Origin of the sequence: Lysobacter sp. FW306-1B-D06B (assembly GCF_038446665.1) — a bacterium.
Lineage (GTDB): Bacteria > Pseudomonadota > Gammaproteobacteria > Xanthomonadales > Xanthomonadaceae > Lysobacter_J.
The window spans coordinates 2728254-2840495 of record NZ_CP151802.1 but is presented as its reverse complement, the minus strand read 5'-3'; the positions used below and the strand labels follow the sequence as shown (position 1 = coordinate 2840495).

105 protein-coding genes and 2 tRNA genes (1 of these 107 cut by a window edge) are annotated in these 112242 nt (G+C 66.9%); 45 read left to right on the top strand and 62 right to left on the bottom strand.

The features are described 5' to 3' along the window. Window positions 1-41: 41 nt before the first annotated feature. The 10 genes from AAFF32_RS12980 to AAFF32_RS12935 all read right to left on the bottom strand — a co-directional run bounded on the left by AAFF32_RS12980 (window position 42) and on the right by AAFF32_RS12935 (window position 8777). Complete coding sequence (locus tag AAFF32_RS12980; RefSeq protein WP_342315404.1) at window positions 42-1583, bottom strand: arylsulfatase; 1542 nt, start codon at window positions 1581-1583, stop codon at window positions 42-44. Window positions 1584-1824: 241 nt separating this feature from the next. Then, window positions 1825-2082: a DUF3653 domain-containing protein gene (locus AAFF32_RS12975; protein ID WP_342315403.1), complete on the bottom strand. Its 258-nt coding sequence runs from the start codon at window positions 2080-2082 to the stop codon at window positions 1825-1827. A 468-nt stretch (window positions 2083-2550) separates the two neighbouring features. Next, window positions 2551-3600, bottom strand: a complete 1050-nt coding sequence (locus tag AAFF32_RS12970; protein ID WP_342315402.1) for a hypothetical protein — start codon at window positions 3598-3600, stop codon at window positions 2551-2553. A 57-nt stretch (window positions 3601-3657) separates the two neighbouring features. Then, entirely contained in the window at window positions 3658-4821 is a 1164-nt protein-coding gene (locus AAFF32_RS12965) for a zonular occludens toxin domain-containing protein (protein WP_342315401.1), read from the bottom strand. After that, entirely contained in the window at window positions 4818-5141 is a 324-nt protein-coding gene (locus AAFF32_RS12960; protein WP_342315400.1) for a DUF2523 family protein, read from the bottom strand. The genes AAFF32_RS12965 and AAFF32_RS12960 overlap by 4 nt, the downstream gene beginning before the upstream one ends. Then, window positions 5138-6736 carry a hypothetical protein gene (locus AAFF32_RS12955; RefSeq protein ID WP_342315399.1) on the bottom strand — a complete coding sequence of 533 codons (1599 nt, stop codon included), beginning with the start codon at window positions 6734-6736 and terminating at the stop codon, window positions 5138-5140. The genes AAFF32_RS12960 and AAFF32_RS12955 overlap by 4 nt, the downstream gene beginning before the upstream one ends. A 121-nt stretch (window positions 6737-6857) precedes the next feature. Beyond that, complete coding sequence (locus AAFF32_RS12950) at window positions 6858-7118, bottom strand: hypothetical protein (RefSeq protein ID WP_342315398.1); 261 nt, start codon at window positions 7116-7118, stop codon at window positions 6858-6860. Window positions 7119-7154: 36 nt separating this feature from the next. Beyond that, on the bottom strand, window positions 7155-7361 hold the full coding sequence (locus tag AAFF32_RS12945; protein WP_342315397.1) for a hypothetical protein: 207 nt from the start codon (window positions 7359-7361) through the stop codon (window positions 7155-7157). A 3-nt stretch (window positions 7362-7364) separates the two neighbouring features. Then, a complete protein-coding gene (locus tag AAFF32_RS12940) occupies window positions 7365-7634 on the bottom strand; it encodes a single-stranded DNA-binding protein (RefSeq protein WP_342315396.1) in 270 nt (89 codons plus the stop codon). Window positions 7635-7646: 12 nt separating this feature from the next. Then, on the bottom strand, window positions 7647-8777 hold the full coding sequence (locus tag AAFF32_RS12935; RefSeq protein WP_342315395.1) for a replication initiation factor domain-containing protein: 1131 nt from the start codon (window positions 8775-8777) through the stop codon (window positions 7647-7649). Between the two features lie 36 nt (window positions 8778-8813). Here AAFF32_RS12935 and AAFF32_RS12930 point away from each other — a divergent pair, with 36 nt between their 5' ends. Next, entirely contained in the window at window positions 8814-9083 is a 270-nt protein-coding gene (locus tag AAFF32_RS12930) for a hypothetical protein (protein ID WP_342315394.1), read from the top strand. 3 nt (window positions 9084-9086) lie between these two features. On the opposite strand, the gene AAFF32_RS12925 is transcribed toward AAFF32_RS12930, so the two are convergent. Continuing rightward, complete coding sequence (locus tag AAFF32_RS12925) at window positions 9087-9254, bottom strand: hypothetical protein (protein WP_342315393.1); 168 nt, start codon at window positions 9252-9254, stop codon at window positions 9087-9089. Window positions 9255-9651: 397 nt separating this feature from the next. Between AAFF32_RS12925 and AAFF32_RS12920 the strand changes: the two genes are divergently transcribed. Further along, a complete protein-coding gene (locus AAFF32_RS12920; protein WP_342315392.1) occupies window positions 9652-9984 on the top strand; it encodes a hypothetical protein in 333 nt (110 codons plus the stop codon). Between the two features lie 103 nt (window positions 9985-10087). After that, window positions 10088-10348 carry a hypothetical protein gene (locus AAFF32_RS12915; protein WP_342315391.1) on the top strand — a complete coding sequence of 87 codons (261 nt, stop codon included), beginning with the start codon at window positions 10088-10090 and terminating at the stop codon, window positions 10346-10348. A gap of 146 nt (window positions 10349-10494) precedes the next feature. Here the strand turns inward: AAFF32_RS12915 and AAFF32_RS12910 are convergent, their stop codons facing one another. After that, window positions 10495-10968, bottom strand: coding sequence for a hypothetical protein (locus AAFF32_RS12910; protein ID WP_342315390.1), 474 nt, complete (start codon window positions 10966-10968; stop codon window positions 10495-10497). A 146-nt stretch (window positions 10969-11114) separates the two neighbouring features. Beyond that, a complete protein-coding gene (locus AAFF32_RS12905) occupies window positions 11115-11522 on the bottom strand; it encodes a DUF4124 domain-containing protein (RefSeq protein WP_342315389.1) in 408 nt (135 codons plus the stop codon). A 210-nt stretch (window positions 11523-11732) separates the two neighbouring features. Here AAFF32_RS12905 and AAFF32_RS12900 point away from each other — a divergent pair, with 210 nt between their 5' ends. Together AAFF32_RS12900 and AAFF32_RS12895 are read left to right on the top strand one after the other, a co-directional pair. Then, window positions 11733-13193 carry an Hsp70 family protein gene (locus AAFF32_RS12900; protein WP_342315388.1) on the top strand — a complete coding sequence of 487 codons (1461 nt, stop codon included), beginning with the start codon at window positions 11733-11735 and terminating at the stop codon, window positions 13191-13193. Window positions 13194-13590: 397 nt separating this feature from the next. After that, the gene (locus tag AAFF32_RS12895; protein ID WP_342315387.1) at window positions 13591-14274 is read left to right on the top strand and encodes a response regulator transcription factor; all 684 of its coding nucleotides are present in this window, start codon (window positions 13591-13593) and stop codon (window positions 14272-14274) included. Between the two features lie 26 nt (window positions 14275-14300). Here the strand turns inward: AAFF32_RS12895 and AAFF32_RS12890 are convergent, their stop codons facing one another. From AAFF32_RS12890 to AAFF32_RS12785, 22 genes are all read right to left on the bottom strand, one after another. After that, on the bottom strand, window positions 14301-15701 hold the full coding sequence (locus tag AAFF32_RS12890) for a peptidoglycan-binding domain-containing protein (protein WP_342315386.1): 1401 nt from the start codon (window positions 15699-15701) through the stop codon (window positions 14301-14303). 80 nt (window positions 15702-15781) lie between these two features. Beyond that, complete coding sequence (locus AAFF32_RS12885) at window positions 15782-18937, bottom strand: DUF4157 domain-containing protein (protein ID WP_342315385.1); 3156 nt, start codon at window positions 18935-18937, stop codon at window positions 15782-15784. Window positions 18938-18990: 53 nt separating this feature from the next. Further along, complete coding sequence (locus AAFF32_RS12880; RefSeq protein WP_342315384.1) at window positions 18991-19809, bottom strand: hypothetical protein; 819 nt, start codon at window positions 19807-19809, stop codon at window positions 18991-18993. An 11-nt stretch (window positions 19810-19820) separates the two neighbouring features. Continuing rightward, entirely contained in the window at window positions 19821-21296 is a 1476-nt protein-coding gene (locus AAFF32_RS12875; RefSeq protein WP_342315383.1) for a hypothetical protein, read from the bottom strand. Window positions 21297-21314: 18 nt separating this feature from the next. Beyond that, complete coding sequence (locus AAFF32_RS12870) at window positions 21315-23444, bottom strand: phage tail protein (protein ID WP_342315382.1); 2130 nt, start codon at window positions 23442-23444, stop codon at window positions 21315-21317. Continuing rightward, window positions 23441-25360 (bottom strand): putative baseplate assembly protein, encoded by a 1920-nt coding sequence (locus AAFF32_RS12865; RefSeq protein WP_342315381.1) that lies wholly within the window; start codon window positions 25358-25360, stop codon window positions 23441-23443. The genes AAFF32_RS12870 and AAFF32_RS12865 overlap by 4 nt, the downstream gene beginning before the upstream one ends. Next, window positions 25357-30456, bottom strand: a complete 5100-nt coding sequence (locus AAFF32_RS12860) for a hypothetical protein (RefSeq protein ID WP_342315380.1) — start codon at window positions 30454-30456, stop codon at window positions 25357-25359. Before AAFF32_RS12860 ends, AAFF32_RS12865 begins: the two co-directional genes overlap by 4 nt. Next, entirely contained in the window at window positions 30453-30881 is a 429-nt protein-coding gene (locus AAFF32_RS12855) for a GPW/gp25 family protein (RefSeq protein WP_216957807.1), read from the bottom strand. Before AAFF32_RS12855 ends, AAFF32_RS12860 begins: the two co-directional genes overlap by 4 nt. Continuing rightward, window positions 30878-31174, bottom strand: a complete 297-nt coding sequence (locus AAFF32_RS12850; protein ID WP_342315379.1) for a PAAR domain-containing protein — start codon at window positions 31172-31174, stop codon at window positions 30878-30880. Before AAFF32_RS12850 ends, AAFF32_RS12855 begins: the two co-directional genes overlap by 4 nt. 10 nt (window positions 31175-31184) lie before the next feature. Continuing rightward, a complete protein-coding gene (locus AAFF32_RS12845) occupies window positions 31185-31820 on the bottom strand; it encodes a phage baseplate assembly protein V (protein ID WP_216957811.1) in 636 nt (211 codons plus the stop codon). Then, window positions 31817-32950: a contractile injection system protein, VgrG/Pvc8 family gene (locus AAFF32_RS12840; protein ID WP_342315378.1), complete on the bottom strand. Its 1134-nt coding sequence runs from the start codon at window positions 32948-32950 to the stop codon at window positions 31817-31819. Before AAFF32_RS12840 ends, AAFF32_RS12845 begins: the two co-directional genes overlap by 4 nt. Further along, the gene (locus AAFF32_RS12835; protein ID WP_342315377.1) at window positions 32925-33626 is read right to left on the bottom strand and encodes a hypothetical protein; all 702 of its coding nucleotides are present in this window, start codon (window positions 33624-33626) and stop codon (window positions 32925-32927) included. The genes AAFF32_RS12840 and AAFF32_RS12835 overlap by 26 nt, the downstream gene beginning before the upstream one ends. A gap of 7 nt (window positions 33627-33633) precedes the next feature. Continuing rightward, window positions 33634-34560 (bottom strand): hypothetical protein, encoded by a 927-nt coding sequence (locus AAFF32_RS12830; RefSeq protein ID WP_342315376.1) that lies wholly within the window; start codon window positions 34558-34560, stop codon window positions 33634-33636. Next, a complete protein-coding gene (locus AAFF32_RS12825) occupies window positions 34557-34982 on the bottom strand; it encodes a phage tail protein (protein WP_216957818.1) in 426 nt (141 codons plus the stop codon). The genes AAFF32_RS12830 and AAFF32_RS12825 overlap by 4 nt, the downstream gene beginning before the upstream one ends. Window positions 34983-34989: 7 nt before the next feature. Continuing rightward, a complete protein-coding gene (locus tag AAFF32_RS12820) occupies window positions 34990-35169 on the bottom strand; it encodes a DUF6760 family protein (RefSeq protein ID WP_216957820.1) in 180 nt (59 codons plus the stop codon). Continuing rightward, window positions 35166-35528 (bottom strand): hypothetical protein, encoded by a 363-nt coding sequence (locus tag AAFF32_RS12815; RefSeq protein WP_216957823.1) that lies wholly within the window; start codon window positions 35526-35528, stop codon window positions 35166-35168. The genes AAFF32_RS12820 and AAFF32_RS12815 overlap by 4 nt, the downstream gene beginning before the upstream one ends. Before the next feature lie 13 nt (window positions 35529-35541). Beyond that, on the bottom strand, window positions 35542-35985 hold the full coding sequence (locus AAFF32_RS12810; RefSeq protein ID WP_216957825.1) for a phage tail protein: 444 nt from the start codon (window positions 35983-35985) through the stop codon (window positions 35542-35544). Window positions 35986-35996: 11 nt separating this feature from the next. After that, complete coding sequence (locus tag AAFF32_RS12805) at window positions 35997-37553, bottom strand: phage tail sheath family protein (protein WP_342315375.1); 1557 nt, start codon at window positions 37551-37553, stop codon at window positions 35997-35999. 24 nt (window positions 37554-37577) lie between these two features. Beyond that, on the bottom strand, window positions 37578-38762 hold the full coding sequence (locus AAFF32_RS12800; RefSeq protein WP_216957829.1) for a hypothetical protein: 1185 nt from the start codon (window positions 38760-38762) through the stop codon (window positions 37578-37580). Window positions 38763-38781: 19 nt separating this feature from the next. Further along, on the bottom strand, window positions 38782-39471 hold the full coding sequence (locus AAFF32_RS12795; protein WP_216957831.1) for a hypothetical protein: 690 nt from the start codon (window positions 39469-39471) through the stop codon (window positions 38782-38784). A 2-nt stretch (window positions 39472-39473) separates the two neighbouring features. Continuing rightward, a complete protein-coding gene (locus tag AAFF32_RS12790; RefSeq protein ID WP_342315374.1) occupies window positions 39474-40058 on the bottom strand; it encodes a DUF4255 domain-containing protein in 585 nt (194 codons plus the stop codon). After that, on the bottom strand, window positions 40055-42529 hold the full coding sequence (locus AAFF32_RS12785) for an ATP-binding protein (RefSeq protein ID WP_342315373.1): 2475 nt from the start codon (window positions 42527-42529) through the stop codon (window positions 40055-40057). The genes AAFF32_RS12790 and AAFF32_RS12785 overlap by 4 nt, the downstream gene beginning before the upstream one ends. 580 nt (window positions 42530-43109) lie before the next feature. Here AAFF32_RS12785 and AAFF32_RS12780 point away from each other — a divergent pair. From AAFF32_RS12780 to AAFF32_RS12765, 4 genes are all read left to right on the top strand, one after another. Next, the gene (locus tag AAFF32_RS12780) at window positions 43110-43433 is read left to right on the top strand and encodes a YkgJ family cysteine cluster protein (protein WP_216957836.1); all 324 of its coding nucleotides are present in this window, start codon (window positions 43110-43112) and stop codon (window positions 43431-43433) included. A gap of 14 nt (window positions 43434-43447) precedes the next feature. Next, entirely contained in the window at window positions 43448-43693 is a 246-nt protein-coding gene (locus AAFF32_RS12775; RefSeq protein ID WP_216961898.1) for a hypothetical protein, read from the top strand. 62 nt (window positions 43694-43755) lie between these two features. Beyond that, window positions 43756-43905 carry a hypothetical protein gene (locus tag AAFF32_RS12770; protein ID WP_342315372.1) on the top strand — a complete coding sequence of 50 codons (150 nt, stop codon included), beginning with the start codon at window positions 43756-43758 and terminating at the stop codon, window positions 43903-43905. Window positions 43906-43989: 84 nt separating this feature from the next. After that, the gene (locus tag AAFF32_RS12765; protein ID WP_216957839.1) at window positions 43990-44259 is read left to right on the top strand and encodes a hypothetical protein; all 270 of its coding nucleotides are present in this window, start codon (window positions 43990-43992) and stop codon (window positions 44257-44259) included. Here AAFF32_RS12765 and AAFF32_RS12760 read toward each other — a convergent pair. Next, complete coding sequence (locus AAFF32_RS12760; RefSeq protein WP_342315371.1) at window positions 44256-45005, bottom strand: SDR family oxidoreductase; 750 nt, start codon at window positions 45003-45005, stop codon at window positions 44256-44258. The genes AAFF32_RS12765 and AAFF32_RS12760 overlap by 4 nt on opposite strands. Before the next feature lie 95 nt (window positions 45006-45100). Here AAFF32_RS12760 and AAFF32_RS12755 point away from each other — a divergent pair, with 95 nt between their 5' ends. Further along, window positions 45101-46009, top strand: a complete 909-nt coding sequence (locus tag AAFF32_RS12755; RefSeq protein WP_342315370.1) for an AraC family transcriptional regulator — start codon at window positions 45101-45103, stop codon at window positions 46007-46009. Window positions 46010-46038: 29 nt separating this feature from the next. Here AAFF32_RS12755 and AAFF32_RS12750 read toward each other — a convergent pair whose 3' ends face one another. Beyond that, window positions 46039-46890 carry an MBL fold metallo-hydrolase gene (locus AAFF32_RS12750; RefSeq protein ID WP_342315369.1) on the bottom strand — a complete coding sequence of 284 codons (852 nt, stop codon included), beginning with the start codon at window positions 46888-46890 and terminating at the stop codon, window positions 46039-46041. Further along, window positions 46887-47678 (bottom strand): MBL fold metallo-hydrolase, encoded by a 792-nt coding sequence (locus tag AAFF32_RS12745; RefSeq protein WP_342315368.1) that lies wholly within the window; start codon window positions 47676-47678, stop codon window positions 46887-46889. The genes AAFF32_RS12750 and AAFF32_RS12745 overlap by 4 nt, the downstream gene beginning before the upstream one ends. Before the next feature lie 163 nt (window positions 47679-47841). Here AAFF32_RS12745 and gcvA point away from each other — a divergent pair, with 163 nt between their 5' ends. Then, window positions 47842-48765: a transcriptional regulator GcvA gene (gene gcvA / locus AAFF32_RS12740; protein WP_216957850.1), complete on the top strand. Its 924-nt coding sequence runs from the start codon at window positions 47842-47844 to the stop codon at window positions 48763-48765. A 112-nt stretch (window positions 48766-48877) separates the two neighbouring features. Further along, window positions 48878-49981, top strand: coding sequence for an alkene reductase (locus tag AAFF32_RS12735; RefSeq protein ID WP_216957851.1), 1104 nt, complete (start codon window positions 48878-48880; stop codon window positions 49979-49981). Window positions 49982-50025: 44 nt separating this feature from the next. On the opposite strand, the gene AAFF32_RS12730 is transcribed toward AAFF32_RS12735, so the two are convergent. The 4 genes from AAFF32_RS12730 to AAFF32_RS12715 form a co-directional block, all read right to left on the bottom strand. Beyond that, a complete protein-coding gene (locus tag AAFF32_RS12730) occupies window positions 50026-50934 on the bottom strand; it encodes a LysR substrate-binding domain-containing protein (protein ID WP_342315367.1) in 909 nt (302 codons plus the stop codon). A gap of 83 nt (window positions 50935-51017) precedes the next feature. Continuing rightward, window positions 51018-51551, bottom strand: a complete 534-nt coding sequence (locus AAFF32_RS12725; protein ID WP_342315366.1) for a thioredoxin domain-containing protein — start codon at window positions 51549-51551, stop codon at window positions 51018-51020. Next, window positions 51548-52051 (bottom strand): redoxin domain-containing protein, encoded by a 504-nt coding sequence (locus tag AAFF32_RS12720; RefSeq protein ID WP_216957857.1) that lies wholly within the window; start codon window positions 52049-52051, stop codon window positions 51548-51550. The genes AAFF32_RS12725 and AAFF32_RS12720 overlap by 4 nt, the downstream gene beginning before the upstream one ends. Window positions 52052-52073: 22 nt before the next feature. Then, window positions 52074-52589: a DNA starvation/stationary phase protection protein gene (locus AAFF32_RS12715; protein ID WP_342315365.1), complete on the bottom strand. Its 516-nt coding sequence runs from the start codon at window positions 52587-52589 to the stop codon at window positions 52074-52076. An 11-nt stretch (window positions 52590-52600) separates the two neighbouring features. On the opposite strand from AAFF32_RS12715, the gene AAFF32_RS12710 reads away from it, so the two are divergent. From AAFF32_RS12710 to AAFF32_RS12690, 5 genes are all read left to right on the top strand, one after another. Further along, window positions 52601-54781: an ATP-binding protein gene (locus AAFF32_RS12710; RefSeq protein ID WP_342315364.1), complete on the top strand. Its 2181-nt coding sequence runs from the start codon at window positions 52601-52603 to the stop codon at window positions 54779-54781. Then, window positions 54778-55416, top strand: coding sequence for a response regulator transcription factor (locus AAFF32_RS12705; RefSeq protein WP_216957863.1), 639 nt, complete (start codon window positions 54778-54780; stop codon window positions 55414-55416). The genes AAFF32_RS12710 and AAFF32_RS12705 overlap by 4 nt, the downstream gene beginning before the upstream one ends. Window positions 55417-55527: 111 nt before the next feature. Next, window positions 55528-55905 (top strand): response regulator, encoded by a 378-nt coding sequence (locus tag AAFF32_RS12700; RefSeq protein WP_216957865.1) that lies wholly within the window; start codon window positions 55528-55530, stop codon window positions 55903-55905. 104 nt (window positions 55906-56009) lie between these two features. Next, window positions 56010-56840 carry an alpha/beta hydrolase gene (locus AAFF32_RS12695; RefSeq protein WP_216957868.1) on the top strand — a complete coding sequence of 277 codons (831 nt, stop codon included), beginning with the start codon at window positions 56010-56012 and terminating at the stop codon, window positions 56838-56840. A 68-nt stretch (window positions 56841-56908) separates the two neighbouring features. Then, window positions 56909-57697, top strand: a complete 789-nt coding sequence (locus AAFF32_RS12690) for an alpha/beta hydrolase (RefSeq protein ID WP_216957871.1) — start codon at window positions 56909-56911, stop codon at window positions 57695-57697. A 36-nt stretch (window positions 57698-57733) separates the two neighbouring features. Here AAFF32_RS12690 and AAFF32_RS12685 read toward each other — a convergent pair whose 3' ends face one another. Together AAFF32_RS12685 and AAFF32_RS12680 are read right to left on the bottom strand one after the other, a co-directional pair. Continuing rightward, window positions 57734-58357 carry a response regulator gene (locus tag AAFF32_RS12685; protein ID WP_216957873.1) on the bottom strand — a complete coding sequence of 208 codons (624 nt, stop codon included), beginning with the start codon at window positions 58355-58357 and terminating at the stop codon, window positions 57734-57736. Window positions 58358-58362: 5 nt separating this feature from the next. Beyond that, complete coding sequence (locus AAFF32_RS12680; protein WP_342315363.1) at window positions 58363-60558, bottom strand: ATP-binding protein; 2196 nt, start codon at window positions 60556-60558, stop codon at window positions 58363-58365. Between the two features lie 233 nt (window positions 60559-60791). Between AAFF32_RS12680 and AAFF32_RS12675 the strand changes: the two genes are divergently transcribed. The 14 genes from AAFF32_RS12675 (at window position 60792) to AAFF32_RS12610 (ending at window position 77979) form a co-directional block, all read left to right on the top strand. Then, on the top strand, window positions 60792-61202 hold the full coding sequence (locus AAFF32_RS12675) for a response regulator (protein WP_254200113.1): 411 nt from the start codon (window positions 60792-60794) through the stop codon (window positions 61200-61202). Beyond that, on the top strand, window positions 61199-61786 hold the full coding sequence (locus AAFF32_RS12670) for a DUF3302 domain-containing protein (protein WP_342315362.1): 588 nt from the start codon (window positions 61199-61201) through the stop codon (window positions 61784-61786). The genes AAFF32_RS12675 and AAFF32_RS12670 overlap by 4 nt, the downstream gene beginning before the upstream one ends. A 3-nt stretch (window positions 61787-61789) precedes the next feature. Continuing rightward, window positions 61790-62971, top strand: a complete 1182-nt coding sequence (locus AAFF32_RS12665; protein ID WP_216957882.1) for an HlyD family secretion protein — start codon at window positions 61790-61792, stop codon at window positions 62969-62971. 7 nt (window positions 62972-62978) lie between these two features. Then, the gene (locus AAFF32_RS12660) at window positions 62979-64451 is read left to right on the top strand and encodes an efflux transporter outer membrane subunit (RefSeq protein WP_216957884.1); all 1473 of its coding nucleotides are present in this window, start codon (window positions 62979-62981) and stop codon (window positions 64449-64451) included. A 13-nt stretch (window positions 64452-64464) separates the two neighbouring features. Further along, window positions 64465-65562: a calcium/proton exchanger gene (cax, locus tag AAFF32_RS12655; protein ID WP_216957886.1), complete on the top strand. Its 1098-nt coding sequence runs from the start codon at window positions 64465-64467 to the stop codon at window positions 65560-65562. Window positions 65563-65564: 2 nt separating this feature from the next. Beyond that, window positions 65565-66239, top strand: coding sequence for a potassium channel family protein (locus AAFF32_RS12650; protein WP_216957888.1), 675 nt, complete (start codon window positions 65565-65567; stop codon window positions 66237-66239). A 26-nt stretch (window positions 66240-66265) separates the two neighbouring features. Next, the gene (locus AAFF32_RS12645) at window positions 66266-67081 is read left to right on the top strand and encodes a porin family protein (RefSeq protein ID WP_216957889.1); all 816 of its coding nucleotides are present in this window, start codon (window positions 66266-66268) and stop codon (window positions 67079-67081) included. Window positions 67082-67090: 9 nt separating this feature from the next. Then, on the top strand, window positions 67091-68737 hold the full coding sequence (locus tag AAFF32_RS12640) for a mechanosensitive ion channel family protein (protein WP_216957892.1): 1647 nt from the start codon (window positions 67091-67093) through the stop codon (window positions 68735-68737). Between the two features lie 197 nt (window positions 68738-68934). Beyond that, window positions 68935-71691, top strand: a complete 2757-nt coding sequence (locus tag AAFF32_RS12635; RefSeq protein WP_342315361.1) for a hypothetical protein — start codon at window positions 68935-68937, stop codon at window positions 71689-71691. A gap of 30 nt (window positions 71692-71721) precedes the next feature. Next, a complete protein-coding gene (locus AAFF32_RS12630; RefSeq protein WP_216957895.1) occupies window positions 71722-73422 on the top strand; it encodes a hypothetical protein in 1701 nt (566 codons plus the stop codon). A gap of 9 nt (window positions 73423-73431) precedes the next feature. Next, the gene (locus AAFF32_RS12625) at window positions 73432-74811 is read left to right on the top strand and encodes an OprD family outer membrane porin (RefSeq protein WP_342315360.1); all 1380 of its coding nucleotides are present in this window, start codon (window positions 73432-73434) and stop codon (window positions 74809-74811) included. 30 nt (window positions 74812-74841) lie between these two features. Continuing rightward, window positions 74842-76530, top strand: coding sequence for a hypothetical protein (locus tag AAFF32_RS12620; RefSeq protein ID WP_342315359.1), 1689 nt, complete (start codon window positions 74842-74844; stop codon window positions 76528-76530). 138 nt (window positions 76531-76668) lie between these two features. Continuing rightward, window positions 76669-77211, top strand: a complete 543-nt coding sequence (locus AAFF32_RS12615) for a hypothetical protein (protein ID WP_216957901.1) — start codon at window positions 76669-76671, stop codon at window positions 77209-77211. 114 nt (window positions 77212-77325) lie between these two features. Beyond that, on the top strand, window positions 77326-77979 hold the full coding sequence (locus AAFF32_RS12610; protein ID WP_216957903.1) for an alternative oxidase: 654 nt from the start codon (window positions 77326-77328) through the stop codon (window positions 77977-77979). A gap of 15 nt (window positions 77980-77994) precedes the next feature. Here the strand turns inward: AAFF32_RS12610 and AAFF32_RS12605 are convergent, their stop codons facing one another. The 3 genes from AAFF32_RS12605 to AAFF32_RS12595 form a co-directional block, all read right to left on the bottom strand. After that, window positions 77995-78747, bottom strand: a complete 753-nt coding sequence (locus tag AAFF32_RS12605) for a cyclic nucleotide-binding domain-containing protein (RefSeq protein ID WP_342315358.1) — start codon at window positions 78745-78747, stop codon at window positions 77995-77997. A gap of 135 nt (window positions 78748-78882) precedes the next feature. Beyond that, entirely contained in the window at window positions 78883-80034 is a 1152-nt protein-coding gene (locus AAFF32_RS12600) for an MFS transporter (RefSeq protein ID WP_342315357.1), read from the bottom strand. Then, a complete protein-coding gene (locus AAFF32_RS12595) occupies window positions 80031-81350 on the bottom strand; it encodes a hypothetical protein (RefSeq protein WP_342315356.1) in 1320 nt (439 codons plus the stop codon). Before AAFF32_RS12595 ends, AAFF32_RS12600 begins: the two co-directional genes overlap by 4 nt. 352 nt (window positions 81351-81702) lie before the next feature. On the opposite strand from AAFF32_RS12595, the gene AAFF32_RS12590 reads away from it, so the two are divergent. Further along, window positions 81703-82323 carry a hypothetical protein gene (locus AAFF32_RS12590; RefSeq protein ID WP_216957911.1) on the top strand — a complete coding sequence of 207 codons (621 nt, stop codon included), beginning with the start codon at window positions 81703-81705 and terminating at the stop codon, window positions 82321-82323. Between the two features lie 86 nt (window positions 82324-82409). Here the strand turns inward: AAFF32_RS12590 and AAFF32_RS12585 are convergent, their stop codons facing one another. Continuing rightward, window positions 82410-83051: a response regulator transcription factor gene (locus AAFF32_RS12585; RefSeq protein WP_342315355.1), complete on the bottom strand. Its 642-nt coding sequence runs from the start codon at window positions 83049-83051 to the stop codon at window positions 82410-82412. A gap of 155 nt (window positions 83052-83206) precedes the next feature. Between AAFF32_RS12585 and AAFF32_RS12580 the strand changes: the two genes are divergently transcribed. The 5 genes from AAFF32_RS12580 to cueR all read left to right on the top strand — a co-directional run bounded on the left by AAFF32_RS12580 (window position 83207) and on the right by cueR (window position 89485). Then, window positions 83207-83611 carry a CopL family metal-binding regulatory protein gene (locus AAFF32_RS12580; protein ID WP_216957916.1) on the top strand — a complete coding sequence of 135 codons (405 nt, stop codon included), beginning with the start codon at window positions 83207-83209 and terminating at the stop codon, window positions 83609-83611. Window positions 83612-83706: 95 nt separating this feature from the next. Continuing rightward, the gene (locus AAFF32_RS12575) at window positions 83707-85521 is read left to right on the top strand and encodes a copper resistance system multicopper oxidase (RefSeq protein ID WP_342315354.1); all 1815 of its coding nucleotides are present in this window, start codon (window positions 83707-83709) and stop codon (window positions 85519-85521) included. After that, window positions 85518-86423 carry a copper resistance protein B gene (locus AAFF32_RS12570; protein WP_342315353.1) on the top strand — a complete coding sequence of 302 codons (906 nt, stop codon included), beginning with the start codon at window positions 85518-85520 and terminating at the stop codon, window positions 86421-86423. Before AAFF32_RS12575 ends, AAFF32_RS12570 begins: the two co-directional genes overlap by 4 nt. Window positions 86424-86563: 140 nt before the next feature. Continuing rightward, complete coding sequence (locus tag AAFF32_RS12565) at window positions 86564-88966, top strand: heavy metal translocating P-type ATPase (RefSeq protein ID WP_216957922.1); 2403 nt, start codon at window positions 86564-86566, stop codon at window positions 88964-88966. Between the two features lie 18 nt (window positions 88967-88984). After that, window positions 88985-89485, top strand: coding sequence for a Cu(I)-responsive transcriptional regulator (cueR, locus tag AAFF32_RS12560; RefSeq protein WP_342315352.1), 501 nt, complete (start codon window positions 88985-88987; stop codon window positions 89483-89485). A gap of 126 nt (window positions 89486-89611) precedes the next feature. Here the strand turns inward: cueR and AAFF32_RS12555 are convergent. From AAFF32_RS12555 to AAFF32_RS12540, 4 genes are all read right to left on the bottom strand, one after another. Next, a tRNA-Glu gene (locus AAFF32_RS12555) sits at window positions 89612-89687 on the bottom strand. A gap of 42 nt (window positions 89688-89729) precedes the next feature. Then, window positions 89730-89805: transfer RNA gene (locus AAFF32_RS12550), tRNA-Ala, on the bottom strand. Between the two features lie 45 nt (window positions 89806-89850). After that, entirely contained in the window at window positions 89851-90369 is a 519-nt protein-coding gene (locus AAFF32_RS12545) for a DUF1249 domain-containing protein (protein ID WP_216957926.1), read from the bottom strand. 125 nt (window positions 90370-90494) lie between these two features. Then, window positions 90495-91316 (bottom strand): pyruvate, water dikinase regulatory protein, encoded by an 822-nt coding sequence (locus AAFF32_RS12540; RefSeq protein WP_216957928.1) that lies wholly within the window; start codon window positions 91314-91316, stop codon window positions 90495-90497. A gap of 157 nt (window positions 91317-91473) precedes the next feature. On the opposite strand from AAFF32_RS12540, the gene ppsA reads away from it, so the two are divergent. Then, window positions 91474-93855: a phosphoenolpyruvate synthase gene (ppsA, locus tag AAFF32_RS12535; protein ID WP_216957930.1), complete on the top strand. Its 2382-nt coding sequence runs from the start codon at window positions 91474-91476 to the stop codon at window positions 93853-93855. Between the two features lie 140 nt (window positions 93856-93995). Beyond that, complete coding sequence (locus tag AAFF32_RS12530) at window positions 93996-95021, top strand: mechanosensitive ion channel family protein (protein WP_342315351.1); 1026 nt, start codon at window positions 93996-93998, stop codon at window positions 95019-95021. Between the two features lie 3 nt (window positions 95022-95024). On the opposite strand, the gene orn is transcribed toward AAFF32_RS12530, so the two are convergent. Further along, window positions 95025-95600, bottom strand: coding sequence for an oligoribonuclease (gene orn / locus AAFF32_RS12525; RefSeq protein WP_342315350.1), 576 nt, complete (start codon window positions 95598-95600; stop codon window positions 95025-95027). 81 nt (window positions 95601-95681) lie between these two features. On the opposite strand from orn, the gene AAFF32_RS12520 reads away from it, so the two are divergent. After that, complete coding sequence (locus AAFF32_RS12520) at window positions 95682-96167, top strand: DUF2721 domain-containing protein (RefSeq protein ID WP_216957936.1); 486 nt, start codon at window positions 95682-95684, stop codon at window positions 96165-96167. 6 nt (window positions 96168-96173) lie between these two features. Here AAFF32_RS12520 and tadA read toward each other — a convergent pair whose 3' ends face one another. Beyond that, on the bottom strand, window positions 96174-96689 hold the full coding sequence (tadA, locus tag AAFF32_RS12515; RefSeq protein ID WP_216957937.1) for a tRNA adenosine(34) deaminase TadA: 516 nt from the start codon (window positions 96687-96689) through the stop codon (window positions 96174-96176). A gap of 206 nt (window positions 96690-96895) precedes the next feature. Between tadA and acnD the strand changes: the two genes are divergently transcribed. From acnD to prpF, 3 genes are all read left to right on the top strand, one after another. Further along, window positions 96896-99505: a Fe/S-dependent 2-methylisocitrate dehydratase AcnD gene (acnD, locus tag AAFF32_RS12510; RefSeq protein WP_342315349.1), complete on the top strand. Its 2610-nt coding sequence runs from the start codon at window positions 96896-96898 to the stop codon at window positions 99503-99505. Between the two features lie 45 nt (window positions 99506-99550). After that, on the top strand, window positions 99551-100000 hold the full coding sequence (locus AAFF32_RS12505) for an SRPBCC family protein (protein ID WP_216957939.1): 450 nt from the start codon (window positions 99551-99553) through the stop codon (window positions 99998-100000). Between the two features lie 188 nt (window positions 100001-100188). Continuing rightward, window positions 100189-101376: a 2-methylaconitate cis-trans isomerase PrpF gene (gene prpF, locus AAFF32_RS12500; RefSeq protein ID WP_342315348.1), complete on the top strand. Its 1188-nt coding sequence runs from the start codon at window positions 100189-100191 to the stop codon at window positions 101374-101376. Between the two features lie 165 nt (window positions 101377-101541). Here the strand turns inward: prpF and AAFF32_RS12495 are convergent, their stop codons facing one another. From AAFF32_RS12495 to folD, 4 genes are all read right to left on the bottom strand, one after another. Then, window positions 101542-102042 (bottom strand): hypothetical protein, encoded by a 501-nt coding sequence (locus AAFF32_RS12495; protein WP_342315347.1) that lies wholly within the window; start codon window positions 102040-102042, stop codon window positions 101542-101544. 84 nt (window positions 102043-102126) lie between these two features. Beyond that, the gene (gene guaA / locus AAFF32_RS12490) at window positions 102127-103692 is read right to left on the bottom strand and encodes a glutamine-hydrolyzing GMP synthase (protein ID WP_342315346.1); all 1566 of its coding nucleotides are present in this window, start codon (window positions 103690-103692) and stop codon (window positions 102127-102129) included. 122 nt (window positions 103693-103814) lie between these two features. Continuing rightward, window positions 103815-105272 carry an IMP dehydrogenase gene (gene guaB, locus AAFF32_RS12485; protein WP_216957944.1) on the bottom strand — a complete coding sequence of 486 codons (1458 nt, stop codon included), beginning with the start codon at window positions 105270-105272 and terminating at the stop codon, window positions 103815-103817. Between the two features lie 172 nt (window positions 105273-105444). Next, window positions 105445-106347, bottom strand: coding sequence for a bifunctional methylenetetrahydrofolate dehydrogenase/methenyltetrahydrofolate cyclohydrolase FolD (gene folD / locus AAFF32_RS12480; protein ID WP_216957946.1), 903 nt, complete (start codon window positions 106345-106347; stop codon window positions 105445-105447). Between the two features lie 166 nt (window positions 106348-106513). Between folD and AAFF32_RS12475 the strand changes: the two genes are divergently transcribed. After that, window positions 106514-106825: a DUF1244 domain-containing protein gene (locus AAFF32_RS12475; RefSeq protein ID WP_216957948.1), complete on the top strand. Its 312-nt coding sequence runs from the start codon at window positions 106514-106516 to the stop codon at window positions 106823-106825. Between the two features lie 3 nt (window positions 106826-106828). Then, complete coding sequence (locus tag AAFF32_RS12470; protein ID WP_216957950.1) at window positions 106829-107599, top strand: alpha/beta hydrolase; 771 nt, start codon at window positions 106829-106831, stop codon at window positions 107597-107599. A 198-nt stretch (window positions 107600-107797) separates the two neighbouring features. On the opposite strand, the gene moeB is transcribed toward AAFF32_RS12470, so the two are convergent. From moeB to der, 4 genes are all read right to left on the bottom strand, one after another. Further along, complete coding sequence (gene moeB, locus AAFF32_RS12465; protein ID WP_342315345.1) at window positions 107798-108922, bottom strand: molybdopterin-synthase adenylyltransferase MoeB; 1125 nt, start codon at window positions 108920-108922, stop codon at window positions 107798-107800. A gap of 28 nt (window positions 108923-108950) precedes the next feature. Then, entirely contained in the window at window positions 108951-110168 is a 1218-nt protein-coding gene (gene glp, locus AAFF32_RS12460; protein ID WP_342315344.1) for a gephyrin-like molybdotransferase Glp, read from the bottom strand. Beyond that, window positions 110165-110764, bottom strand: a complete 600-nt coding sequence (locus tag AAFF32_RS12455; RefSeq protein ID WP_216957956.1) for an NTP transferase domain-containing protein — start codon at window positions 110762-110764, stop codon at window positions 110165-110167. The genes glp and AAFF32_RS12455 overlap by 4 nt, the downstream gene beginning before the upstream one ends. Before the next feature lie 250 nt (window positions 110765-111014). After that, a protein-coding gene (gene der / locus AAFF32_RS12450; protein WP_342315343.1) for a ribosome biogenesis GTPase Der crosses the window boundary here: on the bottom strand, window positions 111015-112242 show its 3' portion. 173 nt of this gene lie beyond the right edge of the window; 1228 of the gene's 1401 nt are visible here — the last part of the coding sequence; its start codon lies beyond the right edge, outside the window — the gene reads right to left on this strand; its stop codon occupies window positions 111015-111017.

Below are 112242 nucleotides of genomic sequence, written 5' to 3'. Positions count from 1 at the left end.
GCCGTGGACTGCCGGTCCCCACGCACTGTCGAGCCGGGCCGTCAGTTGCTCCCAGCCGCACCCTCCGCAAGCTTCTTCATCACCAGGTCCAAGCTGAAGCTGCCGGCCTCCTGGCTAGGCGGGAACTCCTTGAAGGTCTCGAGGAACTCGCCGACGATGTGCTGGGCAGGAACGCAGATGAAGGCGTGGTCGAACCACCAGTCGAAGTACGTGTTCGAGGTGACATCCGCCCGCTCGAACGGATCGGTCCGCAGGTTGAACAGCTTCGGGAACCGCAGCGTCGTGAACGGCTCACACCAGACCTGCAATGTGCCCCTGGCGCGCTGTTCCGCGAAGACAAACTTCCAGTTGTCGTAGCGCAGACCAACCAGCTCGGAGTCGTCGTTGAAGTAGAAGAACTCCTTGCGCGGGCTCTCCTTGGTCTTGCCGGTCAGCAGCGGGAGCAAGTTGTAGCCGTCCAGGTGCACCTTGAAGGTTTCATCGCCGACCTTCATGCCCTTGAGCAACTGCTCCTTCATGTCCGGAACGCCAGCCGCCGCCAGCAGCGTCGGCGACCAGTCCAGGTGCGCCACGATCTCGTTGCAGATCGTTCCGGGCTTGATGTGGCCAGGCCACCGGACCATGCAGGGGACGCGGAAAGCGCCTTCCCAGTTTGAGTTCTTCTCGTTGCGGAACGGCGTCATCGCACCGTCCGGCCAGGTGTTCATGTGCGGGCCGTTGTCGGTGGAATACATGACGATGGTGTCGTCCGCCATGCCCAAGTCGTCCAGCGCCTTAAGCACGGTGCCGACGTTCTTGTCGTGGTCGATCATCGCGTCGTGGTACGGGCTCTGCCAACGGCCGGACTGCCCGATGCTCTCGGGCTTGGTGTGCGTGCGCAGGTGCATATGGGTGAAGTTCACCCACAGGAAGACCGGCTTGCCGGCCTTGTGCTGGCGTTTCAGAAAGTCCACGGCACGCTCCGCGAACTCGTCGTCGCAGGTTTCCATCCGCTTCTTTGTCAGCGGGCCGGCGTCCTTGATCGTCTGCTTGCCGACTTTGCCGAAGCGCGGATCCACCGTCAGGTCGTCCTTGTCCGTGGCCTTGCAATCCAGCACGTTGCGCGGCCCGTAGTTCTCCAAAAACTTCGGGAAATCCTTTGCCGGCGGATAGTCCGGCAGTTCGGGTTCCTCGGAGGCGTTCAGGTGATAGAGCGCGCCGTAGAACTCGTCGAAGCCATGCACGGTCGGCAGGTGCTCGTTGCGGTCGCCCAGGTGGTTCTTGCCGAACTGACCGGTGGCGTAGCCTTGGGCCTTGAGCAACGTGGCGATGGTTACGTCGCGGTGCTGCAGGCCCTGCGCAGCCCCTGGCATGCCGACCTTGGTGTTACCGGTGCGGAAGCCGCACTGCCCGGTGATGAACGAGGAGCGCCCGGCCGTGCAGCTCTGCTCGGCGTAATAGTCGGTGAACCGGATACCTTCGCTGGCGACCCTGTCGATGTTGGGCGTGCTGTAGCCCATCAGGCCATCGGAGTAGGCACTGATATTGGTCTGGCCGATGTCGTCGCCCCAGATGATCACAATGTTCGGCTTCTTGGTTGCCATGATCCTTCCCTTATTGTCGAAGACAGGTGCCAGGTCGCCCTGTGTTTCGGTCACGACACATCCGGATGGGTCGGCCTTAGCCACCGAAGAATGAAGGCGGGGCATTTAAAGCGTGGTGAAGTTGAACAGGTGCCGGCTTCCGGCCGATGAATGGTCATGTGTGGACGCTGCGGAAGCCCGGCTGGCGGTTGATCGCCGGAGCGGCGACGTCCGCTTCTGGCCGATAGCGGACATTCGGCGATCAAGATGCTGCGACGCCTCGATGACGCACGTCCGCAAGCTGGACTACGACAACTTTGACCAGCTGCCGACGTGAGGCTGATTGCCGGGCTTCCTCGGCAGCGCGCCGGCTTGCGTACCCCTTAAGGCGCAGCTCCATCTTGTCGCGCCACATCAAACCGCGCAGGCGTTCGACCGTCATGCGTTGGCCGTCCTCAGAAACGAGATGGCGGCCTCGCAGCCGCCATCCGTACCATTCGTCCTCAAAGTCGAAGTTCATGCGTGCACCCCCTGTGCCTGAAGCCGTTCCTCTGGGTCGAGAGGCAAGGGGCGTGCCGCAACACGAAAAGCTCGCCCCAGCCAGCCCCGGTGGCGAAGTGACATAATATGCATTATGCGAAGTGGCTTATGGGGCTGCTCCGCCGTTGGGCACGCCCTGTAGGCCCTTTCCGACCCGCACTCGCGGCCTAATCTGATCCAGCAACGCACACAGGGGCCGATACGGTCCCTGTGCTGTTTCAGGTGGACCCCATGACTACGGATCTTCGGCCGCCTTGCTGGGCGGCGGGCAAAGAATGCCCAAACCTCTGCGCGGCGCAGATGCATCAACGGATTGCCTACAACTCGACGCCGCTCTATGGGCCATGGGCTGGATGGCGGTTGGCCGGCGCCCGTTTGGTATCACCTCATGGCGACTGGATCGCACCTGGCACACTAGATCGGCTCATGTACCGCGAAGGCCGGTTATTCAGTCGTCCGCCCTTATCGCGTGGATCCCGGGCGGTTCGGTAGCCATGTGGGCTAGATCTGATTCGCTGATTACCTCTCTTGCCATCAGCAGCCCGTGCTGAGGAGGTTTGATTTCAGGCCAGCGCAACTCTTCAGGCAACCACTCACGCACCCGGGCCACCACGGTGAAGGCACCCGTGACTAGTGTCGCGGCCTCTGCTTGACTGATCGCTTTCCCTTTCACCGACGCAACTCCCCTGTGACCAAAGGTATTGCGCGCGTTCTTCAAGTCCATAAACGAGGCCCACGCCTGCGCATCTTCGGAAAGCGAGTGGCCCACAAAGGCCTTCAGCAGCGTGGTGTAGCGATGCTCAACACTCGCCTTTGGCTTAGCCGGTTCCGAGATCCAATCCCACAGTTCCGGATTTACCGCTTGTCTCTTTGCCAGCGCGTTAAGCGTCTCGGTAATGAAAGTTTCAAGGCCGACAGCTGCGAGAACTACAGCTGATCCAATGTGTGGCAATGCCCCAATCGCATCGAGAAGCAAGGTGTGCCAGCTGGGCGGCTGGAAGTCATTTGGCAGGGCAAATGCAACCCTCCAAGCCTCGCCATCGACTACGGCATATCCGAACTCATGTATTTCGACACCTCTTCCCTTGACGAGCCCGGCACTCTCCTCAACGTCGGTGCCATCATCGTTCCGATAGCTGAGATGCCAGTCGCACTCGGGAAACCTTACCGGGCTAATGCTGAAGCTCTTAGTGGCGAAGCGTAGTCGCTCGACGAGTTCCGTGACCACCTCCTTAAGAATCTCTAGGGGCGGATCCCAAACGTCAACTCGTCGATCAAACGAATCGCGATGCACTTCCAATCGCAACCCATCTGCATAAAAGGCCGGCTTGCCGTCAAGCGCAACATGCGGAAACGGCAGCGTTGGGGCGATCTCAGTGCGCACCGGCGGAAAGACGGTGAACGTGTAGCCCCCAGTGCTCATGGTAGGCACCACGAATTGGGCACCGGTTGGAACGACTACAGGCTTTGACAATCTGATAAGCAGTTGTGCCTTCATAGCGGCTCATTCATGTCCCTACGAGGCCGAAAGAATATCAAAGGGCAAAGAGCGTCATCAGGATGCAGGCTCGGCGCGTACGGCTCCGATGTCGCCATAACCGCTCACTTGGGGCGCACTCATCGTTGCACCGGAGAGAGGCGTATCCGTAGGGGGCGGGCCCCCTACACCCCCGTGCGGCGTGTCCAGGCGGGCCCGTTGACTGACCTCGTCCATGCGCTGCAGGTTGCCCCGGTTGGTGTCGATGAAGGGCTCGTACTGGCCGTCGGTGGCGATCAGGCGGCACCGGTTCTGCTCAATGACGTAACGCGTGCCCTGCTCCGTCAGGCAACTACAGCCCGCGTGCCCGTCGTGGCCGGAGGCCATGCAGAACACGCGCGGCGGGTTGTTGCGCGGGATTTCGAGTGCGTCGTACGCGGGCGCAGTCCAAGGCTGCCCGCCGATCCTCGGAGTGAGCCACGCGACGTAATCGGTGTCTCGTAGAGCGCGTGGGGATGCGGCTACGGCGGCGTCGGCCGTCGCTCCCGCTCCGTCCTCCTTCGCCTTCGCCTTCGGTGCTGCTACCACGGCGTGCGATTCACCGCTGAGCTTGTCCTTTACGTCGGACATCGCGTAAACGCCACCGGCCACGACGGCGGCGAGCAGGACGAACGCGGCCGGGTAATACCACGGAATCTTGCGGTCCGTGGTGTCCATCACCGTGGACTCGTATAGGCCCATCGGGCGCTTGGGCAGCTTGACGCGTTTCAGGTGCAGCGGGTGGCCCTTCTCCGGGTTGCGCTCGAAACGGTCGAACACCCGCAGGTGCGCGAACGGCAGGCCGAAGCGGCGGCGCACGTGGATATGGCGCTCAATCAGGTCATGCACGAACTCGTCCACCTGCTTGGCCGGCGACTGCGACACGAAGATGAAATCTAGGCCGCGGTGCCGGTGCTTCGCCAGCTGCTGCACGTGCGCGGGCACCTTCGAGCCGGCCGGGCGCTTCGGGAGCATCTCGTGCTCGTAGGCTTCGTCGACGACGGCTACGGCACCATCAGGCAGGAAGTCCATCCAGTTCCGGAATTGCTCCGGCGACATCGGCAGCATGCGCGCCTTCTCGTGCTCGAAGCCGCGCACGTTGCACACGTAGACCAGCCGGCCTTCGTTGCGGAAGTCGATGGCGTGATCGATCGCGTGCAGCGTCTTGCCGTGTCCAGGCTGTCCCGTGTACCAGTAGATCATTGCCCGCCCCCCGGCAGCTGGTTAGCAACGGAGGTCGGAAGAATGAAGATCTTCGTTGCGAGTCGGATCGTGAGCGCAGAGAGCACGCACGACATGAAAACATCCATCCCGACCGCGCCGAGGAATTCCAGCCCCTTCGGCGGTATCAGGTTCGCGTAGCTCGTCAGGTAGTCCTTCAGGCTGGGCAGGATCGCATTGAGCGACACGAGGCTGAGGCCGAACGCGCCGAGGATGCGCGCGACGATGATGCCCGCGCCGACCTTGAAGACGTTGAAGATCTTGCCGGCTACGCCCGCAATGATTTCGCCAATCGCGCTCACAGCACGTCTCCGGTCAGGATGCGCAGCGCGAGGAACACGCCGACGAGGATGACCACGCCGCGCATCAGCGCGATGAGGTCGCAAAAGTACGGCTGGCTGTCCAGCGAGAACGAACCGAACGGGCCGAATTCCAGTTCGCCCAACTGCGGGCACTGACCGCCGCCGCCCAGAAAGCCGCCCGTATCGAGCATGTCGGTGTTGACCACTCTCGACAGGAAACCCGGCTCGTCGTCATCGCCACCGCCGTCGCCGGCTTCGGTGCCGTCCGGTTTCGTCCAGTCGGGCTGACCGTCGCCATTCGCGTCGCCCTTGCAGATCTGCGCGCGCATGGCGCGAAGTTGCTGGGCGTTCGCGTGCGTGCCTTCCACCGAGAACGGCTCGGCGCAGTTGCCGACGTCACCGGTCACCTTGACGCCATTGCCTGCTTCGACCGCGCAGCGCGTCTGCCATGCCTGATTGGCGACCATGCCAAGGATCTGATCGCCGGTCACGATGGGCGGACTCTTGCAGTCGCCGCCGCCGGTCGCGGTGCCCTCTTCGCCGTCGCCCTCCCCCTCCCCGCTTCCATCGTCGGGCTCGCCGTCATTGGAGGGCTTTCCCCCGCCGTTCGCGTCGGTGCCGTGCTGCGTCTGGAAGTTGGTGGTGGTGGTGGTCGTGGTGGTGTTGTTGTTCGTCACCTGGGTGACGATGGGCGGACCCTTCTGTTGCAGGTTGTCGCCGCTGGGGAGGCTGAGGTTCGGCGCAATGGGCGTCTCGCCTGCGTTGCGCTTCTGCCGGTTCTTGCCGTCGTTCTTGTCGCCCACTTCGCCGGGCTTCCAGCAAAACTGCATCGGGTCACCGATGGGGCCTTTGTAGCACTCCTGTCCGTCCTGCTTGACGCATGCGGTCTGGCCGTTGCCAAGGTCTTTGCACACCTGCGGGTCTTCGGTGTTCGGCGTTGGCGTGCCGGCAGCACACGCGGCTCCGGTAGGCTGCCAGCCCTTCGACATGGTGACGAAGTTGCTGCCGTTGAAGCTGAGTGTGGTGCCGCCATCGGGCGCAGCGAACGCGCAGCCGTCGATGCATGCACTCGTGGCGGTGCCACTGATGAGGCCATTACCGAGCGCGGACTTGTCCAGGCATCGCTGTGAGTTGAAACAGGTCTGTGTGTCCGCGTTCCACGTCTCCCCGGCCGGGCAAATATCGCCGTTGAAGTACCAGCCGGTGGCAGAGTTGGTGTACGGGCTCCACGTCTGGTGCGACTGATTGCACGTCGGATGGTAGTTCGTGCCCGTCCGAGCCGCCTTCAGTGTGAAATTCTTGCTCGCTGCATTAAGCGTGCATGCCTGTTTCGCGATCGGGTAGTGCCAACCCGACACAGCCGGTTCGGCCATCGTACTCGGCACGCTGTTGCATGCCGCTTGTGCCGCCGCGCGGCTCGGAAACGTGTAGTTGGAACTCGGATACGTTGCATTGATCGCGTCTTGCCAGCGCGTCAGGCCGCACATTGCCTGCGCTTGCGCTTTGCCCATGCCGCACCACGCGAGGACAGCGGCGACCAGCACGAACGCGATGCGGCGCGCGATTGCGTTCGCGAGGATGCGACGGAAGTCCATTAGACGGCCTCGTATGCGAGCCAGAACGCGCCAAGCAGCGCGACGATGACGAAATACCCCATGCTGCCTCCCTTGGAAGTAGGGCCGCGCGTGGCGGCCCTCCCTCCCCTGCCCTTGTCGATTACTTCGCGCGCTTAATCATCGACCACAGCAGGAACAGGCCCAGCACGCCGGCCAGCACCAGCAGGATCGCGGTGACGGCGGTCTTGCCGCCTTCGACTTCGGTCTTCACCGCTTCGCCGAGCGTGGTGGACTGGGCCATCGCGAGGCCGGAGTACATCGCACCGGCGACGACGGCGGTGGCCCCGGCGATCTTGGTGCGCAAGCTGCGGGCCTTGTCACGAGCACGCAGGGCGATGGACTGAGCGTTGATCTTGTTCATGGTGAAACTCCTTTTTGAGTGGGTGAGTTTGGTGGATCAAAACCGCTGCTGCGTGCGCGCCATGAGGCGAAACAGCAGTCCGACGGTCCAGCAGCTGACAATCGCGAACGCGATGACAGTGCCTTCGGCAAGCGTGAGCGGCGGCAACACTTGCTCGGGTTTTTCGACCCAGATCGGCACCGTGCACACGCCTTCCGCCGTCAGGTGTTCGACGGCGCAGGCTTGAACGAGCACGGTGGCCATGGGTTAGGCGGCCTTCGTGGTGGACGCGGCGACTTCCGGCTCCAGCGCGACGCGACCGATCACGAGGTTGCCGAACTTGTCGGTGCCGAAGCTGCCGGGGCCGAAGCGGTAGAAGCCCGGCTTCTTCTCGAAGCCCACTTCGCAGTTGACCTTGAAGGGAATCGGGAAGTCGCTGCCCGGCGTGTGCAGTGCGGCCTGCTGCTCGCCGTAGGTCTTGCCGTTGTTGCCCTGGCGATGGTTGGTCGAGGTGCCGCTCTTGATTTCGATGCGCATGGTGGTTCTCCGTCAGTGAAGGGATGCGGCCACCGGCTGACGGTCGATGCGCATGGCATCCAACACGGACAGGTAGCCATCGGGGCTCAGGTACTGCCATGACCAATCCGGGAGCCCCGGCCGGGTCACGTTGATGAGAAACGCACCTAGCGCTTCGTCATCGGGGAAGGTTTGCTTCAGGAAGTTGAGCGTCTTGCCGTACTGGCGGCGCAGGTGTTTCAGCGCGCTGTGGATGTTCGCGGCAGCCTGTTCTTTCGTCAGATCGAGGCGGCGCAGCGTTTCGCTGATGAAGGTGAGCGCCTTGTACGCGCCGCGCATGAAGTCGGCGGGCGCGGTGAGCATGTCGAGGTCGAGCTCTTTGCGACTCGATGCTTTGAACTGCGCTTCCCAGCGCACCCACACCGAGGTTTCGTCGCCCTGCTCTTTGCCTTTCTCGTACACGCGCAGGAACTTTTCGGAGGCGCGCGAGCCGATGTAGATCGTGTCGCCCTTCTGTCCCTTCGCGTGGTTCACGCTTTCGAGGTCGGGCGTTTGCCCGCGTGCGTCGAACTTGCCGGACTGCCACAGCTTCACCGCGTGGGCGAGGTTGTACGTACCGGCGAAATCGTCGAAAGCGATATCGAGGCGGGAGAGTCGTCCGGCTACGCTTGCGAGCTGCGCTCGCAAACGCGACCACCGCTCCGCATGGTCGCCTTCCGCTGCGCCTTCATACAGACGGCAGCCCTTACCCGTAAGTTCAACACGAGCTGTTGGGGTTCCGTCCTGGCGCATGGTGTGCGGGCCACCGAACTCGATTTGCCCGACCTTTTCGCCGCTGGTGCTGATGAGGTGGTGACGCCACTTGTAGAACGTGCCTTTGCGCTGCTCTTTGCAGAGGTGCAAGTCGGAGCCGGCGAGGAGCGACGCGAAGACGCACGCGGCGACTTGCTGGGTTTGGAATCCATAGCCGTTGAGGTCATTGAAGATTTCCCACGTCTTGAGGTGGCCCTGATGGGCGAGCACTTCGGCCAGATCGACGGACGCGGCCATCCAGTCAACAGACACCGTGGTCAGCGGGATGAGGTCGAGGCGATCTGAAGGACTGACTCCCCTGTTAGTAGTGGGGAGTCCAGCCACGGCGAAAGCGACGAGCGGGCGGCTCATGCGATGATCCCCGCACAGCCAAAGGAATGAGCCGCCGTGTCCAAGCCGCCCAAAATCGACGCCGAGCAGTTCGGCGCAGCCATCGATGCGCTTACCACCGTGATGAGCGTGATGTTCAGCATGCTGTCCTCCGAAGAAGAGCGGACAACCATGCTTTCGCTACTTGACCGGATTGCCGCCACAGCTGGGGCGTCGCCACACGACGACATTCGTGCGTTCGTTGCCGAGGCGACGGCGAAGTCCCTGCGGGGCATTGCCGAAATTGGCGAAGCGTCTCGCCTTGCTGCGACCGGAGCCACGAACTGAGATTCACGCTTCGATCTCCACGCGGGTGCGGCGGAGAAATTCGGCTTCACGCTCGTCCTGCTCGCGCATGTGCTGGCCGAGGTCCGAGGCGCGGGACCAAGCGATGGCGGTCAAGCAGCCGACGGCCGCGACCTGGAGAAAAACCAACAGCACACCGTGTGCGACTTCCATGCCCTGCCCCCTTGGCAGCGTGGCCGGGGACTACGGCGGCGGGTCGTAGGGGGCGTCCCCTTCCGCCGGGGCCTGTCCCCGGCGGGTGGCCCTATGCCTAGCCCTTGAGCTAGTGGGGGCGAGTATGCCTATCCCTTGAGTGGTGTCAAGGGGTAGGCTTATCCCAAGTGCTAGGTTGTCCCCATCTGAAAAGGGGGGGCCGGCATGGAGTGGCTGTTGATGCTCGCGCTAGGAGTTGTCGAACCGGGTTCGCCTCTCGAGACGCGAATCGACGCTGGCGTGAAGATTTGTAAGGCCGTGCAACTGCTCGCGATCGCAGAGAACGGAAAAGTCCCTGAGTCGATCACAATCACGACCGACGAAGGCCATAACTTCAGCTGCAAGGTGCCGAAAGAAAATGTCCTACACCAACGAACTGCTGGACCAGTTCAAGGCGAAACACGGCCTTGAAAGCGACTACGCAGCGGCGAAGGATCTCGGCCTGCGTCCCAATCGACTCAGCAATTACCGTACTGGCGTATCGCACGCCGATGACAAGACGGCCGTGATCTTGGCCGACGCGCTTGGTCTCGACCGCCTGCAAACAATCGCACGCGTGAACATGGACCGCGCGCGTGACTCAAAAGAGCGATCGTTCTGGCGACAAATTGCGGCAGCGGCCGCCGTCGCCTGCGTCGCCGTTATGCCGCTGATTTCGTCGGCGACTTCGGCAGCAATGCATATTATGTAAATGCGTCACAGGGGCTGGCTGGCGAGGCCTTTCAGACTTTTCGCCGTGCGATACCCCGTTGCCTTCCCAGGCTGGGCTTAGGTCTTTTGGCTCAGGGGGCTGCATGACGGACGTCAATCCTGACGGCGAATGGTCCGGGTGGCAGCTGCGGGGCCGCCATCTCGTTTCTGAGGACAGCCAGCGAATGACCGTCGAACGATTACGCGGCCTTATGTGGCGCGACAAGATGGAACTGCGCCTCAAGGGTTACGCGAGCCGGCGTGCTGCTGAAGAGGCCCGACATGCTGCCTCACGGCCCCAACTGGTCAAAGTGGTCATCGTCAATCTGGCTCAGTTCCGACATGGCTGCATGCCGGCTTCGTGATTCATATCAGCCCCGCGTGAACTGCTGCCTGCGCCGCGTGCATCGGTGCGTAACTATCGACCTGCGGGCGGTTTCGCCCGTCTAGCTGATTCAAGTGGAATGCGGATAATGTCGCCCCATGCGGTAGGACAGAATGTAATCATTCTTCAAAGCCTGCCGTTGTAGCGAATTGCATCCTGATCGAGCCCCACGTCTTTACGAATCTCATCGACAAGGGCAATCGCCAATTCGCGCACTTCCGGCCAATGATAATTGCGTGTGCCTTGCGCAATCTCAAGCAGATGGTCAATGACCTCATCGAAAGCATCCATGACCTTCTGGGGCGCAAGCATGGCCATGTATCCATAAGCCTTCATTCTGCCTCTGTTGAACCTGTCAAATCGCTCGCGAGCATCAGGCAAAGTGTTGTCCTGCGATAAGTCGAAGTCGCTGAGGATGTCAGCGACGATGTCCACGACGAGGCGATAGATCGCCATCTTGTCCTGGGCATCCCGCATACGCTTCGCCGACGTAATGCCGAGCTCCGACTTAAGGTGCTCCAGCTCTGTGTTGGCTTGCCCTTCGAGGCGAACCCTAAGCTTCTGGAGATCCTCAGCGTGCGAGGCACGCTCTCTCTCCATCAGCCTGTCCGCCCACACTTTTCCAATCCAGCTTGAACACGCGAGGACGACGACCGCACCGCCTCCAAGCGAGGCGACGACAGCCGCTGCGACCTCCAAACGGCACCGATGTCCATCATCCTTCCCCGGTTATGGTGACTGCGAGTTCACTTGCACGCCTCGCGCACGTTCGCGTCCAGTTGCTGCAAGAGTTCGTAAGTTCTGCGCATTCCTACCGCAGCCAAAGTGCTTTCTCGCGACGCCTTCGCTGCATCACACGCGGCAGCATTACGTGCTCCATCCTGGCGCACATGGTGACCGCCCGCGCCGGAACGAGTACCGGCAAGCTGAGATAAGTAGCGGGAATCGGCCTCGCCTTGCTTTCGCTGGTAGTAGCGCCGCCAGAGTTCTTCATTGGTGGGCGGCTGTTCCGGCGTTGCATCCCAAGTCTTGGCGTGCTGATAGCCAGCCGGACAAGGGCCGCTGTAGTAGTGCACTGCCCCGCCCTTCCCCATGCACTTATTCACCACCTGCGCCGAAGCGCTGTCGCACATCAGTGCGGCGAGCAGCAGCATTCCTTGTCGCATCGCTCCATCCATCCCCCTCAGGACTGAGACGAGCGTAGCAAAAAAGGACCGGCGGTCAACGACGCGCAGACACCACCCGTCCGGCTTCGCTATCGCCGTAATCCGGGGCTCCGCGCCGATCTTCCGACCCGATTCGTTGGAACCATCAACGCCCTTCACGGCAAAATGCCATCAATCCGCCACAGAGTTCAGCACCAGATGCGCATTGGGATTGATTTCGGCACGAGCTATTCGGCTGCCGGCGCCGTCATCGAGGGCAAATTGCAGTTGATCCAGTTCGGTGCCGACCAGCAGTTTCGGACCACCGTGTTCTTTCCGCAGCGGCTTCCGGACCTGTCCGAGTTCGAGCTCACCGACGCCCTGCAGGACGAGATCCAGAAGCTGACCGGCGAGTTCCGGCGAGACCAGTCCAAGCGACATGCGGAGCTCCGCGCACGTCGCGAAGAAGCGATGAGGCGGCCGGAACCGCAGCGGACCCATGAGCTGAGCATGATCCCCTCGCCTCGCGTTCGAACGGATCTGGAACTGGAAAGGGATGCTCGCGCGCTCGTGCGCCGCCGCTGGGCCGCCGAGGAGATGCGCAAGGCGATGCTGGAAGGCGCGGACCTGCAGCAGGCGTTGTACGGCGAGGAAGCGGTCGATGCCTTCATCGAGGGCAGCGCAGGCCAGTTGGTGGTTTCGCCGAAGTCGATGCTGGGCTACAGGCTGGAAGCACGTGCGCGCGACACGTTGCTGGGCATCGCCACGCAGTTGCTCCGGCACATCCGGCTCACCGCCAGCGCCCAGCTCGGTTGCGACGTTAGGGCGGCGATTCTGGGGCGTCCGGTGCGTTTTCGCAGCTCCATGAAGGAGGCTGGCGGAGTGCAGGCACTGGAGATCCTCACGGACGCGTCGTATGCCGCCGGCTTTGACGAAGTCGAATTCCTCGAAGAGCCGGCCGCGGCGGCGTATGGCTATCACCAGGGCAGCGAACGCCCTCGCCGGACGTTGATCCTCGATATCGGTGGCGGAACGACGGACATGGCCGTTGCCGATGTCGGCGGGCCAGGGGCTGCGCCCATCGTGCATGGCTCATGGGGCGAGCCGGTCGGCGGCACCGACGTGGACATCGAGTTGAGCATGCGCAGCGTCATGCCGCTGTTCGGCAAGGGAGTGACGGACACGCCGGTGCATCGGTTCTACGAGGCGTCGGCCGTGCAGGATCTGCAACGCCAGGCGAAGTTTCGCGAGACGTCGTTCGAGCACGTCGTCGCTCCCTATGGCCATCGGCTTGAGACCTTGAAGGAAGCAGGTCACGCCGTGCGCCTGAATCGCGCCGTCGAGCGCGCCAAGATTCGACTGAGCGAAGCCAGCAACGTGACGCTGGGGCTCGACTTCATAGAGGCCGGTCTGCTCGCGCACATCGATGCGCAACGATTGAGCGACGCGGCAACGCCCTTCCTGTTCCAGTTGCGCTCGTTGATGGAGCGTGCCCGTGCCGAACTGAACGCACCGCCGGAGACGGTCTATCTCACAGGCGGCATGTCACGCTCGCCTTACGTGCCGCTGCTCGTCAAAGAGATCTTCCCGGACGCCGAACTGGTGGCCGGCAATGCATCGCTGGGCGTGGTGACGGGACTGGCTCACGCGGCGGCCAGCCACAGAAGCGACCAGAAGTAGCCCCGATACCAAACGTGTCCGCAATTGGTGAATGACGGTACCCCTGCCCCACCAAACGCGGTTCAGACGGGCAAAACAGAGGGCTTTGCGCTGCATAGCGATCAATACTCGCCGCGCAGGATTTCCGCTTAGGGGCGAAAGTGGCGTTGTAGGTAGCGAGCGTTGACGCCGACTTCGCGCTCGATACTGCCTCGATCCGCACCACCAACAGGTGCGCCCGCAGCGGCGTGAACCTGGCCACGGAAGGCGACGCCATGACCTTCGTGAATCCACTCAAGAACGCTAGTCCGGGCCGTATCGGCCCGTCGCGAGATCGCGAACACCGCTTTTTCCGCTTCTGTGCCGACGCGGTTTCAACGAAGGCCGCTGCGGTGAATAGCCAAGCCTGGGTTGTCAGATGAACCTGCTGGTATTCACCCCTGTGCGACTCCTTGGCGATGGCCTGGCGGCTTCGCTCGCCTCCCGCCGCGGCGTTGTCGTTCGCGCCGTTGTCAACGCATTCGCTGATCTGCACGCCGCCATCCAGGCGCACGACGTCGATCTGATGCTGATCGATGTCACGCAGGGCATCGACCTGTCGGAGGTGCGCGCGATCGCGCAGGCGCACCCGGACATCCTGTTGGTGGCACTCGGGCTGGACGAACAGCGTCAGAACGTCATCCGCTGCGGCCGGGCCGGCTTCACCGGTTACGTGCCGCGCGATGCTTCGATCGAAGAGCTGTGCAACGCGCTGTCGGACGTGGTGCACGGCCGCCTCGCCTGCCCTGCCGAGATTTCGTGCGGCCTGTTACGCGCCTTGTTCCGGATGAATGAATCGCCCGACGACCCTGGCGTGACGGGCAAGCAGCTCAGTCGGCGCGAATGCGACGTGATGCACTTGATCGAGCGCGGCCTGTCGAACAAGGAAATCGCGCGAGAACTGTGCCTGAGCGTGTCCACGGTGAAGCACCACGTGCACCACATCCTGGAGAAGCTGGAGTTGTCGCGGCGCACGCAGGCGATGCATCGCGCGCGCGAGGAGCCATGGATTGCGCAGCCGGAAGCGGTGAAGCATCTGGAGGATCGCGGACGGGCTCCGTGAAATGACGTCCGTGGCGACGCGTGCACTCAGAGGCTGTTCCAGGGACGCTTCGCCGGAATGTACGCCTCCTTGTCTTCGATCAGCGAACTGAAAGGTGGGCCTGGCAGGCCTGTGGACATGGTCTTGTCGAACTTGCGGTAGAAGGCCTTGCAGGTAAAGGGATTGACCGTGTGGTCGATGTTGGGGAACACCGGCTTCTTGCCCCGTGGAGGGACCGATACCGCGGAGTGATCGCTTTCGCGCTTCGTGGTCGTGTCGCTGTAGACATGGTCCACCAGATACCCGGACAGCGCTCCGTAGTAGGAGATCGCAGGCTGCCACGGGAACGTGGACGTTTCGAGGAGGAATCGCTCTACCTTGCCGACGCAATCGTCATGGTCCTTGCCCCGAAGATGCGTTCTTTCCGGCGTGAGCCTTCTGACATTGGACAGGAACCTTCCCGTGATCAGCGAGTAAGTGAGCACGAAATCCGACCAGTGCTCCAATTCCTGACCAAGAATCATCGGCTCGACCTCGGGCATCACTCGTTTTATGACCTTCTTGAATGTTCCTCCCGTTTCGTACGGGCAGCCCGAGACACTTTGATCCTGCACGGGGAAACTGCGGTCCGGCTCATCCGAGAAATCGCCGACGGTGATGAAGATCTCGAACCTGGGTTGAGGCAGTTCCCAATCCGCGATGCATTTGAAACACGGCTCCGGCAAAACAGGTTCCGTGCGCACGCTCACCGGCTTCAAGTTATCGAAGCCAGGAATGTTCGCGCCCAACGGCGAATTCTCCGGGATGTGCGCACGAGACACCTGCCGCTTCCTGACCACGTCGAGCAGCTCATTGCCGTTGATCCTGGTGATGCTCGGCAGTGGAATCGGCGGAAGCGGCTCTGCTTCCATGCTGACGGGGCCGTCGATGCAGGTTGGCGCCGGCGGCTGCTTGAGCATTTCCGCATCGAGCGCGGCGATCGTCCGTGATCCCACGACAGGATCGGAAGGTGAGATCCCCGCTTGCGCCTTGTACCTTGAAACCGCGCTTGCGGTTTCATTGCCGAAGCTCCCGTCCGCGCCCCACTTTGGCAGCGGGAACCCGAGGTCCATCAAAGCCTGCTGGACTTTGAGAACCGCATTTCCCGTGGCGCCGGAACGCAGGAAGTGCTCCGCCTTTCCATCGAAGATGCTCTCCAGCCGGGCATCGCCCCTGAAACGATCCGACTGCAGGCCTTGTCGCTCGGCAGGATCACGGGCATCCCCGTCTGCCTGAGCCAGACGCGCCCTGTCCATCACATTCCGAATTCCCTGATTGCCAACACGCTGCTTGAGCGTTGTTGCGCTCGACGACTCCCGCTCGTTCGACGGTCGGGCCGCGATGGAGGGCGAAATCGGGCGCCGCTCGATACGGTCGGTCTTTCGGTCTGCGGCGGACTCATGGATCATCGCGAATCCCGACGGTGCGCACTTCTGGGACAACGAAACAGGACTTCGTTCGAGGACACCAGGAAACGTCCGCGCCAACGTCAGTCGGGCTTCAATCTGTACGCCTTTCCGCCACTGTCCACTTCATACACCCAGGTCCTTCCGGTTTCATTCACCACGATCAACAGTCTCTCCACGCGGTTCTTGCGAACGGAGGAACGTATCCGGCCGGCCATGTCCTCTCCGACAACCTCCTCCAGCCTGTGCTTCATCGTGTTGAAGTTCCTTCCGGTGATCCAGCTGTCACTCAACTGCGGCCCGCTCCTCGACTTGCCCATCTTCACCGTGTGCAGATCTCCATCGAACCCTTGAACGAACTTCGTCTCGGAGATCGTGTAATCGAAGTGGGTTCGATCCTTTGGCATCCATACGTTGTCGATGCCCGGGCCTCGGTCCGGATTCTCGGTGCGCGTGATTCCGCCCAGGTTCGCGTACTGCTTGTCGAGCATGTGGTCGGAGGCCACCTCACCGAAGTTGCCCTTGGTCGTCTGATGCAGGCGGATATCGTCGACCGCAAGGGATGGATACCCGTCGTAATCGAAATCGTCAGGCAGGTGCCGCCTGGTGTAGAAGTCCAGTTCATCGGTGATATCGGGATTGAGGAAGTCGCCGACGCAGTCTTCCGATGCCCTGCACCAGCCCTTTGCACCCCGTTGGCGTTTCCATCGGTGGCCATTGGGCAATTCGATTTCGATGGCGTCTCCGACCACTCTTACGGGAGACCGGATCGCCGTCGCGAACTCCGCTTCCAGGTACTCGGGCTTGAGCTTCTTCGCGTCCTTCTCACGACGCGCTTCTTCAAGAAGGTTGGTTCTTTCCGCATCGCCCATCCTCTCGCCCTTGGGTCTCTTCTCCTTCAGCCTCCTTGCCGTGGATGCGGAGACCTTGGAGAGCACTTTCTGGCCCAGCTTCTGAATCAGCAGTTGGAACGTCGTCTCGTACACCTGGGCCAATTTCGCCGACGCCTGCTGGGTCTGCACCACGCCCTTGGACTGCTTGGCTTCATCCAGCACCTCGACAAACGACTTGATCAACAGCGCAAGCTCAATCTTGTCCCGGACGTCATCGAACAGTTCCAGCAGGTTGTAGATGATCGAGATCGCCCTCCCCCACGGCCCCAGGTATCCGACGCCGGTCATGACGGCCTTCTTGACCGCCTTGTCCTTGACATATTCCTCGAGGATCTCCCAAAGAATCTTGTCGAGATTGCCGAGCAGCGCGACGATGCCCTGCGCGGCGAATCCCTTCGTGATGGACCATTCCACGGCGGTCATCAGTCGGATCGAAGGCTCCAGCGCAATGATCTTGCTGTCGGCGTTCGCCAGTATGTTCGCGAACGTCGTCAACTCGGATGCGTTGAGCTGGTTGATCAGATTCGGGCCGATCGCCTGAGCGTCCGCGCTGACCTTGCTGAGGAACAGGTACGGATTGACGCCGCTGGTTTGAATGCCGGCCTTGACCTTGGCGGCCGAGAGCGTTGCGCCCAGGGCCAGCCCCCTGGGTGCGTAGTTGTAGAAGTCCTCGATCGCGCGCAGTCCGGAAGGATGCGACTTGCGGAAGGCGCTTATGGCCGCAGCGTCGAAGTAGCTCCACCGGAATGCGGACGCCGTCAACCACTTGTCGAGGGCGGCCTGTCCAAGCGATGCGAGTACGTAGGCCGTGAGGCCCGTGGTGTAGGCCTTCATTGCGGCAGTGTGCAGGGGCACTTCTTCATGCATCACGAAATGCCCATACAGCCAGGGAATGTCGGGCATCTTCAGCAGCTTGGAGATCGACCGCTTCTTGACGGTCGAGTACTCCGTGATGCCCAACGAACGGCTGTACGACGCGGGAATGCCGTTGCCGTAAAGATCCCAGCCCAGGTCGTTCCAGCTTTCGTAGTAGGCCGCCTGCGTGCCGCGTTGCCTGGACTTCGTGGACTCGACCAGTTCGGTCGAAGGCGACACCAACGGGTGGATGATGTTCCAGGCGAAGTTCGGGAAGGCGTTTCCGCCATCCCATTGCTGGATGTGTTCGTCGTCGATGAAGCTCGAATCGGTGAGATCGGGCTTGAGCATGTTGGCCTTGAACCTGGCCAGCGTGTCTTCCTCGGTATTGGAGGGTGCGTCGTAGGTTTCGATCAGCCACGCCAGATACTCTTCCTCCGGATACTCCTCGCTGCCGAAGGAGTTCACGACCGAATCGTGGTAGGCGGCCTTCTGAAGCCGGAAGTCCTCGCTTCGAAGCATCAGGATCTTGCGCTCGGCACTCGCGCCGTGTCCGACCCAGGTCGTTGCGTAGTCCAGATCCTCCTGGAAGCGGCTCTCCCTTTCGCTGAGCTCCTCCCCGGATTCTTCTTCGTGCTCCTCCTGTCCCGGCGGGTCTTCCTGCTCCAGCAGATACAACAACTCCAGCACGACTCCTTCGGGGACGAACGTCGGCGCAGCTTCGGTGGCGGGTTCTTCCGGCTGCACGCCGGGCTCGTCGTCGCGCTGCACGGTGCCGGTGCTCGCGCCCTTCTGCTGCAGCACGTGGGTCAGTTCGTGCGCGAGCAATCGCTGCCCTTCTTCGGAATGGGGCGCGTACTGGCCTGGCGCGAAAGCGATGTTCTGGCCGACCGTGAATGCCCTGGCATTGATTGACTGGGCGATGTTTCCCGCCTCGGTGCCGGCGTGAATGCGCACCTGACCGAAGTCGGCGCCGAATCGTGGCTCGAAGAAGTTCCGGGCGAATGAGGGCAGCGCACTGCCCTTGCCTGTCAGCGCGTTGATGCTGGCCGACAGCGAGGCATTGAACGGTGCGGCATTGGCGGACGCTTCCTTTCTCTGGACCTGGGTGTGGTCTTCCTCTTCCTCACACTTGGCGCAACGTCGCTGGATGGTCGCATCGGTGGCTCCGTGCGAAACATGCGGTGCCGACGGTGCTTCCGCCATGCGCATGACCTGGTCGGCCACGTGGTCCGCTTCGCGTTCGAGGATGTCCCCTGGCTGGCTGATCGAGAGCGAGGCGCCTGTTGTCGCATGGCTCGGCGCGGCCATTCCTGCGCTGGATTTGGCGCAGATCTGGCCTGCAATGGCTTGCGTGCCCCGGTTGCCGAGGCGCTGCTGCAAGCCCGTTCCGATCGCGCTCGCGCGGCCCGCCATCACGGGCGCGCGCGCGATCGCCACGGGCCGTCGTTCGACGGTCGAAGCTTTCACCGATTTGCGTTCGCGGTCCATTGCACGCGTTGCGCTGCGTCACACCCCGGACGATGACGTGCCCGGGGCCGGCATCAGCGCGGGCCTCGCTTCGGCGAGCCCGTCGTCGCCCTCGCTGCCGCAACCTGGACGTCCTGCGGTTGCGACTGCGCCGCCTGCTCCTGTTCCACCAGCGGATCGCGCATCAGCACCGGACGGATGAACCGCCGCACGCTGTGATGGGCTCGCCACGGCCGGTCGCGCTCGGCCGTCGCGTCGATGCGCGCCAGAATGATGCAATCGCAATCGCAGCAGTCGCAGCCTTCGTCCTTGCAGCCGCATCTGCCGGCGTAATGGTCCGCGTGGCATGGATCGGACGGGTCCGCGCACTTGCATGCCGAGCCACGAAACGCCTCGCGGCCTGCCGACTCCTGGCATCCGCAGCCCATCGGCGCGTCGAGCACGCGGATCTCGAAGGCGTCGCGCTCGCGCGTGCACAGCGCCGGTGCTTCGTCGTCTTCGTCGGATGCGCACATCGACGTCCTCGGCGCGCAGCATTTGCTGGTCCCGCACAGCACGACCCAGAGCGGACCGGGAACGTTCGCATCGCACTCGCTGTCGAGTTCGAACTGTTGCCGCTTCGGCACATGCACCGGGTCGCCCTGGCAGTCGATGGCCAGGCCGCACTCGACGGTGATGCGGACCTTGCCGCAGTGCTCGCTCGCATCCACGCGCAGCCCGCAGACCACGCCGCATCCGAACAGCGACCGGATCATCATCCGGTTGAGTTCGCGCGTGTAGGCAGGCAGCAGTTCCAGGTCGCCGTGCTCGAGCAGCATGCCGGGACCGAACTTCGGCCGCACCAGCGTCGACATGGCCTTGTGGATCGCCAGGGGCTTGGGAGTGGTGGTCATGGCGCAACTCCTTAGGCGTCGCTCTGCGCGACACGGAAGTTCGAATGGAAAGTGCCGCCCGGCGTACCGTTTCCGGTCGGGGCCGGCAGGAGGCCGACGGCATTGGCATCCACGGCCTGTCCGTTGCAGTCGATGATGAAGTCGCCGAACACGGCGATCTCCACCAACGCTTCGTCCTTGTTGAAGATCTTGTGCCGCTTCACTGTGGCGTCTTCCGCCCAGCCCGCTTCGACCACCAGCACGGCGCGCGTGATGTGTTGCGGGTCCGGGCCGCCGGAAGTGATGACGTCGATGATGGGTACGCGACGCGACTCTCCCCAACCGGCTTCGTCTTCGGCGATGGTGACCGTCATGGAGAAGCAATCGGGCTTCACGGTGTCCACGCGCACGGGGCGCGAGAACTCGACCCAGTAGTCGCGCGTGACGTTGCGGCCGCTCTTGACGGGATTTTCCTGGCCGAACGACGCCTGGAAGTCGCCGTAGTCCACGAGCGCGTCCCGCCGATGCCACGGCGCCCAACCGATCGCGCTGATCCGCGTGAGGTCGCAGCCCCGGATCAGGTCGAACAGCAGATCGTTGCGTTTGACCAGTCGTCGCGGACCGCAGGCTTCCACGTCATCGCCGAAGCCCCAGTTGCCGCAGTCGTCGCGCTGCAACTTCACGCAGGCCAGCGGCACGCCGTGGCGCAGATCGACGCGAACGCGACCGCATCGCTCGTCGATTTCGGTCAGGCAGCCGCAGTCCTCGTCGAGTTGAAGGCCCGTGAGGTGGTCGCACAGGCAGCGGCAGCCGCCGCGCTGCGCCGGTTGCCTTGGCTTGTGCGTCGCGCTGCGCTCAGCCTCCGGCGCGGCTTTGTCGTTCGCATGCTCATCGCAGCACGGGCCGGTGCCGCATTCGCAGGCCAGCCCGCACTCTTCAGTAGCGCAGCACGCGTCGCAGCGGATGGGCCTCAGCGAGAGCCGCACCGTCTCGCACACGTGGTCCCATTCCTTGCGCTCGCAGCTGCACGGGTCGTGGAGGTCGACCGGATCCATCGGCTGTTCGGCGTAGTGCACGCTCAGCAGCCAGCAGTCGTCATCGCATTCGGCGCGATCGTGCGACGATTCCTTCTCGTCGCGTCGATCCGGATCGTCCGGCGATACGCGCCTGCCCTTCGCGTCGAGCACGACCACCGCATCCAGTCCCACCGCGCCCGCGCGCACGCGAACCAGCTCGCGGCCGCAGGCGTCCAGTGCGAGCCCGGATCCGATCCCGAGCGCCCTGCCGTCGCCCTGCTCTGCGCGTGGCGCCTGGATCGCGAAGCCGTATACGACGCCCCACCCGTGGATGGCGCGATTGAGCAGGCGTCGGCGGTCGATGAGGTAATCCTGTTCGACCCGGAAGGCGTCCGCGGTAAGGCGCTTGCCTTCGAAGTAGCGGTTGCGCAGGCCGGAATAGCAGGCCTCGTCGGAACAGCATTCGCGTTGTGAGTCAGCCTGGCGATGCATGGCGATTCCTCCTGTCCTTCAAAGCAGCCGCGTGCCGACGTCGGCGCCTGTCGCACCCAGGCGCGCGCCGCGTACGGGAAGTCGGGCCACGCCGGTGACGGCGTCGTCGCCCAGATGGGGCGTGATCGTTCCTTCCAGGGTCAGGCCCGCGTCCAGTCGCCGACCCTGCAAGGCACGCGCGGTGATCCAGCGCACACGCACGCGGGTGGTGAACGGCGCCAGGCCAGCGAGCGCGGCCGGCAACCATCCGGCCCAGGCGCGGCGTTCTTCCGCTGTCGCTGCGATATCGATCCGCACGGACGCAGTGAGTCGCCACGGAGCGCCGATGTCTGCATCGCAAGGCAGACGCATGCGGCCCAGGCGAGCGCCCGCACCCAGTTCCGCACGCGAGCGCGGCGGGCCGCCGAGCATCGCCGGAAGCGCGCTGCCCTCGCAGCCGGCGCCGCCGACGATGGCGAAGCCGAACTGCGCGATCGCGTCTTCAATGCGGAAACGCCGCGGCCTCTCCGGCATCAGGCAAGAAAGGAAGGTCTCGATGCCGGCACGCGTTCCGCGCTGGCTGGCGAGGTCCTGCGCATGCGTGACGATGCAGCGCTTGTGCGCTTGCGCCAGGGTGTCGTCCCACGGCAGGCCCAGCCAGCGCGCCATCGCATCGAGCCATTCCTCCGGCGCGGTGGCCGGGTGCACATGGCTGCCCAGCGCGGCGATGCGGGCGTCGAGCCCTTGCGTGGTGGTTTCGAGCACGCCGACCAGTGCACGCAGGAAGCTGTCGCGAACGGCTTCCTCGCGCCGGTAGATCGAGGGAAGGTATTGCATCAGCGTGCGGCCGGGGTACAGCACGGCCAGCTCGTTCAGCACCGGCAGAGCGGCTGCGCCGGTACTGGCGATGATGCGCACGCACACCCACACGTACGGATCGCGCGTATCGAACAGCGGCGCGACGCAATGCGTCGTGCTGTCGCCATCCGCGCCCTGGAACGCCATCGGGGCGTGCCAGATGCCGCGCTCGGCGAGGATGCGCTGCGTTCGCTCGCTCGAAGTCAATGCGTCGTCCGCCGCGAGTTTTGCAAGGCGATCGCGCACGGAACGATCGCTGGTGGAGGCATACGACAGGGAAAGCATCGTGCCCGGCGGCAGCGTCGCGTTGGCTTCGATGCGCAGCCAACGGCGGCCGTCCTCGCGATCGGGCGAATGCAGTACGGGCGTGAGGAGCACGCACTCCAGCTCGGCGGCGTCGTCGGGAACGGCCTGCACCGCGCCGAACCGCAACAGCCCGCCCGGGCCCGTCACGTACACCGCATCGCGTGCAGCGGCGACGCCCGTGGCGGGAGCGTCCCTGCGATCCAGCACGATGTCGCCGGACGCGGTGCCGTCGCCGTCGAACCGCATCACCCGGGCTTCGCCGCCCGGGCCGGCGTCGACTCCTGCCAGGAACACCGCATCGCGCGCGTCGCTGCCGAGCGCGGTGGCGCTGAAGCAGTGATGCATCGCGGCGACCGACTTCCTTGCGCGCGCGGTGCCGCCGGTTTCGTCGAACCACATCAGTTGCGCGTCACTACCCGAGCCGAGCACCACGAATCGCTTGCGAGTGCGCAGGAACACGAACGCCGTCGCCGCGCGCACGCCGTCCAGCTGTGCGGTCACGTCGAGCCGTCCTGCGCAGTCCACGCGCAGCACCTGCCAGCGACCTTCGCGTTCGGCGAGCACGAACACGCCATCGCGTCCGTCGGCGGCGATATCGACGGCGCGCCAATGCGACAGGTCGATCACATCCAGGCGAGTGAGCGAGTCGAGTTCGAACCGTTGCAGCGAACCCGTGCGCAAGCTCCACACGCCCCAACGCGTCACCAGCAATCTCGTCGCACGCGCGATCGCCGCCGGAGCGGGCCCGATGTCGGGCGTGTCGTCACCGGGCGACAGGCGGTACAAGCGGTCGGTCGCATCGTCGTGCCACAGCACCTGCGCGCCGGGCGCCACTGCCGGCGCCCGCGCGCCCTGGCTCGGGAATCGCTGCGCAACGGTGGCAAACGGCAGGGAGGGCCGGATCGTATGGGTGGAAACCGCGCCCGGGTCGATGCCGATCGACAGGCACGCGCGCCAGTGGGCCTGCTGCGTGAATCGATAAGCGCGCTGCGGATCGGCGCTCATGGCGCGCTCCCCTGCCCCGCCCGGCGCACGTCCACCGTGCTGTGCACGGCGTCGAATCGCGGCAGTCCCTCACGCGGCATGGTGATGATGTGCACTTCATCGCCGGAGCCGCGCCGCAGGCGCAACGACACGATCCGCGCCACGCCAGCCACAGCGCGGAGCCATCCGGCCACGTCGCCATGCGAGACGGGAACACCGGGCCGTCGCGCTGACGGGCCGGTGGTCGCCAGTCGCGCACGCACGGCGTCCAGCGCGTTGCGTTGAACGCGGTCGACATCGCGTCCGGGCGATGCCTCCAGTGTCGCTTCGACCACCACGGCGCGATAGCGCGGGCCGATCACGGCCAGTCGGGTGCCCAGCGGCATGCGCGGTTCCAATCGTCGCTGCACGGCCCTACGCCACCGCCGTGTTTCCGGCGTGCGCGGGTCATCGCCGGCTTGCAGGCCACGCATGGCCACCAGCGTTACCGCGCCGGTGTTCGGCCGTGCTTCGTTCGCCGGCACGATCCAGGCCCGCGCGACCTCCAGCAGCGGCAACGCCAGCGCGGCGCGCACGATGTCGTCGGCGCTCACCAGTGCGTGATCCTCACGCACGCGCCGACGTGCTTCGCGGCGTTGCGCGCGCCAGTCCTGCGGGCCTGCGCCGCCGGCCACCGCGTCCGGATTGACGCCGAAGGCCTCGCCAAATCCCTGCACGTGCCAGCGCCGGTTGCGCGCGACGCTGCCCTGCGCGCCGTCGCTCACCGCATACGACACCCGCACCTGCGCACCATCGCGGGGCACGCGGCCGTTGATTCCGTTTCCGAACGTGATCCGGTCGGACGCGATGTCCAGCTCGTACACCGCATCGTCGGGCCCCTGCGCGGCCAGTCGGTCGCAACGTCGCCACGTGCTGCCGACGGCGGCTTCGACGACCTCGACCCGCACCGGCGCTTCCGACGCCGCAAAGCGCAGCCCGGGCACGTCGAGCTGGAAGCTCCAGTCAGGCAGTGCGCCGTTGGCGATATGCACCTCGCCTTCGACCGCGCGACCTTGCACGATGGGGATCACGTTGGGCGCGATCTGCAGCACGCGCGGCGGGCGTGCGAGACCGTCCGGCGCGCGCAATTCCAGCGTGAAGCGCCGCGGCGACGAGCGGACGGCGGAAAGATCCAGAACCAGCGCGCCGCTGCGCAGCAGGCCCTGGGTGGTGTCGGACACGATGGCCAGCGGATACCGCTCGGTGTCGGTGACGAGTTCGACCCGCAGCGGCGATGACGACGCGGCAACATCCGGCTGCATGCCCGCGACAGGCGACGCGGCGCGCACGCCGAGCGTCCAGCATGCGCCATCGGCCTGCGCGCGTTCCGGCGGGAACAGGCCGTCGTCGCTGCGGCACTCGAAGTCGATCGCCGATACATCGGGAGGGCGTGCATGCGCGCCGAAGGGCTGGAACGCGTGACCGGGTCGCCGGTTCACGGCGGTGTGGTCAAGCGCGCGCCCGTTCGCCAACCGCGTCGTCAGTGCGCGTATCTCGCCCGGAACCCATAAGAGCCTGTGTTCCGGATGGAACATCGGCCCGTCCGACTTGACCGGCCGGATGACGGCGTCCACCGGAATCACCACGCTCTGCGCAAAGGTCACGACAGGCGCGCGCGGGTCCTGCAGGTCGGGCCAGATCAGGCCGCGTGCCGGCTGCGTGCCGCTGGGCAGGAGCGCAAGCAGCGCCGCGTACGCCGCGCGCTCGTCGCGCCGCGTGTGTCCCACCGCATAGAGTTGCGCTTCGGCCACCCACGCCAGCAGCTCCATCAGCGTGATGCCCGGATCGTGCGCGTTGTGGTCGGTCCATTGCGGTGCCAGCGCGGGCAGTTGCGCGCGCCCGATGGCCAGCAGGTCCTGGAACCGGCGGTCGAAGCGAACCTTCACCAGACGGCTCATGCCCCCTCCTCGCCCGGATCGAAGACCAGCTGCCATGCGTCGTCGCGCAGGACGACCAGGTCGGATCGACGGATCGACGCAGGCCACGCGCGCTCCACCGCTTCGTCGACCCGCTCGTGCAGCACTACGTCGAGCACGCCGGCCAGCCGCGGTGTATCGACGAGGGCGAGCGCGATGTCGCTGGCGTCCGGACTGCGTCCCAGCGGCCAGCCGTCGCCGTCGGCGCCGCCCGTGACCGGGTCGAACCACGCTTTGATGCGCCCGCGCACCGCGCCGCTGACGGCACCGGCATCGTCGAGGCGGACCACTCGCAATCGCAGCTGCGCTCCGAGCCAGCGCAGGGTCGGGCCGGCGATGCGAAGCGCGCCCAGCGCGACCGGCGAAACGCCGAGCAGCAGTCGCTCCAGTTCCCGTCGTTGCGCCGCGTTCGGCACGGGGTTGCCGCCGCGCATGACGACGACAAGCCGCACGCCGCCGCGCGTGACGAAGCAACGCGCCTGCGCGATGTCGGGCGAACTTTGCAACGCCAGGTCTTCCAGGTCGGATGCGCTGATCGCACGGTTGCGATGGCGCAGGCGCGCGGTGCCGAAGCGCAGGATGCGCGGTGCGTCCTCCGGCGGCGCACCACCGGCGGCCTGATCGGCGGCGGATACCGCCTCCACACTGCTCACCGGCGAAGCGAGATTGAGCTTCGCGCGGGCGGCGACGGCGTTGGCCGGCACGCGGTCGCTGCCGTCGGCGGCGCGTTCGGTGCGCTGGTAACGGAAGGCAACGATGGAGTCGCGGCCCACCGGGGGAATCATGCCGTGCGTGCCATCGCCGAAGACGACCTCACCCGTCGCTTCGTCCAATGCGTACACACGTCGGGAGGCATCCTCGTCGGCGGGATCGAACACCTGCTCCCAGCGCACCCAATCCCCGGGCAGATTGGGCACGTCGCTGAGGACGCGCGCGGGGTCATCGGTCGTGAGGTCAGCGCGCTCTTCTTCGCCCAGCGGTTCGCGCACGCGCAGTTCGAGCGTGCCTCGCAACACGGGCGGTCGCGCGAGCACCAGGGTCAGGTCCGGCGCGCCTTCGGACGAACCGAGGCGTTCGTACGCCATCGTTTCCGCGGCGGTCGCCCACGCGGCATTCAGATGCGCGCCCAGCAAGGTCGGCGACCAGGCGTCGGCGTCGCCCGAGGGCGTGATCCGCAGCCAGCGCAGCGTCGTGCCGAACAACTCGCGCGGCGTGGGTTGTGCGTCGAAGACCAGCGTGAGCATCCCGCTCTCGCCCAGCCCGCGCGTGTCGTCCTCCACGACCAGCGGGACGAAGCGGTCGGCCACCAGTGCGTCCACGCGCACGGCGGCGTGCGAGACCTGAGAGGCATCCTCCGCGACGCGCAAGTACAGACGAACAGGACCGCCGGAGAGCGGTCCCTTGAAACCCAGGAAGAAGGCGCGCCCCGCAGACGGCACGACGTTAGTGGACGTCGCTGCGCCAGCAAGCAGGTCACCGGGCGACTGCGTACCGCTGCAGGCGCACTCGGGCGCGCATGCGGCGTCGTCTTCGGGCACCGCGGCACCGGACAGACGGCCCAGGAGAACGGGCAATGGCACGAACGCTTCGACGATCGCATTCGGCGTGCGATTGGCATCGCTCTGGTCGAGGATGGAACCGCTGTCCTGTGCGAGCACGAAGGTCGGCAGCACCGCATCCTCCGTCGCGTAGGACACGTGCAGCCGGGCCACGTAAGGCGCGCGGATCCCGTCGGTGTTGCGCTCGATCGTCTGCCGGGTTTCGCCCGGCGTATTGGTGGGCGTGGTGACGACCGTGACTTCTTCACGTCCGTAATCGCCACCGATCAGGCGCGCGCGGATCCAGTGGCTCGTCTTGCCGGACCAGTCCGTCGGCCGCAGGTCGGCGGGAACCTTGAACGTGATCGCGCCGCTGCGCTTGAGGTGCTGCGTGCCGGCGTCGTTCGCGCCGAGGTTCCACCAGCCCGTGCCGTTCCAGTACTCCCACGACAACGCCGGGTTCGAGGTGGTGTCGGAAAGCTCGGCCGACCACGTCCGCACCGCCTCATCGACGTAGAACTCCACCCTTCCCAGGTTGATCGGCGGTTGCACCACCCAGGGCGTCGCCAGGTCCACCAGCAGCGGATGCCCGTTGCCGTCGACGTGGAACGCATGGCCGCGCTGCCAGACGGGATCGCCGCCCGGCAAGGCCAGGAGCGTGCGCTGCAGCAGCGCCGCGTCCCAGTGGCCGCTGTTGGCGGGATCCAGCTCCAGCAACGGCACGACGCGCCTTTCATCGGGCATCGGCGATGGCGCGGGCAACCGATAGCTGACCTGCTCTCCCGCCGGCAACGGATTGGGCACGTCCAGTTCGCGGTCGAGCGTCGCGATCCGCGTGGTGTTGTCGAAGTCGTCGACCTGATAGACGTCCATCGACAGCGAGGTCGTGATGAGCAGGCGCGTCTGGTCCGGGGTGATCGGCTCGTTGCCTGCGATCAACACCGTGTCCAGCGCAGCCGGATCGACGGCGGACTGACCCGCCGGATCGGCGGCCGGATACACCACGATGTCGCCGTCGATCGCCTGCACATCGAACGCGAACAGCACCTGCCCGCTCTGCTGCGCGGTCGATGCGGCCGTCGCGACCTCGAAACCGCCCAGCACGGGAAACGCGACCTGGTCGAGCGCCTGCAGCGGATCTCCGGGACGGGTGATGATCGCGGTCATCAGCGGCGCCGTGCGCTTGGCGCAATCGGCCGGATTGAATCGCGCCACCAGCACCTGGCTCGACAGCACCGGCACGATCAGATGCGCGGGCAGCACCGTCGGCACGCCGGCGGCGGGACCGAGCTCGGCCGGGATGTGCGTGCTGAACGGCAGATCCGACAGCGCGGGCTCGAACGGCGACCAGCGCACCAATCGTGTCGTGCCATCGGATGCCGCCAGGCATGCGGCGAACACGCCGTGCACGTTGGCCACCGCCGCATCGACCGCACCGCCAAGCACGCGCGCAGTCCCCAGCGCCGCATCGGCGACGGCCTGCTGCAGCAGGGATGCCGGGTCCGACAGGAAGGCAAGCAGGCTCGGCCCCGACATGCCGGTACCCACGGCCACGGCGAGCAGCGTGTCGTCAGCGCGCAGGATCGCCGCGGGCGTCATCGTCGGATCCACGCCCGTGCGCAGCGTCGTGCAATCGGCCTGGAGCGGCGCGCCGCCGACCCTCACTGCGTACATCGACAGATCCCTGGCGACGCCCACGATCCGCTCCGGCACCGTGGCCGCGGCGGTCGCGACGAAGATCGATGCGATTCGCGTGAGTTCGACATCGGCCGGGCCGTCCTTCGCAGCGACCTCCGTCCATTCCGGGGCGGCTGCGTCGGGATCGCAGGCATAGAGTTTGGCGTCGCGCACCGCGAGCAGTACGGCCGATGCAGGCAGGTACACCAGGCTGTCGATGAGCGGCGTCGCCTGCCCCGTCGGCGGCGGTGCGACCGGCACCGCCGGCAGCGAGGTCCAGCCGCTCAGGCGGCCTTCTTCCAACTTCACTTCGCGCCAGCACCACACGCCATCGTCGGCCGCCACGGCCACGACGAAGTCGTCGCCCTTGTCCCAGATCGCCAAAGCGCCCGCGCGCAGCGGCATGGGCGCGGCATCCACGGTGGCGCCGCCGGCGGCGGGCGACGGCGGACGCAGCGGCGGGCGATCGCGAAAGCGCGAGAGGCTCGCCGTGCCCGCATCGAAACCGAGCAATTGCAGACCGCCATCGCGCGTCACGCCGGCAAGCACGGTGTTCGCAAACGGGCCCGTGCGCAGGCATGCGAACCCCTGGAAGCTCAGGTCCGCCATCTCGAAGCACAGTTGCACGCGCGCGTCCTTCTTCGAGAAGGCTTCGGCGCTGCCGATGTAGAACGCGTCGAACTGGCGCGGCTCTCGGCCGAGCGGATAGAAGGCGCCATCCACGACGAGCGGCGTCGTGTTCGACATCGCTTCGAAGCCGACGGAAGGTTTGTCTGCCACGCTCTGGCAGCTCGCGCGGCTGGGCGTGTAGTTGATCCGGACACTGAGCCGGTCGGCGGCGAGCAGCACGCGGTCGACCTGGCGCGCGACGGCGCGGATCCACCGTGCGCGCTTGCCGGGCACGACCTCGCGCGGCTCGATGGCGCCTTCGGGTTTGCGCAGGGTCAACGCGTTGGCGTACTTCTGCTCGTCCGCGCGCACCAGTTCCTGCCATCCCGCCGCCTCGGGATCTTCGGATTCGACCTTCTTTCCCCAGTACTCCCACTGCACTCCCGCCAGGTCCTGCGCGCCGACGATGTCGAACGTCGCCTCGGCGGTGATGTCGAACAACTCCATGCCGCCCAGGTAAAGCGCATGCAGCTGTTCGTCGTTCCACAGTCCGTCGAAGGGAGAGAACTGCGCGAGCTTGCGCACCGTTGCGCCTTGCGCCAGGCCGCTGCGCAACGGCGGTTCGATGGTGACCAGGCCCTTGTCTTCTTGCGTGATGCGCACGCGCTGTCCGTCGGATTGCAGCACCATGTCCGGTGACAATCCCTCCGCCGGATCCAGTTGGAGCCTGGCGGCCCCGGGTGCGGCGAAGCTCTTCAACAGCCACTGCTCGGGCAATGGCAGCAGCGGTTCCAGCGACGCCAGTCCCGGCGGCGGGAGATGGAAACGGTCGGCTTCCACGCCGACGATGTGCGTCAGCTTCGACGGCACCAGTTGCACGTCGGTTTCCGTTTCGAACACCACGGACGCGCCGTCGACGTCGGCCTGCAATCGCGTCTGCGCGGGTGCCAGAACGGCATCGACCGCCTTGTCGCCCAGTTTGAACGCCACCGGCGCGCGCGCCGGTCGTGCCGCTTCGCCATGCACGCCGAGCCAGTCGAACAGCCCGTCGCGCAGCTTCTCGCCAGCGCCGTCCAGGCGTTCGGCGACTTCCGCGCTGAACCGCGCCGCGACCTGCAACAGGGCCCGTCCGAAATCCGGTTCGTCGTCGGCGATGGCCCAGTCGGGAATCCACGCGCGTGCGCGCGCCTGAAGTTCGGCCATGAACTCGCGCGTGCGTCGCCGGTCCATGCGCGGTGGGAGGTGCGGCTTCATGGCGGCCCTCCTTCGCGGAAGTAGAACGGAAAGACGAGGTTGCCGGTCTGGTTGGTCTTGCGGACGCGATACTCGATGGCGACCAGGAGCGTGCCTTCGCGTGCCTGCGTTTCATCGACCTCCACCGCGAGCACGTCGATGCGCGCTTCGCATCGGCGCAGCGCTTCTTCCACGGTCGAGCGGATGCGCTGGAGCGTCATGCTGTCGATGGCTTCGAACACCAGTTCGTGGATGCCGCAGCCAAAGTTGGGCCGCATCACGCGTTCGCCCGGCGCGGTTTGCAGGATGATCCGCATCGACTGGCGGATGTCTTCCTCATACGCAACGCTGGCGACCCGTCCGGTGCGCGGATCCAGTGCGACCGGCCACGCCCAGCCGCGCCCCAGGAATGCCTTCTGCTCGTCCATGGCGCGGTCGTCGCTCATCCGATCATGACCGTCATGGCGCCCAGCACGATGGGGTTCGGCGCGCCCGCCTCCACCACCATGTCGCCCTGGCGCGCGGCGGGGAGCCCGCTGATGAACACCGTGAAGCTGCCCATCACCACGACGCCGCCGACATGCGGCTTGGGTCCGTCCGACAACGGACACGCGTGCGTATCGGCCAGTGCGCGCCATGCCGGCATGCCGCCGATCAGCACCGTCGCGCTGCCCGGTCCGGGGCCGAGCGGCGTGCCGTGGCTGGTGGTGTCTCCGAGGCGGGCAGCGGGTTGACCCATCGGTGCGCTCCTAGTTGATGTTCACCAGGCCGCCGCGAATCGTCATCGTGGCGTTGGCCTTGAGTTCGAGCGTGCCGGTGGCTTCGATCGAGATCGTGGTGGCCTTGATCTGCAGCGATCCGATCGCCTCCAGCGCGATGGCGCCGCGGGTGTTGTCTATCGAGACCGTGTTGCCCTTCCCGTCGTCGATCAGGATGCCGTCGTCGCTCAGTCGCACGAGGCCGCCGTTCTCGTGCCTGAGTTCGACCACGCCCTGCGTCCCGTCGTCGAACAGCAGCCAGTGGCCCTTGCGCGACTTGAGGATCCGCTTGTCGTTGTTGCCGTCGTCGTTGGCGATGGGCGGTGTGTCCACGCCGTTCCACAGACCGCCCAGGATGAAGGGGAAGCGCAGGTCTTCGCGTTCGAACGCAACCAGCACCTCGTCGCCGACTTCGGGGATGAGCACCAGGCCGCGGTCCTTTCCGGCCATGGGCGTGGCCAGGCGTGCCCAATGGCTCTCGCGATCGTCGAGCCACGGGAAGGCCACCCGCACGCGGCCCAGGCCTTCGGGGTCCTGGTTCTGCGTCACGATGCCGACGGCCAGGCCTTTGGCGAAGCCGCCGGTCTCCAGACCGGTTTCCGATTGCGGAGGCGAGAGGAGGTTCACAGCGCGGTCTCCCGGACACGGAAGCGCGTGCGATAGCCGCTGCCGTCGATGCGATGCGTGGCTTGCTGGATGTAGTAGGTCTTCGAGAACGGCGTGCCGATGCCGTCGATCTTCACGGTGCGGTCGGGTCGCAACTCGGGCAGGCCGATCGATTCGACTTCGCCGGTGAGAAACTCACGCGTGCGTTCGCCCAGCGCGGCTTTCGCTCGCTGGTCGGCCTCGGCTTGCGAGAACACCGGCTGGCGCAGCCGCAGCACCGGCTGCCGGCCCGGTGCGCGGACCAGTGCGCCCAGGTGCTCGGCGATCGTCTTCGCGCGCGCTCCGGCCAGGTCGGCACTGGCGCGACCGATGAAGGTCGTCTTTCGCGCCGTGTCGCTGCCGATGACTTCGACCTTCGCCACCTGCCCGGCCAGGTTCGCCTGCGGCCTGAAGCTCAACAGTCCCCGGCCCCACTCCAGGTGCACGACCGGATCGGATTTCACGCGCGGCCCGCCGAAGTGCAGCGTGGAACGGTTGCGTCCTTCGACATCGACGTAGAGTTCGAAGTGATCCTGTTCGACGTGGTTGCGCTGGGCGAGCTTCTTCAGGAAATCCCAGTCGCTCTCCTGGTTCTGTTCGATCTGCGGACGTCGCTCTTCGGTCTTGTCGACGACCACGTCGAGGTTATGGAAGCGCGCGATCTGCCGCACGACATCACCGTCGGTCTGGTTGCGCCAGCTGTCGGAGTTCTTGCCCAGGGTGAGCAGGAAGCCCGGGTCGTAGCCGGACACGATGAGCTCCGGCGCGCCGCCGTCGGGGAAACTCGTCGACACCTCGGTGATCACGCCGTTGATGACGGTGGGCATCGACTTCGCATCGCGGTAGCCCATGCACACTTCGATGCTGGCGCCGAAGGCGAACTGGCCGAGCAGATCGTGACCGCCCTGCCCCGTGCGGAAGGCGCCGGCGGCCGGGTCGAATGCATCCACCACGGTGAACGTGAAGTGCCATGCCGAGCCGAGCACCATGTCGACTTCGACCTGGCTCACGGCGACCTGCAGATCGCGCACCAGCTCCTGGCCCGCCAGGCGGACCACGAAGCACGGCGCGTAAAACTCGCCGTAGTCATGGGACAGTGCGACGAGTTCCATCCGGATTCTCCATCGGCGGCAGTTCCAGCCAGTCGCCCGGTGCGATCTCGCGCGGGTCGTCGAGGTCGTTGGCCAGCGCGATGCGGACCCATTCGTTGGGATCGTCGTACTCGCGGGCGGCGATCCACCACAGACGCTCGTCCCCGACGACGACGCGGCGCTTGGTCTTGTCGGCCGACTCGCGACGCGGGTCTTCCAGTTGCTGACGCAGGGTTCGGTATTCCTTGAAGCTCACCGACAGCGTCACGCGCGCGGGGTTGCCGTCGGGATGGAACATCGTGACCTTGCGGCCCAGGCGTTCGATCACCGCCGAGAACTCCAGCGTGCCCCAGCTGAAGCGCACGGGCGGCGGCGCGTGCAGCGATGCATCGATCACCAGCAGCGATGTCAGCGCCTTCAGGCGCGTGCCCAGCGGGTTGTTCTCCTTCTGCAACAGCGAGGTCGGCCCCTGCCGGTCGGTGGCATCGTCGAGGAACAGGTCCATGCTCAGGCGGTCGGACTCGCCGTTGACGAATTGCAGCAACGGCGCGCCGATGCCCGGTACGGGCGTCGCCTTGTAGGTGTTGGAACGTTCGAAGGTGTATTCGGTGGGGTTGAACATCACCGTGATCACTTCGTTCTGGCGCGAGCCCGCCAGCACGGTGATGGTGGCCTTCTTGAGCTGCGATTCGGCCATGGTGTCCTCACAGTCCCCGGCGTTCGCGTTCGATGCGCGCGCGCCGGTCGATGCGGCGGATCACGTCGTCGGCCAGGCGGTCGACGATCGCGGGATCGAGCACCTGCGCGCGCATCGCGGCGCGCACCTGCGGGGCGAGGTCGGCGGGTTCGATGGGTTCGAAGGCGGTTGGACGCGTCGTCTCATCGGTCGTCGGATACGGCGATTGCGCGAGCGTCTGCACGCTTGCCGGCACGGCGGCGGGCGGCGGCGCGCGCCAGATCAGATCCGGTGAGCCGCCCATCGACTGCGACGGCGACATCGCGTGGCGTGCGCCTTGCGTATTCGGGGAACTAGCGCGCGATGCCCTGGCCCGCATTGCAACGGCGGACAGGCGCTGATCCTGGGCCTCGATTCCGCCACCGCCGTGCACCGGCAGCGGCGTCCGCGCGGCCTGTACGCGCAGGGCCGCAACGACCCGTGCACCGACGGTCGGCGCCTGTGCGCGCTGTCGCGCGTCGGGCAGCGCCATCGGGTTTGCCGCGCGGTGTGGGCGCAGTGGATGGTCCATCCGCGCGCGCCGCGCGCCGGCTCTGCCCACAGGCGCAAGCGTGTTTTCCACTGGCGAGCTGTAAAGCGCACGAGCCGGCGTCATCTGCGAAGACCGCAGCGTCATCGAGGACGAACGCCCATTCACCGCAGCGCTCGACAATGCGGGCGACGTCATCTGGCCACCCATCTGCCGCGCGTGATGAGCGAACCCAAGGTGCACGTGAATTTGCATCCCCATCACGCGACTTCGCATGCCGATACGCGCAGCCGTTGACGCATGCACACGCCGGTACCGCAACAACAGCGGCAGCCATGCCCGTCCCGGTGTCCGCGCCGGGCGCCTGCGCACGAACCTGCGTGCCGCCAGGCACGCGAGCAGCGCCAGCTGCGGCCGCGCCTTCATGTCGCCTTCCTCAAACCGTGATGCGCCAGCTCCAGCGTTTCCATGACCACCTGCGACGATGCCGCATCGAGGTCGGACGCCGACCACTTCACCGGAAGCGCATCGGTGATCTGCCATGCCCAGGCCTTGTCGTTGGCCTCGTCCTGCAAGCGGATCCACAAGGTGCGACGTTGCGCGTCGCCGTCCGCCGCCGCCTGCGCCCACTTCCACAGGTCGTCCATCGCCAGGCCGCGCTCGAGCACCAGCGATGGATACGTCACCTGGCCCAGCAGCTTGTGTTCGTACTCGTTGACGCCGCCTTCCCTGTACGACTCCACGCGCACTTCGCGCGACAACCCCTTCACGCGCAGGAAACCGCCGCTCACCAGGCCCTCCATCTCGACCAGGTAGCGGAAACCGCGGAAGGGATCGCGACGCGTCATCGTGCCCTCACAGTTCGAACGGATTGGCCGGCGCGCCGTCCAGCGCACGGTTCATGCGCGAGATCTCCCGGCACCAACGCCGCCGCTCGCGATGCTCCAGCTCCATCAGGTCGCGATGGGACCAGTGGAAATGGTGGGCGATGAAGGCCATTTCCTCGTAGAGGACGGGCACGGGATAGGCCTTCATGCTTCCCCCAGGACGGCCAGCCTCGGCGGCGCCTGCCTGGCGTCGACGTCGTCGACGGCGTTGAGCTCCTCGTAGAGCCGCTGCAGGTACGCGAGGTCGGACGCGTACAACCCTTCGATGACACCGGTGTGGATGTCCGGCAACGTGCCCAGCCGCACGATGACCCGGGCCAGCACGATCACCGCCAGGTAGGCCTCGTTCTGCTGCACGCGCGGGTCGCGCAGCGGCAGGATCTCGTCGGCCGCCGTCGCCAGGCGCATGACGCCGTGGCGATGCAGCGTGCCGGTGTCGTCGAGGTAGCCCTTGGGCAACTCGAAGTCGATTTCGGTCCGGAAGCCCGGATGCGGATTCGCGTTCATCCTGCCCTCCTCGTCAGCGGACGCGCTCGATGCCTTCGTTGACCAGCTCGAGCAGTTCGATCACCACCTCGTTGCCCTTGGCATTGAGGTCCGACGGGTCGTACTTGACCGGCCATGCGTCGCTGACCACGAAGCGCGCGGCGTCGGCGCCGGCTTCGTCCTGTACGACGATCACGACCTTCTTGCGCCGCTCCCGGACCTGTCCGGACGACACGTCCATGTGCCACTTGTAGAGATCCAGCGCGGTCGCGCCGATGGTCATGCCCCACTTGAGCGTGATGTTTCCGTACTTGGTCAGGCCGGAAAGCTTGCGCACATGCGGAGGATCGGTGCCTTCGCGGTAGTCGACCGCGTCGATCGTGGTGTCGCCGATGGCGACTTCGCTGAAGGCCGCCTGGGTGATCGAGTCGATCTCCAGGCGGTAGCGGAAATTGCGCAGGGGGTCGATGCGTGCCATGGCTCACTCTCCTAGCGCTGGGGCTCGGCGGTGTTCTGGAAGATCCGGAACACGACGAATTCCGCCGGACGCACCGGCGCGATTCCGATTTCGCAGATCAGCCGTCCGTTGAGGATGTCGTCCTGCGTCATCGTGGTGCGGTCGCAGGTGATGAAGAACGCCTCTTCCTCGGTGCGTCCGAACAGCGCCCCCAGCCGCCACTGCGTGCGCAGGAACAGGCGGATCGTGTCGATCACGCGCGCCCACAGCTTGTCGTCGTTCGGCTCGAACACGACCCATTGCGTGCCCTCGTAGATCGAGCGCTCCAGGAAGATGAAGAGCCGGCGCACGCTGACGTACTTCCACAGCGCGTCGGAACTGAGCGTGCGTGCGCCCCAGACACGGATGCCGCGTCCGGGGAACTGGCGGATCGCGTTGATGCCGCGCGGGTTCATCTGGTCCTGCGTGCTGTCGTCGGTTTCGGCGGACAGTTGCAGCGCACCGCGCAGGATCTCGTTCGCCGGTGCCTTGAACACGCCGCGCTCGCTGTCGGTGCGCGCGTACACGCCCAGCGTGTGGCCGCCGGGCGGCACCAGCGTGCGCGCGCCGGACTGCGGATCGGAGATGTAGATCCACGGGTAGTACAACGCCGCGTACTTGGAATCGGCCACCGCGTTGCGAGGCTCGAACGTGGTGGGCGTGGTGGTCTTCTGGCAGTCCACCACGGCGAAGCGGTACTTGAGGTTCTCGCAGTGCGTGATCAGCTTCTTGGCGATGTCGAAATCCACGCCTGGTGCGTAGACCAGCGAGACGTCGCGGTAAGGGTCCAGTTCCAGTGCCGCCAGGCCCTGGGGGTCCGGGCGCTGCGGCAGCGCGACCTTGCCTTCGTAATCGGCCGGATCCGGCACGCCTCCGTCGGCGCCGTTGGCCGACAGCGCCAACGCGGTAGCGGTCTTCTGCGGAATCGCGCCGACGGGTGCGTTGGTCGGCGGTATCAGTGTTGCCAGCGCGGAACTGTCGAGCAGGCGCTTCTCGTAGTAGTCCGGCGAGGCGCGGTTGCCGACGAGGTCGTCGAAGTTCTCCGAATACGAGGGGAACGGCGGCTTCGTCGGGTCCTTGAACCACTCGGTCGGGTCCTGCGTGGGCGCCGTGGCGTAGTACGCCAGCTGCAGGCGGAAGCCGACGGGAACGAGTGTGTTGCCCGGTCCGGGCCGCTTCGTCGAGCTGTCGCTCACGTAGGCGTACACGCGTTTGCCCCACGCCCCCGCCCCCACCGCACGGACGAGGAAATTCTGCGGCAGCGCGACTTGCGCGGGCGTCGCGGTGTCGTCGGCGATGCGGCATACGAATAGGCGTTTTCCGCCGTTCTCGAAGAAGCCGTTCACCGCATACGGCAGGAACTTGTCGGTGGAGGTCACCCCGCCGAACCAGCGCTGGTAGTCCTTGTAGCTGGTCACCATGCGCGGCATGGTCGGGCCGCGCTCTGCTTCGCCGAGGAACGCCGCGGTGCTGGTCGGCACGCCCTCGATCGGTTTGGGACCGCGTTCGATTTCTTCGATGTAGACGCCGGGATGCAGGTACTCAGGCATGGCCGTTCTCCGGTGTTCGGGGCATCACGCGCCGGACTGTTTGGGGGTGTCGGATTCGCAGGGCGGTTGCGCCGGAGGGCAAGGCTTGGGCTCCTCCGGCTCTTCGGTGGGCGGTGTGCACGGGTCGTCCTTCCCGTTCTTCTTGCGGTACGGGCCGCAGTCGATGGGGCCGGAGAGTTCGGCCATGAAGGACGCTTCCAGGGCTTCGGTTTTCGACTTGATCTGGGCGGCCGTGCGTTCCAGGTCCTGCTTGGCGTTCTCCAGCAACGCATGCGCCTCGGCGAGCAGTTCTTTCGCCGGCAGGTAGCGTTCGGTCACCAGGCAGCACAGCAGGTCGGCGAGCCCGTTGGGATCGATGAGATACGGCAGCGGCGCGCGAAGTCGCTCGATCACGGTTCCGGCGCTGGTGTCGGGACCGCAGCACTCGTCCGGATCTTCGTTCCCGCAGGTGCAGATGTGGGCGTAAGGCTCGACCTTGGGTTTGGCCATGCCCTCCCCGCGCGGCCGTATCGCCCAGTGCGCCGGAATCAGCTTCACGAACAGCGTATAGATCGCCGCCGCCGGATCGGTGCTGAGCTGCGCGCGCGCACTGTCGAGCAGGGCCTGGTTGGCGGTGAGCACCTCGTCCAGCGTGGTGGCCGGATCCTCCCAGGCCGCCAGCACGGCCTTGATGCGGTCGTACACGGCCTGGCGATCGTCGCGGTTGCGCTCGTGCCAGCTGGCAAGTTCGCGCAGCGTGTCGACGCTGGTGGGGTAATTGCCGTAGCCGTTCAACCTGCGCTCGAGCGTGCGGATCTCGTACAGCAGCGGACACAGGCGGCATTCGAGCAGGCATTCCCAGCAACTCACGCTGCACGCGACATCGCTGGCGAGCTTGCCGATGGCCGCATCCTGTTCATTCCAACGCTTGCTCAGGCCGGTGAACTTCTCGCGCGTGTAGCCCGCGCGCGCGGCGACCATCTTGTCCTGCAAGGCGCGCAGTTCGTCGGCGAAGTCCTTGGCCATCGCCGCCTTGTCGGCCAGCTGCGATTGCGCGGCGATCACACTGTCCAGGCAGGAACCGCCGTTGCCACCGGGCCCGGGTGGGCAACAGCACGGCACCGGGCAATCGATGGGATCGGGCAGCTTGGGCGGCTCACGCGTCGGGAATGGCGTGCACCTGGGCTCCGTCGGCTCGGCGGGCGGACACGGCTTGGTCGATTCGCTCATGGCGACGAACTCCTTGGCATCAGGACAGCTGGTCCCAGGCATGGATCGCGTTGCGCACCCGCCCCTGGGGGTGTGCGAATTCGACGAACTTCTCCACGACCGGCAGCACCGCCGGCGTGCGATTCGCGAACAGCCTGAGCTTGACGTGGCCGCCGGCGTCCAACTGCGGGAGGTCGGCGGGGAGGAAAGGAACGAAGGCGGCGAACTCGCCGCGACTGTCGGTGAAGAAACGTTGCGCGGGCGGGTGCCACGTGGTGCCGTCGTCGTCCAGCCATTCCAGGCGGATCGATGCGCCGGGGACCGCGATGGGGGCCGTGCCCGGCAACGGAACGGTTTCGACGAGCGCGCCCAGGATCGCCGTCGTGCCCGGCGCGAACGCGTAGTTCGAGCGCGGCTGCAACGCAACGGTGTGCAGCGGCAACGACACGTCGGCCGGCGCGAGTTCCACTCCCGCGAACGGCAACACGCCCGGGTCGATGGCGATGCCGTCGAAACCGGTCAGGTTCGCGCCGCGCCAGACGAACAATCCGCCGTGGTTGAGCACCGGCCTGCTGCCCACGCCTTTCGCGGTGACCGTGATGCCCTGCGATATGCGCCGCAACGTCACGGCATCGAGCACTTCGACGGCCAACATGCCTTTGCGCGACCAGCCGTCCTCCTGCGTCCAGGGGCGCTCCAGCGGTTCGTACACGTCGAAGGGACGGGCCATGGCTAATTCACCGGAACCGTGGCGCGCATGCCGACATCGAGGCTGTCTTCGAGCACCACCTGCGCCTGTTCTGGCGGCTGCGCCGGATCGATCCACACCGGCGAAGCCAGATAGGCGACGGACGTCCGGTAGTTCGCCGTGGGGAACAACGCCCAGATGCGGCTGGTTTCCTCGGTGGTGAGTGGTTCGAGGGTTACCCGCACGACCTCCTGGTTTACCGGCGAACCGGTGATTTCAGGCACCGCTTGCAGCGCCTGCATCGCGAAGCCCAGCACGCGCAGCAGCGGTTCCTCGCTCATGCCGGGGCGCGTTCCGACGGTGAGCAGGTAATACAGATCCAGCGGCAGCGCGTTCTCGTGGACGATCACGGCGGGCGGCGGCGTCTGCGCCGCCACGCGGTGTTCGCGGTTGCGAAGGCTGGCATTGGGCGCGATCCGGTAGAGGAACAGGATCAGCGATGCGCCGACGGCATCCTGATCGTCCAGCGGCCCGATGAAGACGGTGCCGGGATCGCCGGAGGCGACGACGGCCTGTTGCAGGCGCGCTCCCAGTGCCTGCGTGACGCGCAGGATGGCATCGGCGTTCATGCCACCCTCCGCACGTCCGGGTCTAGCTGCACGGGCGGCATGCCCAGCTTTGCGAACTCGGCGTTGGCCGCACGCGCGATGTGCGGCAGGCCGATCTTCGTGCCGGCAGCGGCGGCGATGAACGCCGCGCGCAGCGTGATCTGGCGGATGTGGCCGCCGGTGAGGTCGATGCGCCGCCCCAGGTGCCGGAATGCCGCCTCATCCAGCGCATGCGATTGCGGAGGCAGGCAGCGCTGCCAGATGCGTTCGCGGGCCTCTGCATCGGGCCGCGGAAAGTCGATGATGAAACGCAGGCGCCGCAGGAACGCGGCGTCGAGGTTCTGGCGCAGGTTCGTCGTCAGGATCGCCAAACCCTCGTAGGCCTCCATGCGCTGAAGCAGGTAGGCGACTTCGATGTTCGCGTAGCGGTCGTGCGCGTCCTTCACCTCGCTGCGCTTGCCCAGCAGCGCATCGGCTTCGTCGATCAGCAGCGCGGAACCCGAGCGCTGCGCATCCTCGAAGACGCGGTCGATGTTCTTCTCCGTGTCGCCGATGTATTTGCTGACCACGCGCGAGAGATCGATGCGCAGGATCTGGATGCCGAGTTTGCGCGCCACCGCCAGCGCCGCCATCGTCTTGCCCGTGCCGCTGGGGCCGTGGAAAAGCGCGGTGACGCCACGGCCATACGGCAACTGCTCGCCGAACGCCCAGTCGCCCAGCACGCGCTCGGACAGCAGCACGTTGTCGACGATCTCCAGCAACTGCTCCTTGCGATCCTGCGGCAGCACCACGTCGTCGAGCGCGAAGATGGGATCGATGCGCTCGGTCATGCGCGACAGGCCTTCGGATGCGACCTGCTTGCAGGCGGCGAGAAACGCGTCCCGGCGCTGGGTCGGCGAAGAGCCGCCTGTCGAACGTGTCGCGGCCAGGCGCATCGCTTCGTCGATCCCGGAAATGGACAGTCCGAACTGGCGCATGGCGTGAGCGGCCTGTTCGTCGTCGATCTGCGCGCCGGTGCGCTGCGCCGCTACACGCAACGCGGCGGCGCTGTCGGCGCCCGACAAGGGCGCTTCGATCATGCTGTTGAACGCCGCCGCGCCGAGCAGCCGGGCCAGTCGCGCGGCGTCGTTGCAGATCAGACCGGTGCGGCAACCGGTAGCGGCGATCGCGGCGAAGAGACGGCGCTGGGCGTCGTCCGCGTCGGCAAGCCCGTCGGCACTGCCGTGGTCGAGCACGAGCGGGTGATCGCCCAGCAGCGCGGCGCGACCGATCCGAATGCCGAGGTCCTCGATGTCACCGCTTTCCGGCGATGCGGCATAGGCGACATCCACGCGCATCAGCTGCGCGTGTTGCGCGCGCGCACCGAGCTCCAGCAGCGCCTTCCACCCGGCGGCATCGTCGCTCGGCAGCAGCAGCCATTGCGTTTGCGGCGCCGTCGCCAGTCGCCGCAGCAGGACGTCCGCGCGCGTGCGCAGCGACGGCGTGTCGATCAACTCCGCGCCCGGCCACGCCGCCAGGCGCAGCACGCGACGCAGGCGCGCATCGCGCGACAGGGCGTCGTCGTCGCCGAGGATCCAGGCCACGATTGCGGGATCGAGCCGCAGTGGCTCGTCGGCGGGCGGAAGCCATCCGCTCGTTGCGTCGAACACGCGCCAACGGGCGAGATTGCCGGCCGCGTCCAGTTGCAGGCGGACCTCGACCGGATCGCCAAGCAGTTCCGCGCACAAACCCAGCGTGGCCACGCGGCGACTGAGATCATCCAGCAGCACGCCGATGCAGCGCTGGTAACGCGGATCCAGCTCGGGCGCCAGCGCGAGCAGTACCGTGCGGAGTTCCAGGCCCGTCAGTGACATCGTGGACGCGAGTGCGGCCAACGGCTCGTCGCGTTCGCCGGCGGCAGAAAGCGCGCGTTGCAACTGGGCATCGGCTTCGCGCAAGGCTTCGCTGGACTCCGACGCTTCGCGCTCGCCGCGCACGTCCAGTTGCTCGACGATGCGCGTGGGTGAAACGGTCAGACCCGGCAGGTCGCCAGGCGTCGTCGCAGTGGACGCAGCGGCGTGTCGGAGTAACGCGTGCAACCACGCCAGGCCCGCGCGGAACAGTGGCCCGGCGGCCGGCATCACCGCATCGTCGTCCATCCGCGCCATGTTGCGTGCCGGCGCACGCGGTTCGGCCAGCACGCGGATCTGATCGAGCAGGTTCTGCAACCCGATATCGTTGAAGGCCGTGCGCACGCGGTTGCCGAACGGCGCATTGACGCGGATGACCACCAGCCCCGCGCGATCGTCCAGTGCGCGCTCCGCGATTTCGGTGTCGGCGTCCGGCCCGACCAGCACCAGCACGGCCGGCGGATCGCGCGGGATCGCGGCCAGCAATGCCTCGATCTCCGCCTCGCCTACCGCCCGCCCCCCGACCAGCGACATGTCGACGCAACCGGCGACCGCGGCCGCAATGCCTTCGGCCTCGATATCCGGCGACGTTTCGGCAACCACGACATGAATTCGCGCCACTGGGCCGACTCGCTGGGGAATCCGGCCTTCGTTCTCCCATGCACCCCATCCACGGGCAATGCGCCATCTGGGACCACCGATGGTCTATCGGGACAGCAGTCCCCCGATGGCTCCCGGGGGCCATCGCGTGAGGATCCCGCGATGGATCCTCGCTGGATCGGAGGATCGGGCGCCGTTGGATGCGTGGTGGTTCCCGCCAGGTCGATATGACCGTGATGATTCAGGAACGCGTCGGCGGCCCCCGCGAGAGCGGCCCGGGATGCTCGGATCATGAACACGGTGCGATGCTCGAGGCATTGGAGCCGAGCATCGAAGGTTCGGATGCAGGCGCAGTCAAGTATGAGTAGCGCAAATACTGTAGGATGCCTGACAAGGCATAAGCTCCTCAGCGCGACCGCCTGTTCACGCGCTTCGCTCGGACCTCAAAGCGTCCGCCCGCATCGCTCCCTCTCACGCGTGACCCTCTCCTGCATTCTGCGGAGAGGCGCCTCAAGGGAGCCCCGATGCCAGGCCATTCCACCCGCAAACCAAGCCGCGATACACACGCGCGCTTCGGGAACCGATGAACTCACAAAGCCGCCACGCGCGAGATGCGGCCCGATGCAGCCAATGCGATGCCGTCTGCTGTCGCCTCACGGTCGTGCTGCAGCCCGAGGATCGCATTCCATCCCATCTGACCACGCGCACCACCGGGGACCTGCTCGTCATGGCACATGACGAGGATGGCTGGTGCGTGGCCCTGGATGGCGCCCGCATGAACTGCGGCATCTACGAGACGCGCCCTTCGGTGTGCCGTCGATTCGTCATGGGCGGCCCTTACTGCATTGCGGTCCGCAGCGAGTACGCGGCGGAACGCTCGCGTGCCATCGATCTACACCTGCAATGAGAGGAACTGTTCCCATGTCCACCACTCGCCAGCGCGGTTATGGCCCGCTGTACACCTCGGGCTTCCAGACGTCGTACGACAAGGGAGGCACCCGGGAACGCTTGGCGGCCGACATGGAAGAGTTCGACAAGGCGGGCGGCCTGATCGAAGTACTCGGCGTCACGCCATTGCGACGCAAGCCCGCCAAGCCGGACGGAGCGAGCAAGGACGCGCCTCCCGTGCCGCCCACGATCGCCGCCGCGAAACTTCCCAAATCCTGAGACCACGCGTTCGCCCGACTCGCGACGCGTGACGACCTTTCACCCCATGGAGACATCCCGACTTGGCAAAGCCCAACTATGCATTCGAGAAGCGCCAGCGCGAGATCGCGAAGAAGAAGGAAAAGGACGCCAAGCAGTCCAAGAAGCGAGCGACGCGTGAGGACACACGGCCCGGCCCTGCCTCCGCAGCGGAACCCGAGAAAGGCCGTTGACGATTCCACCCAGGCTGCGCGCGCCCACGGGCGCGCCTGCCACGAAAGCCAAGCGCGATTAGCCATGCAACCCCAGGAATGCTGATGAAGCCCATGATCGCGATTTTCCGATTCACCATCAGCAACGGGCAGAGCATCGGCCCGGAGCGCCTGCAGCAGGTCTGGGCGCAGGCCTGCCGCACGCCGGACGTCAGCGTGGGACGCAAAGTCGGCCTGCGCAGCGGGGACCGACCGACCTATTCGCTCTACGGACGACAGAACCTGGCGAACCTGGTGGAGATCGAGCAACGTCTTCGCGCGTTGTTCGAGGAACTGCACATCCGCGTCGCGCTGGTCAGCGTGGATCGCCTCTAGGCGACACGCCGCGCCGCCAGCGCCACGGCATCCGCGCCGGCCGGATAGTGCAGCCTGCCCGTGGTGTCGTTCGCCGCGCGCCATGCCGCTTCGGCCACGTCCTGCTCGCGCGTCACCGCCTGCACCGTCGAAAGCGCGTCGAAGAATCGCTGCGCGAACGGTGCATAGGCCTCGGTAATCAATCCACGCATGCGCGCTTCGCCGTTCGCCGCGAAGTGCGTCGTGGGCGCGTAGCCCGGTTCGACCAGCTTCACGGCGATGTCGAACGTCGCCAGTTCATGCGCGAGTGATGCGGTGAAGCCTTCGATCGCGGTCTTGCTCGCGGTGTAGGCCGCGACCAGCGGCATCGGTGCCAGCGTCGCGCTGGAGGTCACGTTGACGATCACGCCTGCGCCGCGCGCGCGGAGCTGCGGGATCACCGCCTGCGTCATCGCCATGGTGCCGAAGGTGTTGGTGTCGAAGATCTCCCGCACCGTCGCCATCGGCGTGGCTTCGAACGCACCGAACAAGCCCAGGCCGGCGTTGTTGATCAGCACGTCGATCGGGCCGCTTCGCTCCAGCGCCGCCGCGATGCTGTCGGGCCGCGTCACGTCGAGCGGCAGCACGAGCATGCGTGAATCATCGGGCAACAGGTCGGCGTGCGGCGTGCGCATCGTCGCCACGACACGCCAGCCCTGCGCATGGAAGTGGCGCGCGGTCTCCAGGCCATAGCCGGAGGAACAGCCGGTGATGAGGACGGTTTTCATGGGACTCCAGGACGGGGTGGGTGCGGACACGTTAGGCCGGCCTTCCCGTACGATCCATGCTGGATAGTCTGGATTTGTTTTGAGATAGTCCGGCCATGCACGATCCCCTGTCCGACGTCGTCCGACTGCTCCGCCCGCGCGCGGTGTTCGCCAAGGGCATCAGCGGCGCCGGGCGCTGGTCGGTCCGCTATTCGCAGTTCGGCGACCCCAGCTTCTGCGTGGTGCTGGAGGGCCGCTGCACGCTGGCGGTCGACGGCGAGGCGGTAATCGCACTGGAAGCCGGCGACTTCGTGCTGCTGCCGGCGACGCCGGGCTTCACCCTCTCCGCGCAAGAAGGCGTGCTGCTGCCCACGCTCCTCGACCCCAGGCAGCCCCCCTCCTCCACCGACGACGTACGCCACGGCCGCCAGGACGGACCCGCGGATGTGCGCCTGTTCGGCGGCTGGTTCCAGTTCGACGCGGATGCCCCGGCGATGCTCGAATCCCTGCTGCCCGGCGTCGTGCACGTGCGCGGCGTGCCGCGTCTTTCGCTGCTGGTGGGACTGGTGGGCGAAGAAGTGCGAAACGATCAACCCGGACGCGAGGTCGTGCTGTCGCACCTGGTGGGAATGCTGCTGGTGGAGGCGCTGCGCGAGACCGCGCGCGGCTCCCGTTCGAGCGGATTGCTGCGTGGCCTCGCCGATGCGCGGCTCACGGCGGCCCTGCGCTCCATCCACGAACGTCCCGCGCATTCGTGGACCATCGCGAAGCTCGCCGATACCGCGGCCTTGTCGCGCTCGGCGTTCTTCGACCGCTTCAGCCGCACGCTCGGTGTGGCGCCCATGGAGTACGTCCTGGCGTGGCGAATGGCGCTGGCGCGGGATCTGCTGCGTCATCACGACGCAAGCGTCGCCGACGTCGCCGAACGCGTGGGCTACAACAGCACGAGCACCTTCAGCACGGCATTCCGCCGCCATGTGGGGGCCTCGCCGATGCAGTACGCGCGTGCAGCGCGGTCGGATTGACCGCAATCGGCACGACGACGCGGCTTCCCTCATCCGGCTGCCTGCGCATCCCAATCCATCCACTCGCCCGGCGCGATGGGATGGATCGCCACGGATTTCGCGCGCGCCGCCTGGTGCAGGCGGCCGAGCGGATCATCGACCTCCACATACTCCTGCATCCCCGATATGCCGTAGTGGATGGGCACCAGTCGGCGCGCGCCCAGGATCTCCGCGGCCGCCACCGCCTGCTCCGGCGTGAGCACCCCCGGCTGACCGCTGACCGGCTTGCGCCAGCCGAAGCGCGCTCCGTTGATCGGCAGGAAGGCCGCATCGAACGGCCCGAACTGGCGGCCGATCCGCCACCAATGCCCGTGCCATAACGTGTCGCCGCCGTGGAAGATCCTGCGACCGCCGGCCGACACCACCCAGGACACCTGCGGATCACCGTAACCGTCCGAGGCAGGCACGGCGGTGGCGGTGAAATCGCCGATCAACTGCGGCTCCCACAGCGCGCTCGGTCGCGCGCGCGCACCTTGCGGGATCGGCAAGGGCAGCGTTGCGTTCGGGTACGCCAGCGTGCCGCCGTTTCGAAGAGCGTCGGCCGCGGCTTTCGCGTCGAAGTGGTCGGGGTGCGCGTGCGTGATCAGCACGCTGGTATCGCCGATCGCATCGCCAACGGGCACGAGCGGATCCTTGAGCGCGCTTCCCCACGCGTCCGGATTGACCAGCGGGTCGATGAACATCGTCGCCTGCGGCAATTGCAGGCGGATGCCGGCCCAGGCCAGTCGCCTGATGCGCAAGCCGCTCGCGGTGTCCGCCGGCGCGAAGGCGCGTCCCGGAAGTGCGACGGCGGCCGTCAGCGCGGCGCACACCGACAGGAATCTCCTGCGCCGCAGGTTCATGCGCGATCTCCCACGGCCGCAAGCGCCGTGTCCAGCGCGAAGGTCGACTGGGCGAGCATCACCTCCAGATTGCGCTGATGCCATTCCCGTTCGAACGCGACGGGTTCGACGCCCGCCGCCACGCAGTCTTCGATGCGGATCGCGCCGATGCGCGCCTCCAGTTCCTGCACGGGAGCCTGCGAGCGGATGCGCACCACCGTCTCGCGCAGGCGGTCGAGGTAGTGGATCGCATGGTCGAGCACCACTGCCGGAAACCGCCCGATGTGCCCGCCGATGACCGTGCTTCTGCCGAACTGCCGCATCCGGCCGATGGCAGCGCGCATCAACGCGGGATCGGCCCGGGAGAGATAGACGATGTTGCCGACGATGTTGTCGCCTGCGCACACGAGGTCGGCGGTGGGGACGTCGACGCTGATGTGGTCCATCGTCTTGCCGGGGTTGTACAGCAGGCGCAGTTCGTTGCGCCCCCAGCGAATGGCCATCGCGTCGCCGAAGATCACCTTCGGCTCGCGATAGAGCGCATCGGCCGGCCGGTTCTGCGAAAGGAAGGCGTGGCGGTGATGCCGGTGCGCCAGCGTCATCGCATCGGGAAACTGCGTCAGGCCCGCCATGTGGTCGCTCATGTAATGCGTCGCGACGATCACGCGCACGGTCTTGCCCATCTGCAGGCACAGCACGTCGTGCAGCCAACGGGCGTCGGTCTGGCTGCCGAGCGAGTCGACCAGCAGCACGTCGTCGCCATCGATGAAGGCGGTGGCGACGGACTCGTGTTCGTCGCCGACGAACATGAGGACTTGGGAACCCAGATCTTCCACTCTCACGATGCACGCCCTTGGCTTCGACGGCGTCATCGTGGTTCACGCTCCAAAGCCCGACAAACGAGATGTTTTGCGCCTCGCATTAGAAAAGCTAAGCTGGCATGACGACCACGCCCGCCCCTGCGACACCCCCGTGAAGCCCCGCCGCCCTGCCCCGCTCAACGCCTTGCGCGCCTTCGAGGCCGCCGCACGCAGCCTCAGTTTCCAGGCCGCTGCCGCGCAGTTGTTCGTGACGCCGGCGGCGGTCAGCCATCAGGTGAAACACCTGGAGGACTACCTGGGCGTGAAGCTCTTCCAGCGCGGCCATCGCGCCGTGCAGCTGACACCCGACGGCGAAGCGCTGTCCGCGTCGCTGGGCGAGGTGTTCGGACTGCTCGACCTCGCGCTGGACCGCGCGACCGCACCGGCCGTGGCCAGCCTGCGCGTCAGCACGATGGAATCCTTCGCCGCGAAATGGCTGGCACCGCGCCTGCATCGATTTCATCGGCTATGCCCCGACGTCAGGCTGCGCATCGAGACCGGCAATGCACTTGTCGACGTGGCCCACGGTGGCGCGGACGTCGCCATCCGCTACGGTTCCGGCGGGTATGCGGGCGTGGACGCGCAGCGGCTGATGGAAGCGCCCGTGTTCCCCATCTGCGCGCCTTCGCTGACGAAGCTTGCGACGCCCGACGACCTGCGGCACCACACGTTGCTTCACGACGAAAGCGCGGCCGGCCGTCCGGGCGTGCCCGACTGGTCGGCGTGGCTGGCAGCGGCGGGCGCGAAGCACGTGGACGCCGGCCGTGGTCCGGTGTTTCCCAGCATCTACCTGGCGCAGGAAGCCGCCGCCGCAGGGCACGGCGTCGCATTGGGCATCGCGCCGCTGGTGGAAGAAGACCTGCACAACGGCCGGCTCGTGAAGCCGTTCGAGCTGGTCCTGGACAACGCTTATGCGTTCTGGATCGTGCGTCGCCAGGGCGCGCATTCGCTGCCGGCGGTGGACGCGTTCTGCCAGTGGTTGTGCGCGGAAGCCGCGCAGGATGCGATGCGCGTGCCTTCGCCCGCGGGTGCGTGAACATCGCCTCTCCAGTCATGCCGCTTGCATATATCTGGAATCCAGTAAATAAATTGGATCAATGCCAGCGCGGCGCTCATGCTTCGGTCACCCCACCAAGGAACCGACTGCAATGTCCGCCGAGCTTCTCTTCTCCCCGACCCGCATTGGCGCGATCGAAGTCAGCAACCGCATCGCGATGGCCCCGCTCACGCGGTCCCGCGCAGGCATGGACGGCGTGCACACACCGCTCGCCGTGGAGTACTACCGCCAGCGCGCCTCGGCGGGCCTGATCATCACCGAGGCGACCAACATCTCCCGCCAGGGTCGCGGCTATGCCTACACCCCGGGCATCTACACCGATGCGCAGCGTGATGCATGGGCCCGCGTCACCGACGCCGTCCATGCCGAAGGCGGCAAGATCGTCATGCAGCTGTGGCACGTGGGCCGCATGTCGCACGTGAGCATGCAGGAGAACGGCATCGCGCCGGTCGCGCCCTCCGCGATCCAGGCGGGCGGCAATGTGTTCACGGAGAATGGATTCGAAGTCCCGTCGATGCCGCGTGCGCTCACGCTGGACGAGATCGCGGCCGTCATCGAGGACTATCGCACCGCCGCGTTGCGGGCCCGCGAGGCGGGATTCGATGGCGTGGAAGTCCACGCCGCCAATGGTTACCTGCTCGAACAGTTCCTGCGCGACAGCACCAACGTGCGCGAGGACCGTTATGGCGGTTCCATCGAGAACCGCGCGCGGCTGCCCATCGAAGTGGTGGAAGCGGTCGCGGGCGTCTGGGGCGCCGACCGCGTGGGGCTGCGACTGTCCCCGCTCTCCACGGCCGTGGGCAACACGCCGCTGGACAGCACGCCGGTGGAAACGCACGGTTATCTCGCCCGCCAACTCGGTCATCTGGGCCTGGCCTACCTGCACGGTGTCGAGGGCCAGCTGCATGATGGAAACGGCGCGGACGCATTCGACTTCCAGGCACTGCGCGCGGCCTTCGGCGGCACCTACATCGCCAACAACGGTTACGACCGGCAGTCGGCCATCGATGCGATGAGCGCCGGACGCGCCGACATGATCGCCTTCGGCAAGCCGTTCATCGGCAACCCGGACCTGGTCGCCAAGCTGCGCGCGAATGCGCCGCTGTTCGAAGCCCCCGCTTCGGCGTTCTTCGGTGGCGGCGCGGAAGGCTATACGGTCTTCAGCGGTACACCTGACCTTGCCAGCGCGGCCTGACGCACGGTCCGTCCCTCTCCCGCACGGGAGAGGGACACGGCGACTCAGCGCCTGCGCTGCAGCTCGCGCACCACGTCGCCAACGAGCGAACGCAACCACTGATGCGCGGGGTCGTGCCGGTATCGCACGTGCCACGCCATCTCCACCGGAAACGTCCCCAGGTCCACGGGCGCCGGCAACACCTTCAGGCGCGGATCGCCCGCGAGGCGACGGCAGATCAGGTTCGGCAGCGTCGCGCAGTAATCCGTCACCGCGATCAGCTCCGGGATCGCGAGGAAGTGCGTGACCGAGACGGCCACTTCGCGCCGCACGCCCTGCCGCTCGAGCATCTGGAACAGGCCCGCGCGCAACCGTCCCGGAGGCAGCACGTTCACGTGCTTGAGCTGCTCGTACTGTTGCTTCGACAGACGCTTGTTGACCACCGGATGATCGGCGCGCACGACGCAGGCGAGGCCTTCGTCCATGAGGTGCTGCACCACCAGATTGTCGGGCGGATCGATCACGCGCCCCAGGACCAGCGCGGTTTCGCCGGAGATCACGCCGGTTTCCGCCAGGTCCGTGCCGTACGGCGTAAGACGCAGGCGAATGCCCGGCGCCTGTTCGCGCAGCCGCTCGACGAGCGCGGGCATTAGCACGAACTCGACGTAGCTGTTGGGCGCCAGCGTGATCAGGCGCTCGGCCTTGGCCGGATCGAACTGCTGCTGCCCCAGGATGAGTTCGTCCAGGCTCGCCAGCGCGGCGGCGATCGCCGGAGCGAGCTCCACCGCCTTCTGCGTGGGCGCCATGCCATATCGCTCGCGGATGAAGAGCGGGTCCTGGAGCATGTCGCGCAGGCGCGACAGCGCATTGGACAGCGCAGGCTGCGTGATGCCCAACCGCTGCGCGGCACGCGTGACGCTGCGCTCGTCCATCAGCGCGAGGAAGACCGGCAGCAGGTTCAGGTCGTAGCGCATGCGGTCATGGTGTCAGCAAATGACTGCAAGTCCACTCATGGATTCCATGAATGGCGGTACGCGCCGACCGACGGAGCGGCAGGCTACTTCCCCGCCCCGCCCACCAGGCGACGCATCGTCGCCACCAGGGCCTCCGGGTCCGGCGATCCGTCGTAACGCTGGCCGTTGATGAAGAGCGTCGGCGTTCCGTTCACGCCACTGCGCACGCCGCCCATGAAATCGGCCTGGATCCTGCCGTCGAATCGCCCTTCGAACGCTTCGCGCAGGTCCACCGCGCGCAGGCCCAGGCCGTCGCCGTACTCCATCAGGTCCGAAGGCCGCAGCGCGTCCTGGCGTTCGTACAGCAGATCGTGCGCTTCCCAGAACTTTCCGTCGGCCGCCGCCGCTTCGGCGAACTGCGCCGCACCCAGCGCATACGGATGCGATTGCGTGATCGGAAAGTTGCGGAACACGAAGCGCAGGCCATCGCCCATGGCACGCTGCACGGCCTGGATGACGGGGTACGCCTGGCCACAGTACGGGCACTGGTAATCGCCGTATTCCACCAGCGTCACCGGCGCGTCCGCGCGGCCTTGTGCATGATCGGAAGCGCCGACCGGAATCGTGAGACGGCTCATTGCACTGCCTCCCCGCCCTTGCCGGCGAGCTTGTCGAGCGCGTCGAGAATGCCGTCCGCGCCCGGATTGATGCCCAGCGCGGAGACATGACTCCAGCGCACCACGCCTTGCGCGTCGATCACGAACAGCGCCCGCTCCGACGTGCCGTCGGCTTCGCGATACACACCGTAACTGCGTGCGACCGCACCCTTTGGCTCGAAATCGGCCAGCAGCGGAAAGTGCAACTTGCGCTCCTGCGCGAACGCCGCGTGGCACCACACGCCATCCACCGAGATGCCCAGCAGCTGCGCACCGTAGCGCCGGAACTCCGGCAGAATCTCGTTGTACAGCGCCATCTGATCGCCGCAGACCGGACTCCAGTCCGCGGGATAGAACGCCAGGATCACCGGGCTGCCACGCAATTCCTCCAGCGAGACCTTCTGGTCCGGCGTCGAAGACAGCGTGAACGGCGTCGCGGGCGTGCCGGCTGGCAATGCCGTGGAAGCAGAGGTGGATTGCATGTGGATCTCCTCGCGGGGGAGCTCAGCGCGACGCGCGCGTGCTTTCGAACAGGAACCAGCTGCGACGCTCCGTCTCGTCGATCCAGGTTTCGATCAGGCTGGTCGAGGCGACGTCGTTGTAGCGATCGCACACGCCGTGCGCCGCGCGCAGGAAGCCGGCCAGGCGCCGGTTGTCGTCGGCCAGTTCGGCCAGCATGTCCTGCGGCGTGACGTAGTCGGCGTCGTTGTCGAGCAGGCGCTGCAGGCGCTGCACGTGGCCGATCGAGCGCAGCGTGCTCCCGCCGACCTTGCGCGCGCGTTCGGCGATCGGATCGGTCATGGCGAAGATCTGGTCGGACTGCTCGTCCAGCAGCAGGTGGTAATCGCGGAAATGCGGGCCCGACATGTGCCAGTGGAAATTCTTCGTCTTCAGGTACAGCGCGAACGTGTCCGCGAGCAGGCCGGTAAGCGCGGCGGCGATGTCGCGCGAGGCCGCCGCACCGATGTCGGTGCGCGTGCGCAACGGCGCGTCCTGGCGGGACTGGAGGGGCAGATTCATGGACGGTCTCCTTGGGCTGCATCCGCGTGGGGGAGCGGGATGGCCGGGTGATTCCCGGCGATGGCCAGACTATCCACCGCGTCGCGGCGCCTGTATTGGATGATCGTTTCGTCCTCTCATACCTTGGTTTACCTGCGCGCGCGCCGGTGGCTGCGCGGTGTCGCCGGGTGCTAGTGTTCGGCCACGGCAGCGCATGGCCGCCGCCGCCCGGCGCAGCCGGGCCTGCTCGCGGAAGCCCCTTGATGTCCTCGACCCTGCGCCCCCACCGCCCTTCCGCGCTCTCGCGCGCCGGCCATCCGGTTCCGGCCGAACGCAGGCTGCGTCTGGTGCTGCGCCTGTCCGCGGCGGTGCTGATGCTGGCGATCTTCGCCCTGGATACGTTCACCACGCTCGAAGGCGCCGTCGCGGTGCTCTATGTCGTGGCGGTGCTGCTGGTCGCACGAACGTACCGGCGCGGCGACATCGTGATCGCGGCGGTCGGCGCCGCGGCACTCACGCTGGTGGCCTACGTGGACATGCACGGCACCGCCCCGTTCGGCGCACAGACCGTGCGCGCGTTCGTCAGCCTGGCCGCGATCGGCATCGCCGCCGTGCTCGCACTGCAGAACCAGAGCGCGATGCGCACGCTGTCGGACCAAGCCATGCTGCTGGACCTTTCGCACGACATGATCTTCGTGCGCGATGTCTCCGGCCGCATCACGTCCTGGAACCGCACCGCGCAGGAGGTGTACGGCTGGCCTCCGGAGGATGCGGTGGGCCGTCGCGCCGACGAACTGTTGAAGACGCGCTATCCGGGTCCGCGCGAAGCGGTGGAGAGCGAACTTCTGGGCACCGGTCGCTGGGAAGGCACCCTGGAGCAGACGACGCGTTCGGGCAGCACGCTCGTGCTCGACAGCCGCTGGGTGTTGCAGCGCGACCGCGCGGGCCGCCCTGTCGCGGTGATGGAAACCCACACCGACGTCACCGAACGCAAGGCCGCGTACGCCGCGCTCGTGCGCAGCGAGCGGCGCTATCGCCGCATGTTCGACGCCAGCCGCATCGGCGTGGTGGAACAGGACTGGAGCGCGGTGCGTGCGGAACTGGACGCGCTGGATCTACAGGACGCCGCCGCGATCGAAGCGCATGCGGCGGCGCACCCGCAGTTCATCCGCCAGGCGCGCCGCCTCGCGCGCATCCGGGACGTCAATCCCGCATTCGCCGCGATGCTCGGCGCCGTGGGCACGGCCTACCCGGCTTCCGTCGATGATCTGCTGGGCGAAAGCGACCGCACCTTTGGCGAAGCACTGGCCGCCTTCGCGCGCGGCGATGCCTTCCACGAAGGCGAATCCGAGATCATCGGTGCGGACGGGCGCCGCGTGCCGGTGCTCTTCGCGATCACCTTCCCTTCGCCCGAAGACGGCGACGCGAATGTGCTGGTCTTCGTCATCGACAACACGGAACGGCGGCAGGCGCAGGACGCCCTGTTCACCGCGCAGACCGAACTGGCCCACGCCGCGCGTGTATCAACCCTGGGCGAGCTGACGGCTTCCATCGCGCACGAAGTCAATCAGCCGCTGATGGCGGTGGTGACCAACGGCGAGGCCGGCATGCGCTGGCTGCGGCGGGAAATACCGGATCTTCCCGAAGTCGAAAGCGCGATCGCACGCATCATTTCCGAAGGTCGCCGCGCGGCGGAGATCGTCCATCGCATCCGCGCGTTCCTGGCGAAAGTCCCCGTGCAGCGGCAGCGCATGGAGGTCGCCTCCGTTGTCGAGGAGGCCGCGCGCCTGGTGCAGCACGAACTCGCCCGCGAGCGGGTGAAGCTGCGCGTGGACATCGCTGCGCACCTGCCCGCCGTCGACGGCGATCGCGTCCAGTTGCAGCAGGTCCTGGTGAACCTGATGGTGAACGCGGGACAGGCCATGGCATCGCAGCCGGCACCGCGAATGGTCACGCTCACGGCCGCGCCTGCGTCGGATGGTCAGGTCGCCATCCGCGTGCACGACACCGGGCCCGGCATCGCGGCGGAACATCTCGCACGCCTGTTCGATCCGTTCTTCACGACGCGGCCGCAGGGCATGGGCATGGGGCTTGCGATCAGCCGAACCATCGCCGAAGCTCACGGCGGCCGCCTCCATGTGGAAAGCGAACCCGGCCACGGCGCCGCGTTCACGCTGCTGCTGCCGACGGCACGGCCGGATGCAACGACATGACCAAGCAAACTCCGCCGCCGCCCGCCGTGCCGCTGGTTGTCGTCGTCGACGACGAGACCGCGGTGCGCGAGTCGCTGGACAGCCTGTTCCGGTCGATCGGCTATCGCACGCTGCTGTTCGCCTCGCCGGCGGAGCTGCTGCAGAGCACGCTGCCGGACGGCCCGGGCTGCATCATCCTCGACGTGCGCCTGCCCGGCATCAGCGGGCTGGACGTGCAGGACGAACTCGCGCGGCACGGCATCGCCCTGCCCATCGTCTTCATGACCGGGCACGGCGATATTCCCATGTCGGTGCGCGCGATGAAGGCCGGCGCGGTGGACTTCCTGCCCAAGCCCTTCCGCGATCAGGACATGCTCGACGCCGTGGCCGCGGCGATCGACCGCGATGCGCGACGACGGGCACACAGCGCGGCGCTGGACGGCGTGCGCGCGCGTTACGAAACGCTGACGCCGCGCGAGCGCGAGATCATGGCGCACGTCGCCACGGGACTGATGAACAAGCAGGTCGCCGGTCTGCTCGGGCTGAGCGAGATCACGGTGAAGATCCACCGCGGCAACGTAATGCGCAAGATGGGCGTGCGCACGCTGGCCGACCTGGTGCGCAATGCCGAGGCGCTGGGGATCTGCCAGCGCTGACCGGGCGCGGATGCAAACCTCCGTATGATTCCCGCGCCGCCCGCGGGGAGGCATAAAGGAGGCTGGCCGTCGAGCACGCATGTGCGCGCTTCTCGGACCGAAGGACTTCCGATGACCCGCGTCCCCACCATCGTGATCGTCGACGACGACGATGGCGTCCGAGTATCCCTGTCGAGCCTGGCGCGGTCGCTGGGGTACCAGGTGCGCGCGTATCCCTCGGCGCAGGCATTCCTGCGCGACACCGAAGCCGGCGATCCCGACTGCCTGGTCACCGACATACAGATGCCCGGCATGACGGGCGAGCAGCTGCGCGATGCCCTGCTCGCCGCCGGTCGGCGCTTTCCCGTGATCTTCATGACGGCCTTCCCCAACGAGTCCTCGCGTGAACGTGCGATGGCGAGCGGTGCGTGCGCCTACCTCGTCAAACCGGTGGACGGCGCGATGATCGCCCGCTGCCTCGCACGCGCGCTCGCCGCGCCGCGCGTATGACCCACACCATCGTATGAGGCATCGAACCGCACGTACGATGTTCCGCCCGCCTCCATCGGCCTAGTGTTTCTCCTGCACCACCCCACCCCACGGAGAACCAGGCAATGAGCACCATCACCACCAAAGACGGCGTCGAGATCTTCTACAAGGATTGGGGCCCGAAGACGGCCCAGCCCATCGTCTTCCACCACGGCTGGCCGCTGTCGAGCGACGACTGGGACACGCAGATGCTGTTCTTCCTCGCCCAGGGCTACCGCGTCATCGCGCACGACCGTCGCGGCCATGGCCGCTCCAGTCAGGTCAGCGAAGGTCACGACATGGACACCTACGTGGCCGATGCGGCGGCCGTGTTCGAAGCACTGGACCTTCGCGGTGCCGTGCACATCGGCCATTCCACCGGCGGCGGCGAAGTCGCGCGCTACGTCGCGCGTGCGCCGAAGGGACGCGTCGCCAAGGCGGTGTTGATCAGTGCCGTTCCGCCGCTGATGCTCAAGACGCCCGCCAATCCCGGCGGCTTGCCGATCGACCTCTTCGACAGCCTGCGCGCGGGGCTTGCGGCCAACCGCTCGCAGTTCTTCCGCGACTTCGCCTCCGGCCCGTTCTACGGCTTCAATCGACCGGGCGTGAAGGCGATCGAAGGCGTGATCGACAACTGGTGGCGCCAGGGCATGATCGGCAGCGCGAAGGCGCACTACGAGGGCATCAAGGCGTTCTCGGAAACCGACTTCACGCAGGACCTGAAGGCGATCGACGTGCCCACGCTGGTGCTGCACGGCGATGACGACCAGGTGGTTCCGGTGGACGATGCCGGCCCGCTGTCGGCCAAGCTGCTCAAGAACGCCACGCTGAAGCTATACCCGGGCTATCCGCACGGCATGTGCACCACGCACGCGGACGTCATCAACGCCGACCTGCTCGCCTTCATCCGCAGCTGAACACACGCGATCCCCCGCGTCGTCCGGTGCAAGGATGCACCGGTGGCGCCCTCCATCGAGGCAAGACCATGAACACGTTGAACTCCACCCGACGTTGGACGTTCGCAGCGTTGATCGCGCTGGCGGCGTCGTTCGCACTCTTCCCGGCGGTCGCGCAGCAAGCGCCCGTCACACCGGCCCGCAACGTCGTCCTCGTCCACGGCGCCTGGGCCGACGGCTCGAGCTGGGCCGAGGTCATTCCACGTTTGCAGGCGGCCGGCTTGAACGTGACCGCGGTGCAGAACCCGTTGAGTTCGCTGAAGGATTCGGTCGACGCGACGCGGCGTGCGCTCGCGCAACAGGACGGCCCGACGGTGCTGGTCGCGCATTCATGGGGCGGCACCGTGATCAGCGAGGTCGGCAACGATCCCAAGGTCACCGCCGTGGTGTATGTCGCCGCGCGTGCGCCGGATGCGGGCGAGGATTTCGTCGCGCTCTCCGGCAAGTTCCCCACCGGCCCGGTGCGCGCGGGCATCCAGACACACGACGGCTATACCACGCTGTCGAAGGACGCGTTCCTGTCCTACTTCGCCAATGGTGTCGCACCGCAGAAGGCCAATGTGCTCTATGCCGTGCAGGGCGCCACCGCCGCGACGCTGTTCGGCGAACGCACCACGCAGGCCGCATGGCGCGACAAGCCCGCGTTCTACGCCGTGTCGCGCCAGGACGGAACGATCAATCCGGATCTTGAGCGCTTTCTCGCAAAGCGCATGAAGGCAACCACGATCGAAGTGGATGCGGGCCATCTTTCGCTCGTGTCGCATCCGAAGGAGATCGCCGATCTGATCCTGAAGGCGGCGGGCCAGGGAAAGCGGTGAGCTTGCGCTCCCTCCCCTTGCACGCAGGGGGAGGCGTCATTCACACGGCGCAATCTTCGCGCGCTCGGCCAGCCGGACCAGTTCGGCCACCGAGCGCACGCCGAGCTTCTGCATCACACGAGCGCGATGCACCTTGATCGTCTTCTCCACGATGCCAAGCTCGGACGCGATCTGCTTGTTGAGCCGGCCCGACAGGACGTACCGCAACACTTCGCGCTCACGCGGGGTCAGGGTCATGATCAGCGCGCTGACCTCGCATCTCTCATCGCGCACGCGTCGTGCTTCCAGGTCGAGGTCGATGCCGCGTCGCACCGCGTCGAGCAATGCGTCCACTTCCACCGGCTTGGTCAGGAAGTCCAGCGCACCGGCCTTCATCGCACGCACGGTAGAGGGAATGTCGCCGCAACCGGTGAGGAAGATCACCGGATGGGTCACGCCCTGCCCCTCCAGCAAGGCCTGCAACTCCAGCCCGCCCATTTCCGGCATCGCCAGGTCGAGCACGATGCAGCCGGGCACTTCGGGATCGTAACGGGCCAGGAATTCGCGCGTGGACTGACTGAGCGACACCTCCAGCCCTTCGGTTGCCAGCAGTCGCGCCAATGCCTTGAGGACGCCAGCGTCGTCGTCGACCAGATGAACAAGTGCGGTGGTGGTGGACATGGCCGCTACTCCACGCCTGGCAGATCGAAACAGACCCGCGTGCCGCCGGCTTCCCGGTTCTCCGCCCAGATGTGCCCGCCGTGGGCCCGCACGATGGTACGGCAGACGGCCAGCCCCATGCCCATTCCGTTGGGCTTGGTGGATTCGAACGGGCGAAAGATCGTCTCCAGCATCGCTTCCGGAATGCCCTGCCCGCTGTCCACCACTTCGGTGCACACCCCCAGTTCCGATCGCACGGTGCGCACGGTGACGATGCGCTCGCAATTCTCTTCGGGAAGTGCGTCGCAGGCGTTGAAGATCAGGTTCAGCAGCACCTGTTGCAGCTGAATGCGGTCGCCCACCACGCGCGGGATGCCCGGCGTGAGATCCATGCGCCACGCCACGCGACGGTTGAGCAGGTCGTTGCGCATCAGGCGGATCGACTCCAGCACCACTTCATTCATCAGCAACGGGTACTGCTCGCGGTGCTCCTTCTTCAGCAGCCCGCGCAATCGGTTGATAACCTGGCCGGCGCGACGGTCGTTGTCGACGATGTCGCCGAGGATGGCCTGCACTTCGCCGATGTCGGACGGATCGCGGCGCAGGATGCGCTGGGCGGCCTGAGCATTGCTGAGGATCGCGGCCAGCGGCTGGTTCAGCTCGTGCGCGAGCGAGCCCGACAACTCACCCAGCATGGTCACACGCGAGAGATGCGCGATGCCTTCACGCTCCATCGCCATCTCCATTTCCAGTTCGCGGCGTTCGGTCAGATCCGTCACCGAGGCCACGACGTGCGGCTGGTTCGCCAACGTGAGCGGGCTCAATCCGACCTCGATGGGAAACTCCGTGCCATCGCGGCGCACGCCCACCGGGTCGATCTCATGCCCCATTTCGCGTGCAATCGGATGCACCGCGTCATGTCGATGGTGCTCGCACTTGCGCAGGTCCGGGCACGTTGGCAACAGCGCATCGACATGCATGCCCACCATGTTCGCGTCTTCATAGCCGAACACGCGCGACGCCTGCAGGTTGGCGTAGCGAATGATGCCCTGCGCATCGGCGAGCAGCAGCGCGCTCGGTGCGGCTTCCAGCAGGATGCGCAGCACTTCCTGCTCGTTCTTCAGCCGCGTCACGTCGCGGGTGACGCCGCGCACCAGCGTCGGCTGGCCGTCCGCGGTGGCTTCGACACTGCCGGTTAGGCTGACCCAGCGCCGTTCGCCGTCGTCGCGCACGATGGGATACTCCAGCTCCCAGGAAGGCCGGCGCATCGCCTCGGCGAAGCGGCGCTCCAATGCCTCGCGCCCCGGCGAGCCGGTGCGGCCGAACAGCGCCCTGCGTACGTCGAGATCGCCCGGCGCACCGCCGAGAATCTCGCGATTGCTTGCGTTCTCCACGTAGCCGTCGACCGCCACGTCCCACGACCACAGCCCAAGCCCGGGCGCGGACGCCGCCAGTTCCAGGTCCTTCTGCACGCGCTGACGGCGGACTTCGCTCTCCTGCAGCAGATGGGTGAGGCGCTCGGACTTGAACAGATCACGCCCGAGCTGCCAGCTCATCGCCAGCACGACGATGACGAAGCTCGGCGTGGCGGTCAGCGGAATGCGCGGCACGCCCAGCGCCATCAGCAGGGCCGACGTCATCATCACCACGATCAGCAGCAACCAGCCGCCGCAGATCACCAGCACCGAGCTGCGGGTCTCCTCGGCGGCCCGGATGCCGCGGAAGATCGTCTGGAGCAGATAGACCAGGAGCAACGCGTTGCTCGCCTGGCTCAGCAGCACCCACGGGTTGAGCTCACCGATCGGATAGTGCACGGACGCCTGCCACCACTCGGTGCGCGCCACGGCGGTGATGGAGCGGAAGTTGAGGTTGACCGGGCTGGCGAAGTTGACGGCCAGCGCGGCGACGCGCAGCGACACCGCGCCCAGCGCCAGCCAGCGCGAGCCCAGCCCGAACGACACATGCACCACGTACACCATCGCCACGACCATCACGGCCACCGGCAGGTGCATCCATCGGATGAGTTCGCCCATGCGCTGGGGCGAGGTGGCGTACAGCGCCGCCATTTCGAGCAGGATCAGCGCGGCGACCGCCACAGCGGCGATGGCGAAGGCCAGATGCACGCCCAGACGCTTCTGGGTCAGCCATACCAGCCCGTGCACGAGTCCCAGCACCAGACTCGCGGCCGCGAGCATCGGCCATGTCAGGGCGACCCAGTTCATCGTCATCCTTGCCTGGAGGGGACGTCGCCGTTTCCTGCGTATCCGCACAACGCGGACGCGACGCGAAAACGGCCACGCAACGCGAGGGCGCGGGTCGGCACGCTTCTTGCCGCGCGGACACTTGATCCGTTTGGGGCAGATGCGCCGAACAATGTACTCCTGTGCGCAATGAAGGGTGTGTTGGGCCAAGGGCCAATTGCGGGGGAAGGACGGCTCGCGCGAGGTTTGCGGCGATGCTCGGACGATCGCTCACCATTGCCGTGGTGGATGACGAAGAAGACGTGCGCCGTGCGCTGCACCGCCTGCTTCGGTCCGCCGGATTCGAGGTCCTGGTCTATGCATCAGGCAACGAATTCCTGCGCCACGCGCAAGACAGCGCGCCCGACTGCGTGGTCCTGGATCTTCACATGCCGGGGCTGAGCGGCTTCGACGTGCAGGACGCGCTCCAGCAACGCAAGCTCAGCGTGCCCGTGGTGGTGCTGACCGGAAACGACACGACCGAGGGCCGCCAGCGTGCGCTCAACGGAGGCGCCGAGGCCTACCTGTGCAAGCCGGTGGACGACGAGTCGCTGATCGGCGCGATCCTGGGAGCGGTGGAACATCGCGGCGGCGTGGCGCCCCGCGACGCGGGGAAAGAGCCATGAATCCGGATAACCGCCATGTCCGCGGGCGCGCTTGCGCGCCGCATGTCGTCCTGCTTGCGCTTGCGACGGCGCCGTCCCTGGCGCACGCCTCGCTGTTGAGCGGCGACGCCCTCGACGCCGCCGCCAATGTCGTCGCCTGGCTGGCGCTGATCATCGTGCCGGTGGTGCTGATCGCGGTGTTCTGGATCGTGCACATCCTGCCGGAGAAGATCGCCGAGAAACGCCGCCATCCGCAGTTGGACGCAATCAAGACGCTGTGCCTGCTGTCGCTGTTCTTCGGCGGCCTGCTGTGGCCCCTGGCCTGGCTGTGGGCCTACACCAAGCCGGTGCTGCACCGCATGGCCTACGGAACCGACGTCGACGACCGCCACGGCCACGGCGGCGATGCGCTCACGCCGCTGCAGGATGCTGAACGCGCCGCGCCACCGGAACCGCAGGCGCCCGTCGTGGATGCTCGCGCCACCGAATCGCAGGCCGAAGTGGATGAATTGCGCCGCCGCATCCGATCGCTGGAGATGGCGATGGCGATGGGCAATGCCAACGCGAAGCCGCAACGGCCCGCTGTGGCCGGCGACGAGGAGTGAATCATGGAGATCATCCTGCTGCTGATCTACTCGTTCTTCGTCTGGCTGATCTTCTTCAAGTTCAAGTGGCTGCCGTGGAATTTCGTCTCGCAGATCATCGTGGTCTCGCTGCCGATCTTCGCGCTGACGGCGATGATCCTGATCCTCAACGTGGTCGCGCCCTCCTCCTCCGACGTGCGCGTGATCAACTACGTGGTGCAGGTGGTGCCGCGCGTGAGCGGGCGCGTGATCGCCGTTCCGCTGGAGCCCAATCGCCCGGTGAAGAAGGGCGAGGTGCTGTTCCGCATCGACCCGGTGCCCTTCCAGCAGGAGCTGGCGGCGCTGGAGGCCAAGCTGCCGGAGATGGAGGCCAAGCTCGACACCGCGCAGGCGTACCAGCGTGAACTGAACGAGCAACTGCGCCAGGCCAGCTCCACGCGCGATGCGCTCAATTCGCGTCTCGCCCTGGCGATCAAGCGCGAACGCCAGACCGCCGAACTCGCCTCCACCGGCGCCGGCTCCAAGTTCGATCACGAGCAGGCGCAGACCGAAGCGGCCAGCCTGCGTTCGGAACTGACCTCCACCACCGCGCAGATGGCGCAGGTGCAGCAGAAGATCTCGGCGAAGACGCCCGGTGGTCAGCTGTCGGAAGTGGCGCAGGCGCGCGCGGCGGTGGAACAGCTCAAGGCGCAGATCATCCAGGCGCGCTGGCAGCTGGAGCAGACCACGGTCTACGCGCCGGCCGACGGCACCGTCATCAACCTGCAACTGCGTGAAGGTTCCTTCGCCGCCAGCCTGCCGCTCACGCCGGTGATGAGCTTCGTGGAGAAGGAGCAGATCGTGCTGGCCATGTTCTCGCAGAACGAACTGGCCAACGTCGCCCCCGGCAACGAGGCGGAGATCGCGCTCAAGACGCACCCCAACCGCATCATCAAATGCGCGGTGGATTCGATCGTCTGGGCTTCGGCCACGGGCCAGCTGCCGATCAGCGGCATGATTCCGCAGAGCGGAACGACGCCGCTTCCGCTGGGCCGCATCGCCGTGCGCCTGCGTCCGACCGGGCGCGACGCCGACACCTTCATCGCGATGGGCGCGCAGGGCCAGGGCGCGATCTACACCGAACGCGGCAAGCTGCTGCACATCATCCGCAAGGTGATCCTGCGGGTGGGCAGCAAGCTCGACTGGCTCGTGCTGAAACTGCACTGAGGCGACGATGAGCCCGCGCCCGGCGAGCCACTGCGCGACCAAGGCGATTCCGCTGGGGCTCGCCTGCGTGCTCACGCTCGCCGCCGGCTGCGCGGTATTGCCCGAGCCCACCGGCGATGAGGTGCGAGAACAGGCGCTGGGCCAGGTCGCCATTCCGCCGAACTGGTCCGCGCAGGTCAGCGCCGCGCGCATCGACGAGGACTGGCTGGCGAGCTTCAACGATCCCACGCTCACCCAGCTCGTGCACGAGGCGCTGGCGAAGAACCCGGACCTGATCATGGCGGCCGCGCGCGTGGAGCAGGCGAACGCGCAGGTCGACATGGCCGAGGCCAACCTCAAGCCGGCGATCGGGCTGATCGGGCGCGGCGGCTCCAAGCCGATCTCCGACCTGGTGCCCCTGCTCAGCGGCGTGATGCTGCGCCTGAGCTGGGAGATCGACCTGTGGGGCCGCATGCGCTACGCGCGCAACGCCGCCCGCGCGGCGCGCGATGCCAGCAGCGCCGATTACCGCTATGCGCAACAGTCGCTGGCCGCGAGCGTGGCACGCGCGTGGTTCGTGGTGAACGAAACGCGCATGCAGGTCGCGCTCGCCGGCGAGATGGCCGATGCCGGCCAGCGGCTGGTCGATCTGTCGGGCGATCGGGTGCGCGTCGGTGCGGGCACGCAGAGCGAGGTCATGATCTCCCAGGCCAACCTCGCCACGTACCAGGACGCGCAGCAGCAGATGGAGCTCGCGCATCGCCAGGCCTTGCGTGCGCTGGAGCTGCTGCTGGGCCGGTATCCGGGCGCGACGCTGGCCGCGCGCGGCACGTTGACGCCCTTCCCTGCGCCGGTGCCGGTGGGGATTCCGATGGACGTGCTGGACCGTCGTCCCGACATGATCGCCGCGCAGCGCCGTGTCGCGGCCGCGTTCGACCGCGTCGGCGAAGCGAAGGCGGCGATGCTGCCCACGCTTTCGCTTTCCGCCGGGTACGGGCGCATCAGCAACAAGGTGGTCGAGACGCGCCAGGATCTGGAAAAGACCATCAGCAGCACCTCCGCCACCGTGATCGCGCCGATCTACACCGGTGGTGCGCTGACGGGCCAGGTGCACCTTCGCACCGCCGAACAGAAGGAAGCCGTGGCCGACTACGCGCGCCGTGCGCTCATCGCGCTGGACGAAGTCGAAGACGCGCTCAACGCCGAACGCGTGCTGGCCGAGCGCGAACGCATCCTGAGTGAGGCCACGCAGGCCAACCGAGACATCACGCGCATGGAGGAATCGGCCTATCGCATCGGCCGCTCCGATCTGCGCGCGGTGAGCCAGCGCCAGCTCGCGGCCTGGTCGGCCGAGATCGCCCTGCTGAGCGTGCAACGCGAACGCCTGAGCCGGCGCGTCGACCTGCACCTCGCCCTGGGCGGCAGCTTCGGTCAGATGCAGGACGTGGCCGCGAACGAAGCGCTACCGAACGAGTCCGCCACACCCGCCACCACCCAGTGAGGAGTCGGTCGAGATGAAATGGCTGCTCATCCTCATGCCGATCGCGATCGCATTGGAGCACTTCGCTCCGGAGCGCTCGCTGCTGATCTTCCTCGTCGCCGGTGCCGGCATCATCCCGCTGGCCTCGCTGATGGCGCAGGCCACCGGCTCGCTTGCCGTGCGTCTCGGGCCGGGCATCGGCGGGCTGCTCAACGCGACCTTCGGCAACGCGGCCGAGCTGATCATCGCGCTGGCGGCGCTGCGCGGCGGCCTGCACGACATGGTCAAGGCGTCCATCGCCGGCACGATCATCGGCAACATCCTGTTCGTGCTCGGCGTGGCGATGGTGGTGGGCGGTGTGCGCCATGGTGAACAGCGTTACGACGCCCGCTCCGCGCGCACGCAGGCGACGATGCTGACGCTGGCGGTGATCGCGCTGATCATGCCCGCCGGCTACGGCGCCATCGTGCCCGACGCCGGGGAAGCGCTGAACTCCATCAGCGCCTGGATCGCAGTGGCGCTGCTGCTGGTCTACGTCGCCAACGTGGGCTATACGCTGGCCGCCGGTCGCGCCGCCAACGCGCGCAAGGCGGCGCAGGCCGCCGATACGGCGTCGTCATCGCACGCAGACGCGGCCCACGCCCATCACGGCCCGTTGTGGAGCCCGAAGAAGGCGGTCATCGTCTTGGCGGCGGTGAGCCTGGGCATCATCTGGCTGAGCGAGATCCTGGTCGGCGCGGTGGAACCGGCGAGCGAGGAACTGGGGCTGTCGGACGCCTTCACCGGCGTGTTCGTGCTGGCGGTGATCGGCGGCGCGGCCGAACAGGCCACGGCGATCGTCTCCGCGCGCCAGAACCGCATGGACCTGGCGATGTCCATCGTGATGGGCGCCAGCGTGCAGCTCGCGCTGCTGGTGGCGCCGCTGCTGGTGCTGCTGAGCTACGTGATGGGGCCGCATCCGATGGGGCTGGTGTTCGGGCCGGGGCTGGTGCTGACGATCGTGTTCTCGGTGCTCATCACCGGGCAGATCACCAGCGACGGACGCACCGACTGGCTGCGCGGCGTGCAGCTGCTGGCGGTGTACCTGATCCTGGCGGCGGTGTTCTTCTATGTGCCGGATGCGTCGGGCTGAGGATGGACACGCCGATCTCCCGCAGCCCGTCCTCATTGCGCCAGCACCGTTACGCGATGCTGTTCTTCTCGCTGCTGCTGACCATCGCCATCGGCCCGTTGCTGGAGGCGATGCGGTTCGGGCGCACGCTCATGGAAGCCTTCCTGGCGGTCAACCTGGTCGCCGCGGTCTTCCCCTCCCTGCTGCTGGGCGAGCGCCGCGTGCTGTGGGGCCTGATCGCCGTGGCCCTGGCCCTGCGCTGGATCTCCACCACCCTGCCCGGCACCGCCCTGCAGGTGGCGGCGGCGATGGCGTGGGGCGCGATCGCGCTGATCGCGGCCTACCGCGCGGTGCGCTATTCCCTTGCCAGCGTGCGCATCCGGGCCGAACGCCTGTACGCGGCGCTCAGCGCCTACCTGCTGATCGGCGTGTGCTGGGGCGTGGTCTATGCGGCGGTGGCGCGGCTGGACCCGGGCTCGCTGTTGGCCGGCGGACTGGTGCCGCCCCGTGGAGTCTCCATGGGAGACGCGATTTATTTCAGCTTCGTCACATTGGCGACGCTAGGCTACGGCGACTTCGCGCCGGCCACGCCGGTGATGAGGGGGTTGGCGGTCTTCGAAGCCATCATCGGGCAGCTCTACCTGGCGATCATGGTCGCGCGCCTGGTCGGGCTGCGCACGGCGGCACAGTCACGTTGAACCACACAATGTCGATGGGAGGCACCATGAACACCCGCATTGCCCTTCCCCTGGCAGTCCTGCTGGCGATGACCTCGATGCAGGCCCGCGCGATCGAGCCGCTGGACACCTTCAGCGCCCGCATCGGCGGCTACATCACCGAGTTCGACACCGAAGTGCGGGCCGACGGCGAGACCGAGTCGGGCACGCGCATCGACCTACAGCGCGACCTCGGCCTGGACGAAAGCAATACCGTCGCGGTCGTCGGCGTCACCTGGCGGCCGTTCGACAACCACGAGTTCGGCCTGTCCTACTACCAGGACGACGCGTCGGCCTCGCGCACGACCAACCGGTCGATCACCTTCGAGGACACGACGTTCGAGGCGCAGAGCACGCTGCGCGCCGAAGTGGACCTGGACGCGTACGACCTCTACTACGTCTGGTGGGGCGTGAACAATGACCGCTGGGCGCTGGGCCCGCGCGTCGGCCTGGTCTGGTACCGGATGAACCTGGAGCTATCGCTGCAGGTGGACGCACAGGGCAACCGCATCGACGGCGCGATCCGCGAGGACGTCGACGCCGACCTGCCCGCCCCCAGCATCGGCGGCAGCTGGCGCTGGGCACCGCTGGACGACTGGCGGTTCTCGGCGGACGTGGGCTATTTCTCGGCCGACATCGACAACATCGATGCGGACATCACCTTCGGCCGCCTGGGCGTGGAGTGGTTCCCGTGGGAGCGGGCCGGTTTGTCGCTGGACTACACCGTGCGCAGGATCGAAGCCGACTCGCGGCGCGATGACTTCATCGGCAACCTCGACTTCACCGACAGCGGCATTCGCCTTGGCGCCGTCTACCGGTTCTGACGACAGCCCATGGAGGCCGGCCACCGCCACGTGATGCGGCATCTCGCGGGGACGATGCTCGGCATCGCCCTGGCCGCGTTCGCCTGCGCCGCGAGTGCGCGCCAGCCCGCCCCCGAGCCCGCACCGCCACCGGCCGCCGCCGCCCCGCCTGCCCACGCACCGGCGACGCTGCGCTACTTCAACCGCGACATCGTGACCTTCCGCGTGCCGTTCTTCGGCAACTCACCGACGCGGCGCGCGGAGGTGGCGCAGGCCAACATCGCGCGCATCGTCGATGAACCCGGCATGGCGAAGGTCGGCTACCAGGCGGTGCCGCAGGGCGTGGCGATCCTCCTGTCGGGACAACTGGTCACGGTGATCGTGCCGGCCGACCGCGACGTGCTGGGCGGCCAGAGCCTGGATCAGCTGCGCGCGCAGACGATCACGCGCCTGGACACCGCGGTGCGCGCGGGCGAACAGGCCCGCATGCCGCAACGCGTTCTGCAGGGCCTGCTCTGGGTGGCGGTGGCCACCGTGGCCGCCATCGCGCTGCTGTGGCTGTTGTACCGGCTGGTGCTGCGCGTGCGCCATCGGGTCGACGCCTGGGTCGTCGCGCGGCTGGCGCAACTCAAGAGCGAATCCGCACGGCAGATGCTCGCCGGGCTCATCGCCAGTGCGCGCGGGCTGGCGCGATTGGCGATGTGGCTGATCGTCGCCCTCACCTTCGAAGAATGGCTGCGTTTCGCCTTCGGCCGCTTCCCTTACACGCAGCCGTGGGCGGCGGCGATGACGGGCTGGATCACCTCGCGCACCGTAAGCCTGGGCAATGCCATCGTTTCCGCGCTGCCGGGGCTGTTCAGCGCGTTCCTCATTTTCATCCTCGCCCGACTGGTGTCGCAGGCGCTGCGCGTGACCTTCCACGGCGTGGAAGCCGGGCGCTTCCAGTTGCTGGGGATCGACCAGCAACTGGCCGAACCCACGCGCAAGATCTTCACCGCGCTGATCTGGCTGTTCGCGCTGGCGATGGCCTACCCGTACCTGCCTGGCGCCGAAACGGATGCGTTCAAGGGCCTGAGCGTGTTCGTCGGCCTGATGATCTCGCTGGGCGCCTCCAGCATCGTCAGCCAGGCGGCGGGCGGCCTGACCCTGCTTTATTCGCGCACGATGACGCCCGGCGACGTGATCCGCATCGACGACACCGAAGGCACCGTGCAGCAGATCGGCCTGTTCACCACGCGCCTGCGCACGCCGCTGGGCGTGGAAGTGAGCTATCCGAACAACGTCGTGCTCGGCGGCAAGTTGCAGAACTTCTCGCGCAATCCCGATGGCCCGGGCATGTGGATCGAAGCGAAGGTGACCATCGGCTACGACGCGCCGTGGCGGCAGGTGCACCGGCTGCTGCTCGATGCCGCGCAGCGCACGCCGGGCGTGCAATCCACGCCGGCCCCGTTCGTCGCCCAGGCGGCGTTGTCCGACTTCTACGTGGAGTACGTGCTGCGCGCGCGCATTCCCGATGTGCAGCAGCGCCTGATCGCACGCAGCACGCTGCACGCCAACATCCAGGACGCCTTCAACGAAGCCGGCGTGCAGATCATGTCGCCCAACTACGAAGCCGACCCGGAGTCGCCAAAAATCGTGCCCAAAGCGCATTGGGACGGGCCCACGCAGGGCGGTTAGCCGACGGGAGGCGGCCGCAGCGCCTTCACACGCACGGCGGTTGTTGGGCCAAGGGCCAATTTTCCCTGCATTTTTCCGGGCATAGGCTTTGGCGAGGATTGCTTTCACTAGCCTGAGCCGTCGTGCTCCACGTGAGCCGCCCGGCCCTGGCCTGCACTGCCAGAAGCTTGTCGCCGCCATGCGTACGGAGCACGGGTATGAACCAGGATCCTTCCCAGAAAGAATCGCCGCGACTTGCCAACGTTCTTGTCGCCGCTTCGCTGCGCGCCGACCAGTGGCGCCACCTCAACGCCGCTGCTCGCGCGTGGGCCGGTGGCGGGGCCAATGCCGCGCAAGGCCGCGAGCGTTGCACCAAGCAGTTCGCTGAAGCCATGCGGCTTGAACAATGCTGGGCCTACCCTGGCGAACGGCTGCTGGCCGCGCTGCGCCAGGCGCTGGCCGACGGCGATGCCGCCCTGTTCGCGCGGCTGGTGCAGAAGGTGTCCTCGGCGATCCTGTCGGGCGATTACCGGCGCGACGAGAACGCCTGGGAGCTGGACGACGATCTGGACCGCAACGTGCTCGATGCGCTGCCGCCCGACATCCTCGGCGTGCAGGACAAGCCCTACTTCGAAGTACTGGTGGTCACGCCGGCCGATCCCGCGCAGTGGTTGCGCTCCAAGGACGAAATGCGGCGCATGCGGCGAGCGGAAGATCCCTTCCACTATGCCGTCGTGCATGCCGGCAGCTTCGAAGACGCTGCGCTGGCGATGATCGTCAACCACGACCTGCAGGCCGTGGTGCTCGTCGACGGCTTCGGATTCTCCTCCCATCACGACATCCCCGATCTCAAGGACTTCGTCTCCCGGCACGTGTCACTGGATGCCGACGACGTGCGGCCGGGCACGATGTCGCTCACGTTGGCCCGCACGATCAAGAACTCGCGGCCCGAACTGGACCTGTACCTGCTGACCGATCGCGCGCCCGAATCGGTCGCCGGCAGCGACGAGGCCGCGCCGCTGCGGCGCGTGTTCCACCACGTCGAAGAGCCGATGGAGATCCATCTGTCGATCATCGACGGCGTCAACGACCGCTACGAAACGCCCTACTTCGACAACCTCAAGAAGTACGCGATGCGGCCCATCGGTACGTTCCATGCGCTGCCCATCGCACGCGGCAAGTCCATCTTCGGATCCAACTGGATCCGCGACATGGGCCACTTCTACGGCACCAACATTCTGTTCGCCGAGTCCTCCGCCACCACCGGCGGGCTCGACAGCCTGCTGGAGCCCACCGGCAACATCAAACGCGCACAGAATGCCGTGGCGCGTGCGTTCGGCGCCAAGCGCGCGTACCTGGGCACCAACGGCACCTCCACGTCCAACAAGATCGTCGTGCAGGCGGTGTGCAAGCCGGGCGACATCGTCATCGTCGACCGCAACTGCCACAAGTCGCACCACTACGGATTCGTGTTGAGCGGCGCGCAGCCTTACTACGTCGAGGCCTTCCCGCTGACGCAGTACTCGATGTACGGCGCGGTGCCGTTGCGCACGATCAAGCAGGCGCTGCTGGACTGCGCCGCCGGCGGCAAGCTGGACCGCGTCAAGGTCGTCGACATGACCAACTGCACCTTCGACGGCCACATGTACAACCCGCGCCGGGTGATGGAGGAATGCCTGGCGATCAAGCCCGACCTGATCTTCCTGTGGGACGAAGCCTGGTTCGGTTTCGCCCGCTTCAACCCGATGCACCGCCGCCGCACCGCGATGGGCGCGGCCGCCGTGCTCACGCAGCGTTACCACAGCCAGGCCTACCGGGACGAATACGCCGCGTGGAAGGCCAAGCGCGGCGAGTTCGACCCGGCCGATCCGGCGCTGCTGGACGAACGCCTGCTGCCGGACCCGGACCGCGTACGCATCCGCGTGTACCAGACCAATTCCACGCACAAGTCGATGTCGGCGTTCCGCCAGGGCTCGATGATGCTGGTGTGGGACGAGGACTTCCATCACGTGGAAGGCCCCTTCGAGGAGGCGTTCTTCGCGCACACCTCGACCTCGCCGAACCTGCAGCTGATCGCGTCCCTCGACCTTGCGCGGCGCCAGATGGAACTGGAGGGCTACGGCCTCACGCTGCGCATGACCGACCTGGCGCTGAAGATCCGCCGTGCGATCAACACGCACCCGCTGATCTCGAAATACTTCCGCGTGGCCACGCCGGAGGACATGATCCCCGCGGAGTTCCGCGAGTCGGGACTGCGCGATTACGGCCCGCCGGATTCGAGCTGGCTGGACGCGATCGAGGCACTGGATCACGACGAGTTCGCGCTCGATCCCACGCGCCTGACGCTGATCTGCGGCGCGGCCGGGTTCGATGGCACGCAGTTCAAGGGGCTGCTCGCCGAACGCTTCGACATCCAGATCAACAAGACCTCGCGCAACAGCGTCCTGGTGCAGACCAACATCAACAACACGCACAGCGATGCGGCGCTGCTGATCAAGGCGCTGGCCGACCTGTCGCGTGAGATCGAATCGCGCCTGTCGCAGGGCGGCGCGCTCGACCGGACGGTGTTCGACGACCGTGTCCGCGCGTTGATGACCGACGTTCCGGACCTGCCGAACTTCAGCCGTTTCCACGACGCGTTCCGCGACCAGCCCGACGGCGCCAGCAACGAAGGCCACATGCGGCCCGCGTTCTTCATGGCCTACGACGAAGAAAACTGCGAGTACGTGCGACTGGGCAGCGAGGACATCGACAAGCGTCTGCGCGACGGCCCGGAAATGGTGTCGGCGAACTTCGTCATTCCCTACCCGCCCGGGTTCCCGATCATGGTGCCGGGCCAGGTCATCGGTGCCGACACGATCGCGTTCATGCGCAAGCTGGACGTCAAGGAGATCCACGGCTACCACGCCGCGCAGGGCATCAAGCTGATCAAGCCGTCTGCACTGGCCGGCCGTCGCGCCGGCTCGCTGCACTGACCGACTCAAGGACGCAAGGAGACTGCCGCCATGCAAGGGTTCTTTCAGTTCCTCGCCGACAATCCGTACATCCTGCTGTTCTTCACCGTCGGCATGGCGGTGCTGGTCGGAAAGTTCTCGGTCAAAGGCTACGGCCTGGGCATGGTCGCCGCGGCCGTGGTGGTGGGTGCTGCGCTGGCAACCTGGGCGTCCACTTACGGCGTGAAGCTGCAGCTGGACAACTTCGCCAAGTCGCTCTTCTACTACCTCTTCATGTACGGCGTGGGCCTGCGCGTGGGCCCGGCGTTCTTCAACAGCCTGAAGAAGGACGGCATCACCTTCACCATCCTTGCGGTCATCTGCGCCGTCCTCGGCCTGGTGCTGGTGGTGATCGCCTCGAAGATGCTCGCCCTGCCGGCCGGCGCGGCGGGCGGCATCCTGGCCGGCTCGCAGACGATGTCGGCCGCCATCGGCACCGCCGAGATGGCCGTGGAGCAAGGCGCGTACAAGCTGCCTGCGGGCGTCACGGCAGAACAAGTGTCGGGCATGATCGCCCTCGGCTACGGCGTGACCTACATCTGGGGCACGGTCGGCATCATCCTGATCTGCAAATACCTGCCGCGCTGGTGGGGCGTGGACGCGCGCAAGGCCGCGCGCGAGTACGAACTCAAGCACGGCGTGCGCAACGTCGATGACGCCGCGCTCACCGGTTACCGTGGCGGCGGCCTGCGCGCCTACCGGCTGGACAATGCGCAGACCGCGGGCCAGAGCATCGCCCAGCTGCGCAAGACGTACCCGCAGTATCGCGTCGCCAACGTGCGGCGCGGCGATGAGGTGCTCGGCGCCGCGCCGGACCTCGTACTGCAGCAGGGCGATGTCATCGCACTGGGCGGACGTCTGCAGGACCTCACCGACAACCTGGGGCTCATCGGCGCCGAAGTCGACGACCCGAAGGCCTTGAGCGTGCCGCTCGACCAGGCCGAGATCCTCGTGACGGAGAAGAAGTTCGACGGCCAGCCGCTGCGTGCGCTGGCGGCGGAGGACTTCGCCGGCCAGGTGCAGGTGACGCGCGTGGAACGCTCCGGCGAGCCGCTGCCGTTCGGCGCCGATACGCCGCTCAAGCGCCTGGACGTGATCTTCGTGACGGGCCTGAGGAGCGCTGTCGACAAGGCCGCCGGGCTGCTGGGCAAGGTCGCGCGGCCGAGCACCTCGACCGACCTGCTCACGCTGTCCGCGGGCATGGTGCTGGGCCTGCTGGTGGGCAAGATCAATGTGCCCGTCGGCGATTTCTCCGTGGGCCTGGGCAACGCGGGCGGGTTGCTGCTGTCGGGCATCCTGGTGTCGTCGGTGGTTTCGCGCCTGCGCTATTTCGGCAGCACGCCCAACGCCGCGCGCAACATCCTGGAAGACCTGGGGCTGGTGACCTTCATCGCCATCGTCGGCATTAACGCCGGCGCGACGCTGCTGGAGCAGCTCACCGGTTCGATCGCGGTGAAGATCTTCCTCGCCGGCTTCATCGCCAGCACCATTCCACCGTTCATCACCTGGGCGATCGGCTACCACGTCTTCAAGATCAACCCGGCCGTACTGATGGGCGGCGTGGCGGGATCGCGTTCGCACTCCGGCCCCGCACGCGAGGCGGCGAAGGAGATCGACAGCACGGTGCCGTGGGTCGGATTCCCCGTGGGCTACGCGGTGTCCGGCGTGCTGTACACCGTGTTCGGTTACTTCGCGATGGTGCTTTCGCAATAAGGAGGAGCCATGGAGGCTTACCGTCTTGTCGCGCGCGCAGCTCCCATGGCGACCTGTGGGCTGCTGTCGATCGCATTGGCCTGCTCCGCGCATGCGCAGACGCAGGCCGCGCCGCCTGCCAGCGTGGAAGACGACGAGTACGTCGAGGCGGAGCCGTCGTCCACCGAACAGGGGCAGACGCCGCTCGACGAGGCGTTCGCCCCGCGCGACCGCGCGGCGTGGATACGCGAGACGCGCCGCAAGGCGTGGCAGGACACCAAATGGGACGTGCAGGCGCGCACGTTCTACCTGGGTCGCGACAAGTACGACAACACCGAAAGCGAAGCGTGGGCGCTGGGTGGCTCGGTCGGCTTCAAGACCGGCTACTTCCGCGAGCGGTTCGCCTTCGGCGCGACGGGCTATACCTCGCAGAAGCTTTACGGCCCCGAGGATAAAGACGGGACGCTGCTGCTGAAACCCGGCCAGGAAGGCTACACCGTGCTGGGCGAGGTCTACGGCGAATTCCTCATCAACGACGACACCCGGCTGAGCCTGGGCCGCCGCGGCATCGACACGCCCTACATCAACCGCAACGACGCGCGCATGACGCCTAATACCTTCCAGGCCATCACCCTGCAGGGCCTCTACGGCGGCGACGAAGGGCGTCCGGAGTGGCGCGTGGGCGGCGGGTATTTCGATGAGATCAAGGAGCGCAACTCCGACGAGTTCGTCTCCATGGCGCAGGACGCGGGCGCGCCGGACGGCGTGGAGCGCGGCGTCTACGCGCTGGGCGCCAACTTCAAGAAGGGCGCCTTCTCGGTGGGTGCGATCGGCTACTACAGCGATGACATCATCCAGATCTTCTACACCGAGGCCCGCTATGGAATTCCGCTGGCCGAGAAGCTGAAGCTGCAGTTCGCGTTGCAGTACTCCGACCAGTCGAGCGCCGGCGACGACCTGTTGCGCGGCGCGGACTTCTCCTCAGACCAGTGGGGCGCGAAGGCCGAACTGGGCTACGGCGGCGCGCTGTTCACCGCGGCTTACACGCGCGCCGGCGGCGACACCAACATGCAGAACCCCTGGAGCGGTTACCCCGGTTACACCAGCGTCCAGGTCGAGGATTTCAACCGCGACGGCGAGGACGCCTGGCTGCTGCGCGCCGGCTACACCTTCCAGACGATCAAGGGCGCCAGCGTCTACGCGCTGTACGTGGACGGCTCCGATCCGCAATCGCCGACCGAATACGCCAAGGACGAGTACGACTTCAACTTCCAGTGGGCCATCGGCGATGGCTTCCTGCAGGGCCTGCTGATCCGCCTGCGCTACGCGCACGTGCGACAGGAAGGACCCGTCGAGTCCGACCTGGACGACGTCCGCCTGATGGTGTTCTACGACCCACCGAAGCTGTAAGGGCGCCGCCGCGCGACCGGGGGAGGCCGAATGGAGTGGTTCTCGTCGATCCTGTCGCGCTATCCGGAACTGGCGGTGTACCTCGCGCTGGGCATCGGCTACGCCGTGGGCGGCGTGCGCGTGCGAGGTTTCGTGCTCGGCGGCGTCACCGGATCGCTGCTGGCCGGCATGCTGCTGGGCTGGGCGTTCGAGGTGCCCGTCTCGGCGACCGCGAAGTCGCTGGTGTTCCTGCTGTTCCTGTTCGGCATCGGCTATGAAGTCGGTCCGCGCTTCCTCTCGGCGATGAAAGGCGACGGTTGGCGATTCGCGGCGCTCGCCGTGTTCATGCCGACCGTGGGGTTGCTGGTCGCGTGGGGCGTGGCGAGCGCGCTGCAGCTGGATCCCGGGCTGGCCGCCGGCATGCTGTCGGGGGCACTGACCGAATCGCCTGCGATGGGCACGGCGACCGAGGCCATCCAGGCCTTGCCCATCGACGCGGAAACGAAGGCCCGCTACGTGGCGCATGTCGGCGTCGGCGACGCGCTGTGCTACGTGTCCGGCGCGCTCGGCGTGATCCTGACCTGCACCGTGATCGGGCCGTGGCTGCTGCGAATCGACCTGAAGGCGCACGCGATCGCGCTGGAGGCCCGTTACGGCATCGTGCGTCAGCGCGCCGGCGTCGCATCGGCCTGGCAACCCTTCGAGACACGCGCCTACCGCGTGCCCGCCGACGCGCCCATGGCCGGCCTGGCCATTGCCGCCGCCGAACGCCTGATCGAAGGCGCGCGGCTGTTCGTGTATCGCCTGCGACGCGACGACGTACTGCTGGACGCCGATGCCTCCACCATCGTACACGCCGGCGACGTGGTGGCCGTCGGCGGCCGGCGCGAGGTGCTGGTGGGCATCCTGGGAGAGCGCGGACGTGAAGTGGATGACGCCGACCTGCTCGACATTCCGATGGCCGCGCACGAGGTCTTCGTGTGCAAGGCGCGCTGGATCGGGCACACGCTGGCGCAGATCGCGCAGTGCGACGAGGTCCGCGCCGTCTTCCTGCGGCGCATCCTGCGCAACGGGCAGCAAATCCCCATCGGCACCGGCACGACGATCGAACGCGGCGACATGGTGCAACTGGTCGGCCCGGAGCAGGCGGTACTGCGCGCGGCCGGCGAACTGGGCGAGATCGTGCGCGCCAGCGACGCCACCGACTTCATCGTCGTGGGCTTCGCGATCTTCCTGGGCGCGGTGTTCGGCGTGCTGGCGGTCGTGCCGGTGGGGCGCATCGACGTCAGCATCGGCACCAGCGTCGGCGCGCTGCTGGCGGGGCTGGTGGTCGGCCACGTCCGCGCGCGTCGCCCGCTGTTCGGCCGCATCCCCGACGCCGCTGTGAAGCTGATGCAATCCTTCGGGCTGGCGGCCTTCGTCTCGATGGTCGGCCTGGGTGCGGGGCCGCATTTCCTGCTGGCCCTGCGCGAGTCGGGCGTGGGGCTGTTCTTCGGCGGCGTGCTGGTCACGATGACGCCGCTGCTGCTGGGGCTCTGGTTCGGCCGGCGCGTGCTGCGGATCGACCCGTTGCTGCTGCTGGGTGCGATCTCCGGCGCGCAGACCTTCACCGCCGCCCTCGCGGCGCTGCAGGAGAAGTCCGACAGCCCGATCGCGGTGATCGGCTATACCGGGTCGGTGGCCGTCGCGCACGTGCTCCTGACCACCTGGGGCACCGTGATCGTGCTGGCGATGGCGTGACTGCGATGGACGTCCGTGCGTCGCCTGCATCGCCCCCCGCCACCACGCGACGGACGCCACGACAACCGGACAGCCGGCAAAGCCAACGCAGGGTGCGCGCGTAGACTGGCTGCGGCCGGCACTCATCCGGAGGGGACCATGCTCACCGCCCTGCCCTTGCTGGACGATGTGCTCGAGCATCATGCCGCGCAGCTCGGCCGCGACTTCGCCGCCTATCGCAACCACGCCTACCGTGTCGCCAATTTCTGCTGCGTGCTGGCGGAGATGCACGGCCGGCGCGTGGACGACGACGTGCTGCGGGCCATCAGCATCGCGGCGGCGTTCCACGACCTGGGGATCTGGACGGACGGCACCTGGGACTACCTGCCGCCGTCGCGCCGACGCGCGCACGATTGGGTGCACGCGCACGGCCACGGCCATTGCGATTGGCAGGTGGACGAGATGATCGGCCAGCACCACAAGCTCACCGCGTACCAGGACGACACGCTGGTGGAGACCTTCCGCTTGGCCGACCTGGCCGACGTCTCGCGCGGCCTGGTTGCCGGCGGCATTCCGCGGGCGTTCCGGCGCGAGGTGTTCGCCCACTATCCCAACGAGGGCTTCCACCGTCGGTTGCTGCACTTCTCCTGCCGGCACCTGCTGCGCCACCCGCTCAATCCCATGCCCATGCTGCGCTGGTGAGACGGCGCCGCCGCCGGCTATCGAAGGGCGGGTTGATGTAGATCAACCGGGTGCCTTGGGCGAGGCGGATCATCACGCCATCGGCCGGCACCCCGCCCGGCCCGGAAGCCCGCCATGAAAGCCGACGTCACCCCGGCGATCCCGATCGAACTCCACCATACGGTGGCCGGCCTGTCCGACCGCATCGCCTACGGCATCACCCGCACCCTGCGTTTCTTCGCCGACACCCTGTTCGCCAAGCGCTACGGCAATCGCGCGATCGTGCTGGAAACGGTCGCCGCAGTCCCGGGCATGGTCGGCGGCGCGCTGCTGCACCTGCGCTGCCTGCGCTGGATGCGCGACGACGAAGGCTGGATCCGCACGCTGCTGGAAGAAGCCGACAACGAGCGCATGCACCTGATGACCTTCATGGAGATCGCGCGGCCGAGCTGGTTCGAACGCATGATGGTGCTGATCGCGCAGGCGCTGTTCTTCACGTTCTACCTGGGCCTGTACATCGTCTCTTCCCGCACGGCGCACCGGTTGGTCGGCTACTTCGAGGAAGAGGCCGTCGTGAGCTACACGCGCTACCTGGAAGAGATCGACGCCGGACGCATCGAGAACGTCGCCGCGCCGGCGCTCGCCATCGACTACTGGCAGCTGCCGCGCGATGCCCGCCTGCGCGACGTCGTCATCGCCGTCCGCCAGGACGAGGCCGGCCATCGCGATGTGAACCACGCCATCGCCAGCCAGTCTTCGAGTGAAGTGCCGGCCACGCATCGGTTGTAAGCGGCCATCGCCGCCTCAGTGATCCAGCAGGGGCGCGGCCAGTTCGTCCATCGGTGCACGGTCGAGCAGTTCGACCTCACGGCCGTGCACCTGGATCCATCCATTGCCCTGCAGGCGCCGGAAGATGCGGCTGAGTGTTTCCGGCGTCATCCGCAGGTGGTTGGCGATGTCGGCGCGCTGCATCGACAGCTGGAAGCGGCGCGGCGAGAACCCGCGTGCTTCGAGCCGGCGCGACAGTCCGATCAGGAACGCCGCGACGCGTTCGTCGGCGCTGGAATCGCCGGCGAGCATCGAGGCATGGCCGATGTCGCGGCTCATCAGGCGGAACAACTGCCGCTGCAACCCCGGCAGGCGCCCGGCCAGCATCGACATCTTCGGGAACGAGAAGCGGCACAGCATGACCGTATCCAGCGCGACCGCGCTGCACGGATAGGTGTTGCCGTCGATGGCGTTCAGGCCGACGACTTCGCCCGGCAGATGGAAACCGAGCACCTGCTCCCGTCCGCTGCGGTCGATCGTCGTGGTCTTCACCGTGCCGGCGCGAACGGCGGCGATGGCGTCGAACGGATCGCCCTGGCGGAACACGAACTCGCCCTCCTGCAAGGGACCAACGTGCTCGACCAGCACGTGCAGTTCCGCCAGCGCGCTCTTGTCCATTCCCTCGGCCAGGCAGGCCTGGGAGAACGCGCAGGTCGTGCAGAACTGCAAGTCGGTTCCATCGTTGGAGAACACCCGCGGGTTCAGCCGGGGAAATACGCTTTGTTCCATCGTCCACACCGGAAGGGATGGCGTGCGCGCGGCGCGCCGTTAGGGATCGTATTCAACCATGCCCGGGCCCATCGCACGACGATAGGACGCTGATGTGCGGCGTGAAGGCGCGCCTGATGCCCTGCGCCCGCACGATCAGGCCGGCGCCCGGCTCCTCCACGCGAACAGCCCGAACGCGGCGCACGCCGCGGCAGCGAACCACGCAAGCCCATCGCGCGAGAGGTGCATCGCCGCACCGGCCAGCAACGGCCCCAGCAGTGCGCCGATGCCGAACGCCACCGACATGCCGGCGTACACCTGCACCAGCTGGCCTTCCGAATAGCGGCTGCCGACGATCGTCACCACCAGCGTGTAGATGCCGACGAACACACCGCCCCACACGAACAGCAGGGCATGCCCGAGCCAGGCGACGCCGATCGCGAACGGCCACAGCAACGCGCCCAGCGCCGACAGCGCACTGAACGCGAGCACCAGACGGCGACGATCGAACCGATCGCCCAGCCAGCCGATCGGCACCTGCAGCACGATGGCGCCGACGAGCAATGTCGCCACGAGCGCGGTCGCCCCCTGCTCGCTCCAGCCCAGCCGCATCGCGTACATCGGCAGGAACGTGAGGCCGGAGGTTTCCAGCGCGGCATTGAGCGCCGTCGCCGCCATCGCCACGGGCGCATGCCGCAAGAGCCCGACGACACCGCCCGACAACGGCCGATGCGCGAATTGCGGCGACGGCGCGCGGTCGAAGACGACGAACGCACAGGCCGCCATCGCCAGCGCGGCGCCGATCAGGAACGGCACCGCATCGCCGGAGCCCACATGGCCCAGCAGCAGCGGACCGATCGCCAGGCCCACCGACACCGCCGCGGTGTAGATCGCCATGTTCGTCGTGCGCGATGCCTCGTCGCTGAGATGGCTCGTCCAGCTTTCGGTGGTGACCAGCACGCCTTCGGAGCCGATGCCCAGCACGTAGCGAAAGGGAAACCACAGCCATACCCATGCGCTGGCCGGAAACAGCATCAGCACGACACCGACCAGCATCAGCGCCACGATGAGGATCCGCCGCATTCCCCACCGGCTGGCGGCGCGCGGCAGCATCCACGCGACCGTGAGCACGCCCAGCGCATGCATCGCGGCATTCAGGCCGATGAGCACTTCGCCGTGGCCTCGGCGTTGCAGTTCCAGCGCGATCAGCGGAGACGACAATCCGTACGTGATCCCGAACATCGACGCCGCCGCGACGATCGCGATGGCGGTGCGGCGTCGCGCGGGCACGCTGTCCTGCGCCGTCATGCCGCGCGGGCTCCGCGCTGGCGCAGCGCGCCCTGCAGGCGCAGGCGCAGCGGAAGACGGTTCGTGCGGCCCAGGTGCTCGCGTTCGACGACCCGCTTGAGCGCGCGCCCGTAGTCCAGCACGAGGCCGGGCGTCCAGGCCATCGTCACGCCTCGGTGGCGCAGCATCGCCGCCAGCCAGAGGTAGGGATCGAGCAGGAGCAGGAAGAACGCGCGCCAGGGATGGCGGTGGCCGACGCTGCCTTCCAGCGCGCATTCCAGTGCGAGCGAAGCCGCGGTGGAGCAACTGCGGCTGGTGAGGTTGTAGGTGCTGTCCTGGCGGTAGTCGAGCCAGAAGCGGCGCAGCGAGGCTTCGTTGTAGCGGCGGAACTTGACGCGACGATCGGGGGCGCGCCAGTTCGCGACCTCGATCTCGTGGGTTTCGTTCCAGCGGCCGGGCACGTCGTTCTCGGTGCCCGCACGCAACAGGCGGGCGAAGTCGTCGGGCGAGTGGTCGATGTCGACCGCCGGGTACAGACTGATGTAGACGTCAGGGTGCAGTTCGAGTGCGGCATGCCCGGTCGATACCACGCCGTTGCGGTCCACCGCCGCGATGTAACGGTTCACCACCGGACGCGGCACGGGCGACTCGATGGAACCCGTCGCGGTCCACACATACAGCGTGAGTTCGCCCTCGCCTACGCGCTGCTCGCCGTCGCGCAGAACGCCTCGCGAATGCCATGGCCGGGACTGGAACATCGGCAGTTCGGTGATCGACGCGCCCGCCGGCAGGTTGCGGAGCTGCAGCCCGAGCCGCACCAGCGTCAGACCCGAGATGATGAGTGCGACGCTCATGCAGTACGGAATCACGTAACGGTGCGGCCAGGGCCAGTCGGTGAGGATCAGCACGGCGAGCACGATCTCGATGCACGCAGCGAAGATCGCCACCGGCCAGCGCCGGAAGCGCACGACCCAGGCCGATGCGATGCGCAGCAATCCATCGGCGCTGAACACCAGGCCGAACAGCACGCTGTCGGAAATGCCGTGGTCGAACGGCACGTCCATGATCATCAGACCGAACAGCAGGAAGGCGAGCGCGCGCGCGACCAGCGGGGCCTTCGCACGGCGCGAGCTGGCCCAGACGCTCGCCAGCACGAGGACGCTTTCCACCACGAACAGGCCGCCGAGCACATCGGTGGCGATCGCGAGCGCGCCGCTGGATACATCCAGGAACACCAGCGCGCCCAGCGCGATCCACAGCGCGCCCAGCAACGGCAGCAGGCGCCATTGGCGCTTCACTGCCTGGGTTCCGATCAGCAGGATGGCGAGCCGGACCATGCGCGTTTCCCGGGGCGTGCAGGCGTCTCCCGCGCCTGCGGCCGACTGTACACGGCCGCGCGCGATGCGACATGGGTCCTGCGGCGTCCGGGCACTCACCGTTGACGCAGACCGAGCGCGCCAGGGCGCCGTTGGACTGACACCGCCGCCCCTCCCCTGCGCGTCGCGCGCAAGGGCCTCCACGATTTCACGCCACGCGGACAGCCCCGCGCGGGATTGGAAACCTGAACATGGCGCAGCGTACATCCCGCCGCGACGCTGCTGCGTTGACGAATCATTGCGCGGTTCTTCACGCGCGCCGGCATGCCCGATTCCTATAACAAGGTCACACCACACGACAGGAAACGAGCACATGGCACGCACGTCGAAGTTCGATGCAGCCCAGGTCCACGAGTTGCTGCTGCAGGCGCTGGAAACCGAGCGTGGCGGCATCCAGATCTACACCGCCGCGATCAAGGCGGCGCAGAACAAGGACCTTCACAAGGAATGGAAGGAGTATCTGGACGAGACACGCACGCACGAGCAGGTGCTCACGCGTGTGTTCGAGCAATTGGGCATGGACACCGAGGAGCAGAGCCCCGGGCGGGCGATCGTCGCGCAGTTGGGCAAGTCGCTGGTCGAGGCAATCGAAACGGCGATGAAGACCGCCGAGCCGGCCGCCGCCGAACTGGTCGCCGCCGAATGCGTGGTGCTGGCCGAAACCAAGGACCATGCGAACTGGGAACTCATCGGCCAGGTCGCGCAGCAGGCGCGCGCCGACTACGCCGGCATTCTCAAGCAGGCGCACGAGGCGGTCGAGAAGGACGAAGACCATCACCTCTATCACACCAAGGGATGGGCACGTGAGCTGTGGATCCAGTCGTTGGGTTTCCCGGCGGTATTGCCGCCGCCCGAAGAGGTGAAGCAGGTGGAAACCGCCATTGGCGCGTCGCGCGCCGAGCAGTCGCGCGAGGAGATGCTCAAGCGCCACTGATCGCGGAGTGCGCATGGGCCGAAACGACGAAGGCGGCCGGTATCGGCCGCCTTCGCATGGATCACAGGGACAGTGATCGGGAAAAGTTACGAGCCCAGCCCGTGTTCGCGTGCGTAGGCGTAGAACTCCAGATCGCTCTTCACACCGAGCTTGCGCATCGCCTCGACCTTCTGGCTGCTCACGGTCTTCACGCTGCGGTTGAGCTGCCGGGCGATCTCCGACACCGTATGACCCAGCGCGAACAGACGCATGACCTCGCCCTCGCGTTTGGACAGCGTGGAGGTGGCATCGGCCGCGTCGCCCTGCGCGGATTCAATCTGCTTGCGAACCGTGGAGCTGAGGAAGCTGCGGCCTGCCGTGGCAGCGGTCACGGCCATCGGCAGTTCCTTCATCGCGTCGGACTTGCTCACCACGCCGCGTACGTTCTGCAAGCGCGAAATGTTGTTGAGCACGCCGGGGTTGGCGAGTTGGGTGAGCACGACGACGTGGCGCTCCGGCCAACGCCGGCCGAGCAGCTGCAGCAGGCTCAGGCCGTCCGCGGCCTGTTCACCGGGCATGTTGAAATCGGTGACGATCACTTCGCAGTCGGTGCTTTCCAGGACACGAAGCAGCTCATCGGGCGATGTCGCCTCGGCAACGACACGCAGCCCCGGATGCTGTTCCAGAAGCGCCCGCACGCCACTGGAGACGATGGGGTGGTCATCGGCGAGAACAATCTGGAATACCAAGTGGGCTCCTTGCATCATTCCTGGAATACGGTGGCTTCGCCGCCGCATTCGATGCCGGCGGGGGCCGGCCACTTGCATACGCTGGAGTATATACCTGCCCGTTCAGACAACCGTGAGTGGCTCCCCCCTCTATTCAGACACGTTAGACTATGAAAATGTCGCATCTCGTACTCCGTGCGCTGCTCTGCTTGATGCTGGTTCTCAACGGAACCGGTTACACGGCGGCTGCCACGCAGATGGGACTTGCGCATCTGGCAATGAGTGCGCCCGGCGAACAGGCCGCCACACCACCTTGTCATGGCGAATCGTCACACGATGAAGTGGCGGCCATGCATGCGCACGCCGATGACGATTGCGCGACCGCGGGCATGGATGATGGTGCTCCGGACTGCTGCCAATCCTCGCACTGCAACTGCGACTGCCTGCAGCATGCGACCGCCGCCATCGCCATTTTTTCCGTTCCGGCCGGTCTTCCGCCGGAGCGCCATAGGGCACAGCCGCGTCAGATCGATCGCCCGTCTCCGCCGCTGCCGCATCTGCTCCGACCACCTATCGGCTGACTCCGTGCACACCGCAAAGGTGTGCTGATCCGACGTTGCGTTCCCGGCCGCCTCGCGGTCGTGGACCGCATCCTCATGATTCACGGAGCCATCCCATGAAGTTCGATCCACTTCGCCAACGCGCGGCCTCGCCGTCTCGTCGACGTTTCGTCACAGGCCTGGCGGCCGGTGGCGTCGCCACAGGCGCGGGCCTGTGGCATTTGCCCGGCTCGGCCGCTGAGTTCCGGGGGCCCCAACCTCAGACTCTTTCCGGCACGCAGTTCGATCTCGCCATCGATGCAGCGCCGGTCAACCTCACCGGGCGCACGCGACCGGCGGTGACCGTGAACGGCTCGCTGCCGGCGCCCGTGCTGCGCTGGCGCGAAGGCGACACCGTCACCCTTCGCGTCGCCAACCGTTTGCCCGTGGCCAGTTCCGTGCATTGGCACGGCATCCTGCTGCCGGCCAACATGGACGGCGTGCCGGGCCTGAGTTTCGACGGCATCCATCCCGGCGAGACGTTCACGTACCGCTTCGACATCCGTCAGTCCGGTACGTACTGGTATCACAGCCATTCGCTGTTCCAGGAGCAGGCCGGGCTCTACGGCGCCATCGTGATCGATCCGCGTGAACCGGCGCCCTTTGCTTTCGATCGTGAGCACGTGGTGCTGCTGTCCGATTGGACCGACCTGGATCCGGCATCGCTGTTCCGGCGCATGAAGAAGATGGCCGAGCACGACAACTTCTACAAACGCACCGTCGGTGACTTCATCGACGACGTCGCCCGCGACGGCATGTCGGCGACGCTGCGGGACCGCGGCCAGTGGGGGCGCATGCGCATGACGCCCACCGACATCTCCGACATCAACGCACACACCTACACCTACCTGCTCAACGGCCATGCGCCGGCGGGCAACTGGACGGGTCTGTTCCGCAGCGGCGAGAAGGTGCTGCTGCGCTTCATCAATGGCTCGGCGATGACGTATTTCGACGTACGCATCCCCGGCCTGAAGATGACCGTCGTCGCCGCCGACGGCCAGTACATCCATCCGGTCACCGTGGACGAGTTCCGCATCGCCGTGGCGGAAACCTTCGACGTGATCGTCGAACCTTCGGGCCAGGACGCCTACGCGATCTTCGCGCAGGACATGGGCCGCACCGGCTATGCACGCGGCACCCTCGCGGTGCGTCACGGACTGGAAGCGCCGCTTCCCGCGCCCGATCCGCGCCCCATCCTGACGATGGACGACATGGGTCATGGCGGCATGGATCACAACGCGCACGGCGCCAAGGGCATGGAGGGCGGCTGCGGCGCGAACATGGGCATGAAAGACATGGAAGGCGGTTGCGGCGCCAACATGGGGCACGGCACGCACGCGATGGCCGACGGCATGAACGCCATGCCGTCGCATCCGGACAGCGAGCGCAACAATCCGTTGGTGGACATGCAGACGATGTCGCCGGCACCGAAGCTCGACGACCCCGGCATCGGCCTGCGCGACAACGGCCGCACGGTGCTCACCTATGCGGCGATGAAGAGCCTGTTCGACGATCCGGACGGACGCGAGCCTTCGCGCGAGATCGAACTGCACCTCACCGGCCACATGGAGAAGTTCGCCTGGTCGTTCAACGGGCAGAAGTTCATGGATGCCGAGCCGGTCCGTCTCAACTATGGCGAGCGCATGCGCATCGTGCTGGTCAACGACACGATGATGACGCACCCGATCCACCTGCACGGCCTGTGGAGCGACGTCGAGGACGAACAGGGCAACTTCCACTTGCGCAAGCACACGGTCGACATGCCTCCCGGCACCAAACGCAGCTACCGCGTGCGTGCCGACGCGCTGGGCCGCTGGGCCTATCACTGCCACCTGCTGTACCACATGGAAGCCGGGATGATGCGCGAAGTGCGCGTGGAGGAGCGCGCATGAGGCGAACGCACACCCTGCTCGCATTCGTGCTCGCCGCCGGTGCACCGACCGCGTGGGCGCAGCATGCATCCCATGCGCCCACGCCACCGCCGACGACGCACGATCACGATGCGCATCCGGCACCGACCACGCCACCGGCTGATGCGCACGATCACGCGCAGATGGGGCACGCAATGGACGCGCCGCGCGAGCCTGTCGAGCCCATTGCGCCGATCACCGACGCCGATCGTGCCGCTGCGTTTCCTGCGCTCCAACACGACATGCACCATGCCAGCGAGTGGAACAGCTTCGTGCTGATCGATCGGCTGGAAGCCGTCGATCTCGACCACGGCCGAGGCGAAGCCTGGGAAGCACAGGCGTGGTTCGGCACCGATACCGACCGCCTGTGGCTGCGCAGCGAAGGCGAACGAGAGCGCGGTGTGACCGAATCGGCCGATCTGGAGGTGCTGTACGGGCGCAGCGTCTCGGCATGGTGGGACGTGGTGGCCGGCCTGAAGCACGACTTCAAGCCGGGCGACGCGCGCGACTGGGCGGCGATCGGCGTGCAGGGCATGGCGCCGTACAAGTTCGAAGTATCGGCCACGGCCTATGTGGGCGAGCGCGGCGCCACAGCGGCCCGGCTGGAAGCGGAGTACGAACTGCTGCTGACGAACCGCCTCATCCTGCAGCCGCGCGTCGAGGCGACGCTGTACGGGAAGGACGATCCGGACCGTGGAATCGGCTCGGGGCTGTCCTCGCTGGAAGCGGGCCTGCGACTGCGCTACGAGGTGACCCGCCGCTTCGCGCCCTACGTCGGCGTGGGCTGGGAGCGCGCCTACGGCGACACCGCCGACCACCGCCGCGAGGAAGGCGAGCCGGTCGAGGACACACGCCTGCTCGCCGGCCTGCGGCTCTGGTTCTGACCGATGCCCACCACGACGCGCCACCGGCTTCCCACGCCACCCGCCCCAGGCGGGCGGCGGGGAGTTCGGTGGCGCGTTGACCTTCCCATGGTGGGAAGCCAGATCCTTCGCCCATCCGGACCGATTCCGATGGAGCGAGCATGAATCCCGTCGCCGTATCCCCCGCCCCGCTGCGCCTGCCGATTGCGGGCATGACCTGCGCCTCGTGCGCGGGCCGTATCGAACGCAGCCTGGCCGCGCTGCCGGGCGTGCTGCGGGCCAGCGTCAACCTGGCCACCGAGAGCGCCGACGTCATCACCGACGGCAGCGTCGCCCTGCCCCAGCTCACCGAGGCGGTGGTGCGCAGCGGCTATGCGATCCCCGAGCAGTCGATCGAACTGGCCGTCGGCGGCATGACCTGTGCCTCGTGTGCAGGCCGCATCGAGAAGAGCCTGCGCGCCGTACCCGGCGTGATCGAGGCGAGCGTGAATCTCGCCACGGAGCGCGCGCGTGTCCGCGTGCTGCGACACGTGACCGTCGAAAGCCTCGTCGCGGCCGTGGAGGCCGCCGGTTATCGCGCCCAGCGGCCCGATGCGACCTCCGCCGACGCGACGCCCGCACATGCGCACGGCGACGCGGACGCACGCGAGCGCCGCCACCTGTGGCTCGCCGTGGCGCTCTCCCTGCCGCTGGTGCTACCGATGCTGGCGACGCCGTTCGGCGTCCACTGGATGCTGCCGGGCTGGGTGCAGTTCGCGCTGGCGACGCCGGTGCAGTTCTGGCTCGGCGCGCGTTTCTACCGCGCCGGTTGGCGGGCACTGAAGGCCGGCACCGGTAACATGGACCTGCTGGTGGCCCTCGGCACCAGCGCCGGCTACGGGCTGAGCCTCTACCACCTGCTCACTGGCGGTCCTCACGCAGCGCTGTACTTCGAGGCCTCCGCCGTCGTGATCACGCTCGTGCTGCTGGGCAAGTGGCTGGAAGCACGCGCCAAGCGCCAGACCACCGAAGCGATCCGCGCCCTTCAATCCTTGCGCCCCGCCAACGCACGCGTGCGTCGCGATGGCGTTGAAACGCAGGTGCCGATCGGACAGGTCCGCATCGGCGATTTCGTCGTCGTGCTTCCCGGCGAGCGCATCCCGGTGGACGGCCGCATCGTCGAAGGCCGCACGCATGCGGACGAATCGATGATCACCGGCGAATCGCTGCCGGTCGCACGCTTCGAGGGCGATCGCGTGACCGGCGGTGCGATCAACGGCGAAGGCCGCATCGAAGTCGAAACCACGGCGATTGGCGCGGAAAGCGTGCTGGCGCGCATCATCCGCCTGGTCGAGGACGCACAGGCGAAGAAGGCGCCGATCCAGCGGACGGTCGACCGCATCAGCGCGGTGTTCGTGCCGATCGTGGTCGGGATCGCGCTGCTGGCGCTGCTTGGCTGGGGCCTGTCGACCGGCGACTGGAACCGCGCCATTCTCAACGCGGTGGCGGTGCTGGTGATCGCCTGCCCCTGCGCGCTCGGGCTGGCGACGCCGACGGCGATCATGGCCGGCACCGGCGTCGCCGCGCGCGCCGGGATTCTGATCAAGGACGCCGAAGCGCTGGAAACCGCGCACGGCATCGACGTGGTCGCCTTCGACAAGACCGGCACGCTGACCGAAGGCCGTCCCGTGGTCAGCGAGGCGATCGCGCTGGATGGCGACACGAACGCCCTGCTCGCGCAGGCTGCGGCCGTGCAGCGCGGCAGCGAGCACCCACTGGCCCGCGCCGTCGTGCAGGCCGCGGTCGAACTCCCGCAGATGACCGCGCAGGACGTGCAGGCCCTCCCCGGCCGCGGCCTGCGCGGAACGCTCGAACGCCAGACGGTCCTAATCGGCAGCGCCCGGATGATGCACGAAGCCGGCATCGATACCTCGCCGTTGTCCTCGCGCAGCGAGGAGCTGCTGGCGTCGGGAAACACGCTTTCCTGGATCGCGACGGCCGCGCGCGATGAGCCCCCTCGCCTACGCGGCGTCCTCGCCTTCCGCGACACGCCACGCGCCGGTGCCCGCGAGGCCATCGAACGGCTGCATGCCCTGGGCGTGCGCACCGTGATGATCTCCGGCGACAACGCCGGCGCGGCCCATGCGGTCGCCACGCAGCTCGGGATCGACTCAGTGCGCGCCAACGTCTTGCCGGAGGAAAAGGCAGAGGTCATCGCCACGCTGCGCAGCGATGGCACCGTGGCGATGGTGGGCGACGGCATCAACGACGCCCCCGCGCTGGCGGCGGCCGATGTCGGCATTGCGATGGTCAGTGGCACCGACGTGGCCATGCACGCCGCCGGCGTCACGCTCATGCGTGCGGAGCCGGGCCTCGTCGTCGATGCCATCGCGATCTCGCGCCGGACCACACGCAAGATCCACCAGAACCTCTTCTGGGCCTTCGCCTACAACGTCGTCGGCATTCCGCTGGCGGCGTTCGGTCTGCTCGATCCGGTGATCGCCGGCGCTGCCATGGCGCTGTCGTCGGTCAGCGTGATTTCCAACACTTTGCTGCTGCGCCTATGGCGCGCGCATCACCACTGACGCCGCAAGGAGCCACCGATGCCTCGAATGCCACGACCCGAACTCGCCGACGCCCGGCAACAGGGCCTGCACAACATCGGCGAAGCCGCGCAGCTCAGCGGCGTCAGCGCGAAGATGATCCGTCACTACGAAAGCATCGGCCTCATTCCGCCGCCGAGCCGCACGTTCGCCGGCTATCGCCTCTACAACGAAGCCGACGTGCATCGCCTGGGTTTCGTCCGTCGCGCGCGCAGCCTGGGCTTCTCGATCCGGCAGATCGAAGCCTTGCTCGGCCTCTGGGACGACCGCTCGCGCGCAAGCCTGGAAGTGAAGCGGCTCGCGCAGTCGCATGTGGACGAACTCAGCGCAAAGATCGCCGAGATGCAGGCGATGCAACGCACACTGCAGGAGCTGGCCCGCCGCTGCCATGGCGACGACCGACCCGAATGCCCGATCCTCGACGATCTGGCCAAGCGCGCGCACGAGGCCACCGTCGAGCGCACGGCGCCTGCATCGAAGAATGCGAAGCCCGCACGATGAGCGCCCGGCCCGCCATGCGTCACGCAGAAAGTCGGGCATGCGCCTGGCGGACGTGTCGTTGCTGAAACACGGGCACACAAAACGCAACAGGGCCCCGTTTCCGGAGCCCTGCTGCGTTTCACTATTTGGCGTCCCCACGGGGATTCGAACCCCGGTCGCTACCGTGAAAGGGTAATGTCCTAGGCCTCTAGACGATGGGGACAAAACTGGTTTGTAACTTTGCAGCGGCATCTCCGTGAGGAGATGGTGGAGCCAGCCGGGATCGAACCGGCGACCTCCTGCATGCCATGCAGGCGCTCTCCCAGCTGAGCTATGGCCCCACGTGCTGGAAAGACGAAAATTCTAGCGGGCGTTCAGCGATGTCGTCAAGCGTTCGCTGCCAGATTTTTTTCGTCGGTGCCGCCGGAAATGGTCCCGGCGTCAACGGGGCGCAATGTTGCCACACCATGTCCCCGCTCCGCTAGATACTCGAGCCACTTTCCGAGAAACGTGTTCATCCGCGTGCGGTGATCGAGGACTTCCGCCGCCGGCGGGTACATGCCGATGACGTCCTGCCAGCGGCGGCCGACGTAGCAGTTGGTGACTTCCAGCTGGCGCGCATCGTGATAAAGGCGCAGGAACGCGGAAGGGTCCTGCTGGCCGGTGACCGGATCGCGCAGCGCGTACGTCAGACGCAGCTCGGTCGTGTACGGGTGGCGCTCGATCACGTCCAGTTGCAGATCCAGGCCATCACCGACGCTGGAGTGGTAGCTGCCGACCGCCAGCGCCGCGGACGGGAAAAGCCGCTCGAAGCGGACATGGTTTTCAGCGTACAGCCCCATCAGCCAGCCGAAGCGGCTGATCCTGGGAATGCGTGCGCGGCGGGTGGCGAGAGACTGGGACATGAGCATCGATATGGAGACGATGCTACACGGCACAACCTCTTCGCGGCAGCGTTGACGGGGGCCACGGGTCGGCCTACGGTAAGCATTCCCCGCGACGGTTTTTCCAGGCCTTCCGGCCCGGCTGTTCAGAACATCTCGCGGTGGATCCCCAACGTCGTCAGGACCTTGCTCGAGATCTCCTCGATCGAGGTGTTCGTCGTGCTCAACGTCGAGATGCGCTCGGCACGGAACATCGCTTCGGCGGCCGCAACTTCGCGCTTGCAGGTCTCGAACTTCGCATAGCGCGAGTTCGGCCTGCGCTCCTGGCGGATCTGCTGCAAACGCACCGGATCGATGGTCAGGCCGAACAGCTTGTTGCGGTAAGGCCGCAGGCGCGGCGGCAGGCGGTCGTGCTCGAGGTCTTCCTCGGTGAGTGGGTAATTCGCCGCACGCACGCCGTAATGCAGCGCCAGGTACACGCAGGTGGGCGTCTTGCCCGCGCGCGACACCGCGACCAGGATCAGGTCGGCTTCGTCGTAGTCGATGCTCTGTCCATCGTCATGGGTCAACGCGAAGTTCATCGCATTGATGCGGCGATGGTAGGTGTCGAAGTCCGCCATGCCGTGCGCCTGGCCGATGCGGCGCTCGCGGGTCTGGTGCAGCTCGCGCTCCAGCGGTTCGATGAAGGGCGCGAACACGTCCAGCATCAGCGCCCCGCTCTCGGCCAAGGCCGTGCTCACTTCGGCGTCCATGCAGGAGTTGATGACCACCGGTCGCACGCCGTAGGCCTCGGCTGCGGCCCGGATCTTCTCGCCCACTTCACGCGCCCGCTCCACGCTGTCCACGAACGGAATGCGGTCGGTCACGAAGCGCGTCTGGGTGAACTGGGTCAACAGGCTGTGGCCGATGGTCTCGGCAGTGATACCGGTACCATCGGAGACATAGAACACGGGACGCACGCCTGCCATCGGGTTTTCTCCTGAACTCGCCGTTCACAATACAAAAAACGCCGATGAATCAAGCTTGTATGCCCTCGGCGTGCAGGCGATCATATCCGGATCGCCGCGCACCACGCGCCCGGGTGCGTTGCCGTCCCTCTTACCAGATCGTCTGGAGATCGCCCGCTTGAACGAGAACATCCTCTGGCTGCACGCGTTGCGGCTCACCGATCTGGCCCGCGTCGGCGGCAAGAATTCTTCGCTGGGCGAGATGATCGGCAACCTCGCCGGGCTCGGCGTCTCCGTTCCCGGTGGCTATGCGACCACCGCCGAGGCCTTCAAGTCCTTCATCGACCACAACAACCTGCACCAGCGGATCTACGACAAGCTGGCCACGCTGGACGTCGAGGACGTTCCGGCGCTGACCGCCGCCGGCGCGGAGATTCGCGGCTGGGTCATCGACGCCCCGCTGCAAGCCGACCTCGACGCCGACATCCGCAAGGCCTACAAGCAGCTGTGCGACGAGAACGGCGGCGGCGACGTCGCCGTGGCCGTGCGCTCCTCGGCGACCGCCGAGGACCTGCCCGATGCCTCGTTCGCCGGCCAGCAGGAGACCTTCCTCAACGTCACCGGCGCCGACGACGTCGTGCACAAGGTCAAGGAAGTCTTCGCCTCGCTCTACAACGACCGCGCGATCGCCTACCGCGTGCACCACGGCTTCAAGCACGAGGACGTGTTCCTGTCCGCCGGCGTGCAGCTGATGGTGCGCTCGAACGTCGGTTCGTCGGGCGTGCTGTTCACGCTGGACACCGAGTCCGGCTTCCGCGACGTCGTCTTCATCACCTCCAGCTACGGCCTGGGCGAGATGGTCGTGCAGGGCGCGGTGAATCCCGACGAGTTCTACGTCTACAAGCCGACGCTGCTGCAGGGAAAGCAGGCCATCCTGCGCCGCGGCATGGGCGCCAAGCAGCTGCGCATGGTGTATTCCGACCAGCCCGGCGAGCGCGTGCGCACCGAAGACACGCCGGCCGAGCTGCGCAACACGTTCTCCATCAGCGATGAAGACGTGCACGAACTCGCCCGCCAGGCGCTCACCATCGAGAAGCACTACGGCCGCCCGATGGACATCGAGTGGGCGAAGGACGGCGTCAGCGGCAAGCTCTTCATCGTGCAGGCGCGCCCGGAGACGGTGAAGTCGCGCGGCCATGCCACGCAGATCGAGCGCTACCAGCTCACCAAGCGCGGCGACGTCGTGTGCGAAGGCCGCGCCATCGGCCAGAAGATCGGCACCGGCGTGGCGCGCGTGGTGCGCTCGCTGGCCGACATGAATCGCGTGCAGCCGGGCGACGTGCTCGTCGCCGACATGACCGACCCCGACTGGGAGCCGGTGATGAAGCGCTCGGCCGCCATCGTCACCAACCGCGGCGGCCGCACCTGCCACGCCGCGATCATCGCGCGTGAGCTGGGCGTGCCTGCCGTCGTCGGCACGGGCAACGCGCTGGACACGATCCAGGACGGCCAGGAAGTCACCGTCAGCTGCGCCGAAGGCGACACCGGCTTCATCTACAACGGCACCCTGCCCTTCGAGCGCCACGTTGCCGATCTCGACAAGATGCCCGAAGCCCCGCTCAAGGTGATGATGAACGTCGCCAACCCCGAGCGCGCGTTCGATTTCGCGATGCTGCCCAACGCCGGCGTCGGCCTGGCGCGCCTGGAAATGATCATCGCCAGCCACATCGGCGTGCATCCCAAGGCGCTGCTCGAATACGACCAGCAGGACGCGGCGACGAAGAAGAAGATCGACGAGAAGATGGCCGGCTACAGCAGCCCGGTCGATTTCTACGTGGATCGCCTGGCCGAAGGCATCGCGACCATCACGGCGTCGTTCGCGCCGCATCCGGTGATCGTGCGCCTGTCGGACTTCAAGTCCAACGAATACGCCAACCTCATCGGCGGTTCGCGTTACGAGCCGCATGAAGAGAACCCGATGATCGGCTTCCGCGGCGCCAGCCGTTACGTCGATCCGAGCTTCAGCGAGGCCTTCGCGCTTGAATGCCGCGCCGTGCTCAAGGTGCGCGAGCAGATGGGTCTGACCAACTGCTGGGTGATGATCCCGTTCGTGCGCACGCTGGACGAAGGCCGCAAGGTCGTCGAAGTCCTGCGCGCCAACGGGCTGGAACAGGGCAAGGGCGGCCTGAAGATCATCATGATGTGCGAAGTGCCGTCCAACGCGTTGCTGGCCGACGAGTTCCTCGACATCTTCGATGGTTTCTCCATCGGTTCGAACGACCTGACGCAGCTCACGCTGGGCCTGGACCGCGACTCGGGCATCGTCGCCAAGCTGTTCGACGAGCGCGATCCGGCGGTGAAGAAGCTGCTGTCGATGGCGATCAAGGCCGCGCGCGCCAAGGGCAAGTACGTCGGCATCTGCGGACAGGGCCCGAGCGATCATCCGGACCTCGCCGAGTGGCTGATGGAGCAAGGCATCGAGTCGGTGTCGCTCAATCCCGATACCGTGGTCGACACCTGGCTGCGATTGGCGAAGGCAAAGGCGAAGGCCGCCGCCTGATGCCGAACGGCGCCATCGCGACCCGCGCCTGAACCATCTGCGACGCCGCGACGCCCCGCTTATGCGGGGCGTCGTATTTTTGAAGGCCTGTATCGTTTACATCGCGCGCCGAGCGGGCGCGTTTGCAAGGAGGTCCCGTTTTGTCCGCGAATCCCAGCCCCCAGCCTCTGCTGCAGGATGCATTGCCCGACTTCACCAAGGAACTCGCGCCGCCGGCCCACATCAGCACGCTGACGGCCGACCAGTTCTGGACGTGGGCGATGGACGTCGGCATCAAGATCGGCGGCGCGCTGCTGGTGTTCTACATCGGCCACCATGTCGCGAAATGGGTCGTGCGCGCGACCGGACGCGCGTTGACGCGGGCGCACGTGGAAACGACCTCGCAACAGTTCATCAGCCGAGTGCTCTACATCGTGCTGGTGATCGTGTTGCTGATGGCGATCCTGCAGGGATTCTTCGGCCTAGCGCCCACGTCGTTCATCGCCATCCTCGGCGCCGCCGGCCTCGCCATCGGCCTTGCATTGAAGGATTCGCTGTCGAACGTGGCCTCGGGCGTAATGCTGGTGACGCTCAAGCCGTTCCGCGTAGGCGATGTCGTGCAGATCGGCGGCAGCAGCGGCACGGTGGAACAGGTGAGCATCTTCCAGACGCGGCTGCGCGGCGCGGACAACCAGACCATCGTGCTGCCGAACAACCTCATTACGACGGCGCCGATCGTCAACCTCACGCCCGACACCCGCCGGCGCATCGAGCTGATCATCGGCATCGGCTACGAGGACGACATCGACACCGCGCGCGAGGCCATCATGGCCATCATGCGCGCCGACAAGCGCATCCTCGACAAGCCGGCGGCCGACGTGGTCGTGTACGAACTGGCGGACGTGGCGGTGCGCCTGGGCGTGCGCTGCCATGTCAGCAACGCGGACCACTTCGCGACCAAGTGCGATCTCAACGAGCGCATCAAGAAGGCGTTCGACAAGGCGGGCATCAGCATCCAGGCGGCGCAGCGCGACATCCGCGCGCAGCGGCGCATCACCGAGGCCGCCATTCGTAACGATGCATCCAACGACCCTTCGCCGCCACCGGCGCAGTCGCCCTCGCCCGAGCAGCAGTCCGCGTCGTCGTCACCTTCGCCCGAGCAGCAGACGCCGCCCGAGCTGCGCTGAGCCTCAGGCGTCCGGCAGGCCGCCCAGGCGGCCCATGGAGACGCGGTAGTGGCGCAGCTCCGCGATGGAGTCGCGCACGTCGCTCAGCGCCGTATGGCGGGCGTCCTTGTTGACGCCGGCCAGCACGTCGGGCGCCCAGCGACGGGCGAGCTCCTTGATCGTGCTGACGTCCAGGTTGCGGTAATGGAAGTGCTTTTCCAGCCGGGGCATCAGGCGGTGCAGGAAGCGGCGGTCCTGGCAGATCGAATTGCCGCACATCGGCGATTTCCCCGCCGGCACCCACTGCAACAGAAACCCCACCGTGCGGGCCTCGGCCTCGGCCAGGCTGACATTGCTGTCGAGCACGCGCTGCCACAGGCCCGAGCGACCGTGCTGATTGCGGTTCCATTCGTCCATCGCTTCCAGGCGCGCGAGCGAATGCGAGATGGCGAGCTCCGGCCCTTCGGCAAGCACATTAAGCTGCTTGTCGGTCACCACCGTGGCGATCTCCAGGATGGAGTCGCGGTCGGTGTCCAACCCGGTCATTTCCAGGTCGATCCAGATCAGGTGTTCGTCGTTCGAAGAAGGGACGGCCGCCATGCGCTCGCACTGGAATGAGGTCCGGAGCATCATACAGGCAGCCCATCCCGCGGCTTCGCACCGCACTCACGGAACCCATCGATGCCCTCGCCCGTTCCGATCGACCCTTCGCATTACGCCGTCGTCTCGGCCATGATCACTCCGGCCTTCTTCCTGACGGCCGCCAGTTCGTTGCTGATCTCGTCGAACAACCGCCTGGCGCGCGTGGTGGACCGGATGCGTTCGGACATCGAAGTGCTGCGTGGCCTGCCGCAAGGGCCGGCGCGGGTCGAACAGGAAGCGCGCATCGCGATCCACCGCCGCCGTTCGTACCTCGTGCTGGCCTCCGTGCGCATGCTCTACGCGGCGATCAGCGCCTTCGTCGGCACCAGCCTGGGCATCGCCGTGGATGCGTTCTTCGGCTACCGGCTCGATCTGCTGCCGACCGGACTGGCGGTGATCGGCGTGCTGTTGATGTTCGGCGCGTCGGTCTGCCTCGGGCACGAGGCGAAGCTCGGCCTGCGCATGCTGGACCGCGAGCTCAACGAACAGCTGGCGAAGGACAGGCTGGACGTGCGCGGGGAGTAAGGCGGCCTAGCCGGCCGGCGGAACGTCCACCTTGCCCCGCTTGCGCCGGAAGTACGCCGTCAATCGCGCCCCCGCCTCCTCGCCCAGCACGCCGCCGTCGACGCGCACACGATGGTTGTGGCGCGGATCGGCGAGCAGGTCGAACACGCTGCCGGCGGCGCCCGTCTTGGGATCGCGCGCGCCGTAGACCACGCGGGCGATGCGGGCGTGCACCATCGCCATCGCGCACATCGCGCACGGCTCCAGCGTCACGTACAGCGTCGAACCCAGCAGGCGGTGGTTGCCCAGGCGCTGGCCGGCCTCGCGCATCGCCACGATCTCGGCGTGGGCCGTGGGATCGCGCAGGGTGATATTGCGGTTCCAGCCCTCGCCGAGCACGTCACCGCCGGCCGAGACCAGCACGGCGCCCACCGGGATCTCGTCGTCCTCACGCTCGGCGCGCTCGGCCAGCGCGAGCGCGTGGCGCATCCAGCGCACGTCGTCGTCGCTGATCGGGGCCATGTCGGGAGTTTCCTGAACCATCGCGACAGGATGCCCGACGCGGCGTGGCCACGCCACGCTCAACGCGTCCCGGCCGCGTTCCCGCCCCATCCGATCAGCCGGCGAGCGGTCGAAAATGGCAAAATTGGCGTTCCCCGCGTCTGAGCGGACAGCCAGCCACCGACGGCCCCGCGCCACGGCCGCCCGCCAATCTCCAGGACCAGGTCCCCGAACCGATGTCGTCGTCCATGAACACCCAACACCGCAAGCCGCTCCCGGGCACTTCTCTGGATTATTTCGACGCGCGCGCAGCGGTCGAGGCGATCCAGCCCGGCGCCTACGACGCCCTGCCCTACACCTCGCGCGTGCTCGCGGAAAACCTCGTGCGACGCTGCGATCCGGCCACGCTGGTGGATTCGCTGAAGCAGCTGATCGAACGCCGCCGCGACCTCGACTTCCCGTGGTTCCCCGCGCGCGTGGTCTGCCACGACATCCTCGGCCAGACCGCGCTGGTCGACCTGGCCGGCCTGCGCGACGCGATCGCCGATCAAGGCGGCGATCCGGCCAAGGTCAACCCGGTCGTGCCGGTGCAACTGATCGTCGATCACTCGCTGGCCGTGGAATGCGGCGGCTTCGATCCCGATGCGTTCGCGAAGAACCGCGCCATCGAAGATCGCCGCAACGAAGACCGTTTCCACTTCATTGACTGGACCAAACTGGCGTTCGAGAACGTCGACGTGATCCCGCCGGGCAACGGGATCATGCACCAGATCAATCTGGAGAAGATGTCCCCGGTGATCCAGGCGCAGAACGGCGTCGCGTATCCCGACACCTGTGTGGGCACCGACAGCCACACGCCGCACGTCGACGCGCTGGGCGTGATCGCCATCGGCGTCGGCGGCCTGGAAGCGGAGAACGTGATGCTCGGCCGCGCCTCGTGGATGCGCCTGCCGGACATCATTGGCGTCGAACTCACCGGCAAGCGTCAGCCGGGCATCACCGCCACCGACATCGTGCTGGCGCTGACCGAATTCCTGCGCAAGGAGAAGGTCGTCGGCGCGTACCTGGAGTTCCACGGCGAAGGCGCCTCCAGCCTTAAGCTGGGCGACCGCGCGACGATCTCGAACATGGCGCCCGAGTACGGCGCGACGGCGGCGATGTTCTTCATCGACGAGCAGACGCTGGACTACCTGCGCCTCACCGGACGCGAAGACGCGCAGGTGAAGCTGGTGGAAACCTACGCGAAGACCGCCGGCCTGTGGGCCGATGCGCTGAAGAACGCGCAGTACGAGCGCACGCTCACGTTCGATCTGTCGAGCGTGGTGCGCAACATGGCCGGCCCGTCGAACCCGCACAAGCGTTTGCCGACCTCCGACCTCGCAGAGCGCGGCATCGCCGTAAACCTGGACGCGGCGAAGGCGCAGGAAGCCGAAGGCCTGATGCCCGATGGCGCGGTGATCATCGCCGCCATCACCAGCTGCACCAACACCAGCAACCCACGCAACGTCATCGCCGCCGCACTGCTGGCGCGCAACGCCAACGCGCACGGTCTCACGCGCAAGCCGTGGGTGAAGTCTTCGCTGGCGCCGGGCTCCAAGGCCGTGCAGCTGTACCTGGAAGAAGCGAAGCTGCTGCCAGAGCTGGAGAAGCTCGGCTTCGGCATCGTCGCGTTCGCCTGCACGACGTGCAACGGCATGTCGGGCGCTCTGGATCCGGCGATCCAGCAGGAAATCATCGACCGCGATCTGTATGCGACGGCGGTGTTGTCGGGCAATCGCAATTTCGACGGACGCATCCATCCTTACGCGAAGCAGGCTTTCCTCGCCTCGCCGCCGCTGGTGGTGGCCTACGCCATTGCCGGCACCGTGCGATTCGACATCGAGCGCGATGTGCTCGGCATCGACGCCGACGGCAAGCCCGTCACGCTGAAGGACATCTGGCCGAGCGATGAGGAAATCGACGCTATCGTTTCCCAGAGCGTGAAGCCCGAGCAGTTCCGCAAGGTCTACGGGCCGATGTTCAATGTGCGCGTCGAACAAGGCGAGCGCGTGAGCCCGCTGTACGACTGGCGCCCGCAGAGCACCTACATCCGCCGTCCGCCGTACTGGGAAGGCGCGCTGGCCGGCGAGCGCACGCTGCGCGGCCTGCGTCCGCTGGCGGTGCTGGGCGACAACATCACCACCGACCATCTGTCGCCGTCCAACGCCATCCTGCGCAGCAGCGCGGCCGGCGAATACCTGGCGAAGATGGGCCTGCCGGAAGAAGACTTCAATTCCTACGCCACGCACCGCGGCGACCACCTCACCGCGCAGCGCGCCACCTTCGCCAACCCGACGCTCGTCAACGAGATGGCGGTGGTCGACGGCGCGGTAAAGAAGGGATCGCTGGCGCGCATCGAGCCGGAAGGCGAAGTGGTGCGCATGTGGGAAGCGATCGAAACCTACATGGACCGCAAGCAGCCGCTGATCATCATCGCCGGCGCCGATTACGGCCAGGGTTCCTCGCGCGACTGGGCCGCGAAGGGCGTGCGTCTGGCGGGCGTGGAGGCCATCGTCGCCGAAGGTTTCGAACGCATCCACCGCACCAACCTGATCGGCATGGGCGTGCTGCCGCTGGAGTTCAAGCCGGGCACGAACCGCCTGACGCTGGGCATCGACGGCACGGAGGCCTTCGACGTCGTCGGCACGCGCAAGCCGCGCGCGGACCTCACGCTCGTCATCCACCGCAGGAATGGCGAGCGCGTCGAAGTGCCCGTCACCTGCCGTCTCGACAGCGACGAGGAAGTGTCGATCTACGAAGCCGGCGGCGTGCTGCAGCGCTTCGCGCAGGATTTCCTGGAGTCCTCCCGCGCGGCGTGAAGCGGCGCCGCGCTCGTTCGTTCCGCACCCAAAAGGAGTAACGACATGCCTGGAACCGTCACCCTGCACCGCGTCATCCGCGCGCCCGCCGACCGCATCTACCGCGCCTTCCTCGATCCGGATGCGATGGTGAAGTGGCTGCCGCCGCACGGTTTCACCGGCAAGGTGCATTCGATGGACGCGCGCGTGGGCGGTGGCTACAAGATGTCGTTCACCAACTTCGGCACCGGTGGAAGCCATTCCTTCGGCGGCACGTACCTGGAACTCGAACCCGGCAAGAAGCTGCGCTACAACGATCAGTTCGACAATCCCGATCTGCCGGGCGCGATGGAAGTCGAAGTCACGCTGACGTCCGGCATGGTCGGCACCGAACTCAACGTCGTGCAGAAGGGCATTCCCGATGCGATCCCGGTGGAGTTTTGCTACCTGGGCTGGCAGGAGTCGCTGGAGATGCTGGCCAAGCTGGTGGAGCCGGAGATTCCGGACGGCGCGTGATCTGAAGCCGTCCTCGCATCCTATGCCGTCATTCCCGCGAAGGCGGGAATCCAACGCGACGCGACATCACCTCTTCCGGAAGGCGTGACACCACGGATGGTTGGATCCCCGCCTTCGCGGGGATGACATCAAACAGCGCGGCAGCTTCAACGACACAACCTCGAACAGAAGCACGGAACGAATACGCCATGCCCCACGCACCCCAGATCCGCATCCCCGCCACCTACATGCGCGGCGGCACCAGCAAAGGCGTGTTCTTCCGCCTGGACGATTTGCCGGACGTCGCGCGCGTAGCGGGCCCCGCGCGCGATGCCTTGCTGATGCGCGTGATCGGCTCGCCCGACCCCTACGGCAAGCACACCGACGGCATGGGCGGCGCGACGTCGAGCACTAGCAAGTGCGTGATCATCTCCAAATCGTCCCAGCCCGGACATGACGTCGACTACCTCTACGGCCAGGTGTCCATCGACACCGCGTTCGTCGACTGGAGCGGCAACTGCGGCAACTTGTCCTCGGCAGTGGGTCCGTTCGCGATCGCCAACGGATTCATCAACGCCGAACGCATTCCGCACGACGGCCACGTCACCGTGCGCATCTGGCAGGCGAACATCGGCAAGACCATCGTCGCGCATGTGCCCGTGAGCAACGGGCAAGTGCAGGAAACCGGCGATTTCGAGCTGGACGGCGTGACCTTCCCGGCGGCGGAGATCGCGCTGGAATTCCTCGATCCGTCCGACGACGGCGAGGACGGTGGCGCGATGTTCCCCACCGGCAACCTCGTCGACGATCTCGAGGTGCCCGGCGTGGGCACGTTCAAGGCGACGATGATCAACGCCGGCATCCCGACGATCTTTCTCGACGCCGCGGAGCTGGGCTTCACCGGTACCGAATTGCAACCGGCCATCAACGACAACCCGAAGACGCTCGCGATGTTCGAAGCCATCCGCGCGCACGGCGCGGTGCGCATGGGCCTCATCGCCGACGTCGCGCAGGCCGCAACGCGACAGCACACGCCGAAGGTCGCCTTCGTCGCGCCGCCGCAGGATTACGTGTCGTCCAGCGGCAAGCGCATCGCGGCCGGCGACATCGACCTGCACGCTCGCGCGTTGTCGATGGGCAAGCTGCACCACGCGATGATGGGCACGGCCGCGGTTGCCATCGGCACTGCGGCGTCGATCCCGGGCACGCTGGTGAATCGCGCGGCCGGTGGCGGCGAACGCGAGGCGGTGCGCTTCGGCCATCCGTCGGGCACGCTGCGCGTGGGCGCGCAGGTGCGCAATGTCGACGACCAATGGACCGTGACGAAGGCGATCATGAGCCGCAGCGCACGCGTGCTGATGGAAGGCGCGGTGCGCGTGCCGGGCGATTCGTTCTGAGCGCTGCGTAGCGCCCAGCTCTTCGCAAGATGGGTGACCCGCCGCTTCGCGACGGCGTGCCCCTCCCCAACCCTCCCCTGCACACAGGGGAGGGAGCAACCGGCAACAAAGCAAAGCCCCGCTATTCGCGGGGCTTGCTTGTTCGGCCGGCAACTCGCGTCGCGGTTACTCGCCGCCGTACACCCAGGTCTTCGACTCGCCGCCCTGCGACAGGATCTTGCCGTTACGGCGGATCAGCGTCTCGGTGAAGCGGCTGCGGACCATCGTCATGTCGCCGATCTTCCCGATCGACACGCCCTTCACCGTGGCGCGCTTGTTGCCGTCGCTCAGTTCGATGGAGTCGATCTTCTGCTCGAATATGGGATGCAGGATGCCGCCGCTCGCGTTGGAGAGCTTGCCCAGCACGGTCAGCGACTGCTTGATGTCGGCGCAGGCCTCCTCACGCCGCTTCTCGCTGCGCTCGGTAGCGGAACCGTTGAACGACACGTCCTTCACCAGATAGTCGTCGGTCATGAGCTTGCACAGCGGCTCGCCGTCGAGTTCCGCCAGCAGGAGGGTCTGGTCCCCATAGAACTTGCGGACGGACGACTCGTTCATCGTGCGCCCGAAATGGAAATACCACGCTGCCGCGGCGATCAGTGCGACCGCCAGTACGATCTTCTTCATTGTTTCCCCCTGTTGATCCGTCCTGGTTCAACCGACGCATGGCGGGCTTTTCCCCTGCCCGCCAACGCCGTCACGCGAAGCCGCTCATTCCCACTCGATCGTGGCCGGCGGCTTCCCGCTGATGTCATACACGACACGCGACACGCCGCGCAACTCGTTGATGATGCGGTTGGAGACGCGACCGAGGAAATCGTACGGCAGGTGCGCCCAATGCGCGGTCATGAAGTCGATGGTTTCCACCGCGCGCAGCGCAATCACCCATTCGTAGGCGCGCGCGTCGCCCACCACGCCCACCGACTTCACCGGCAGGAACACGGCGAACGCCTGGCTGGTGCGGTCGTACAGATCCGCCTTGCGCAGCTCTTCGATGAAGATGTGGTCGGCACGGGCGAGCAATTCGGCGTGTTCGCGCTTCACTTCGCCCAGGATGCGAACGCCCAAACCCGGGCCCGGGAACGGATGGCGATACACCATCGCGCGCGGCAGGCCGAGTTCGACGCCGAGGCGACGCACTTCGTCCTTGAACAACTCGCGCAGCGGTTCGACGAGGCCGAGCTTCATGTCTTCCGGCAGGCCGCCCACGTTGTGGTGGCTCTTGATGACGTGCGCCTTGCCGGTCTTGCTGCCGGCCGACTCGATGACGTCCGGATAGATCGTGCCCTGCGCCAGCCACTTCGCGTTGGCGAGCTTGGCGGACTCTTCGTCGAAGATCTCGATGAAGAGGTTGCCGATGATCTTGCGCTTGGCTTCCGGATCCGCGACGCCGGCGAGCGCCTTGAAATAGCGGTCGGCGGCGTTCACGCGCACGACCTTCACGCCCATGTGCTCGGCGAACATCGCCATCACCTGGTCGCCTTCGTTCCAGCGCAGCAGGCCGGTGTCGACGAATACGCACGTCAGCTGCGTGCCGATGGCCTTGTGCAGCAGCGCGGCGACGACGGACGAATCCACGCCACCGGACAGGCCGAGGATCACCTCGTCGCTGCCGACCTTCTCGCGCACGCGCTCGATCTGGTCTTCGATGATGTTGGCCGCGGTCCACAGCGTCTTGCAGCCGCAGATGTCGGCGACGAAGCGGCGCAGCAGCGTCTGGCCCTGCTTGGTGTGCGTGACTTCCGGGTGGAACTGCACGCCGTACCAGCGCTTGTCCTCGCGCGCCATCGCGGCGACGGGAATGCGGTCGGTGACGGCGGTGACGGTCCAGCCCGGCGGCGCCTTGGCGACGTGGTCGCCGTGGCTCATCCACACATCGATGCGCGGTTCGCCGTCGTGGTCGGTCAGCCCGCCCAGCAGCGTGTCGTGCGCGACCAGCTCGACTTCGGCGTGGCCGAACTCGCGCGCGTCGGCGGCTTCGGTTGCGCCGCCCAGCTGCGCGGCCAGCGTCTGCATGCCGTAGCAGATGCCCAGGATCGGCAAGCCGCTGTCGAAGACTTCCTGCGGCGCCTTGGGCGCGCCCTGCTCCGTGGTCGACTCCGGGCCACCCGACAGGATGATGCCCTTCGCGCCGAACGCCGCGATCTCGGCCGGATCGTGGTCCCAGGCCCAGATCTCGCAGTAGACGCCGATCTCGCGGATGCGGCGGGCGATCAGCTGCGTGTACTGCGCGCCGAAATCGAGGATGAGGATCTTGTCGCTGTGGATATTGGTCATGGAGCCGGGATTCGGGATTGGAGATTGGAGATTCGCAACAGCGAAGACGATCGTCACCGGACTGGAACCCGGCGGGCTTCTACGAATCCCGAATCCCGAATCCCAAATCCCGTGGGCTGGCGTCAGCCAGCCCGATAGTTCGGCGGTTCCTTCGTGATCTGCACGTCGTGCACGTGGCTCTCGCGCGCGCCTGCGTTGGTGATGCGAACGAAGCTGGGCTTCTTGCGCATGTCCTCGATCGTCGCGCAGCCCACGTAACCCATCGTCGCGCGCAGGCCGCCGGCAAGCTGGTGCACGACGCCGCGCAGCGGGCCGCGGTACGGCACGCGGCCTTCGATGCCTTCGGGCACGAGCTTGTCGGCGTCGCTCGCGTCCTGGAAATAGCGGTCCTTGGAACCCTGCTCCATCGCGCCCAGCGAGCCCATGCCGCGGTAGCTCTTGTAGCTGCGGCCCTGGAAGAGTTCGACCTCGCCCGGGGCTTCCTCGGTGCCGGCGAACAGGCCGCCGACCATCACGGTCGATGCACCAGCCACCAGCGCCTTGCCAATGTCGCCCGAATAGCGGATGCCGCCGTCGGCGATCAGCGGGATGCGGTCCTGCAGCGCCTCGGCGACCATCGCCACGGCGGTGATCTGCGGCACGCCGACGCCCGCGACGACGCGCGTGGTGCAGATCGAGCCCGGGCCGACGCCGACCTTCACCGCGTCCGCGCCGTGGTCCATCAGGGCCAGTGCGGCATCGCCGGTGACGATGTTGCCGCCGATGACCTGCAACTGCGGGAAGTTCTTCTTCACCCACAGCACGCGTTCGAGCACGCCCTGCGAGTGGCCGTGCGCGGTGTCGACCACCACCACGTCCACGCCGGCCGCAGCCAGCGCTTCAATGCGCGCCTCGGTGTCGCCGCCCACGCCGACGGCCGCGCCGACCAGCAGGCGTTCGCTGCTGTCGTAGGCGGCGTTGGGGTTGTCGGACTTCTTCTGGATGTCCTTCACGGTGATCAGGCCGCGCAGCTCGAAGCCGTCGTTGACCACCAGCACCTTCTCGATGCGGTGCTTGTGCAGCAGGCTCAGGACCTCCTCGTCGGCGGCGCCTTCGCGCACCGTCACCAGGCGGTCCTTCTTGGTCATGATGTGGCGAACCGGATCGTCCAGCTTCGTCTCGAAGCGCATGTCGCGGCTGGTGACGATGCCGACCAGCTGGCCGCCATCCACCACAGGCACGCCGGAGATGTTGCGTGCGCGGGTGAGCTTGAGCACTTCGGCGATGGTGGTGTCGGGGCCGACCGTGAACGGCTCCTTGATCACGCCCGCTTCGAACTTCTTGACCGAGGCGACCTGCGCAGCCTGGGCCTGCACGCTCATGTTCTTGTGCAGGATGCTGATGCCGCCCAACTGCGCCATGGCGATCGCCAGGCGGGCTTCGCTGACGGTGTCCATGGCCGCCGACAGGATCGGCAGGCGGATGGTCAGGTCGCGGGTGAGGCGGGTCGAGAGCGAGACGTCCTTGGGCAGGACCGTCGAGTGGGCCGGGACGAGCGAAACGTCGTCGTAAGTCAGTGCTTCAGCCTGGATGCGCAGCATGGGCGGGGGCCGGAGAGGGTGAAGCAAGATATTGTAGCGCGAACATTCATTCACACGCGCGTTGCGGTGTCGGGACGCGGCGTTCCATGCGCCCTGCCCGTGGCTCGTCGTATCCGCGAAAGCGGGAATCCAGCGACTTCAGCCGCGGTCGACCCGCGGGCCGAAGCCCGCCTCAGCGCGCCTGGGTCCAGCCGCGCCCCGTATCCGCCGCCTCGGCGGCTTCCAGCGTGTTCTGCATCAGCGTGGCGACCGTCATCGGGCCGACGCCGCCGGGGACCGGGGTGATCCAACTGGCCCGCTGTGCGGCGGCCTCGAAGCCCACGTCGCCCACGAGGCGGCCGTCATCCAGGCGGTTGATGCCCACGTCGATGACGACAGCGCCCGGTTTCACCCATTCACCCGGGATCAGGCCCGGCCGGCCCGCCGCGACGACCAGGATGTCGGCATTGCGGATCGAGGTTTCCAGCACCTGCGGCGGAGTGAACTTGTGGCAGCTGGTGACGGTGCAGCCGGCGATCAGCAACTCCAGCGCCATGGGGCGGCCGACGTGGTTGGAGACGCCGACGATCGTCGCGCTTTGCCCGCGCACCGGGCGGTCGGTATAGGCCAGCAGCGTGGTGATGCCGCGCGGCGTGCACGGGCGCAGGCCGAACTGGCGCAGGGCCAGGTGGCCGACGTTCTCCGGGTGGAAGCCGTCCACGTCCTTGCGTGGGTCGATGCGGTGGATCAGCTCGGTGGCGTCGCGGCGGTCGGGCAGCGGCAGCTGCACCAGGATGCCGTGCACGTCCGGGTCGGCGTTGAGTGCGTCGATCAGCGTCAGCAGCTCGGCGTTGCCGGTGTCGGCCGGCAGGTCGTAGTCGATCGCCCGGATGCCCACTTTCTGCGCCGCACGCCGTTTGTTCTTCACATAGACGCTGGAGGCCGGGTCATTGCCGACCAGCACCACCGCCAGGCCCGGGCGCGATTTGCCCGCCGCCACGCGCGCATCGACCCGGCTCTTGAGGTTGTCGAGCAGGTCCTCGGCAATGCGCTTGCCGTCGAGGATGCGAGCCGGAGGGGTCATGGGTGCAGTCATGCCGTGGCGTAGGGCTGAAGGCGACTGGAGTACAGTCGGGCCGTGCATTATCGCTCAGATGCGGGATTGGGGATTCGGTATTCGGGATTCGCAAAAGCAACGCGCTCCCTTCACGGCAAGGCGCATACGAATCCCTGATCCCGAATTCCCAAGCCCAGAGAACCCCATGACCGACACCGATTTCGAAACCACCCAGATCGAAGCCGCCGCATTCCGGCGCCTGCTCCAGCACCTCATGCACGAGCGGCCCGACGTGCAGAACATCGACCTGATGATCAACGCCGGCTTCTGCCGCAACTGCCTGGCCGACTGGTACCGCGAGGCCGCCGAGCAGCGCGGCATCACGATGACCAAGGACGAAGCCCGCGAGGCGATCTACGGCATGCCCTTCGCCCATTGGAAGGCGCAGCATCAGCGCGAGGCCACGCCGGAACAACTCGCCGCATTCGAGGCGGCGCAACGCAAACACGCGGGGTAGCCGATGCGTAAACAGCTATTGGGCTGGGCTGCGTTGCCGATCCTCGGTTACGCAGGGGTGTGCGCGTGGTTGTTCTCCAAGCAGCGCGAGCTGATCTACCTGCCCGAGGGCACGCGGACCGACGTGCCGCAGACGGACTTCGCGCTGGCGCGCGACGACGTGCAACTGCACGGCTGGGTGCTGCACCCGCATGCAGGGCGGCCGGTCATCTACTTCGGCGGCAACGCCGAAAGCATCCACCACCGGCGCGACATGCTCGACCGCCTGCTGCCCGAGCGCAGCGTCTACCTGGTGTCGTACCGCGGCTACGGCGCCAGCGGAGGGCAGCCGACGGAAGCGGCGCTGTTCGCCGATGCGCTGGCCGTCTTCGACGAAGTGAGCTCGCGCCATCCGAACCAGCCGATCTCGGTGATCGGCTCCAGCCTCGGCAGCGGCGTGGCGAGCTACGTCGCCAGCCAGCGGCCGGTGTCGCATCTGGTGCTGGTGGCGCCGTTCGACAGCCTGGCGGCGGTGGCGCAGGTGCACTACCCCGTCCTGCCCGTGCGCTGGATCGTGCGCGATCGCTTCGATTCCGTCGGTCGCCTGCGCGGTTATCAGGGCGAGGTGATGGTCGTGCGCGCCGCGCTCGATACGGTCGTGCCGCCGGCCAACACGAACCGCCTGATCGCCGCGCTGGGCAAGCCACCGAAAGTGGTGGAATTGCCCGGCGCCGGGCACAACACGATCAGCGGTGATCCGGTATTCGAGCAGGCGCTGGCGGATTTCCTGCGCTGACGCGAGTGGTTACCCCTCTCCCCTTGCGGCGACCGAAGGGAGTGCAGAGCTGAGAGGGACAGGCCGCCGAAGGCGGCCAGGGGAGAGGGGTGGGACGTTCGAAGTACGCGCGAAATACGCGCTGCGAGCGTCCCTCTTCCCCCCCCTTCGGGGGCGCCTTCTCCCGCAAGGGGAGAAGGGAACGGCGCGATCAGGCCCTCACGCCGCGCAGAACTTCGCGTAGTCGATGTAGCCCGGAAACTCCCGTCCCGCCGCGCACACCGGGCAGTCCGGATCTGCCGGCAGGCGCGTCTCGCGAAAACGCATGCCCATCGCATCGAAATGCAGAAGCCGGCCGGTGAGCGGTTCGCCGGCGCCGAGGATGAGCTTGATCGCCTCCGTCGCCTGCAGCAGCCCGATCACGCCCGGCAGCACGCCCAGCACGCCGGCTTCGGCGCAGTTGGGCGCGGCTTCCGGCGGTGGTGGTTCGGGGAACAGGCAGCGGTAGCACGGCGCGTGGCCGCGCTGGCGGCCGGCATCGAACACGCTCACCTGCCCTTCGAAGCGATGCACGGCGCCGTAAACCAGGGGCTTGCCGAGCTTCACGCAGGCATCGTTGAGCAGATAACGCACCGGGAAGTTGTCGGCGCCGTCGATCACCACGTCGGCGCCTTCGATCAGCCGCTCGACGTTGGCCGCCGTGATGCGCTCGGGGAAGGTCTCGATCGACACGGTGGGATTGAGCGCCGACAGCGCGATGCGCGCCGACTCCACCTTGGGCACGCCGATGCGGTCCTCGGTGTGCAGGATCTGCCGCTGCAGGTTGCTGCGATCGACCACGTCGTCATCGGCCAGCACGATCGTGCCCACACCCGCGGCGGCGAGATAGAACGCGGCAGGCGACCCCAGCCCGCCCGCGCCGACCATCGCGATGCGCGCGGATTGCAGCCGACGCTGCCCCGCTTCGCCGACTTCGGGAAGGCGCAGATGTCGCGAGTAGCGATCGTAGAAATCCAGGTCGCCTTCGGCGCGCGCGATCGGCAGGCCCTCGTCGATCCAGCGCGTGGTGCCGCCCTCGACCGATGCGAGTCGGCGGTAGCCCATCGTCGCCAGCGCCTCCGCGGCCTGCAGCGATCGCCGCCCGCTCTGGCAGATCAGCAGCACGTCGGCATCCAGGTCCGGGAGTGCGGCGCGTGGATCGGCTTCCAGCTCGCCACGGGCGATGCCCAGCGCACCTTCGGCGTACCCGGTGGCGCGTTCGTGCGACTCGCGCACGTCCACGATGAGCGCGCCCTGGCGCTGGCGGCGCAGGGCCTCGGCAGGCGCGATGAGTTCGATGTCCATGCGGGGATTATCGCCCCTCATGCCCGTCTCAGGCGTACCGCAGGACCTCGACCACGGCACCGGCCGCCAAACGCTGTGGTCCATCGGGGATCACGATCAGCGCATTGGACTCGCCCACTGCGCGCAGGCGGTGCGAACCGACGGCGGGGTTCGGGTCGGCGCGCAGGACGCCATGCTCATCGCACGTCACCTGCGCGCGCACGAACTCGCGCCGCGCATGCGACTTCTCCACCGGCGCGACCAACTGCGCACGCTCGACCTGACGCGGCTCGGTGCGGCCCTGCAACGCGTCGATCAAGGCACGGCCGAAGCCGAGGAAGGTCGCAAACACCGACACGGGATTGCCCGGCAGCGCCAGCACGCGGGCCTGGTCGAGGCTGCCGAACAGCACCGGCATGCCCGGCTTCATCCGCACTTTCCAGAAATGCACCTGGCCGAACTGCGCGATGACGGCCGGAATGTGGTCCTTCTCGCCGGCCGAGACCGCGCCGCACGTGATGATCAGATCGAACGCGCAGCCGGCGTCGCGAAGCGCAATCTCAACCTGCTTAGGGTCGTCCGGCAGGCGTGGCCACGCGGTGGGTTCCAACCCTTCGGCGCGCAGAAGACCCATCAGCAGTTCGCGGTTGCTGTCGTAGATTTCGCCAGGTGCCAGCGACAGACCCGGCTCGACCAGTTCGTCGCCACTGCTGAACACCGCCACCGTCGGCTTGCGCACCACCGTCAGCGACGACAGTCCGAGCGACGCGGCGAGCGACACGCGCGCCGGCGTCAATCGCACACCGGCGTGCAGCACGCGTTCGCCGGCCTGCACGTCCTCGCCTGCGCGGCGCACGTTCGCCTCCACTTCCGGCGGCGTGACGACGATGACGCGATCGCCTTCGACGCGCGTGTTCTCCTTGATGACCACCGTATCGGCGCCTGCGGGCATCGGCGCGCCGGTGGTGATGCGCACGCATTCGCCCTCGCCCACCGTGATGTCCCGCGCACGTCCGGCGAACTGCTCGTCCACCAGCCGCAGTGCGGTTTCGCCCTCCATCAGATCGACGTGCCGCAGTGCGAAGCCGTCCATCGCGCTGTTGTCGAACGGCGGCAAGGCGATCGGCGCGTCGACGTCGCCGGCCAGGATGCGGCCATGGGTGCGCGAAAGCGGCAGCGTTTCGTTGTCGAGGCGGTGCCGGGCGGCGACGTCGCGAATGATCGCGACGGCATCGTCGAAGAGAAGCTGGATCGGGAAGTCGCTCATGCCTGGGGTTTCGTCTGCGCGACGACGCCGGCTGCGGCGAGGTCGTCGGGCGTGTTGAGGTTGCCGAAGCGTACGCCCTGCAGGCGCACGGATGCCATGCCCAGATCGCGCTGCAATGCATGCACCGCGCCGTTGCCGGCGAGCGCATCGGGCATGGCCCGGCGCAGCGCATCGACGCGCCACAGGGCGACCAGCGGCTGAGGACCGTCATCGTCGACGGCGAAGGCGCCCAGCTCGTGCGCGGCGGCGATGAGCGTGGGCAGCAGGCATTCGTTTACGCCGACCAGGTCGACAGGGAGCGTGAGCAGCCACGGGGTCTCGCATGCGGCCGCGAGCGCGTCGAGGCCGGCGAGCGGGCCGATGTCGCGCCCCGTCCGGTCGGTTACGGCGCGCAGGGTTGCGGCCTCGTAACGGTGCAGATCGCGATTGGCGCTGACAAGCAACGCGGCGGTTTCGTGAGCGAACCGCCGTTGCCAGCGCACGACCTGCGGTACGCCGTCGCGTTCGAGCCAGGCCTTGTCGATGCCGCCGAGCCGCGTCGCTCGGCCACCGGCGAGGAGGCCCAGGGTGATGTCGCTTACGGGAATGGGCGGCATGGGGGCAGTTTACGGCGTCGGCGCGAAGGGACCCGCGCAGGCGCAGACCAACCAGGTCATGGGCGACCAATCACTTCGTCATCCCGGCGAAGGCCGGGACCCAGGCTCGCGTCGCATCAGAAAGATGACGGACACCGGCGAGCCAGTTCTGCGGGAATGTGTCGTCAGGCGGTACGGGCCTGGATCCCGGCCATCGCCGGGATGACGCAGCGGCCAAGGCGCTCGCGTGATGCGCGAGCGCGCTGCTGCGTTACTTGCCCTTCTTCACGTGCCGGATCATGCGCCGCTTCTTCGCGACCTGACGCTCGGTCAGCACGTTCTTCTTGCCTTCATACGGGTTCGTGCCTTCCTTGAAGACGAAGCGTACCGGCGTGCCCACCAGCTTGAAGCGCTTGCGGAAGAAGTTCTCCAGATAGCGCTTGTAGGTGTCGCTGAGCGTGCGCAGGCGCGTGCCGTGCACGACGAAGGTCGGCGGATTGTTCGCCGCCGGATGCGCATAGCGCAGCTTGGCGACGTGGCCGCGCACCGTCGGCGGCGGGTTGGTTTCGTACGCGACTTCCAGCGCCTTGTTGACTTCGCTGGTGCTGAATTCGTGCGTGGCCGACGCGTGTGCGCGGTGGATCGCGCGGAACAGCTCGCGCAGGCCCGAACCGTGCTTGGCGCTGATGCGCACCGCTTCGGCCCAGTCCACGAAGCCGAGCTTGCGCGCCAGCAGCGCCTCGGTCTGCTGGCGCTGGTAGTCGGTCTGTCCGTCCCACTTGTTCACGGCAACCACGAGCGCGCGGCCTGCGTCCAGCGCATAGCCGAGCACGGTGGCGTCCTGGTCGGTGATGCCCTCGCCGGCGTCGAGCATGATCACGGCGACCTGGCACTGCTCGATCGCCTGCAACGTCTTGACGATGGAGAACTTCTCCACCGCCTCGTCCACGCGCGACTTGCGGCGCAGGCCGGCAGTGTCGATCAGGCGATACAGGCGGCCGTCGCGCTCCATGTCGATGGAAACCGAGTCACGCGTGGTGCCGGGGACTTCGGAGGCGATCATCCGCTCCTCGCCCAGCAGGCGGTTGACCAGCGTCGACTTGCCCACGTTCGGGCGGCCGATGAAGGCCACGCGGATGCGCGCGGGATCGGCATCCAGTTCGGTGGCCGTGCCTTCTTCCGGCACGCGCGCCAGGACGCTGTCGATCAGCGTGTCGATGCCCTGGCGGTGCGCCGAGGACACGGCGATGACGTCGGTGATGCCGTAGCGGGCGAATTCGTTGATCGCGGACTGCGCGTCGAGGCCGTCGGTCTTGTTCACCACCAGCATCGCCGGGCGCGCGGTCTTGCGCAGCCAGGCCAGGATGTCGTCGTCCAGCGCCGAGGCGCCTTCGCGACCATCGACCACGAACAGCACCAGGTCGGCTTCCTCTGCCGCCGCGCGCGCCTGCCGCGCCGTGGCGCCGGCCAGCCCCTCGTCCTCGCCGGCGATGCCGCCG

What these genes read in the sequence shown, in the direction of transcription:
- AAFF32_RS12980 (WP_342315404.1), bottom strand. Translation starts at nt 1,583, where the DNA reads ATGGCAACCAAGAAGCCGAACATTGTGATCATCTGGGGCGACGACATC.
- AAFF32_RS12975 (WP_342315403.1), bottom strand. Translation starts at nt 2,082, where the DNA reads ATGAACTTCGACTTTGAGGACGAATGGTACGGATGGCGGCTGCGAGGC.
- AAFF32_RS12970 (WP_342315402.1), bottom strand. Translation starts at nt 3,600, where the DNA reads ATGAAGGCACAACTGCTTATCAGATTGTCAAAGCCTGTAGTCGTTCCA.
- AAFF32_RS12965 (WP_342315401.1), bottom strand. Translation starts at nt 4,821, where the DNA reads ATGATCTACTGGTACACGGGACAGCCTGGACACGGCAAGACGCTGCAC.
- AAFF32_RS12955 (WP_342315399.1), bottom strand. Translation starts at nt 6,736, where the DNA reads ATGGACTTCCGTCGCATCCTCGCGAACGCAATCGCGCGCCGCATCGCG.
- AAFF32_RS12950 (WP_342315398.1), bottom strand. Translation starts at nt 7,118, where the DNA reads ATGAACAAGATCAACGCTCAGTCCATCGCCCTGCGTGCTCGTGACAAG.
- AAFF32_RS12945 (WP_342315397.1), bottom strand. Translation starts at nt 7,361, where the DNA reads ATGGCCACCGTGCTCGTTCAAGCCTGCGCCGTCGAACACCTGACGGCG.
- AAFF32_RS12940 (WP_342315396.1), bottom strand. Translation starts at nt 7,634, where the DNA reads ATGCGCATCGAAATCAAGAGCGGCACCTCGACCAACCATCGCCAGGGC.
- AAFF32_RS12935 (WP_342315395.1), bottom strand. Translation starts at nt 8,777, where the DNA reads ATGAGCCGCCCGCTCGTCGCTTTCGCCGTGGCTGGACTCCCCACTACT.
- AAFF32_RS12925 (WP_342315393.1), bottom strand. Translation starts at nt 9,254, where the DNA reads ATGGAAGTCGCACACGGTGTGCTGTTGGTTTTTCTCCAGGTCGCGGCC.
- AAFF32_RS12920 (WP_342315392.1), top strand. Translation starts at nt 9,652, where the DNA reads ATGTCCTACACCAACGAACTGCTGGACCAGTTCAAGGCGAAACACGGC.
- AAFF32_RS12915 (WP_342315391.1), top strand. Translation starts at nt 10,088, where the DNA reads ATGACGGACGTCAATCCTGACGGCGAATGGTCCGGGTGGCAGCTGCGG.
- AAFF32_RS12910 (WP_342315390.1), bottom strand. Translation starts at nt 10,968, where the DNA reads ATGGAGAGAGAGCGTGCCTCGCACGCTGAGGATCTCCAGAAGCTTAGG.
- AAFF32_RS12905 (WP_342315389.1), bottom strand. Translation starts at nt 11,522, where the DNA reads ATGCTGCTGCTCGCCGCACTGATGTGCGACAGCGCTTCGGCGCAGGTG.
- AAFF32_RS12900 (WP_342315388.1), top strand. Translation starts at nt 11,733, where the DNA reads ATGCGCATTGGGATTGATTTCGGCACGAGCTATTCGGCTGCCGGCGCC.
- AAFF32_RS12895 (WP_342315387.1), top strand. Translation starts at nt 13,591, where the DNA reads ATGAACCTGCTGGTATTCACCCCTGTGCGACTCCTTGGCGATGGCCTG.
- AAFF32_RS12890 (WP_342315386.1), bottom strand. Translation starts at nt 15,701, where the DNA reads ATGATCCATGAGTCCGCCGCAGACCGAAAGACCGACCGTATCGAGCGG.
- AAFF32_RS12885 (WP_342315385.1), bottom strand. Translation starts at nt 18,937, where the DNA reads ATGGACCGCGAACGCAAATCGGTGAAAGCTTCGACCGTCGAACGACGG.
- AAFF32_RS12880 (WP_342315384.1), bottom strand. Translation starts at nt 19,809, where the DNA reads ATGACCACCACTCCCAAGCCCCTGGCGATCCACAAGGCCATGTCGACG.
- AAFF32_RS12875 (WP_342315383.1), bottom strand. Translation starts at nt 21,296, where the DNA reads ATGCATCGCCAGGCTGACTCACAACGCGAATGCTGTTCCGACGAGGCC.
- AAFF32_RS12870 (WP_342315382.1), bottom strand. Translation starts at nt 23,444, where the DNA reads ATGAGCGCCGATCCGCAGCGCGCTTATCGATTCACGCAGCAGGCCCAC.
- AAFF32_RS12865 (WP_342315381.1), bottom strand. Translation starts at nt 25,360, where the DNA reads ATGAGCCGTCTGGTGAAGGTTCGCTTCGACCGCCGGTTCCAGGACCTG.
- AAFF32_RS12860 (WP_342315380.1), bottom strand. Translation starts at nt 30,456, where the DNA reads ATGAAGCCGCACCTCCCACCGCGCATGGACCGGCGACGCACGCGCGAG.
- AAFF32_RS12855 (WP_216957807.1), bottom strand. Translation starts at nt 30,881, where the DNA reads ATGAGCGACGACCGCGCCATGGACGAGCAGAAGGCATTCCTGGGGCGC.
- AAFF32_RS12850 (WP_342315379.1), bottom strand. Translation starts at nt 31,174, where the DNA reads ATGGGTCAACCCGCTGCCCGCCTCGGAGACACCACCAGCCACGGCACG.
- AAFF32_RS12840 (WP_342315378.1), bottom strand. Translation starts at nt 32,950, where the DNA reads ATGGAACTCGTCGCACTGTCCCATGACTACGGCGAGTTTTACGCGCCG.
- AAFF32_RS12835 (WP_342315377.1), bottom strand. Translation starts at nt 33,626, where the DNA reads ATGGCCGAATCGCAGCTCAAGAAGGCCACCATCACCGTGCTGGCGGGC.
- AAFF32_RS12830 (WP_342315376.1), bottom strand. Translation starts at nt 34,560, where the DNA reads ATGAAGGCGCGGCCGCAGCTGGCGCTGCTCGCGTGCCTGGCGGCACGC.
- AAFF32_RS12825 (WP_216957818.1), bottom strand. Translation starts at nt 34,982, where the DNA reads ATGACGCGTCGCGATCCCTTCCGCGGTTTCCGCTACCTGGTCGAGATG.
- AAFF32_RS12820 (WP_216957820.1), bottom strand. Translation starts at nt 35,169, where the DNA reads ATGAAGGCCTATCCCGTGCCCGTCCTCTACGAGGAAATGGCCTTCATC.
- AAFF32_RS12815 (WP_216957823.1), bottom strand. Translation starts at nt 35,528, where the DNA reads ATGAACGCGAATCCGCATCCGGGCTTCCGGACCGAAATCGACTTCGAG.
- AAFF32_RS12810 (WP_216957825.1), bottom strand. Translation starts at nt 35,985, where the DNA reads ATGGCACGCATCGACCCCCTGCGCAATTTCCGCTACCGCCTGGAGATC.
- AAFF32_RS12805 (WP_342315375.1), bottom strand. Translation starts at nt 37,553, where the DNA reads ATGCCTGAGTACCTGCATCCCGGCGTCTACATCGAAGAAATCGAACGC.
- AAFF32_RS12800 (WP_216957829.1), bottom strand. Translation starts at nt 38,762, where the DNA reads ATGAGCGAATCGACCAAGCCGTGTCCGCCCGCCGAGCCGACGGAGCCC.
- AAFF32_RS12795 (WP_216957831.1), bottom strand. Translation starts at nt 39,471, where the DNA reads ATGGCCCGTCCCTTCGACGTGTACGAACCGCTGGAGCGCCCCTGGACG.
- AAFF32_RS12790 (WP_342315374.1), bottom strand. Translation starts at nt 40,058, where the DNA reads ATGAACGCCGATGCCATCCTGCGCGTCACGCAGGCACTGGGAGCGCGC.
- AAFF32_RS12780 (WP_216957836.1), top strand. Translation starts at nt 43,110, where the DNA reads ATGAACTCACAAAGCCGCCACGCGCGAGATGCGGCCCGATGCAGCCAA.
- AAFF32_RS12775 (WP_216961898.1), top strand. Translation starts at nt 43,448, where the DNA reads ATGTCCACCACTCGCCAGCGCGGTTATGGCCCGCTGTACACCTCGGGC.
- AAFF32_RS12765 (WP_216957839.1), top strand. Translation starts at nt 43,990, where the DNA reads ATGAAGCCCATGATCGCGATTTTCCGATTCACCATCAGCAACGGGCAG.
- AAFF32_RS12760 (WP_342315371.1), bottom strand. Translation starts at nt 45,005, where the DNA reads ATGAAAACCGTCCTCATCACCGGCTGTTCCTCCGGCTATGGCCTGGAG.
- AAFF32_RS12755 (WP_342315370.1), top strand. Translation starts at nt 45,101, where the DNA reads ATGCACGATCCCCTGTCCGACGTCGTCCGACTGCTCCGCCCGCGCGCG.
- AAFF32_RS12750 (WP_342315369.1), bottom strand. Translation starts at nt 46,890, where the DNA reads ATGAACCTGCGGCGCAGGAGATTCCTGTCGGTGTGCGCCGCGCTGACG.
- AAFF32_RS12745 (WP_342315368.1), bottom strand. Translation starts at nt 47,678, where the DNA reads ATGTTCGTCGGCGACGAACACGAGTCCGTCGCCACCGCCTTCATCGAT.
- AAFF32_RS12735 (WP_216957851.1), top strand. Translation starts at nt 48,878, where the DNA reads ATGTCCGCCGAGCTTCTCTTCTCCCCGACCCGCATTGGCGCGATCGAA.
- AAFF32_RS12730 (WP_342315367.1), bottom strand. Translation starts at nt 50,934, where the DNA reads ATGCGCTACGACCTGAACCTGCTGCCGGTCTTCCTCGCGCTGATGGAC.
- AAFF32_RS12725 (WP_342315366.1), bottom strand. Translation starts at nt 51,551, where the DNA reads ATGAGCCGTCTCACGATTCCGGTCGGCGCTTCCGATCATGCACAAGGC.
- AAFF32_RS12720 (WP_216957857.1), bottom strand. Translation starts at nt 52,051, where the DNA reads ATGCAATCCACCTCTGCTTCCACGGCATTGCCAGCCGGCACGCCCGCG.
- AAFF32_RS12715 (WP_342315365.1), bottom strand. Translation starts at nt 52,589, where the DNA reads ATGAATCTGCCCCTCCAGTCCCGCCAGGACGCGCCGTTGCGCACGCGC.
- AAFF32_RS12705 (WP_216957863.1), top strand. Translation starts at nt 54,778, where the DNA reads ATGACCAAGCAAACTCCGCCGCCGCCCGCCGTGCCGCTGGTTGTCGTC.
- AAFF32_RS12700 (WP_216957865.1), top strand. Translation starts at nt 55,528, where the DNA reads ATGACCCGCGTCCCCACCATCGTGATCGTCGACGACGACGATGGCGTC.
- AAFF32_RS12695 (WP_216957868.1), top strand. Translation starts at nt 56,010, where the DNA reads ATGAGCACCATCACCACCAAAGACGGCGTCGAGATCTTCTACAAGGAT.
- AAFF32_RS12690 (WP_216957871.1), top strand. Translation starts at nt 56,909, where the DNA reads ATGAACACGTTGAACTCCACCCGACGTTGGACGTTCGCAGCGTTGATC.
- AAFF32_RS12685 (WP_216957873.1), bottom strand. Translation starts at nt 58,357, where the DNA reads ATGTCCACCACCACCGCACTTGTTCATCTGGTCGACGACGACGCTGGC.
- AAFF32_RS12680 (WP_342315363.1), bottom strand. Translation starts at nt 60,558, where the DNA reads ATGAACTGGGTCGCCCTGACATGGCCGATGCTCGCGGCCGCGAGTCTG.
- AAFF32_RS12675 (WP_254200113.1), top strand. Translation starts at nt 60,792, where the DNA reads ATGCTCGGACGATCGCTCACCATTGCCGTGGTGGATGACGAAGAAGAC.
- AAFF32_RS12670 (WP_342315362.1), top strand. Translation starts at nt 61,199, where the DNA reads ATGAATCCGGATAACCGCCATGTCCGCGGGCGCGCTTGCGCGCCGCAT.
- AAFF32_RS12665 (WP_216957882.1), top strand. Translation starts at nt 61,790, where the DNA reads ATGGAGATCATCCTGCTGCTGATCTACTCGTTCTTCGTCTGGCTGATC.
- AAFF32_RS12660 (WP_216957884.1), top strand. Translation starts at nt 62,979, where the DNA reads ATGAGCCCGCGCCCGGCGAGCCACTGCGCGACCAAGGCGATTCCGCTG.
- cax (WP_216957886.1), top strand. Translation starts at nt 64,465, where the DNA reads ATGAAATGGCTGCTCATCCTCATGCCGATCGCGATCGCATTGGAGCAC.
- AAFF32_RS12650 (WP_216957888.1), top strand. Translation starts at nt 65,565, where the DNA reads ATGGACACGCCGATCTCCCGCAGCCCGTCCTCATTGCGCCAGCACCGT.
- AAFF32_RS12645 (WP_216957889.1), top strand. Translation starts at nt 66,266, where the DNA reads ATGAACACCCGCATTGCCCTTCCCCTGGCAGTCCTGCTGGCGATGACC.
- AAFF32_RS12640 (WP_216957892.1), top strand. Translation starts at nt 67,091, where the DNA reads ATGGAGGCCGGCCACCGCCACGTGATGCGGCATCTCGCGGGGACGATG.
- AAFF32_RS12635 (WP_342315361.1), top strand. Translation starts at nt 68,935, where the DNA reads ATGAACCAGGATCCTTCCCAGAAAGAATCGCCGCGACTTGCCAACGTT.
- AAFF32_RS12630 (WP_216957895.1), top strand. Translation starts at nt 71,722, where the DNA reads ATGCAAGGGTTCTTTCAGTTCCTCGCCGACAATCCGTACATCCTGCTG.
- AAFF32_RS12625 (WP_342315360.1), top strand. Translation starts at nt 73,432, where the DNA reads ATGGAGGCTTACCGTCTTGTCGCGCGCGCAGCTCCCATGGCGACCTGT.
- AAFF32_RS12620 (WP_342315359.1), top strand. Translation starts at nt 74,842, where the DNA reads ATGGAGTGGTTCTCGTCGATCCTGTCGCGCTATCCGGAACTGGCGGTG.
- AAFF32_RS12615 (WP_216957901.1), top strand. Translation starts at nt 76,669, where the DNA reads ATGCTCACCGCCCTGCCCTTGCTGGACGATGTGCTCGAGCATCATGCC.
- AAFF32_RS12610 (WP_216957903.1), top strand. Translation starts at nt 77,326, where the DNA reads ATGAAAGCCGACGTCACCCCGGCGATCCCGATCGAACTCCACCATACG.
- AAFF32_RS12605 (WP_342315358.1), bottom strand. Translation starts at nt 78,747, where the DNA reads ATGGAACAAAGCGTATTTCCCCGGCTGAACCCGCGGGTGTTCTCCAAC.
- AAFF32_RS12600 (WP_342315357.1), bottom strand. Translation starts at nt 80,034, where the DNA reads ATGACGGCGCAGGACAGCGTGCCCGCGCGACGCCGCACCGCCATCGCG.
- AAFF32_RS12595 (WP_342315356.1), bottom strand. Translation starts at nt 81,350, where the DNA reads ATGGTCCGGCTCGCCATCCTGCTGATCGGAACCCAGGCAGTGAAGCGC.
- AAFF32_RS12590 (WP_216957911.1), top strand. Translation starts at nt 81,703, where the DNA reads ATGGCACGCACGTCGAAGTTCGATGCAGCCCAGGTCCACGAGTTGCTG.
- AAFF32_RS12580 (WP_216957916.1), top strand. Translation starts at nt 83,207, where the DNA reads ATGTCGCATCTCGTACTCCGTGCGCTGCTCTGCTTGATGCTGGTTCTC.
- AAFF32_RS12575 (WP_342315354.1), top strand. Translation starts at nt 83,707, where the DNA reads ATGAAGTTCGATCCACTTCGCCAACGCGCGGCCTCGCCGTCTCGTCGA.
- AAFF32_RS12570 (WP_342315353.1), top strand. Translation starts at nt 85,518, where the DNA reads ATGAGGCGAACGCACACCCTGCTCGCATTCGTGCTCGCCGCCGGTGCA.
- AAFF32_RS12565 (WP_216957922.1), top strand. Translation starts at nt 86,564, where the DNA reads ATGAATCCCGTCGCCGTATCCCCCGCCCCGCTGCGCCTGCCGATTGCG.
- cueR (WP_342315352.1), top strand. Translation starts at nt 88,985, where the DNA reads ATGCCTCGAATGCCACGACCCGAACTCGCCGACGCCCGGCAACAGGGC.
- AAFF32_RS12545 (WP_216957926.1), bottom strand. Translation starts at nt 90,369, where the DNA reads ATGTCCCAGTCTCTCGCCACCCGCCGCGCACGCATTCCCAGGATCAGC.
- AAFF32_RS12540 (WP_216957928.1), bottom strand. Translation starts at nt 91,316, where the DNA reads ATGGCAGGCGTGCGTCCCGTGTTCTATGTCTCCGATGGTACCGGTATC.
- orn (WP_342315350.1), bottom strand. Translation starts at nt 95,600, where the DNA reads ATGGCGGCCGTCCCTTCTTCGAACGACGAACACCTGATCTGGATCGAC.
- AAFF32_RS12520 (WP_216957936.1), top strand. Translation starts at nt 95,682, where the DNA reads ATGCCCTCGCCCGTTCCGATCGACCCTTCGCATTACGCCGTCGTCTCG.
- tadA (WP_216957937.1), bottom strand. Translation starts at nt 96,689, where the DNA reads ATGGTTCAGGAAACTCCCGACATGGCCCCGATCAGCGACGACGACGTG.
- acnD (WP_342315349.1), top strand. Translation starts at nt 96,896, where the DNA reads ATGAACACCCAACACCGCAAGCCGCTCCCGGGCACTTCTCTGGATTAT.
- AAFF32_RS12505 (WP_216957939.1), top strand. Translation starts at nt 99,551, where the DNA reads ATGCCTGGAACCGTCACCCTGCACCGCGTCATCCGCGCGCCCGCCGAC.
- prpF (WP_342315348.1), top strand. Translation starts at nt 100,189, where the DNA reads ATGCCCCACGCACCCCAGATCCGCATCCCCGCCACCTACATGCGCGGC.
- AAFF32_RS12495 (WP_342315347.1), bottom strand. Translation starts at nt 102,042, where the DNA reads ATGAAGAAGATCGTACTGGCGGTCGCACTGATCGCCGCGGCAGCGTGG.
- guaA (WP_342315346.1), bottom strand. Translation starts at nt 103,692, where the DNA reads ATGACCAATATCCACAGCGACAAGATCCTCATCCTCGATTTCGGCGCG.
- guaB (WP_216957944.1), bottom strand. Translation starts at nt 105,272, where the DNA reads ATGCTGCGCATCCAGGCTGAAGCACTGACTTACGACGACGTTTCGCTC.
- folD (WP_216957946.1), bottom strand. Translation starts at nt 106,347, where the DNA reads ATGACTGCACCCATGACCCCTCCGGCTCGCATCCTCGACGGCAAGCGC.
- AAFF32_RS12475 (WP_216957948.1), top strand. Translation starts at nt 106,514, where the DNA reads ATGACCGACACCGATTTCGAAACCACCCAGATCGAAGCCGCCGCATTC.
- AAFF32_RS12470 (WP_216957950.1), top strand. Translation starts at nt 106,829, where the DNA reads ATGCGTAAACAGCTATTGGGCTGGGCTGCGTTGCCGATCCTCGGTTAC.
- moeB (WP_342315345.1), bottom strand. Translation starts at nt 108,922, where the DNA reads ATGGACATCGAACTCATCGCGCCTGCCGAGGCCCTGCGCCGCCAGCGC.
- glp (WP_342315344.1), bottom strand. Translation starts at nt 110,168, where the DNA reads ATGAGCGACTTCCCGATCCAGCTTCTCTTCGACGATGCCGTCGCGATC.
- AAFF32_RS12455 (WP_216957956.1), bottom strand. Translation starts at nt 110,764, where the DNA reads ATGCCGCCCATTCCCGTAAGCGACATCACCCTGGGCCTCCTCGCCGGT.